Source organism: Alloprevotella sp. OH1205_COT-284, assembly GCF_003859795.1.
Taxonomy (GTDB): domain Bacteria; phylum Bacteroidota; class Bacteroidia; order Bacteroidales; family Bacteroidaceae; genus Alloprevotella.
The window spans coordinates 1-115,343 of the sequence record NZ_RQYI01000003.1; the positions used below are offsets into that span (position 1 = coordinate 1).

The following is a 115,343-nucleotide window of genomic DNA, read 5'->3' on the forward strand; positions in this document are numbered from 1 at the left end:
AGAGTAGGTCGCCGCCATTTTCAGAGCCTTGTTTCAATATAAGAAACAAGGCTCTTTTACTATATATCGGTTGCTCTTTTACTATATACCGCTTGATCATTCTTGTTGAGGTTTTGTAGAACTCCTTCTACAAAGTGGTTTTCGCTGATAAATATATTAGAGCATTTTGATGCTATGGAATGTGTATCCTTTATTTTGATAATGAAAAGATGAAAAGTCTTTTGGGAAAGATTTTTATTACACTTGTTTTTCTCAGTTTTTGCTGGGTGATGGGACTTTATTTCCGCCGTGATAAGAGTTGGGTTCGGAGTGTGGTGGAAGTGGAAATGGCTACATATTATACGCTTGAAAGCAATAATGCGTTTGCAAACGATGGTAGGAGTGAAAGTGATGACACGTTCGAAAATAATAATGTGTTTGCCGGCAAGAGCAAGGATAAGTTTTATTTTTCGGAGTTGTTCGTAAAAGATCGTGTACAAGACGAAGAGGATAGCGTGACGTTTTTAAGAAACTGTGCGTTGGAGGCAGATTCGGCCGAATTAAGACTTGTTTATACCGGTTTGCGAGTAAGTAGAGATGCGGAGATACAAGTTGTGCTTCCTTCCATAGAGGATACGCTTCGCGGCGGAGTATTGGCGGATGTCGTTAAACGCAGTTTGCTGCGTATGGAAGAGGAGTTGAGCCGACAAGAGCGGTATTTGAAAGAGTTGCGGTATTATGAGCGGACGCATTCGGTTGTAGATGCCGGTTACAATGAGGTGATGGCTTTTGCGATGCGTATGAAAACGGATTTTGTCCGTCAAAAGCGTTTGTACGAAGCCTTGAAAAGACATTTTGAAGCCGGTGAACTCATGGCCGTGAAGCATTCTCGTTTTCGGGTGAATGGCGTGTCTTATCGCTTAAAGGGTCAAAAGACCGGGTTGGCCATATTGCAACCGGAGGATTTAAGACTTCGGAAATTGGCTTTGGGAACGGGAAGGTTGCAAGAAGATTTGTTGCGTTATCCGAAGAAAAACAAATATCCCCGTTGGGAGGGATTTTCTGTTTGTGGAGCGAAAAGCAAGGCTTTCGTTCCTCCGTTTTCCAAGAAGCAGGAAATGGAATTTATGCGTTTTCGCGATTCGATCGGCACGCTTTTTTGCGTGAAATTGAATGAGGAACCGTTATTCGGAACGGCGATCGATAGAAGAGGTGCTTATTATCGTGGAAGTTTCGACGAGGATTTTCGTCGTCATGGCTTCGGTTTCTCGATAGATGATGAATTGGTGAAATGCGGTATTTGGCAGCATGGTCGTTTCAAAGGCGAGCGTATGGTTTATACGTCCGATAGAATATACGGCATAGACATTTCGCGCTATCAACATGAGCATGGACGACGCAAATACCCCATCCATTGGAACAGACTTCGGATTCGTCATTTGGGAACGCTGTCCGATAAGAAGATACATGGTGCGGTGGATTATCCCGTCAGTTTTGTTTTTATCAAATCGACGGAAGGGACGAGTATTTACAATCGATATTATTTATCCGATTTGAGATCGGCTCGTCGTCATCGCATTCCTGCGGCTCCTTATCATTTCTTTTCCACTCATAGTGATGGGCGTGCACAGGCTCGTTTTTTTCTGAAAAAATCCCATCTCCGTATGACCGATCTCCCGGCCATGCTTGATGTCGAGCCGTCTGATGCGCAGATTCGGAAAATGGGCGGTGCGGCGCGTTTGTTTTCCGAAGTGCTCGAATGGTTGCAAATTGTGGAGCGTGCCACGGGGCGTCGGCCGTTGCTTTATGTCAGTCAGACTTTCGTCAATAAATATATGGAGCATGCGCCCGAAGCGTTGAAGCGATATGATGTTTGGATTGCTCGCTACGGCGAGTTCAAACCCTACGTCAAGCTTCTCCTTTGGCAACTCTCTCCCGACGGCCGTGTCAATGGCATTCATGGGGATGTCGATATCAATGTCTTCAACGGAACGAAAGAAGAGTTTGAACGTTGGGTTTCATATTCCGGAGCCTCTACTCCTTGAAAAAGATCGGCAAAGTTGGTTTGAAGAGAAATAAACCTTATCTTTGTCCTTGCTTGCGACAGGTTTTTCTCTGTTGGATACCTGTTGTTTTCTCATTTCACAATCTCAAAATCACATGGAAAAGATCAAAGGCCTTATCAATGCACCTTTCACTCCCTTTCACGAGGACGGCACTCTCAACCTCGCCCCGATACCCGAATACGCAGAACTTCTGCGACGCAACGGATTGAAAGGCGTTTTCATCAACGGCTCTTCCGGCGAGGGCTATATGCTCACCGAAGACGAGCGCATCCGTTTGGCCGAAGCGTGGATGGCCGCTGCTCCCCATGACTTCAAGGTGATTGTGCACGTCGGCTCCACTTCGGTAGTGAGCAGTCGTCGTATGGCCGAGCACGCCCAAAGCATCGGGGCGTGGGGAATAGGTGCCATGGCCACTCCCTTTCCGAAAATGGCCTCTGTCGAGCAACTTTGCACCTACTGCGAAACCATAGCTTCCGCCGCTCCGCAACTGCCCTTTTACTATTATCATATTCCGGCCTTCAATCAGGCTTTTCTCTCGATGTACGACTTCCTGCAAGCCGTCGATGGCCGTATTCCCAATTTCGCCGGCATTAAATACACCTTCGAGAGTCTTTACGAATACAATCGCTGTCGCCGTTACAAGGGCGGCAAGTTCGACATGCTCCACGGCCAAGACGAAACCCTCCTGCCCTGCTTGGCCATGGGCGGTGCCCAAGGCGGCATCGGCGGCACGACCAACTACAACGGTCGCTGCCTCTCCTCCATCATCGAGGCTTGGGAACAAGGGGATTTGCTGCGTGCTCGCGAGTTGCAAGACTTTGCCCAAGATGTCATCGACGTCATTTGCGATTTCCGTGGCAACATTGTCGGCGGCAAGCGCATCATGAAACTCATCGGTCTCGACCTCGGCCCCAACCGCGTGCCTTTCATGTCTGTCACGCCCGACGAGGAGAAAGAACTTCGTCGCCGTCTTGAAGTCATCGGCTTCTTTGAGCGTTGCAACCGATAGTTTTTCATTCCCTTTCGAGGTCTGCCTGCGCAAATCTTTGTGCGGGGCAGACCTTTTTTCTTTTTCGCGATTATGAAAAAAAGTTTTATCCTCTCTCTCCTTTTGGGACTTGCGTTTTTGCCGTCCTTGCTTTGGGCACATCCGGTCAGTGTCGAAGACGAGGCTGCTCTTTTGGCCGCTCGCGGCGACGTATTCCGTCTTCGTCCGCTTTATGACAGCATCTCCCAACGTCTTCCCCCTCACACCGATCTCTATTGTCGTTTTGCCTTTTCGCGTGCGGCCGGCGATCATCGCCGTGTGATCGAACTGATCGACAGTTTGGAGCGTCACCACGAGCGCAAACTCGACGTGCGCGGACTGTTGGCGTTGGCCGGCGAGCGTTGTGCGGCGCTCCTTTCGTTGGGTGAATATGCCGCCCTCAGCGACTACTGCGACGAACGCCTTGCTTGGGCTCGTCGGCGCAGCATCAGACAATCGCGTCGCAAAGAGTTGAAAGCCTATCAAAGCATTGCCGTTGCTTTTGCTTCCCATCCGCCCATGCAGGTCGAGTGGACAAGCGACGCTTTCGTTTTGCCGCTCACGCGCGACTGGCCGCTTTTGCTCCCCGTGGCCGTCAATGATAAAGAGGCACAGCCTTTTCTCATCGACACCGGCCATCGCCATACGCTCATCTCCGCCGCCGATGCCGCCGAGTGGGGTGTTTCTCCCTTGTCTGCCACGCTCCGCCTCTCCACCGCCCGCGGTTGGACAGAGGCACGTCCGGGCTTGATCGAACGTCTGAACATCGGCGGTTTGACGCTTCGCAATCTTATGGTTTTCGTCGTTGCCGACGATCTCGAAGCTCCCTACAACCGCTCGCTCGGCACCCATGTGTTGCAGCAACTCCATACGCTCACTTTTGCCGACACCGATTTGTCGGTGGAGCGTCGTTCCGCTTCTTTCCCACCCGACACTCTCGGCGTTTCTCTTGCTTTTTCTCTCGACGGAGGCTTATGTCTTCAACCTGCCGACACCACGGCCGATCCGCTTCCGTTCAATCTCGCTCTGCCCGATACTATTGCCTCGTCTTCTTGTTTCGGCGCGTTGCAACTGCGTCGTGCCGACCGCACGATGTTGGACTTTTCCACGCTTCGGCTTCACCGCTCCGCCCCTCGCGATTATGTGCCGTTCACCGTCGATCGCTATCTTTCCCATTCCGACTATTTCGGACTGTTGCGCAACGAAGCCTCCCTCCTTTTTACTTCTTCCCCCGAAGAGGTGGCGCAAATGACGGCCACGCTCAATCGTTGTCTTGAACCTCGTCTTTCGCTCTCTTTGCCGCACGGCCTTCCCTCCACACTTCCGCCGCTTGAAGTGCTTTCGCCCGATTCCGCTGCTTTCGTGCCTTATCTTGATGTGGGGGGGCGGCAGGTTGCCACACTTCTCGCCGGCCGTTCGTTGCCTGCGGAGGTAACGCCTCTTCACCCGCTTTCTCAAATCCCCCTTTCGATCGTGCGTCGTTTCTCTCTTCCCGTTCACAAAGACGGGCAAGGACGGCAGTGGGCGCAAATCGACCACCTGTTGTTGGGCGATGTCGAGGTCAAACACTTGTTGTGTCTTGTCCATGCTTTGCCCACCGAAACGCTCACGCTCGGACTCGATGTGCTGACCCGATTGCCGGCCGTCGGTTTCGGTAGCGACGGTCTCACGTTTCATGCTGCTTCCGATACCGCCTCTGTCGGTTATGTGCGCCCCTATTTGCTTACCCCTTCGGGGGCGGTGGTCGAGATTTCTCCGTCTTTTTCTTCCGCCTCTTCTTCCCGCCAGCTCAAACCGGCCGATTTCATGGGCAAAACCATTGATTTTGCGCGGATGTTCATTCGGTGATCGTTCATTTCTTTTTTCTTCCGACGAACTTTCGGGGCGTGTTGCTTTCGAGCGACACCGCCCCATTTTTGTTGAGTAGCGTTTCAGCTTGCTGTCGGAGGCGTGATTTCTACTCGTTACTTAGAAAATTCTACTCGTTACTTAGATTTTTCTACTCGTGGTTTAGATATTCTCACTTGTCACATTGTTGTTTCTGTGACTCTCTTTGCTCAATTTCAGTGCAATGTAAAACCTCTTTTTCCCTCTGTGCAAGCAACAACAAACACCCCGACGAAACGCGCGCCACCTCAGCAGAGGAGCGCGCGTTGAGCAAAAGATACTAAAAGGGACGAAAAAGGTTATTGCAGTGCTTCTCCCCGATAGAAGTCGAGAATTTTCGTTCGGAAGAGAAATTCGTATCTCGCGGCAATTCGGTCGGTTGCCGCGTTGAAATGTTTGTGGCGCGCTTCGTCAAATTCCGTACCGTTGGCTTTTCCGTTTTCATACTTTCGGGTGACGGCTGCCAATGCCGTTTCGGCTGCTGTTTCGGCCGCCTTGGCCGCTTTGTATTTTTGTTCGGCCGCACGAGCGTTGTAGAACGCATTTTGTATCTCCTTGAACAAGGCCTTTTTCTCTTCTTCGCGTTGCAGTTGCCTGTTAAACAAGGCAAGGCGTGCGCTGCGCACGTTGTTGCGTGTGGTGTGTGCGTTGAAGATCGGAATGTTCAGACTTAGGCCGATGCTCTGCGAGAAATTGTCTTTCAACTGTCGCCCGAATGCCATGTTGTTCACGCCCGAAGTGTTGTAGTAGTTCGTGCCGATGCCGGCATTGAGCGATAGTTTGGGCAGATAGTCGGTGCGGGCAATCCCCACTTCTCGTTCGGCCGCTTTGATGCGCAGATCGGCTGCCCGGATCGCAGGCCGATCGCCGACCGAGAGGAGAAACGTTTCGTCGGGGCTGCCCATGACGGGGCGCAGTTCGCTCTCGTCGGGGCGGACAACGGCGAGGCTGTCGGGCGTAGGAAATTCGAGCAGCTGCGAGAGTTCGAGCAATGCCAATCGATGATTGGTTTCGGCCTGCACGAGAGCCATGCGGTCTTGCGCGATGCGTGCTGCCGCCTCGGCCGCTTCCACTTCGGCTTTTTTGCCCGAAGCGATGGCCTGCCTGAGGCGCACGGCCTGCCGCTCGGCCAAACGTAGATTTTCCTCCGATTGCGTCACGACGTCGGCCAGATACAACGTTTGCAGATAGGCCTGCGCCACTTGCAGCGACAGATTTTCGCGCAAACGTTCCACGTCGGCGGTGGCGGCGGCCAAATTCAGCCGTGCCCGTTCGCGTTCGTGCCCGATGCGGCCTCCCGTGTAGAGCGGCATCGATGCGCCGACCGAAAAGGAAGCCGACGAGGTGTTGCGCGCCTCATAGGTGTTGTTGGCCGTCAGACCGCGTCCGAACGAAATGTGTTCGCCCACCGATGCGCTGACATGGGGCAGGCGCGCGTTTTTCGAGGAGTTAAGCCCGATTTCCTGTTGTCGTCGCGCGAGTTCGGCTTGTTGCATTTGCAGGTTTCGCTCCGTGGCGCGCGCTATGCACTGTTGCAGATTGAGCGGAGTTTGTGCCACCGCGTGGAGGGCGAGCACGAGGAAGAGAGAGAGAGCAAGGCGTTTCATGTTGTTGTCTTTGTCCGAATTTTGAAACTACGGTTGTTGGTTTCCGCGGATGCGTTCTCCTTTTTTCAACCCTTTTTTGATGTGTATTTTCACGCCGTCCGACAGTCCGGTGCTCACCCTCCGCCGTTCAAAGGTTTGGGGGCGCGTTTCGGGCTTCGAGGTCAGCACATGCACGAATGTGCTGTCTCCCGAAAACTCCACGCAGGATTCGGGCACGGCCGGCACGCCGTCGAGATGTTCGAGCAGCACTTCGGCGTTGGCGCTGTATCCGGATCGGATTTGCGTGTTGTGGCGGTTTTCAAATGCCCCTCTGATTTCAAACTGATTGGCGGAGTTGCTCGTTTTGTTCACCTGTGGAGCGATAAATTCGAGGCGGGCGTGAAAGTTTCGGTCGGGCATCGCTCCGATGCTGATGTTCATATCCATTCCTTTGACGAGGCGTTCCACTTCGGTTTCGTCGATGTGTCCGCGAAAGATGAGGTCGTTCATGTTGGCCACCGTGGCGATGGTGGTGCCGTCGTTGAACGAGTTGCTCATCACCACCGAGTTGCCCACCTTCACCGGAATGTCGAGGATCAATCCGTCTATGGTCGATCGAATGAGGGTGGTGGAGTAGGCGGCCGTCGAAGCCGAAACCCCTTCGCGTGCAATTTGCAGCGCGTCGTTGGCGTTGTCGAGTTCTTCTCGTTGGCGTTTCAGGGCGAGTTGCGCTTGTTCAAACTCCTCGGCGGCGATGAGTTGGTCGGCAAACAGTTTTTGTGCCCGTTCAAAGTCCGTTTCGGCTTGTTTCAAAACCATTTTTGCCAATCGCACGCGGCTTTCGGCGGCATTGAGGGTGGGCATGTCGGGAATGACCTTGACCTTGGCGATCACTTCTCCGTGTTTCACGATCTGCCCGGCCTCTTTGTAGAGTTCGGCGATGATGCCCGAAATTTGCGGTTTAATGGCCACTTCGTTGCGAGGCTCTATGGTTCCCGTCACGATAGTGACCCGTTTTATGGTAGCCGTGTCTACTTGGCAAATGTCGTAGACCGTTTCTTGGGGTTGCGACTTTCGGTAGAGAAAGACGAACGTGCCGACAAAAAGGATGGCGATGAGCAGGCCGCCGATGATTTTGAAAAACTTTTTCATGGAAAGTAGAGGTTTGGAAATAAAAAGGAGGATGAAGACGTGTGGTGAGGAGCGATGCGCCGCCGTGCTTCGGGTGTAGTTTTCGGAGTGTATGTGGAGGCGTCGTACCTTTTCGGGAGAGGGAGGACTATTCGTCGCGAATGGCGTCGATGGGTTTCACGGCCAGTGCGCGCAAGGCCGGAGCAATGCCCGCCGTCGTGCCGAGTATCGAAAGGATACCCGCCGCTCCGATGGCCATGCCAAACGAAATTTGGAAATCGGGTGGTGTGGAGTCGGGCATTGCGGCCGTGATGCCGGCCTCGACGCCGGCCAAAATGAGCACCGCCAAGACGATGCCGCTCAATCCTGCCGCCACGGTGAGCACTGCGCTTTCGGCCAAAATCTGCGAGAGGATGTTTGCCGGGCGTGCGCCGATGGCACGACGGATGCCGATTTCGGTGGTACGCTCCTTGACCACGACCATCATGATGTTAGAAACGCCGATGATGCCCGAAACGAGTGTCCCAATGCCGATGAGCCACACGAGCGTGTTGATGGCGTTGAAGAGCGATTGCACCATTTGGAAGAGGGTTTCGACGTTGACGCTCGTCAGGGCTTTTTTGTCGTCGGGAGCAACGGCATGGATTTCTTTGAGCAACCGCTCTACCTGCGGTTGGATGTCGGAGATGGTGTAGCCCGGCTGCGCGGTCAAGGCCAGCATGTCGATCTCCCTGCCGAGGTTTTCGAGGCGTTGAAGCGTGCTGAACGGCACGAGCACGGATCTGCCACTCGATCCGCCGACGCTCATGTTGCTCTCGTTGGAGGACACTCCCACCACCTGATAGTAAACGCCGCGCAGGGAGATGAATTTGCCGATCGGGTCGCTGCCGTCCGGAAAGAGCTTGTCTTTCACCTCGTGTCCGATGACACAAACCTTCCGATAGGCCGAGAGATCGGCATCTTGCAGAAAACGACCGCTCGAAATCTTCGGGTTTTCGATTTGCGCATATTCGGGTCGAACACCTTTGAGCATTCCGTAAGCCTCCTTGTCTTTATACTTATAGGTTCCCCAGTAGAGAACGAGCGGAGTGACCACGTCCGCTCCCCTAATGCGGCTCTTGACGCGAGCCACGTCGGTCGTTTCCAGCGACCACGGGCGATTTGTCCGAAACCCTTTGTAAGGTTTCGAGGTGTTGTTGGGAAAGGCGATGTAGGAGTTTTGGGCGAAACCGTCGAAGTTGCGGTTCATCAGGTCTTTGAAGCCGTTGGCACCGCCCATGAGCAGCACGAGCATGAACACGCCCCAAAAGATGCCGAAGGCCGTGAGCAGCGACCGAGATTTGTTGCGGAGGAGGGTGCGGAAGATTTCCGACCATTTGTCTAAGTCAAACATAACGCTTCATTTGGTGTTGAGGGCTTCTATGGGCTTGACGCGAACGGCCTTTCGAGCCGGAAAAAATCCTGCGACAAGTCCCGAAACGATGAGCACGCCGAGCGCGCCGAGCGCGATGTGCAAATCGACCGTAGGATCGAGAAAGGTGTAGAATTTCATGTCGGCAATTTCCATGACCATTTCGCCGCTGCGGCGGTTCATCCACTCCGTGGCCACCACCCCGGCCACAAGGCCGATGTAGCCGAAGAAAGCGGTGATGATGACGCTCTCGGCGAGCACGCTCCGCAAGATGCTCCACGGCCGTGCGCCGAGGGCTTTGCGTATGCCGAACTCGTGGGTGCGCTCCTTGACGGTGATGAGCATGATGTTGGAGATGCTCACCACGCCGCTGAGCAGCGTGAGCAGTCCTATCGTCCAAAGTCCGATGCGCAGCAGGCTCATGGCCTTGCCTTGCTCTTCCGATCCGGAGGAGGCTTTGTTGATCCAAACGGCTGTGGGGTCGTCGGGCGCGAAGCGATGTCGGGCGGCAAAAGAGCGGCGCATCGTGGCGTCAAATCGTTCGGTGGCCTCTTTGGTGTCGAGCCCGACGGTGCGCAGCAACAGTCGGTTCACATAGGGAGCTTTTTGGTAGACGGTTTGTGCGGTGGTAAAGGGGATGTAAGAGGTCGTTTCGCCGAAATCGCCTCGTGTGGAGCGCACTCCGACCACGCGAAACACCAGCGAATCGACGCGCACCAATTGTCCCACGGCTTTGTCGGCTTCTCCGAAAAGCTCTTCGGCCACGGTTTGGGTGATGACCATCGTTTTGCGGCTTTCGCGCACGTCCGCCCGGTTGATGAAGCGTCCGGCCAGAAGCAGGATTTTCTCCATGTTTACATACTGCGGATATACCCCTTCGAGCGAGGCGCTCAGGGAGTGGGCATCGTTTGCCAGTTCATGTTGGCCGGTTTCGGTAATGGGCGTCACCTCCGAAATGTGTTGCGGCAAAGCCCTCTGCGTGGAGGCGATGTCGTTTTGGTCGAAGTTGATAAACCGCCACTCTTTCAGTCCGTCGAAAGGCTTGGAGGTCTGCCCCGGATAGATCCGCACGGCGTCTACGGCAAACATGCTCATGTTGTTTTCAAAAGCATGGATCAGCCCGTTGCCCGCACCGAGGAGGAAGATGAGCAGAAAGATGCCCACCGACACGCTCAGACCGGTCAGTGCCGTTCGGAGTTTGTTTTGAAAAAGGTGGGTGAAGATTTCTTGAAACATGACAGCAGATGTTGAGGAGGCCGATCATTTCATCAGCTCTCCGAAAGGTCGGTTTGCGGCGGGGTCGTTGATTTCGATGTGTTCGATCAGTCCGTCTTTGAGGTGTACGATTTTTTTTGTGCGATAGGCCACGCCGCGCTCGTGTGTCACGACGATGATCGTGCGCCCCTCGGCGTTGAGGTCGGCAAGGAGTTGCATCACCTCGCCCGACGTTGTCGAGTCGAGCGCGCCCGTCGGTTCGTCGGCCAGCAATATTTGCGGGTTGGTGATGATGCTTCGGGCAATGGCCACGCGCTGTTTCTGTCCGCCGGAGAGTTCGTTGGGCAGGTGGTGTGCGCGGTCTTTGAGGCCGAGCCGTTCGAGCTGTTCCATGGCGAGGGCGTTGCGTTTGCGGCGCGACACGCCTTGATAAAAGAGCGGCAGTGCCACGTTTTCCAAGGCATTCTTGTAGCCGATCAGGTTAAACGACTGAAAGATGAAACCGATCATGCGGTTGCGATAGTCGGCCGCGCGTGATTCGGAGAGGTTTTTGATGAGCGTTCCTCCGAGGCGGTAGGTGCCCTCGTCGTAGTGGTCGAGAATGCCGAGAATGTTGAGCAAGGTCGATTTGCCCGAGCCCGACGCCCCCATGATGCTCACGAAATCTCCCTCTTCGATGTCGAGGTCGATGCCTTTGAGCACATGGAGCGGCTGTCCGGCGTGGTAGGTTTTGTGTATGTTTTCGAGGTGTATCATGGCGTAATCGGTGCGGCTATTTTCGTTTGAACACATTCTTCACCGAACCTCCCGACGACGCATCGGTGTTGGCCTGTTCGGCGTTGAGGGTGACCGATGCTCCGCTCGAAGCCGTGGCGGTGGCGGTTTTGAGGTGCAGGGCGGCAGCGTCGAGCGATGCTCCGCTCGATGCCGACAGTTTACCGTCGCTTGCATGGCCGGAGAGCGAGAGCGACGCTCCGCTCGAAACTTCGGTCGAGAGGTTGCCGCCGCCGATGCGTTGCAGTTGCACAGACGCGCCCGACGACACGTCCACAGCCGTGTGGCGCGTGCTGAAATGGTCGAGGAAGATGTTGGCCGCCGACGAACTTTTGACCGAAACGGAGGTAGCCTCGAAGTTTCGGGCACGTATCGAACCGGCAGATGAAGCGCGAAACGACAAGGTGCGGGGGAGGTAGAAGTCTTCGCACACTTCGATAGAGGCGGCCGAGGAGGCTTGGTAGTCGACGATGTCGGCGGCCGAAACGGACACTGTGGTTTTCACCTTGTGCCCCAAGTTGGTCACCTGCGGTTGATAGGCTATGATGAGCGTCTTGCCCTCCACGCGTATGTTGAGCAGGGTGGTGTCTTTTAGATTGGTCGTGACGACAACGCCCGCTTTGCCCCGCGTGTCGTGCGTGACTTCGATGCCCTGACGGGCTTCAATGGCGTTGAATGAGGGCAGGCCTTTCATGCGGAAAGTGGAGGAGTTTTCGACCACTTCGGGCGAAGCGGCCATTACCTTTACGAGGTCTGTGCAGCCAATGGTGAGCATGAGCACGAGGCTTGCAACAAGGGCGATGAGGAGAGAAGTGCGTTTCATGATGTGGGGAGATAGAGGAGTGAAACAAAAGAGAATGAACAATGCAAGGAGGGGGAGAGGTTTCCGGCCGATCGTGAGCAACTATGTCTGCATCTTATCGAGAAGTTCTTTCAGCCGCGCGGTCACGGTGTCGAGCGAAATGTCGAGTTGGAGCATGTTGCGCGCCAAGTCGGGCAGTTGCTGTTTCAGAAAGTCTTCTCTTCGGGCGGAGTGAATGATGTCTTTGGCCTCGGGAGCCACAAACGAACCCAGTCCGCGCCGGTTGTAGATGATGCCGCGTTGAGCGAGGATGTCGAATGCCTTGACCGTGGTGTTCACGTTCACTTGGAGCAACACGCTGTATTCGCGCACGCCCGGCACTCGCTCGTCGGCCTTGTAGCGATCGGCCAGAATTTCGTCCATCAATCGCTCGGCGATTTGGACATAGATGGGTTGGCCTTCACGGAAATTCATGGAAAAGAGAGTGTTGAAAGGAAGAATATTTACAAGCCGATGACCTTATTGGCAATGGCATTGGCACGGGCAAAGCTGCGATAGGAGTACCACGTGCAGAAAACCGTCCAGAGCAGGCTGAGCACGATTTGGGTAATGAAGCCGGGAAAGACGTAGGGAGCCACTTTCACTTGTGTCCCGATGACTTCGATCGCTGCAACACGTTCCTGCCAGTCTATGCCGAACGCGGCGAGGAGGCCGATGCCCGTCACGAGAAGTATGATGAAAAGGAACACCGTCAGCGAAGTGAGGATGAAGGGTTGTCGGCGGAAGATCGTGCCGCCCAAGAGATATGTGCCCACGAGTGCCAACCATGCGGTGATTTGCGAACCATAGACCAATACCGTTGGTATGAAAACGTAGCCGTTGATCTTGCCGTCGTTCGTAAGGATTCTGCCGATTTCGGCCACAAGGTGGGGAGTGACGAGGCCGTGCCCCTCGCCCAAAGCCTCGCGCACCGCCCAGCCGACCACGTCGGCTGCCACGAACGCCACGGGAATGACCGCCCAAAAGACTACGGTCGATTGGAAGAGGCGGCTGAGATATTTCTCAAACACCGTGGCCGGCACCATGAAGAAACTGATGCGCCTCTGTTTCGTTTTGAGATTGGAGAAAACGGTGCTTATCGCCCAAAGCAATTGCAGAAAGATGGTGAAAAGGGAGAGGGCAACGGCCGCCGGACACCAATATGTATCCGGATGAAACGCGGGGTTGTCGATGGTCTCGTAGGTGGTGACGAAGATGATTAGAAAATAGCCGAGGAAGAAGCCGAGGTAGTTGCGGAGATTTTCTTTTTTATGTTCGAAGAAATCACGTTTGAGCAACAAACAGAAACGGCGGAAATCGAAATGAGAGGAAACAAGCATGACGTGCGGAGGTTTAGAGGTGAGAAACGTTGTCGGAAGATTGAGCCGCTTGCAGCAGGTCGGGCTGCCGGGTGAGTGCGTTGAAAAGCAGTTCAAGGTTGAGCGGTGTGTGTTGCAAACCGTTGCCGGGAGCAATGACCGCCGTGCCCACAATCGACGGTTCGGCGTAGAGCGCATCGCTCGTGTCGGCACCGAGAGGCCGCTGTTCAAAACTGAGCAGTTCGCAGATGCGCGCCGTCGACGCATCGGCCAGCAGGCGGTTGCCCTCGATCATGACGACGCGGTCGATCAGCGTTTCCACGTCGTGTACCTGATGTGTCGAAACGATAATCGTGCGTTCGTCCGACATCTGCGCCGACACCACACGGCGAAATTGCGCTTTCGAGGGGATGTCCAGTCCGTTGGTAGGTTCGTCCATCAGCAGGAGGCGCGTGTTGGTGGCCAGTGCAAAGCTCATGAACGCCTTTTTGCGTTGCCCCATCGAGAGCGAACCCAAATCGATGTCGGTCGTGAGTTCGAAATCCTCCAAGCTGCGACGCAACACCTCTTCCGAAAATCGGGGGTAGAACGGGCGGTTGGTCTCCACATATCGGCGCAGACTCACCGGCGGCAACTCAAACTCTTCGGGCACGATGAAGATTTCGCTCAGCGTTTCGGGGCGGCGCAGTTCGGTGCGGATGCCTTCCATTTCGACAACTCCCTGTTGCGGCCGCAGCAGTCCGGCGATGAGATAAAGCAAGGTCGATTTTCCCGTTCCGTTTTTGCCGAGAAGCCCCACGATGTTGCCTGTGTCGATGCGCAAGGAGAAATTGTCGAACACCTTGGCGCCGCCTGCGCGGTATCTGAAATGGATGTGTTGAATGTTTAGCATGACCGTCGTTTTTGGGAGAGAAATATAGGTTTATTTGTGTAATATTGTAGTAGTACACCGCGAAAGTAGGAATATAAAGTCTGGCCTCCAAATAAATCGGAAGAAAAATGACGCAGATCTCCTATTTTTAACTTATGATAAGTGTTGAGGATCGCCAAAGCAGAGCCTCCGGCACAAGGCATTCATGGCGACCGGTGTGTTGCAAGTCTGCCCGTGAACCGCCTCGACGGCGACAAGGCGTTTTGCCCCGAAACGGACAACAGCCGTTTTTTGCCCGGAGATTCATCTTGCGTTTCCCATTTCCGGTGTTCGCTGTCGGGGCGGGCTGGTCGGGAAAACACGCCTGCCCCCAACTTGGCCGCCACTACCTTTGAGGTAGGCGTTTCTACCTCAGAGGGAGAAAAGTCTACCCCCGACCGGGCGAAAAAACTCTTCTCTCGCGCACGCGCGCGTATCCCTGTATGATTACTTTTTGCTTTCACTGCCTTCGCAAAACGAGGTAATTCGATGATTGTCAGCCGTTTTCTTGCGAAGGCAAGTGAAGGCAAAATGAAAAGTCCTTTTGCAAGATTTTGAAAATCAGTTGATTGTTGCGTTTTTTTGCTTTCACCACCTCGCAAATGGACGTATTTCGTGCTGCAATGGCGGAAGGAGGTGAAGGCAAACCCCTCGTTTTGCCTTCACCGTATTGCGTTGATTTTCAGATGTCTAAAAAATACAAAAACCTTTTGCCTTCACTTGCCTTCGCAAGAAACCGTCTGATAATCATCGGATTAAATCGTTTTGCGAAGGCAAAACGACAAAAATAAAAAAATAGGGGAGAAAACGTTGAAAAGAGGCGGTTTCATCGAAGGCGCGACGGAGCGGAACGCGGAGGTCGGGCGGCGGAGCGGTCAGTCGGGAAGTTGAGGCTCGAAGCACTGTCGGAGTGAACGGGGGCGTCGCACGAGTTGTTTTTTTTTTGACAGGTGGATTGCCTACAAAGAGTGTCCGACAAAAGTTTTTCAGACCAAAAAACTTTATCGGACACCGAAAATAATACGAACAACGACAAACGGTGCAACCCTCCCACTGCGTATGAAGAAAAAGGCAGCAACGACTGCAATCCGAGAGCTTGAAAAGGTGTGTTGCGCATGGCGCGTTGCCACCAACGAAAATGGTTGATGCGGAGCTGTCTTTTGAGTGAGGGGCTTTGGGGGTTAATTTTCCCAACTGATGTCGCGGCCGAAAGGAGAGAGGGCGAAGCCGGACATTTTGAAATGTTGGCGTCCCCATGGCAGGCCGATGACGGTCAGGCTGAGGAGCAGGCCGAAAAAGAGATGGAGCAGACAGGTGATGATGCCGCCCGTGAGCAACCAGATCACATTGAAAATGAAAGAGAGGCAACCCGTGGAAGACGGATCGCGCCTCACTGTTGCCCCGAAAGGCCAAAGAGCAAGCAGGCCGAGCTTGAAAGTTTGCCAAGCCAAAGGCAGGCCGATAATGGTGACGGCCAAAGGAAGACTGCCGGCGAAATAGCCGAGAGCAGTCTCAAAACCGCCGAAAACGAGCCAAAGCAAATTTCCGATGATGCGCATAGAATACAATGGGTTGTGAGGGTGAGGAAAAATGAGTAACTTCGCCGACAAATATAGGCAAAAATGTTGAAATCGACAAACAAACACTATCATGTCGTGTGTGGAGTCATCCGCTGCGGCGACCGCTGTCTCTGCGTGCGACGAGGAGGAGGCGGACATCCGGCCACGGCATGGAAATGGGAGTTTCCCGGAGGAAAAATAGAATCGGGAGAAACTCCGCCCGAAGCCCTTGCGCGCGAAATCATGGAAGAACTGCGCCTGCCGATAGAGGTGGGGCGAAAGATCCTGACCGTCGAACACGAATATGCCGCGGAGGGAAACGCCGAGGGATTTCGACTGACGATGACGGCCTACGGTTGCACGGCAACCACGACCGACGTGCAGCTCACGGAGCACTGCGAAAGCCGATGGGCATTGCCCGAAGAATGGAGCGAATGGGACTGGGCACCGGCCGACCGCCCTATCGTGAGCATTGTAGGCCGCGAACATTCAAAGACCGCAAAACCATGAACGATTGGAAACACCGACTCGGCATCGTGTATAGCACGGCGCAAAACCACAACTATCAGACCGACACACCCGAAGAACCCGAAACCCTGCCGCCGGGAGAGCAGAAACTGCGCGTGAGGATCGAGCGCAACGGCCGCGGCGGAAAAACGACGACCCTCGTGAGCGGATTTGTAGGCACTGCGGCCGCCCTCTCGGCACTGGGCAAGGCGTTGAAATCCCGCTGCGGCGTGGGCGGAACGGCCAAAGACGGCGAGATATTGGTGCAGGGGGATTTTCGCGTGCGCGTTGTGGAGTTGCTCAAAACGATGGGCTACACCCAAACGAAATGACCGCCCTCTCCGATCGGACTACGAAGAGGGCGGCGGCGTGGCGGCGGTGGCTTTTCGGACGGATGCCGAGGGGGCGGAAGGTGAACTTTCGGAAGATTGCGCCAAGCGGCGAATGGCCAAATGATGACCGGCCGCGGCGGCACGTTTGAACCACTCGACGGCTCGGACGGGGTCGGGCTGTCCCGTCCAACCCTCTTCGAGCCCTTGTCCGATGCGGTAGTGGGCATAAGGGTCTTGCCCCAAGGCATAGGCTTCGAATGCGTCGCGCAAAGAAATGGGCAGGGGAGGGCAGCCTTTGCGGTGGATGTCGCCCAAGTTGGAGGGGGCGTAGATCAAATCGCCGTGCTCAATGGCCTGCCCGAACCAATAGGCCGCCCGGCGGCCGTCTTGTTTGACGCCGATGCCCTCTTGATAGAGCGTGCCGATGTCGTTGAGCACCACGCCGTCGGCTTTCCGCAGGCCGCTCTCGTGGCGGCGTGCGATGTCGAGCAGCAACTCCACGTCGGCTTGCGAGAAACTCTGCCAAGTCACCGATCCGTCCGTTTGCCACGACTTCACGCGCCCGATCGACACATGTTGCGGCACATCGGCTTCCAACTCCAACACCTCTTCTCCGTCGGTTTCAAAACCTACTTCGGTGGCTGTTTTCACCTTGTGGTGGCGGAGCAGATATTGTATGTAGCCGAAGATGCGCGGTGTAGACGACCGATAGCTCGTGCCGACAGTGGCCAATAGCTCGTTGTCGATAAACTGAAAGGGAACGAGCGGATTGTGCAGATAGTATCGCTTTCCCAAAGATAGATAGACTTTCACATAGGCCACGGCCTCGCCAATGGCTTCGGCCGTCCATGCCTCGTTGTAGCGTTTGAAGATGTCGGCGATGCCTTTCCCGCAGAGTTGCGCGCTGAGGCAGTCGGCCAAGTAGGGAAAGAGACGATAGTCTTCCCAAGCGGCCAAACCGTCCATGGAGAGTGTCGTGCCGTTTCGAGGATGTGTCTCGATGCAAAACACGGTGGTGGAGATTTCGGGCTGCCAAACGTAGTAGATTTTTTCGTCCGGAAAATCGGCACCCTGCGTCCAAGCATATTCCAAGGGAAGGCCGACAGAGGCGATCAGGCGCGGAAGATCGACATTCAGCGGAGAAGAGATGTGCAGCGTGTGTGTCATGTCGTGGGAAAACTGAAAGATGAAAAGGCTTTTCGTTGGCGAAAATACTAACTTTCTCGTTTTCGACGGAAAGAGCGGCAGAAAACTTTTCAAAGAAACTGCGCAGGAAGCCACCGCCACCGCCTCAAAATGCGCCCCGACCAAGCTGTTGATGACGGCTTGATCGATAAAAATGATATTGGGGCAGATGCACGATTTTGCGGCGGTCTTCTCTGTCGGCGTGTGCGGTGCAGACCATGAATAAAAAAGATCAATCCCCGAACGGCTCTTGGGAGCATTCGGGGATTGACTTTCTGAGCAGGAACGATTACTCTACATCGTCACTCCATGGGCTGTCGTATGACCACTCGGAGGTGTGTTGTTGAAGTTCGTCCATACATTTTTCGCTCGAAGTGAGCTGTTTGCTCATGGCCATAACGCCTTCGGTTGCGAAAGAGATGACCATCGTTTTCGGGGTTGTATATTGCTTTTTCATGATGATTTTTTTAACGTGGATTATTGAACGAATTTCTTGCCGTTACGGAGATAAATGCCTCCTTTCACGGTTTTGGCCACACAGCGACCGCTCAAATCGAATACGGGTGTATTGTCAGTGGGAGTTTCCACGCTTTCAATGGCGGTGATGTTGTCGAATTCAAGCGTAAAGCCTTGAACACCGGAGTTGGTTTCAGTTTCTACTTGTGCGCGGAAGCCACGGCAATTCACGCCCTCACCCAAAAGTTTGAACTCCGCATTGGAGAGAACATAAGTGCTCTTGCCTGATGTTTGTGTACGTGTTTTCACGGAGCCGGTGAAAGCATTATCACTGATAGTTTCCCCTCCGGTGGTTACGGTCAGAGTGCAATCTCCTGTTCCTTTCAAGAAGAAAGGCGTGTTGGCAGGAATTGTTCCGTTCAAAGCGGTGAGGTTGAGGGTAGAGCCCGAAACAGAGCCTTTATAGGCCGTGGTGCCCTCGCTTACAGACACAGCAACGGGAGTGTAGAAGGTGGCTTCTCCATTGTGGAGAGTTACGGGAATTTCGGCTACGGATTCAAGTCTGAATTCGCATTTTTCCTGCTTGTTACCCTTTGCAACAGAGTTGTTAGTATTGTGAGTAAGATAAGTTTCACCACCTTGCAAAGTGTAGGTATCACCGTCTTCGACACGAATGGTCAATGCATCACCGTCGGCAGGAGTACCTCCAAGGTTTGCATTGTGCAGAGAATAACCATTGCTCAGAGCTACGAGATTCTTTTCCGATTCTCCGTTGTAGTAGAAAATGGTTTGTTCACCTTTGGTTGTACCCATTGTCAGAGCTGCTCCCTTATCTCCGGCAGTCAGATATTTTCCGGCAGGCCCTTGCAAACGATAGAAACCAGCCTTTAAGCGAGCTTGTGTTTTGGCAGTGTTCCAATTCTCTTTGGCCTCTGTCAGATTGGTTCCTTCCGAAACTGTAACTCCATCGTTTTGTGCTTTTACGGTAGCGATGGCCGCGTTATAGGCATTTTTCAAAATCTCTGCGGATTGAACTGTTTCTTCAATATTTTTGAGGTAAAAACGATTACCTTCATCTTCCGTTGTCCAATGATCAATTAGAACATTCTCTTCACTCAGATTTATAAAACTATTATTCCCTCCTCCGTTTAGTTGAAGCTTGTAAGCATAGTTATTCATAGGAGTTTGAGCGTTACTTTTTGTCAGGGTGTAGACCGGTACAGTAGTCAAGCGATTTCCGGTGCGATAATAGTCAGAGGCAACAAATTTTCCGGCACCATAGCTGTATAAATACTTTACACCGTCATCGGTAATAATGGCAAATTTTTGATTAACATCGCCATCATTCCCCGTACCCGTCACATTTTTGAGTTTTCCTCTTTCTGTATCATAGGTAAGAGTGCCGCGGTTGCTTATTACACGGAACGGTTTATTTTCATCGAAAGCAGGGTATTCATAATTATCGACCACTTCATAAACCTTAAAAACAGAAAAACCTCCTTGTCCAGACAGCCACTTTGGTGCGGCATTGGTACGTTGACAGTTGAAAAAACAGTTATTTGCCACAGATTCTACAAAGCGTACATAAGTAGCGGTATTATCAAGCAGAGAAGTATTCCACGCGACATTCTCTTTTGCGACATTATTTGCCGTAAAAAGTGCAGCTTCACTTTGATTGTCGGTCATGGCAACTAAGGAACCCGACCATGAGCCTTGTGGTTTTTTGATGTATTGGTTAGCTCCTACATTTTTTAAACGAAACTTATCCCCGGCAACTTCCACCTTAAATGTTGTGGTCGCTCCAAGAAAAGTAGGAGATCCCACAGATGCACCTTTTACATAATTTGAATTATTCGCATCATTGGCTTTGATGGCAATGAGCTTGCCATCAGTAATTTGTTCTTTCAATATCTCGTTTGTTATTGTATAGGCCATGGAGGGTTGTCCCCACGTTGGAAGGGTCAATCCAAACAGCATTAACAGGGCGAGACCAAAGAACCCCCTCGAAAAAAACTTTTTTCTCATGATTTTGTGGTTTTGAAAATGTAATAAAGAATGTGATGTAAGACAAAGCCGGCGGCACGGAAAAGCGTTTGCTCCGGCAGAGGAAAAAGGATAACCCTCTCTTTGCGAGCCAAAGATAGTTAAACGTCACTTAACGGCCAAACTTTAAGCTTTGTTTTTTGTTTTTATGTCGTGTTTTCTCAAATAATGCCACTTTTGATATATTAATTTCGCATAAATGGATAGAGGAAAGTTTTTGACCTTTCGTTTTGCTGAACGGAGTTTCTATTTGAAGTTGTTGCTTGGCGAGAAAAACATTGCGTATCGTCAAGGAGGATTTTGTTTGTTGCCACGAAAAGCATATTTTTGCGGCTCATCGTTTTATTTCTTTATTTCAAATCTTCATTTATGCCAACAACATTGTGGTTTTATTTTCGCGAGGCTATGCAGCCCGAAACGTTGAAGTCGATTGGCGGAATACTTCTCGGTTGTTTCGTGGCTGCCGTGGGCATTGTCTTTTTTGTCAGTCCTTATGGTCTTGTGCCGGGCGGCGTGTTTGGCATTTGCATCGTGCTCCATGCCTTGTTGCCTGTTTTTCCGATAGGGATTTATGCGTTGCTCATACAAGTTCCGCTATTGTTGGTGTCTACTCTGATTTTGGGCGGCCGGCTCGGACTTCGCACACTCATCTCTGTTTTTGCTCTTCCGATCATGGTCGATTTGCTTTCGCTTTGGGCTTATCCCGATGCCGAGGCATTGCGTAAGCTCGACCCTTCGCGCATTTTGGGCGGTAGACTCGATATGTCGGAAGATTTGATTGTCAGCAGTTTGATAGGAGGTGCACTTGTGGGAATAGGCACGGGATTGATCATTCGGCAGAAAGCATCAAGTGGTGGCAGTGATGTGATCGCGATGCTTGTACACAAACTCACCTCATTTCGTTTTTCCAATTGTTTGATGGCCGTGGACGGTTCGATTGTGTTGGCCGGCCTTGTGGTGATCGGCATGGGGTTCGGCCTTGCTGAGGGAGAAAGTGTGAGCTCGCGTTCGTGGATGCTGTCGTTTTATTCTCTGATCACGATGTATGTGCTCAACCGCAGCATCTCGATGTTGTTGAGCGGTGCCAAAGACTGCATGCTCGTACACATCATTTGCACGGAGGAAGACGCCTGCGTGTTGCGAAACTGGGTGCTGACGACGCTCGACCGAACCGCCACTTGCACGCGCGCCAGCGGTTTGTATAGCGAGAAAGGAAAGGAGATTTTGCTCATGGTGGTGCGCGACAAGGAGTTGCCCGCCATTACCGACGGCGTCAAACGGCTCGCTCCGGAGAGTTTCGTCGTCATTACAGACGCCTATGATGTATATGGCTTTCGGTGGAAAGAGTTGCCCGACGCCGATACTTTTCGTCCTTTATGAGAAAAACGACCGCCGCTTGCGATGCTCCGAGGCACTACAAGCGGCGGTCGAAAGTATTGTGGCGGCGTCCTTCGCGAGGCGTCAAGAAGCCTTCGGGGCGGCCGGAGCCATGGGGTCGAAAGGTTTTGGGAAAAGGCGCGGCAGGTTGCAGCCGATGAAGTTGCCCACGGTGATAGCCGGCAGATAGAGCAGGAGGCTGTCGATGTTGCAGAGGAGGAAATCGGTGGGGCAGGTGAGGATGTAGAACGTGTCGGCCATGCAGTGGGGAAAGCCGCAGAGAATGAAGAGCGGCACGCCGAAGAGCAATGGCAGGAAGTTGTTGCGATAGCCGAAGGTGACGGCCACGGTCATGATGACGCCGCAGGCGATGGAGAGCAGACCGCTATTGAGAATGCCGTTGGCCAAACGTTTCTCGATGATGTGTTGGGCAGCTTCGTTGATGGGCATGGAAGAGGCTCGCGTGAGCAGTGCGACGAGCAGGCAGCCGATGGCGTTGTAGAGGAAAATGGCGGCCAACTGTCCGCCCTCGTTGCGATGAATGAAACCGGCACGGCTGGTGTAGAGTTTGAGCCGATAGCCCACGATGCTGAGCAGACCGAATGTAAAAAGAACTGCGCCGGGCACACCACCCACCGCCAAATAAGCGAAACCGGCCAAACCGATGGCAGCACCTGCCGCCACCGACACACGGAAAAGATCGAAATGTGTTTGCATAGAGCGAGATGGAAGTTTTGAAAAGGGCGACGCCCCAATGTGGCAAATTGATAAATGCGCACAAAATTACGAAAAAACGAAGAAATCGGGCGGGCATGCAGGAAGAAATCGGGCGAAAAGCATATTTTTGTATTCATGATTGATATGAACGACTGTCAGAAACATTTGTATGTTTCGCCGTTGGGCGATTTGCTGTTGGCCGGAAACGGAGCTGTGCTGAAAGGAGTTTGGTTTGAAGGACAGAAACATTTTCCGACCGCTGCGGAGAAATGGCCATGGGCTGCGGAGCATGTGCCTTTCGTGCGGCATACGTGCAAGTGGCTTGATGCTTATTTCGGAGGTGAAGCGTTGCCTCTTTTCCCCTTGTTGCAACCCGTCGGCACGGCATTTGAACGTATCGTTTGGGAGGAGCTTCTTCTGATTCCCGAAGGCAAGACCATGAGCTACAAAGCCGTGGCGGAACGTGTGGCGACCCGACAGGATAAAAGCACGGCGGCGATACGTGCGGTGGCGGGTGCCATTGGACGAAATCCGATTTCTCTGCTCATTCCCTGCCACAGAGTGGTGGCCGCCGACGGTACGTTGCGCGGCTATGCCGGCGGTTTGTGGCGCAAGGCGGCGTTGCTCGCCCTCGAAACCGAACGAGTGAGAAGAATGGAGTGAGGCCGCCGTTGCCGCTTTTTCTATCTTTAAGGCAGAAAGCTTTATCTCAAAGGTAAGGAAAACCACCTCCTGATCAATCGGAAAAGGTGCCTCCCGAAGAGGATTGTTGAAGGAGGATTGCAGGATTTATTCGTGTAAAAGCATTCACTATCAGCGAAAACCATTATCTTTGCAAACGAACGAACATTTTTACTCGCCGGATTGAACATTTTTGTTCAAACGGATAAACATTCTATGGATAATGGGATATAAAAGAGCACAGTATTCGGAAGTCATGACGCGCATCAACGAACCTCGCAGCAAGATGCAGGTCGTTGTCGGACCGCGTCAGGTAGGCAAATCCACCTTGATGGGTCAAGTGCTTGACGCTTGCGAGTTGCCCTATGACAGCTATTCGGCCGATGATGTCGTAGGTGCATCAGCCGACTGGTTGGCCGGTATCTGGCAAACTGCCCGTATGCGTATGGATATGCGTGGGGAGGGGAAGCGCCTATTAGTGGTAGATGAAATACAAAAGATAACCAATTGGAGTGAAACCGTAAAGGCGGAATGGGATCGAGACACTCGTGAAAAGCGAGGACTCGCAGTCGTCCTATTGGGTTCATCACGCATGTTGATAGAAAAGGGGCTCACCGAATCATTGGCCGGCCGATATGAGCTGATTCGACTGACGCATTGGAGCTTTCCCGAAATGAAAGAATGCTTCGGTTGGAACCTCTACCAATATGTTTATTTCGGCGGATACCCCGGTGCTGCTGATTATATCGCTGATGAACGCCGCTGGAGAAACTACGTAAAAGACGCCTTGATTGAGCCATCCATCTCCAAGGATGTGCTGATGGATACTAAAATCATGAAGCCCCAGCTACTTCGCCAATTGTTTGAACTTGGCAGTAGTTATAGTGGTGAATTATTGTCGCTGACCAAGGTGGCTGCCCAGTTGCAAGACGCAGGCAATGTCACCACATTGGCCGGCTACCTTCATCTGCTGGACGAATGTGGTTTGCTGTGTGGTTTGCAGAAGTATGCAGAGGATGATGCTCGCAAATATAACTCGATTCCTAAATTTCAAGTTCACAATAATGCCCTGCGCAATGTGTATGCAGACAAGGATTACATGGAGATGGCAGAAGATCCAAACGCTTGGGGGCGTTATGTGGAATCCGCCGTAGGAGCCTATATCGTGAGTCAAGCACAGATTTGTGATTATAAAGCTTATTATTGGCGTGACAGCCACGACGAAGTGGACTTTGTGCTTCATAGAAGAGAGAAGACAATCGCCATTGAGGTTAAAAGTGGAAGACGCACCACCAACAAAGGCCTGCCTAAATTTGAGAAGGCTTACCACCCGCATCGCGCCTTTGTGGTTGGTTCCGGAGGCTTGTCATTTGAAGAGTTCTTATCCATGGATTTGAATTTGCTCTTCAAATAGTTGTATATATAAGGAGTGCCACATCATCGGTGAGACTCTACGTTGTGGGGCTTTATTTATTGGCATTCGGCGTTTTCGCTTCCCTTTTGATGCTTACCACACAAAAAAGCCGTAACTTTGCCACAGAAATATAGACAACAATATATGGCTCGCAAAAAGAAACCCCTCCCCCTTCTCGAAAATATTCTTATCACCGACGTGGCCGCCGAAGGCAAGGCCTTGGCCAAGATCGACGGACTGGCCGTGTTTGTGCCCTATGTCGTGCCGGGCGACGTGGTGGATTTGCAACTGCGTCGCAAAAAACACAGTTATGCCGAGGCCGAAGCTGTGCGCATACGTCAGTATAGCGAGAAGCGCAGCGAGCCGTTTTGCCGGCACTATGGCATTTGCGGCGGCTGCAAATGGCAGGTGCTGCCCTATGAGGAACAGCTGAAATACAAACAGCAACAGGTGACGGACAACCTCACGCGCATCGGCAAAGTGGAGTTGCCCGAATGCCGTCCCATTCTCGGATCGCGTCGCGACAGAGCCTATCGCAACAAGTTGGAGTTTGGTTTTTCCAACAAACGATGGCTCACGCTCGACGAGGTGAAGAGTGGCGTGGAATTTGAGCGAATGGAGGCACTGGGCTTTCACATCTCGGGGGCGTTCGACAAAATTCTCGACATCGAAGAGTGTCATCTGATGGGCGACATCAACAACCGCATTCGCAACGGACTGCGCACGTTTGCCCTCGAACGCGGTTTGGCGTTTTACGACCTTCGCGCCAACCGCGGCCTGCTGCGCAACATCATGCTGCGCACCGCTTCGACAGGCGAGGTGATGTTGTTGGTGCAGTTTTGCATGATGACCGACCGCGACCGCGAGCAAGCACTCGAAGTGATGGAGTTTTTGAAAACGACGTTTCCCGAAATCACCTCGTTGCTCTATGTGAACAACACGAAGTGCAACGACACGATCGGCGACCTCGACGTGGTGACTTATGCCGGCACCGACTGCATCTACGAAGAGATGGAGGGATTGCGCTTCAAAGTGGGGGCGAAAAGTTTTTATCAAACCAACTCGGAACAAGCCTACGAATTATATAAGGTGACGCGCGATTTTGCCGGATTGACGGGCGATGAACTGGTCTACGACCTCTACACAGGCACGGGCACGATTGCCAATTTCGTGGCCGGAAAGGCGCGCTTCGTGGTGGGGATAGAGTATGTGCCCGAAGCCATTGAAGATGCCAAGGTCAATGCCGGACTCAACGGATTGGAGGAGAAAACCTTGTTTTACGCCGGCGACATGAAGAATATCCTCACTGACGAATTTATCGACCGCCACGGCCGTCCCGACGTCATCATCACCGATCCGCCTCGCGCCGGCATGCACGCCGACGTGGTCGGGGTCATTCTCAACGCCGCTCCGAAGCGCATTGTTTACGTGTCGTGCAATCCGGCGACACAAGCGCGCGACTTGCAACTGCTCGACAGCAAATATAAAGTTGTGGCGGTGCAGCCGGTGGATATGTTTCCGCAAACGCACCATGTGGAAAACGTGGTGTTGCTCGAACTCAGATAAATCCGATTTTCAGCCACGCATCGCCATTCCTCTTGGCTCGCACTCACCTTCCCAAGACAAAGCCCATGCCCACATCGCCCTCGACTGCCCGACTTCGCGAAAACCTATCGACCTATTTGGCCGCAGGAGATGCCGAGGCTTTGCGCGATCGGCTGAAAACGCTGCGTCATGCGGAGTTTAGGGCAGCCGGCGCAGTGATGTGCGAAGGCAGATTTTGGGAAACTGTGACCGAGGCGGAGTTTTGGCGTTTTTTTCTTGTGTTGGCCGCCGACAACGCCAAGGCCTATGTCGGCACTATGCTCAAAGCCGCAGCGGCACGCCACTGCCACCGACCGTTGGTCTGCGAAGCGGAAGCGTTTCGGGCTTTTGCCCAAGACGTGGCTTCGGACATCGATCGTCGAAAAACACTCGACGCGCTCCTCCCTTTGTTTGACCAAGAAGAGAAGGTGGAGCGTTTGATGACGCTCTTTCGGGTGAACGAAGAAAATGATCGCGTGAGAGCGGGCTATCTGTTTAGAGCCGGCACGCCGGTGTGCTACTTCCTGCTTTTCCGATTGTTGAAAAAGTGGGAAGACGATGTGCCGACCCTTCGGCGTTTTGCCGTCGAGTTGATTCGCAAGGGCGACAAATCTTCGTTTAATTTGGCCTGCATTCTTCGAGAGTATTTCAATCTCGACGAAGTGCCGGGCACGTTTTCGCTCCGACTTCCCGCTTATGAACTTTCGCGCCTCGATGCCCACCCCGAGGCCTTTTTGAAAATCCTGCTCCGCTAATGACACCTTCCTCCGAACTCGAAGATTTTGCCGATGCTCTTTTGAGTCATGTCGAAGCCGCATTGCGCGCTTCGGGAGAAACGGCCGACTATTCGCAAGAGGCGGTGTGCATCATTGATGCACGCAACCATCTTTTTGCCTCGGCCGGCGTTCATCGCACGGATGAGGAACGCGGCATTTATGCTCTGCGAGATCTCTGTGCACTCGACGACGAGAGCATGGAGTTGCGTCCCGACCGCATGAGGTGCAGAGCGGTGGGACGAGATTTTTTCTAAGATTTTCTCCGACTTGATCTTCTTATTTTTCAACGTATCATCTTTGGCGTATCCTCGCCTTCAAAAAAAATGACCATGACCGAATTTTTTCGCCATCGCACGCCCATACAGATCCGTTTCAACGATCTCGATTCTTATCAGCACGTCAATAACAACTCCTACTTCTCTTTTTACGATTTGGGGAAAGAGAGTTATTTTGCCGATGTCTTTCAGCACGATTTCCGCAGGCAATCCGTGGTGCCCCTCATAGCCAACATCAACGCCGACTTCATCGAACCGGTGGTGTATGGCGACGACATCGTGGTGGAAACGCGTATCAGTCACCTCGGCACGAAGAGCTTCACGCTTGAACAGCGCGCCGTAAATCAAAAGAACGGTCGCGTGGTATGCACTGCCCGAACGGTGATGGTGTGTGTGGATCTGAAAAAACAGGAATCGGTCGAAATCCCTGCCGAATATCGGGCGGCGATTGAGGCCTACGAAGCCGGAAAATAATTGAGCAACAAACGCAAAACCGACACTCAAAACATGCAACACATCGTTTATGCCCAAAACATGGCGGCCGAACTCGCGCAAGCCATCGAACGAGAAGGAACGCCCGATCGATTGCTGCTGCTGACCGATGAAAACACACATCGCCTTTGTCGCCCGGTCATTGAAACGATTTTGGCCGGAGCGCACGAAATGGTGGTCGGAGCGAGCGATGTGCATAAAACGCTCGCCACGCTCGCCACGGTATGGGAGAAAATGCAGGAGGGCGGTGCGACGCGCCATTCGCTGATGATCAATCTCGGCGGAGGCATGATCACCGACCTCGGCGGATTTGCGGCGGCGACGTTCAAACGCGGCATACGCTTCATCAACGTGCCGACTACGTTGCTCTCAATGGTCGATGCGGCCGTGGGAGGAAAGACGGGCATCAATTTCGGCGGTCTGAAAAACGAAGTCGGGAGCTTTGCCGACGCCGAAACGGTTTTGGTCAGCACCGAATTTCTCCGTACGCTCGATGCCGAAAACATTTGTTCGGGATATGCCGAAATGCTCAAACACGCCTTGTTGAGCAACAAAGAGATGTGGGTGCGCCACTTGAAGTTCGACCTCGCCACGCCCGACTTGGAGATGCTCCAAACGCTCGTGGCCGAAAGCATCGAGGTGAAACGCCGCATCGTGGCCGAAGACCCGCACGAGCGAGGGTTGAGAAAAGCACTCAATCTGGGACACACCGTGGGGCACGCCTTTGAAAGTCTGATGTTGGAAAAAGGCAGAGCAGTGTTACACGGATATGCCGTGGCGTGGGGTTTGGTGTGCGAACTCTTCATGAGTTGCGCGGAAGCGGCTTTCCCGACAGATGCGATGCAGGCTACCGTGCGCTTCATCTTCGACCATTATGGCCGTCCCGATTTCACTTGCGACGATTACGATCGGCTGCATGAATTGATGTTGCACGACAAAAAGAACGTGGCCGGACAGATAAATTTTTCTCTCTTGTCCGATGTGGGAAAAGTAGTGATCAACCGCCGCGTGGAGCGTAGCCTCGTTGATGAGGCTTTCGACTTTTTGCGAGAGGCTTGACCAACACCGACCGACACAGCAACCATAAGGGCGCATTCTCCAAACGACGAGGAGAATGCGCCCTTGTTGTCAAGATAGCGCAAGACACGTTGAGCCGGAGGGCATCGACGTGTCTTGCGTGTTGAAAGGCGGGAAAGGCGCGCGGCACCGGTCAATGCTGCGTGACTTCCACAATTTGCGTGGGAGCGAGTTCGAGATTGCGTCGCTCGGTGGCCTCAACCACGGCTGCGGCCAAGGCGGTGAAAGCCTGCCCGGTGAGGGTGTCGGGATTGACGGCCACCGGCTCGCCGTTGTCGCCGCCGTCGCAGATGCTTTGCACAATGGGGATTTGGGCGAGAAGGGGGATGTCGAGTTCTTCGGCCAAGCGTTTTGTACCTTCGCGCCCGAAGATATAGTAGCGGTTTTGAGGCAGTTCGGCAGGGGTGAACCATGCCATATTTTCCACCAAACCGAGAATGGGCACGTTCACCTTCTCATTGCGATACATGTCGATCCCCTTGCGAGCGTCGGCGAGTGCTACTTGCTGGGGCGTGCTCACGACGACGGCTCCCGTTATGGCCAGTGTTTGGAGGAGGGTGAGGTGGATGTCGCTTGTGCCGGGAGGAGTGTCGAGAATGAGGTAATCCAATTCGCCCCAGTCGGCGTCGGCGATGAGCTGTTTGAGCGTGTTGGAAGCCATGGAGCCGCGCCAAAGGGTGGCCGTTTCGGCATTGACGAAGAAGCCGATCGATAGCAACTTGACGCCATATTTCAGTGCCGGAATGAGCAACTGCCGTCCCTCGACGACGTGGGCGTAGATTTGTTCGTTTTCGAGGTGGAACATTTTGGGCACGGAGGGGCCGAAGATGTCGGCGTCGAGCAGACCGACGTTATAGCCCCGTGCGGCCAAAGCTACGGCCAGATTGGCCGAAACGGTGCTTTTGCCCACACCGCCCTTGCCGGAGGAAACGGCGATGATGTTTTTGACCTGTGGCAGGAGTTTGCCGGGTTCGGGGCGTTCGGATTGCTTGAACTTGGGGCTGATGTGTACCTCCACGTCGGGAGAAATTTCGCGATGAATGGTGGCTTCTATGGATTTGAAAAGACTCTTCATGAAAGGGTCGGGGTTCTTTTCGAACACGATGGAGAAGCTCACGTTCATGCCGTCAATGCGCGGGTCGTCCCAGAGCATTTGGGCTTCGATGAGATTTTTGCCGTTGCCCGGATAGCGCACTTGGGCGAGGGCATCGGTGATGAGTTTCGGGTATAGCGTCATGGTGAGTTGAGAAGTTGAGGCCGAGAGTGGCGAAATTGAACTTTCGGACATGGCCGTGTCGGCCGTCGGAGAAATTCAGTCGAGGGTGTAATCGACCGCCACGCGAGTGTCGGCGATGAGCTTGGCACGCTCGGCGATTTTGAGATGTGCCGGATGATTGGCATATCGGGAGAGTGCCTCGATGTTGTCTACAACGACGGTGAGCACGGCGTCGAACGAAACCGGAGTGCGGAGCACGTCGATGCCGCATTCGAGGCTTCTGATTTCGGGAACGACACCGACGAGGGCGTCGAGTTGCTGTTTCATCCAAGCGGCGTGCTGTGTCGCGCTTTGGCCTTCGGCGCCGTCTTTGAAGCGCCACATCACAATGTGTTTGAGCATGGGGAGTAAGTGAGTGAGTCGGAGATGAAGGCGGAAAGGAGGGCGTTGTCGCTGCATGAGTCGCAGGATTTTCTACCTAAGACTTAGAAAATTCTACCTCTTAGTTGGAAAATTCTACCTCAGAGGTAGTTGCCACCGAAAGCGATGTGCTCTTTTCCGCAAAGCAAATTTACAAAGAAAAGCCTGATTAAGATGCCTGTATTTGTACTTTTCACTTGTTTTTGCGAGAAACAAGCTCCTTTTCTTTTTTCTTGCGTAATCATTTGTGGAAGGGAGGTACGTGAGGAGGACAGAGCGTGGCGATGAGGAGGGAGGGCGATCGGTGTGATTGTCTTGGCCGCGAACAAAAACTTCTCTCTCTGCCGATCGTTCGCAAAGGAGGGGCGGGGCAGAGAGAGAAGGATGATCCGGGGCGGGAAAACGGGATAGGGCAATCACTTGTGGCAATAGCCGCCGTTGATTTCGAGAACGCTGCCGTTGAGGAAAGCGTTGTGGAGGCAGAACCTGACGGCGTCGGCGATTTCGTCGGTGTAGGCAAAACGAGCGACAGCCGTTTTTTGGAGGATGCGCTCACGGATTTCCTGTGGCTTGTCGCGCTGCCATTCGGTTTCGACAAAGCCCGGTGCGATGGCATTGACGGTCGTCGCGGTCTTTTCAAAGACCTTGACCAAGTTTTGCGCCAAGGCATGGACGGCGGCTTTGCTCACCCCGTAGGCCAAGGAGGCGGCATGGGGGTGGATGCCCATTTGCGAACCGATGAAGACGATGCGGCTGCCGTTGGGAATGACTCCGAGAAGGTCGCGGATGAGAAAAACATTGCTATTGAGATTGACTCTCATGATGTGTTCCCACTCGGCGTCGGTCGTTTCGTCGAGCGATTTGCGGAGCGTCGTGCCGGCGTTGAGCACGAGGCAGTCGATGTGGTGCAGCTTTTTGAGAAAGGTTGCCAAATCGCTCATCTCGTCCGATGAGGCTTGGTCGGCTTTTACGATTTGTAGACGGGTGTCAAGGTGGTTGGGGGCGAAACCTTGTTGCAGCAAGGTTTCTCGGCATTGTCGGGCGGCTGTGAGGTCGCGCGCATAGGTGGCGACCACATAATAGCCCTCTCGGAGGAGCATGGCGACGATGGCGAGGCCGATGCCTTTGGTGCCTCCGGTGACGAGTGCATTTTTCATGAGGGGAGAAGTTGGGAAATGTGACGTGGGGCGGAGAGGAGAAGAGGTGATCAAACCGGACGTGCGGCCAGTTCTTCAAGCATCTTCCAGCATTGGAGCAAACCGCGCGGAACGTGGAAGCAACCTTTCCATTTGCCGCCTTTGAGTGTGAGCAACACCTCGCCGCGGCGGTTGAGATAGCCGTACCATTCACCGTGCTCGGGATCGACGAAATGCGACCAAACGTAGTCGTGTACGCGTTTGAACCATGCCAAACACTCGGTGTTGCCGGTGAGCTGATAGCCTTTGAGCATGGTGATGAGGGTTTCGATGTGTACCCACCAGAGTTTCTGATCCCATTCGAGCTGTTGAAGCGGACGGCCGAGACGATCCATAAAGTAGAAGATGCCGCCGTGCTCTTTGTCCCAGCCGTATTCGGCTTCGGCAATGGCGATGTGGCAGGCGCGTTCGATGAGTTCGGGACGGTCAAGCCGCTGCCCCAAGTCCATGATGAACCACATGGCTTCAATGGCGTGACCGGGGTTGAGCAGACGGCCGTCCATGGAGTCGGACAACCGGTTGTCGATCGTGAGGTTTTCGACGATAAGCCCGAGTTCGGGGCGATAGAACACGTCCATCACCTCGTGAATGCAGGTTTCGATGGTGTTTTCGAGAAAGTCCTGTGGGAGAAGATGTTCGATTTCGAGTGCCACGTTGCACAGTATCATCGGCAGGGCGAAGCCTTTCATGGCGCGCGCTCCGGAGGCGGCTTTGTTCCAACGGCCTTTGGGGTTGTCTGTTTTTGAGAGCACGATGTCGAACGTGCGGCGCGAGATGTCGGCATACTCTTCGTTGCCCGTGGCAAGGGCGAGCTGTCCGAAAGCGATGACGGCAAACGTGTAGGAGAAAATGTTGTAGGGTTCCACGAGAGGGTTGCCCTCGCGGTCGAGAGCGAAATAGAAATTCAAGGCTCCGTCGTGGCCTTTTGTCTTCAAAAACTCCGCTCCCCGTATGGCGGCTTCGAGCCATTGGGCACGGGTTTCTTCGCTCACGTCGGGAGTGTGAACGGTGTTGTAGAGCTTGGAAAGCATCCACACTTCGCGCCCTTGCATCCACACGAATTTGTCGGTGTCGAAAACGCTGCCGTCGCGTTCGAGACAGTGAAGGTAGCCGCCATACTCGCGGTCTATGGAGTGTTGCATCCAAAAGGGCATGACGCGGTCGAGAAGTTCGCTTTTGTACTGGCGGGCAAGCTGTTTGAAATCGAGCATAAGAAAAGGTGTTGCGTTGTTTCGGCAAATTTACAATAAACCCTTTTGACGGCAAAACAAAAAAGGAGTTTATGAGTCGGGCGACTCATAAACTCCCAATGGGATGTTGCAGCACGAGGCTACTGATTTTCGCGTTCTTCTTTCATGTCGATCTCTTCGCCTTTGGCGTCGATGAATTTGTATTCGAGAAAAGCCAAACTTTGATTGGGAATGATTTTAATGCCCCAACCATAGTGGGCTTGCCAACGACGACGGAGAGAAACGAAGCCTTGATTGATGTAGGCGGCTACGAAAGGATGCACGTGAAGGTGGAATTTGCGAATACCTAAGTCTTCGGAAACCATGCGGATCTTTTTTTCGAGCGAGTCGGTGAAAAGGAAAGATGATTTGATCTTTCCCGTGCCTCCGCACGACGGACAGTCTTCTTCGATTTTGACGTCCATGGCCGGACGCACACGCTGACGCGTGATTTGCATGAGGCCGAATTTGGACAGCGGAAGAATGTTGTGGCGGGCACGGTCTTTTTTCATGTTTTCGACCATGCGCTCGTAGAGCTTTTGGCGGTTTTCGGGGAGTGCCATGTCGATGAAATCGACCACGATGATGCCTCCCATGTCGCGCAGACGAAGCTGTCGTGCCAGTTCGTCGGCCGCCCCGAGATTGACGTCGAGGGCATTGACTTCTTGTCCTTCGGGACTTTTGCTGCGGTTGCCGGAGTTGATGTCTACAACGTGAAGGGCTTCGGTGTGCTCAATGATCATATAGGCGCCGTGCTTATAGGTGACGGTTCTGCCGAGCGACGATTTGATCTGCCGGGTGACGGAGAAATTGTCGAAAATCGGCACGCTGCCTTTGTAGAGCTTCACGACGTCTTTGCATTCGGGAGCGATGAGCGTGACATAGTCGCGCACTTCTTCAAACACCGATTTGTCATTGATGTGAATGCTTTCGAACGAAGGGTTGAAAAGGTCGCGAAGAAGTCCGACCGTTCTGCTGGTCTCTTCATGAACAAGGGTGGCCTTGTCCTGAGGATCACGGTTTTGGATCTTGGCAATGGCGCTTTCCCAACGTCCCACCAATATGCGGAGCTCTTGGTCGAGCTCTGCTACGCGTCGCCCCTCGGCCACGGTGCGTATGATGACGCCGAAACCTTTGGGTTTGATGCTGTGAATGAGTTGTTTGAGGCGCGCTCTTTCTCCGTCGCTTTTGATTTTTGTCGAAACGCTGACTTTGTCGGTGAAAGGGATGAGCACGAGGTAGCGCCCGGCAAACGAGATTTCGCAAGAGAGGCGCGGCCCTTTGGTTGAGATGGGTTCTTTGACGATCTGCACCAATACCTCCTGACCTTGTTTCACCGTGTTTTGGATCTGACCGTCTTTTTCGGTGTTGGGTTGTCGGGGCACTTTGTGGAGGGGGAGCGGTTTTCGCTTCCCGTCGCCGATAAGACCGAGGTAGTGTTCGAACTGCTTGTAGCGCACTCCCAAATCCAAATAGTGGAGGAAAGCGTCGCGTTCGTGTCCCACATTCACGAAGCACGCATTGAGGCCGGGCATGATCTTGCGGATCTTGGCCAAATAAATGTTGCCCACAGAAAACTGCTCCGAACGCCCTTCTTTTTGGAACTCGACCAGACGTTTGTCTTCGAGCAGGGCGATCGAAATGTCATTCTTCCGGACATCTACGATTACTTCGCTTGTCATGTGATCAGTGTTTATGGATTTTGGCGGCTCCAAAATCCTGTTTTCTCGGAAGGGAAAACAAAATAGGGAGTAAACGGCCGTTTCTCTGAGGGGGCTTCGGAAAAATAAAGCAGTGACGCCTTCGCAAAGGGGTGAGGAGAAAGGCCTGTAAAGCGAAAAGTTAAAAGTCGAGGCTGTTTGCCATTGGCAAGAAGAGCACCGTGACTTTTAACTTTTCAGCCGTCAGCTGAGCCGTGGATTACTTCTTGCTCTTGTGACGATTCTTGCGCAAACGCTTTTTGCGCTTGTGAGTGGACATCTTGTGTCTTTTCTTCTTCTTTCCGTTAGGCATGGTTGAATAGGTTTAACTTATTAATAAACATGTATCTTTGGGTCATGCTCTTGGAGTGAGGTCGTTTGAAATGAAACTTGTCGGTCTGCCAAGAGCAACGACTTGCTGATTTTAGTTCTTGATTTTTGCAACAAATGTTTTGGCCGGCTTGAAAGCAGGGATGTTGTGCTCCGGAATGATGAGGGTGGTGTTCAATGAAATGTTGCGTGCGGTTTTTTGGGCGCGCTTTTTGAGGATGAAGCTGCCGAAGCCGCGCAAATAAACATTGTCACCACCGGCAAGAGAGTCTTTGACAGTTTCCATGAAAGCCTCAACAGATGCCAATACGGTGGCACTCTCGATACCGGTCTTCTTGGAGATCTCTTTTACAATATCTGCTTTAGTCATCTTATTGGTGATTTAGAGTTGTTTGAATGTCTTATGATTGGAATTGAATGCAAAGGTATAATTTTCAGTTGATTGCCACAAGGCTTGTTGCGCTTTTTTGAACGTGATTTGTCACAAATCGAAAAAAATGTGTCGTTCCTCCCCTTTGTGGAATTGAACTTGTCGAAATTTGCCAAGTCTGCCTGACAGCACGCCCATGCGGCAGGTGCGGCGGGTGAGTATCGGGAACAGGTCAAGAACATGTCGTGAGAATGTCGGAATCGGCTTCCGAAACACAGAATGCGAGCGAAACTTTCTTTGCTTTTATTCCCGTGTTTGCCGTTCCGAAGAGGAGGCGGTTGGCCGTTGGGGTTTAAGATTTGACGGCCATTTTTTCTACGCGCAGGATGTGTCGGCCGCCTTCGAAATCGGTGGCGAAAAATTCATCCATGATCGCTTCGGCTGTTGCGGTGTCGATGTAGCGTCCCGGCATGACCAATACGTTGGCGTCGTTGTGCAGACGGGTCATGCGGGCTATTTCGGGCATCCAAACGAGTGCCGCGCGGATGTGTTGATGCTTGTTGAGCGTCATTGAGATGCCCTCGCCGCTGCCGCAAATGGCAATGCCTCGGCGGCATTCGCCGTTTTTCATTCCCTCGGCCAAGGCGTGGGCATAGTCGGGATAGTCGCATGAGGCTTCGCTGTGAGTGCCGTAGTCTTTGAAGGAGATGCCTTTGCGCGAAAGGTAGTCTTTCACATATTGTTTGAGTTCAAACCCGGCGTGATCCGAGGCTAATCCTATGGTTTCCATTGTGTCGATGAGTTTTGGAGAATTGAAAGAAGCAATGGATGGGCAGGGGTGCAAATCCATTGCTTCGCTGTGTGGTGTTGCTAAACGGAAAGGGGCTTATTCGGCAAGATAGGCTTTGACCTCCTTATAGATGTTGTCGGGGGTGAAACCGAATTTTTCGTCCAACACGTTGAAAGGGGCACTGTGTCCGAAATGTTCGAGTCCGAAGATGCGTCCGGTGTCACCGGCCAATCCTTCGAAGATCACGGGAAGCCCTGCGGTGAGGAAGAATTTTTTGATGCCTTTCGGAAGCACCGATTCTCGATAGTCGGCGTCTTGGTTGCGGAAAAGTTGTTCGGACGGACAGCTGACTACACGTGCTTTGATGTTGTCTTGTTTCAACAGATCGGCGGCGGCCACGAGGGTAGACACTTCCGAACCGCTGGCTACGAGCACCACATCGGGTTGTGCTTCGTGTACCACGACATAAGCCCCGCGGGCGGTTTGTGTGTAGTCCGTTCCCTCGGGCAGGTCTTTGATGTTTTGACGACTGAATATCAGCGCGGTGGGTGTGTCGGTGTTTTCCATTGCCATGCGCCAGCATTGTGTGGCGTCGTGCACGTCGGCAGGGCGGAGCACACGCACGGAGTCGCGTCCGGAGTGGTTTTTGAGTTTCTCCATGAGGCGGATTTGCGCCTCTTGTTCGACGGGTTCATGGGTAGGTCCGTCTTCTCCCACGCGGAAAGCGTCGTGGCTCCACACGAATTTCACGGGCAGTTCCATGAGGGCGGCCATGCGTATGGCGGGTTTCATGTAGTCGGAGAATACGAAGAATGTGCCCATGGCCGTGATCATGCCGCCGTGGAGCGTGATGCCGATGCACACGCAGGCCATGGTCAGTTCGCTCACGCCGGCTTGCAGAAAACCTCCGGAGAAATCGTCGCGCCGTATTTCGGTGGTGTGTGCGAGGAAACCGTCGGTTTTGTCGGAGTTGCAGAGGTCTGCAGACGAAACAATCATGTTTTTCACATGCTTCGAGAGCATGGAGAGGCATGCGGCCGAACCGTTGCGAGTGGGGCCGTCGGGCTTTTGTCGGATTTCGTCCCACGGGAGATCGGGCAGGCGTCCTGCCATCCAGTCGGCCAACTGTGCGGCTTTCTCCGGATTGGCCTCTGCCCATGCTTGTTCTTCGGCGCGACGTTGGCCGACGACGGATTTCAGTTCTTCGGCGCGTCGTGCATAGAGTTCTTTCACTTCGGGGCGGATGACGAACGGATCTTCGAGGTCGGCTCCGAGGTTGAGTATGGTGTTTTTGTAGGCATCTCCGCCGAGGGGTGCACCATGGGTGCGGCAGTCGCGTTCGTAGCTGCTGCCGTCGGCCTGTCGGGCTCCTTTACCCATGACGCAATGTCCGATGATGAGTGTCGGTCGTGCCGTTTCGGCGTTGGCTTCGCGGAGGGCTTTGCGAATTTGTTCGGGGTTGTTGCCGTCGATTTCGAGCACGTTCCAATTCCATGCACGATATTTCATGGCCGTGTCTTCCGAGATGACGGCTGCCGTTTCGGTGGAGAGCTGTATTTCGTTGGCGTCGAAGAACATGATGAGGTTGTTCAGTCCCAAGTGTCCTGCGATGCGTCCTGCGCCTTGCGAAACTTCTTCTTGAATGCCTCCGTCGGAAATATAGGCGTAGATTTTTTCTTTCAGAAAGCCCGGATTTCCGGTACGGGCATAAAGTGCTTTTGCCGCAATGGCCGCTCCGACGGCATAGGTGTGTCCCTGTCCGAGCGGGCCGCTGGTGTTCTCAATGCCGCGTTCGAAATTGACTTCGGGGTGTCCCGGTGTGACGGAGCCCCATTGGCGGAATGCTTTCAAGTCTTCGAGGGAGAACCGTCCGATGAGGGCGAGTTGCGAATAGAGCATCGGCGACATGTGTCCGGGGTCGAGGAAGAAGCGGTCGCGGCATTCCCACGTCGGACAATCGGGGTCGTAGGTGAGAAATTCGCTGTAAAGCACGTTGATGAAATCTGCGCCGCCCATGGAACCGCCGGGGTGTCCGGATTTTGCGCGTTCAACCATGCTGACCGCAAGAACACGGATGTTGTCGGCGGCAAGGTTGAGAAGTTGAGTGGAATTTTCCATAAGAAAAACAAGTCTGCTTGTCGAAAGCGTAGTGTTTGTTATGCTGTTTGGGTGTAGACACGTCAATAACGCAAAATACATGGCCGTTTTCGATATGTAATTTGCTGTGCGTCGTTCAAGAAGCAAAAGTACATATTTTTAAGCATTTAGCCAAGAGTTTGTCGGCTTTTTGAACAACGATGCGTTGAAAAAGACTTGCCGGCCGGAGAGCGAAGAGTGTTTGCCGGCGGCATTTCGGATACGGAAGGGCATCTTCTTACAGGCGTCCTTTCTCGTCGAGATAAGAGTCTTTGAAGCCGAGCAGATAGAGCACCCCGTCGAGTCCCATGGTGCGGATGCTTTGTCCGGCGTTGGCCGCGACGCGCGGTTTGGCATGAAAGGCGATGCCCAAACCGGCGGCGGCGAGCATGGGCAGATCGTTGGCACCGTCGCCCACGGCAATGGTTTGTGCAAGATCCACCTTTTCCACTTGTGCGATGAGTTTGAGCAATTCGGCTTTGCGCCGGCCGTCTACGATTTCTCCCAAATATCGACCGGTCAGACGGCCGTCGGCGTCTATTTCGAGTTCGTTGGCATAAACGTAGTCGATGCCGAACTTTTTGGCCAAATGATGGCCGAAGAAGGTGAAGCCGCCACTGAGTATGGCAATTTTGTAGCCATAGCGTTTGAGCACATACATAAGTCGCTCCACGCCCTCTGTGACAGGGAGTTTTTCGGCAATTTCCCGCATGACTCCCGCGTCCAACCCTTTGAGCAGTGCCACGCGTTGCGTGAAGCTCTCCTTGAAGTCGATTTCGCCCTGCATCGCCCTTTCGGTGATGGCTTTCACCTCTGCGCCGACGCCGGCATATTCCGCCAATTCGTCGATGCACTCGGCTTGAATGAGGGTGGAGTCCATGTCGAAACAGATGAGGCGGCGCATGCGGCGATACATGTCGTCGAATTGAAGGGAGCAGTCCATTTCGAGTTCCGAACTCAAACGCAGTAGTTTGGCTTGCAAGCCTTCGCGAGATTTGGGCGTGCCGCGGAGCGAAAACTCGACGCATGCCCTGACTTGGTCGGAACATTGTATGCGCGGCACTCGTCCCGTGAGGCGGTGTATGCCGTCGATGTTCATCTCTTCTTCGGCCACCAAGCGGCTGACGGCTGCGATTTGTCTGGCTGTGAGGTGGCGCGCCAAAACGGTGAGAATAAAGCGGTTTTTGCCCTGTGCATTTACCCATTCGTCGTATTCTTCGGCTTCGATCGGCGAAAAACCGACGTGTACGCCCAATTCGGAGGCTTTGAACAACACTTCTTTCATGACGCGTCCGCCTGCTTCTTCGTCGGTTCGGATCAGAATGCCCAAGGACAGCGTGGAATGGATGTCGGCTTGTCCGATGTCGAGAATGTCGACGTCGTATTTGGCCATGATGGCCATGAAACTTGCTGTCAGACCGGGACGATCTTCTCCCGTGATGCGAATGAGAATGAGTTCTTGCTGCATGGAAAAACGAGTTGTGGAAAAGGGAAAAACAAACCGCTTTCGGGCTTGTCGGGCAAGGCTCGTCCGACCGGATACCCTAAAATATGGCGCGGCAATCGGGCGGTATGCCTTTCTTTTTGAACATTTGAAGATGAAGACAAAAAGAAAAACCGAAGAGCGCGAATATAGAAAGATTTGCACAAACGGCCAAACTTTCGAGAACTATTTGCCGTTTTTTTCGTGTGTGGTTGCAGTGAGGGGTGAGGCGGTGCGCGGGATGACGACAAGATCGGAGGGCACGTTTCGCTACGCATTTGTCAAAATAAACCGTGCAACGCTCTTCCAAAACCATACCCTTTCGAGGGCTTCTTTTCTCATCAAACGCTCCGCCCTCCTGCTGTCATGGCAACTGCCGTGGCGTTTTCGATGAAACCGCCCGTTTTCGACGTTTTCTCTCCCTGTTTTTTTGTTTTTGCCGTTTTGCCTTCGCTAAAATGATTATCTCTTTGAAGATGAGAGTGTTTCTTGCGAAGGCAAGTGAAGGCAAACGCTCTGTCGATTTTGCGAGTGCTTGAAAATCAACGTAATACGGTGAAGGCAAAACGAGGGGTTTGCCTTCACCTCCTTTCACCATTGCGGTGCGAAGAACGGCCATTTGCGAGCCGGTGAAGGCAAAAAATCGCGTCAATCTGTTGGATTTCAGTGCGTTGTGAACGTTGTTTTTAATTTGCCTTCACTTGCCTTCGCTAAAAACGGGTTGATAATCATGCGTTTATCTCGTTTTGCGAAGGCAGTGAAAGCAAAATGTAATGACAAGGAGCGCGCGCGTGCGCGCGAGAGCGGTCGATTTTCCGAATTGTCAGGAGGCGGAATTTTCTACCTCTGAGTTAGAAATTTTTACTTCAAGGGTAGAGATTTCCGGCTCTGAGGCAGTTGTATCCGTCTGCCTCGTTCGGTGAAGGGGACGTTCGCCGTCGAATGTGTTTTTTATCTCTGCGCCAATTCCGGTTTTGCGAAATGTCACTTGCCGGCAAATGTGGGCATGGGCTGCCGTTCGCGTCCGATGACAAGAGAAATCCGACACGTTCATCGGCAATGAAGCGTGTCGGATTTCTTTGTGAAGTCTGTGCGGGCGTCGTGTGGCCGCCTGCTTATTTGAGTATCTCCAATTTGCGGAACACGCCGACGAGTGCCGCTACGGCGCGGTCGACTTGTTCGTGTGTGTGGTTGGCCATGAGGGCAATGCGCACGAGGGTGTCTGTCGGGTGGCAGGCAGGGGGCACAACGGGGTTGATAAACACGCCGGCTTCAAAAGCCATGGCTGTTGCGGCAAATGTTTTCTCCAAGTCGCGCACATAGAGGGGAATGATCGGGCTTTCGGTGTCGCCGATTTCAAAACCCTCTTCCTTGAAGCGTTTGAGGGCATAGTTCGTCACTTCCCACAGGGCTTCGATGCGTTCGGGCTCGCGTTGAATGATGCGCAGGGCTTCAAGGGCAGAGGCCGTTGAGGCCGGCGAATTGGAAGCCGAGAAGATGTAGGTGCGTGCCGTGTGGCGGAGGTAGTCGATGATGGTGCGGTCGGCGGCAATGAAGCCTCCGATGGCAGCCAAGCTCTTGGAGAAGGTGCCCATGATGAGATCCACCTCGTCGGTCAAGCCGAAATGATCGCAGACTCCGCGACCTTGTCGTCCGAACACGCCGATGCCGTGTGCCTCATCGACCATGACGGTGGCGCCGTATTTGTGTTTCAGTTCGATAATGGCAGGCAGGTTGCACAAATCTCCTTCCATCGAAAAAACACCGTCTACAACGATGAGTTTGAGGGCTTCGGGGTTGCACTTTTGGAGCTTGGCCTCCAAGTCTGCCATGTCGTTGTGTTTGTAGCGAAGTTGTTTGGCCATCGACAAGCGGCGTCCGTCCACGATCGAGGCGTGGTCGCGGTCGTCGCAGATCACATAGTCGTGAGGGCCGAGCAGGGCGGGAATGACACCGCTGTTCACGGTGAAGCCCGTGGAGAAACAGAGGGATTCTTCTTTGCCCACGAATTCTGCCAATTCTTTTTCCAACTGCACGTGCAGGTCAAGCGTGCCGTTGAGGAAACGGCTTCCGGCGCAGCCCGATCCGTAGCGGCGCATGGCTTCAACTCCGGCCTCGATGACACGATCGTCGCCGGTCAGTCCGGTGTAAGCATTGGAGCCCAACATGATCACATGGTGGCCGTCCATTTCTACTTCTGTGCCTTGCTTGCCTTCGATTTCTCGGAAGTAGGGGTAAAGGCCTTTTGCTCTGACCTCGTTGGGGAGGGTGTACTTTGATAAGCGTTCGCGAAGAATATCCATGATGAGTGTAAACAAACAGCCAAGGTGCAAAGAAACGGCGGAGCGCCATTCCCGAAAAATGATTTTCGTGCCCTGCTGTTGAGTGATATTGATGTATTCAGCGGACAAAGTTACACAATTCCCCAAAGAAGTGTGCATTTAATCAATATTTTTTTGCAGTCGCTCGGATTTTGTATTCTCGTTTTGCTGTGTCAATATAAACTTTCTGCTAAATTTGCAATGTTTTCGGCCGTCTGAGAGAATTTCCGCGAGAAGTCTGCGATCGGGAGACCGAAGCCTATCACTTGAAAATGCAGCCGAACGTGCAGTGCCGGAAGCGATGCTGCGGCCGATTCGAGCTTTGAAACAACAACGCTATGCCTCATCATATTGTTTTTATTATCAATCCCATTTCGGGCACCGGACGCAAAGATGTCGTGGAAGAAGCCATCAGGCGACATATCGACGGCGATCGCTACGCGTGTGAAATACGCTACACGGAGCGAGCCGGACATGCCGCCGAAATTGCCCGTGAAGCGGCAGAAGCCGGTGCACACATCGTTGTGGCCGTAGGGGGCGACGGCACGGTCAATGAAGTGGCACGCTCGTTGGTACACACGACCACGGCTTTGGGCATCGTGCCCTGCGGCAGCGGCAATGGTTTGGCGCGTCATCTTCGTCTTCCTCTCGATGCCGAGGCGGCGGTGAAGGTGATCAATCAGGGCGTGGTGCATCGGTTGGACTACGGCCGCATCAACGGACAGCCTTTTTTCTGTACCTGCGGCGTCGGATTTGATGCCTTTATCAGTATGAAATTTGCCGAAGCGGGAAAGCGGGGATTGGTCACCTATGTTGAGAAAACCTTGAAAGACGGACTGCGCTACAAACCGCAAACCTATCGCATCACCGTCGATGGCAACGAGGGAACGGCCGAGAGCTACGACGCTTTCCTCATTGCCTGTGCGAATGCCTCTCAATATGGCAACAATGCTTTTATTGCCCCCAATGCTTCGATGAAAGACGGTTTGCTCGATGTTATTATTCTCGAACCTTTCGGCGTGCTCGACACACCGGCCATCGTGATGCAGCTGTTCGGCAAAACTCTGCCGCAGAACTCTCACGTGAAGACCTTGCGAACCCGACATTTGAAGATAGAGCGTCAGAAGGCCGGTGTAGCTCATTGTGACGGCGATCCGTTTCACACCTCCGAAACGATAGAGGTCGAACTCATCCCCCGAAGTTTCAATGTGGTGGTCAATAAAACGGCCGATCTTGCCACTCGTCAAACGGAAGAGGAGGTCGACTTTTTGCAACAGATATTGGCACCGTTTCAATCTTGGGAACCGCTGTCCGACTTGAAACGTACGAGCGAAGAATTGCGCCGAAAAACAAGTCGGGAACTGCGGCGACTCAATGCCACAATATTGGAAAAACTGAGAAAACTCTGATCCTCGATTCGCCGGCAACTGCCGCCCGACGTGCGTCTTCCGAGTTTTGTAAACCCTTTTGACAGCCGAATAGCATGCCTCGTTTCTCCTCCTTCTCTTCTTTCTTGTCCGCTTTCTTGCTGTTGCTCGTCTTCGGTCGGCCGATGGCAAAGGCGCAAACCGTTTCGGAAGAAAACGGGCGGAATGTGCGGCTCATGCTGGAAACGCAGACCACTGTCGGCGGAGGGATGCATACGCCGCTTTGGCTGAATGCCAACCGGTATGGCTTGGGAGGCCTCGCGCCCGACAACGGCTATTTGCGGTTGCAGATGTTGCGCCCGACCGTTTCCGACTCCGTGCGGCGTTTTCGCCACGGCGTGGGGTTTGATGTGGCTTTGGTACATGGCGGTGTCGAACGTTTGCAAATTCAGCAACTCTACTGGGAAACCGTCCGCGGCTTGTCGGTGTTTACGATCGGACAGAAGCAACGAGAAACGGAGTTGAATCATCCCGAACTTTCCACAGGGGCTTTTGTGCTCGGAATGAATGCCCGCCCCGTACCCATGGCGAAATGGGCGTTGCGCGATTGGTGGAATATTTCCGGTTCGAAAGATTGGGTCGCCCTGAAATTGCATCTTGCCTATGGCATGCAGACCGACGGAAAATGGCAACGCGATTATCTGTCGGGGACGTCGCAACACTATCCCATGTGGGCGTTGTATCATGAAAAATCGGGCTATCTTCGTTTGGGAAATCCTCTTCGGCATGCGCTCTGTTTTGTGGGCGGCTTGGAAATGGCCACTCAATTCGGGGGGACGATCTACAACGGCGGAGGGTTTGACGGCATCGTACCGACGCCGATCAAAGGTGGGAAAGGCTTGAAAAACTTTTTCTATGCGCTCGTCGGAAAAGGGGGGAGCGATGCCACCGACGGAGCGGGCTACGGCAACTCGGCCGGCAACACGCTGGGGGCTTGGCGTGCCGCTTTGGACTACCGCAACCGCCGACAGGGCTGGCACACCCGTTTGTACTACGATCACTTCTTTGAAGACGAGAGTGCCGCATTCGATGAATACGGTTGGTTGGACGGTTTGTGGGGAGTGGAAATCGGGTTGCCGCCCAATCCCTATGTCACCGATCTCGTGGTCGAACATGTACGCACCGACTATCAGAGCGGGCCGATATACCATGACCACACAGGGCAGGTGCCCGATCAAGTGAGCGGTGTAGACAATTACTATAACCACAACCTCTATCAAGGCTGGCAAAACTACGGCATGGCAATGGGCAATGCCCTTTTTGCCTCGCCGCTTTATAATGCCGATAGATCTTTGGCGTTTACGGCCAATCGTTTTCATGCCACTCATTTCGGAATGTCGGGAGATCCGTATTCTGGCTTGCACTACCGACTGCTCTATTCCTACTTGAAATCATGGGGCACTTATGCCGTGCCGTTTGCGGAAGTCGAGCGTCAGCATTCTTTCTTGTTTGAAACCTCTTATCGCATCCCCTCCTCGCCCGGTCGACAACCCTCCCGGCGTTCGCCTCTGCTTTCTCCCTCGGAGGGCTGGCGTGTCAAACTGGGAATAGCTTTCGACACCGGCAACAGGCTCGGCCGGCATCTGGGCGTTCAGCTCTCTGTGAGCAAAAGCGGTTGGCTGTTGCCGACCAAGTCGCGTGGGGCAAAACAACGTGCGGTTTCCGCCGTGACTGTCGGAGAGCCTCATCGAACACCCCTTGTTTTTTAATGAAAGTAAGCTATGAAAAAGATCTTAGGCCTGTTTCTTCTGCTGCTGTCGGCGGTGTTGTCGGGAGGATGCGACAAGGTGCCTCGAAACGGATGGCTGGACGGACAATGGCAATTGGTCGAGATGGATGAAACAGATGTGAAAGCGCAAAGAATTTATTGGCGTTTTCAGCTTGACCTGCTGCAATTCTATTCTCCCGTCGTCCGCCTTTCCACCGACATCAAACACAATGCCGTGATGAGCCGTTTCGAGCATCGTGGCCGACAACTGACGCTCCCCCATGCCTATCTGATCATTCGCAGCGAAGGGCGCGACAGCCTCATCACGCCTCAAATGAACATCGACCTTTCTGCTTTCGGAGTCGATCGCCTGCCCCTCACCTATCGTGTCGTTTCGGCCGAATCTCAAAGCATGGTGTTGGAAACGGATCGGCATCGCCTTGTTTTTAGAAAATTCTGAGAAAACCTCTTTTGAAATTACCGACCACTGTTCATTATTCCGACCATGACCGATCCTAATAATTATACCGACCATCATTCCATGAGCATCATCCCACTCATCGCCCGACGTCTTTCTCTCCGAGAAACCCAAGTGGCCAATACGGTGAAACTCCTCAACGAAGGAGCCACCATTCCCTTTATTTCCCGCTATCGAAAAGAAGCCACCGGCGGACTCGACGAAGTGCAAATATCTGCCGTGGCCGATGAAAACACGCGCCTCGAAGAACTGCAACATCGCAAGCAATATGTGATCGAAACCATTGAGACACAAGGGAAACTCACTCCCGAATTGCGCGCTCGTATCGAAGCCTCTTGGGAGGCCACCGAAGTCGAAGATATTTATCTTCCGTTCAAGCCCAAACGTCGCACCCGTGCCCAAGTGGCGCGAGAAAAAGGGCTTGAACCCTTGGCGCAAACCCTTCTTCTCAACCCGATGCAAAATCCGCACCAAGCGGCCGAAAAATATGTTTCCGACCTCGTGTCAAACGAAGAAGAAGCCTTGCAGGGAGCTCGCGACATCATCGCAGAGCAAATCAGCGAAGACGAGCACACCCGCAACACGCTTCGCAGCATCTTTTCCCGTGATGCCGTCATCACTTCCAAAGTGGTGAAATCCAAACAAGAGGAAGCGGCCAAATATCGGGATTATTTCGATTGGAGCGAACCGCTCAAACGCTGTTCTTCCCATCGGCTGTTGGCCATGCGGCGCGGTGAGGCCGAGGGTTTGCTGCGGGTCGGCATTTCCCCTTCCGACGAGGAAAAGGCGGCCGAGCGCGTGGCACGTCCTTATGTGAAGCGCGGAACGGCAACTGCCGAACAGCTCGAAATGGCGGCACTCGATGCTTACAAGCGTTTGCTCAAACCAAGCATAGAAACCGAATTTGCCAATCAAGCCAAAGAGCGCGCCGACGAAGAGGCCATACGTGTCTTTGCCGCCAACCTCAAACAGTTGTTGCTAGCCGCTCCGCTCGGACAAAAGCGCATCATGGGCATCGACCCCGGTTTGCGCACCGGTTGCAAAGTGGTTTGCTTGGATGCACAAGGCAATTTGCTGCACAACGAAACGATCTATCCGCACGCCCCCAAAAACGAATACAGCCGCTCCGAAATGACCTTGCGCCATTTGGCAGACAAGTTCAAGGTGGAAGCCGTGGCGGTGGGAAACGGCACGGCCGGTCGAGAAACCGAAGAATTGGTGCGCGGTCTCGGTCTCGAAGGGGTCGATGTCTTTTCCGTGAGCGAAGACGGAGCTTCGGTTTATTCAGCCTCCAAAATTGCACGCGACGAGTTTCCCGACCACGATGTCACCGTTCGCGGAGCAGTTTCTATCGGCCGCCGTTTGGCCGATCCGCTGGCCGAACTGGTTAAAATTGATCCGAAGTCCATAGGAGTCGGACAATATCAGCACGACGTTGATCAAGGGGCACTCAAAAAAACACTCGACCAAGTGGTTGAAAGTTGTGTAAACTCCGTCGGTGTCAATCTCAATACCGCCTCTCAACACTTGCTGATCTACGTCAGCGGACTTGGCACGGCTCTGGCCAAAAATATCGTAGATTACCGTGCCGAACACGGTTCTTTCCCCTCACGACAAGCTTTGCTGAAAGTGCCGCGTCTCGGAGCGAAAGCCTTTGAGCAGTGTGCCGGATTTTTGCGCATTGCCAACGGTAAAAATCCGCTCGACAACACCGCCGTCCATCCCGAACGCTACGCGCTTGTCAAGCAGATGGCCGAAGATGCCGGCCTTGACATTCCCGCACTCATCGCCTCGCCCGAAGCACGCGCCGGCATAGACTTGAAACGCTATTGCTCGCCCGAAGTGGGGCTTCCCACGCTCAACGACATCATGGCCGAACTCGACAAACCCGGTCGCGACCCGCGCGGAACGGCAGAAGTTTTTCGTTTCGACGAAAACATTCGCACCATCGACGATCTCGAAATCGGCATGGTCCTTTCCGGCATTGTCACCAACGTCACCAACTTCGGAGCTTTTGTGGATCTCGGTATCAAAACGAAAGGCTTGGTACACGTTTCGCAGCTGTCTGATCGCTACGTCAAAGATCCTGCCACGGTGGTCTGTCTTCACCAACAGGTCAATGTGCGCGTTTTGGAGGTGGACTACGAGCGCGGACGCATTTCGCTCTCCATGAAGTCTGTGAAACAACCCTAAACACATCTCATTGCCATGACCGACGAATTTTATATGCGTCAAGCACTTCAAGAAGCAGAGAATGCCGCCCGTCGCGACGAAGTGCCGGTGGGCGTTGTGGTGGTGTGTCGTGACCGCATCATCGCCCGCGGACACAACCTCACCGAAACGCTGTGCGACGTGACGGCTCATGCCGAAATGCAGGCCATCACAGCGGCAGCCGACGCCTTGGGAGGGAAATATCTCAACGAATGCACGCTTTATGTGACGGTCGAACCTTGTGTCATGTGTGCCGGAGCAATAGGTTGGGCGCAAGTGGGGCGATTGGTCTATGGGGCGGCCGACCCCAAACGAGGATATGCGGTTTATGCTCCCGATGCGCTCCACCCCAAGACCGAAGTCGTGTCGGGAGTTCTCGAAGAAGAATGCAGTTGCCTGATGCGTGATTTTTTCAAAAAGAAACGTTGATCCTCGCCGTTTATCTCTTGATTTTCTTTCATGTCTTTTCATAACGAACTCGGACGCATGGGCGAAGAGGCCGCGGCCTTTTACCTTATGGAGCGCGACTATCACATCTTGGAGCGCAACTGGCGGCTTCATCCGCTCGAAATAGATCTCATCGCCGAAGACTTTGGCGAGATCGTGTTTGTGGAAGTGAAAACACGTCGCGACGATCGTTTGGCCGATCCCGAAGCAGCCGTGGATCGTCATAAACAGGAGCGCATTTCGCAAGCGGCATTGGCCTACCTTCATCGCAAACGCTTGACGCAATCCCCCTTTCGTTTTGACATCATCACCCTCGTCGGCACGTCTTCTCCTTTTACGATAGAACATTTCAAAAACGCCTTTCCCCTTCGTCGTCCTCACGGGCATTTCACACATGGTCTCGAACACCTTTTCCGCTAATCTTCCCCCTCATTGGCATCACATGCATTGCCCTGTTGTCGTTTCCACAATGGAGATGTTGAAAGGCATTCTGCCCGCGGAAGGAGAAGTGTTTTTGGTCACGGCCGACGAGCAAACCGCAGGGCGCGGTCAGCGCGGCACGTCGTGGGAAAGCGAAACGGGCAAAAATCTCACGTTCAGTTTTTTGTTTCGTCCTTTTCGCGTGAAAGCCTCCGAGCTGTTTTTCCTTTCCGAAATCGTTTGTCTGGCAGTTGCCGCCACGCTCGACGCCCATGTTGAAGGCATTTCGGTGAAATGGCCGAACGATGTTTATCGCCACGACCGAAAAATCTGTGGCATGTTGCTCGAACACACCCTGTCGGGAAGCGACATTTCCACCACACTGGTCGGCATCGGTATCAATGTCAATCAACCGAGTTTTCGCAGCGATGCCCCCAACCCCGTTTCGATACGGCAGATCACGGGGCACGACACCGATCTCTCCGCGTTGCTCTCCGATTTCGTTGGCCATTTTGAAAACCTTTATGCCTTGTGGTGTAAAGGTGGGCGCGCAGACATCGCCCAAACCTATTGGCAACGGCTCTATCGTCGGCAGGGTTTCCATGACTATGAGGATGTGCGCACGCAAGAGCGTTTCCAAGCCGAAATCGCGGCCGTTGCTCCCAATGGAAGGCTCACGTTGCGGCTTCCGCAGGGGGAAGAACGTACTTTTGCTTTCAAAGAAGTGTGTTTTCTCTGAACGCAATGCACCCGTCGGCGGCAACGTGTTGGCAACAAACCCTCTGTTTGAAACTGAAACCATATCTCCTTTTCTATAAAGCATGATCCTCCGCATAGCCGTTCCCTCCATTATCTCGAACATCACCGTGCCTTTGCTCGGCCTTGTCGATACCGCCATCACCGGACATCTGGGAGCGGCCGCATTCTTGGCCGCCATAGCCGTCGGTACGACGTTGTTTTCCACCACCTATTGGCTCTTCAATTTTCTGCGTATGGGCACAGGCGGCCTCACCGCCCAAGCCCTTGGTGCGGAGCAGGGAGAGGAGTGTGTGGCACTTTTGTGGCGTTCGCTTGTGTTGGCTGGCAGCCTCGCCGTGTTGATATTGTTGTTTCAGTATGCCATTTTGCATGTCGGTCTCTCTTTCATGTCCGCCACCGACGAAGTGCAAATGCTCGTTCGCTCCTATTATCGCATTCTCGTTTGGGGCGCACCGCCCACACTCGCGCTCTTTGCGCTGAACGGTTGGTTGTTGGGCATGCAAGACGCACGTGCGCCGATGTGGACGGCCATTGTGCAAAACGTGGTCAATATCTTTGTCAGTCTTATTTTGGTTGTCGGCTTGGGGTGGAAAATGGAAGGCGTAGCTCTCGGCACGCTCATAGCCCAATGGGTGGGAGCCGTTTTGGCTTTTGGTTTTGCATGGCGCATTGTGTGCCGTCGGCAGCTGTCGGCCACCGGTTCGTCCGTATTCGGACATGCCGCTCGTTGGCGGGAACTTTTTGTGGTCAATCGCGACATTTTCTTTCGCACGCTTTGTTTGGTGGCCGTCATGTTTGCTTTCACCTCTTTCGGGGCGCGACAAGGCGAAACCCTCCTTGCCGTCAATGCACTGCTGATGCAGTTTTTCCTGATCGTGAGCTACGTGATGGACGGCTTCGCCTATGCCGGCGAGGCCATTGGCGGCCGTTTGTGCGGTGCGGCCGATCGCAGCGGTTTTTGGCAGCTCACCCGCCGCCTTTTCGGCTGGGGCATTGGCTTTGCTCTGTTTTTCACGCTTTGTTTTGCTCTCGGCGGACGCGCCTTTTTGCATTTGCTCACCGACAATGACACCGTGCGTGTTGCCGCCGTGGAATATCTGCCCTATGTCGTCGCCATGCCTTTGGTGGGCTTTTCGGCATTTCTCTTGGACGGCCTTTTTGTCGGCACGACCTCCACGCGTGCCATGCTCATGGGAGTGGGTGCGGCTTCCGTTGTCTTTTTCGGAGTCCATGCTCTGTTTTCTCCGGGCAGCGGCAATCATGCCCTTTGGACGGCCTTTTTGTGTTATCTCGGCGTGCGCGGTGTGATACAAGGCTTTTGGCTGCCCAAGATAGTGCGACAAAAGTTTGTCGTTTCATAAAGTAAAACGTATTTTTGCAATCCATAGTTCAAAACCTTATTTATGAAATTCAAAAGAATACTCCTCAAACTCAGCGGCGAGAGCCTTATGGGCGAACAAGGGCACGGCATCGACACGAAACGTTTGAACGAATATGCCTCTCAAATTCGCGAGGCGCAAGCCATGGGCATACAAATCGGCATCGTCATTGGCGGCGGCAACATTTTTCGCGGATTGAGCGGTGCGGGCAAGGGCTTCGATCGCGTAAAGGGCGACCAAATGGGCATGTGTGCCACGGTCATCAACAGTCTTGCCCTTTCCTCGGCACTCGATGCTGCCGGAGTGAAAAATCGAGTGCTCACCGCCATTCGCATGGAACCGATCGGTGAGTTCTATTCCAAGTGGAAAGCTATTGAATCCCTCGAACGCGGCGAAGTGGTCATCATGAGTGGCGGAACGGGAAATCCGTATTTCACCACCGACACCGGTTCTTCGCTTCGCGGCATTGAAATCGAAGCCGATGTGATGCTCAAAGGAACCCGTGTGGACGGAGTTTACACGGCCGATCCCGAGAAAGACCCCACTGCCGTGAAGTTTTCCGACATTTCCTATGATGAGGTGCTCGCTCGCGGACTTCGCGTGATGGACATCACCGCCACCGCCATGTGTAAGGAAAACAATTTGCCTATCTATGTCTTCAACATGGATGTCGTGGGCAACCTGCGCCGTGTGCTTTCGGGTGAAGACATTGGCACCTATGTGCATGCCTAATGACGGTTTCGCAAAAGCACACCGATTGATAAAAATGAAAGGAAAGACGGCGAGGCTCTTATCGAAAGATAGCAGCCGGAAAAGAAAACAACGTATTGCCGTCCGGTAAACTTCAATACTGCATAAAGATTTTTGAGGCCGCATCAAAACCCGTGAGTTCGGATGCGGCCTCAATGTTTATTTCTTGAAATCGTCGAAAAACCTACACTGCGCCTTGCATGTTTTTGAATTTCAAAAAGATATAAGTGTAGGCAGGCACTTTGCCTATATACATGGGAAACGATTAAGTCTATGATGCACAGGCAAAAAGGAATGTAGACGTTTTTTCCGAAAACCTACACTGCCTACACGGTTGGGATTTCGGGCATCTGCACGCTTTTTCGATGTGGTGTGTAGATTGTAACAACGAATGTAGTTTTTTTTTGTGTTGTCTACATTTGCAACGAATTGTATTTCTGTGGTTTAACCCATGCAGTGTAGACAATGTAGATAAAAAGAAGAAAAACTCCTTGTAGAGGCTGAAAGTTGCTTTTTTTACGAAGAACGGCCTCACTTTTTCATCGTTTTTTTCGGATATACTTTGATGGGTCGAAACGCATCTTACCTAAGGGGGAGTGCGAACGGAGTAACGAGTAGAAAAAACTATCGCAGACCTAAATTTCACAAGTTCCCATGTTTTTCTCTTTTCGGTGGTTGGGGGAATGTCCGAAAAAGAGTGTAGCCCCAAGATCATGCTCCAAGGTCATGCCCGACGGAAAGCGCGGAGGTGTGATCTCGTCATTCGGTCGAAAGAAACGTTTATCTTCGTCCGCCGACGATTTGCACACCGTTTTGTTGGCGGACGCTGCCGCCTTGCGAGGTGTTGGAATTTTGGTTGTCGGTGCGCGAGCCTCTTGCCGGAGAGTTGGAAGAGCGGTGTTGTGTCGGATCTGAGGAGTTTTGCGTGTTGCGGTTTTCGGAGCGATTGCCGAAACTTCCGCCTCGGGTTTCTCCGCCTCCGTTGCGTCCTCCTTGCATCGTCCCGCCGATGCGTGAGGATGAGCCGAAATCGTTGCGACGACCGGTGTTGCGTTGGTCGTTGGGATAGGCCTGTTCGCCATAGCGAGGTGTGATTTGTCTGCTGTGGGAGTGACGGCGGCCGTCGTTTTGGAAGGAGTCGTTGCCTCTGCGTCCGGAATAGACGGGAGATGAGGAGTTGCGATAGGTGTCGTATTCGTGCCCGTTGCGATAGTCGTAGCCGCCTCGGAAATCGGGCGAGTAGGCGTCGCGCATGCCGCCTCTGCGACCGCTGAATACCATGCCGCGATAGGGCGACGGGGTGTCGTAGTGGCGATATTCCCACCTCGAACCGCGATAGCGGGCATAGACCAAGGGGCGATCGTAGTAGAAATAGTCGGGACGGTGGTAGTAGTCGTAGATGACGAACACAAAGGAGTTGCGATGCCACGAGAGGGGACGGAAGAAATAGTTGATCGAGCGGAACAGATCGTATTGCCAATCGAAGAGAATGTAGCGCAGATCCGTGTCGCGGTAGTCCCAATAGCTTCCGTAGAGGTCGTAGCGGTGGTCTATGGAGAGGAAGTAGTCGAGGTTTACTTCGTAGACGCGCTCATATTGTTCGGCCGTGAGATTGAGCTCATAGGCCATCTTGTCGGTCAGGAAATAGGCATATTGGCGAGCCTTTCGATAGCCCATGGCGTTGGCAACCATTGCACTTGCAAGGAGGATGACGAAAGAGAGTAGCAGTCGTTTCATGGTCGTCGTTTTTAGATGTTATCAATCATGAGGGTATGCCGCAAATGTCGGAAAGAATTTCAAAACTGCAAGGGAAAACAGAAAAACAATGGCATTGTTTTAGGTTTTATTTTCACTTGACGCGTCTTTGTTTGTCGTTTCTTGCATTTCACGTGAGTTCGAAGAATCCCGATGGCACTCTCCGTTTCAGCACATGAAGGCGGGGCTGCGGTGCGAAAGCGAGTTGGGCGAGAGCGGTTTGTATGGTTTTTCGTGCCAATTCGGGGTGATTGTTTTCTTCGCTCAGATGACAGAGCCAAATGTTTCGGGTGGCAGGTGTGAGATGTCGGAGGAGGGCTTCGGCCGTTAGTCGGTTGTCCATGTGTCCGCGTCCGCCCGATATGCGTTTTTGAAGATAAAGGGGATAGGGGCCGTTGGCCAACATTTGGCTGTCGTAGTTGGCTTCGATGACGAGATGTCGGGCTTGCCGCACGAAAGGGGCCATCTCGTCGGTGAACTGTCCGGCATCGGTGATGAGGCAAAAGGTGGGAGAAGGGTCGCCGTCAGTGGCCGAAAAGAGGCTTTCGCTTGTTTCGGGACGAATCAAACTGATGAAATAGCCGTTGTTTTCGCTGGCATCGTGAGGCACTCGGAAAGGCGTGATGCGGAAATTACCCACTTCAAAAGGCGTGCCGGGCGTGGTGTGGCGTTGGTGGGCGGGCATCACCTTTTTGGTCATGAAGCGGTTGCGCTGCATGCCTTCGTGTACGGGCGAAGAGGTGTAGACGGGAATGTGAAATTCTGTCGAAACGGCACCCACGGCTTTGACGTGGTCGGTGTGGTCGTGGGTGACGATGATGGCGCCGATCGTAGGGATAGTCAGCCCATAGTCGCGCAGGTGCTTTTTGAAAGCTCTGATGCCGATGCCGAGATCGATGAGAATGGCCGTTCCGAGAGATTCAAGATAGTAGCAGTTGCCGGAGCTTCCGCTTCCGAAGCATATAAATTTCATGTGTGAAGGTGCAGAGTGAGAGGTGTGAAAAGAGAGGAGAGGGGGCACGATTTCGGGTCAAAAGGGCAGACCGACGGCGAAGTGCAAAGCAAAGTCGCGATTGAAATCGGGAGAGAAAAGAGGGTAGTGGAGTTTTCCCGAATAGGCCGGATTTATGGCTTTCATACCTCCGTCGAAGCGCAAGATGAAATAATTCAGATTGAGGCGCAACCCCAATCCGTAGGCCACGGCAATTTGCCGGTGCAGAGTGGCGAGTTGCAGCCGTCCGCCCGATTGATGAGCATAGTTGCGGGTGTTCCAAATGTTGCCCGCATCGACAAAGGCCGCTCCTTCGAACTTCCAAAAGAGGAAACCCCGATATTCGACGGAGAGGTCGAGTTTGAGATTGCCGGTTTGGTTGATGAAGTCGATCTTGCCGTCTTTTCCCACATAGGAGCCGGGGCCGAGTGTGCGAACGCTCCAACCACGCACGGAATTGGCACCTCCGGCGAAATACCGCTTTTCATAAGGGATGATGTCGGAGTTGCCATAGGGCACGGCGATGCCGAAAGCGGCATGGAGCGCAAGCGAGGAGTGCTCGTTGAAGCGAAAACTCTTGGAGTAGTCGAAATCAAATTTGAGATATTGGGAGTAGGGTATGTTGAAAATGGCATAAGCACCGTGGTTGTTGCGCCGCATGCGCGAGAGGTGGGACAGGCCGTAGAGTAGGTTGCCTGCGCTCTCGAAGTTGAAACGGATCTGATAGCCGTTGGTTTGATAGAGATTGTTGGTTTTTCGTTCGCGCAGGGAGTTGTAGGTCAGCCCGTAGGACGACTTCATGATGAAGATGTTTTCGTAGGAAGAGCGCAACACGGCGTAGCGCGGGTCGTCGCCGTTGAGATATTCGTTGCGAAACGTTTCGGAAATCCAAGGCATGAAGACGTAGTTGAGCGAAACGATGTCTAAACGATGTCGCAGATTTGGGCGCGTGTGCCGGTTCCAGTGAATGCTCCATGCCGCCGTGAGCAACCGTCGATGAAATTCGGGGCGATTTTGGGAGTTGTAGAGCAACGAGAGGTCGGAAGCCCCTTTGTAGCGTCGCAGTTGCTCTTCGCCGATCGGGAAGGGGAGAGTGGGGTAGCGCAGTGTGGCTTCTGCGCCATATTCGATGTAGTCTTGGTGGGTGTAGCCTTCCAGTCGGCGAATGGCCTCGTAGGCACCGCGGAGTTTAAGCGTGAGCTGTTCTGCGCTGTGGAGCAGATTGCGATGTGTGTAGGTGAAAGTGGCCGCACCGCCCAAATCGCCGGCGGTGTTGGTGCCTTCGATGTCGAAGCTCACGCCGTGGGGCTTGTTGAGTTTCACGAAAACGTGGGCGTCGAGTGTGGAGTCGGCGGGAAGAGGCTGAGGATAGTGAATGGTGGAAAACCCGATAGCTCCCAAGCCGCTGAGATTTTGATAAGAGTATTGTGTGGCGACGTCGCGATAGAGGCTGTCGGCCTGAATGAAAAGATTGCGAAAGTAGATGCGGCGATTGATGCGTTGCCGACCGTCGGTGACGAAATGGATGTTGCGATAGAAGGTGGTGTCGCGATGGGCACTTTCGCCGTGGTTCTCGTGAAGAAAGATCTTTCCGATGCGATAGGCTCGGTAGGGCGGAAGAGAGTCGCTGCGCTGCGGCCTGCGGAAGTGGAGGGTGAGGTCGACGGCTTGGCTGTGGGCAATGGTGTCGGCCGTATAGCTGACAAATTCGTTGTTGATGTTGTAGTAGCCGTTGTTTTGAAGCCTGCGAATGATGCGTGTGCGCTCTTCTTCGAGCAATGAGAGGTCGAGCGGCATGCCTCGATAGAGGAGCGATCGTGCGGAGTCGGCCATGACGATGCGGCGGAGGGTGTCGTTGTCGAAACGCCGTTGTAATTGCTGCACGTAGGATCGCTTTCCGGGATGCATGCGATAGGTGAGGTGCAGGTGTCGGCCGCGGCGCATGGTATCGGCTTCGACGGAGGCTTGCAAATATCCTTTTCCGCGGAGGGCTGCCACGAGCGAAGAGCGCGAAAAGTGCATCAGAGTGTCGTTGAAAGCAACGGGGGCTTCGCCGATGCGGTGCATGAGGCGATTGAAAGGATGATGCGGGTTTGTGCCCGACAAACAGTAGATGCCGAGGGGCACTTTGGCCGTGCTCAGCCAACGCGTGTTGGCCTCTTGGCGGATATGGAGGCGATAGTCGGAAGGTTTGATGTCGGGGGCATCGCTTTTCAGATGCACCGATGCCAAGAGATACTTGTCGTCCGAAAGAAAGCGCACGGGAGAGCAGGACGAAAGCCCGATGACAAGGAGAAGAAGAGAATAGAGGGGGTGCAAAAACTTCACGGAGCAAGAGATTATTTAATATGCAAAGATAGATAATTTCAGAAAAATGTTTGTAGCTTTGCAGGAAATTTGTGCGTATCGTAAGCAAAGAATAGGAATGCTTAGCAAAAATAAATTGAAATATCTTCGGCAGCTGGCTCAAAAGAAGCACAGAGATGCCGAGGGCGTTTTTTTGGCAGAAGGGCCGAAGGTGGTGGAGGATTTGCTGCCTCACTTCGACTGCCGATTGCTCTGCGCGACGAAAGCATATCTTCAACGAATGCCTTCGATAAAAGCCGGAGAACTATTGGAAGTGACGCAACGCGAACTCGAACAAGCCTCGCAACTGAAAACACCGAGAGAGGTGTTGGCCGTTTTCGGACAGCCGAAACCGATGTCGGGCACAACGCTCTCCGACGTGGCACGGAAAGAATTGGTGCTGATGCTCGACGGCGTTCAGGATCCGGGAAACGTGGGGACGATAGTGCGTATTGCCGATTGGTTCGGCATTGAGCATGTGTTTTGTTCGGAGGACACGGCCGATGTCTTTGCCCCAAAAACCGTGCAAGCCACAATGGGAGCAGTGGGGCGGGTGAAGGTGACGTATGGAAACCTGCCGGAGATGCTGGATGCTCTTCCCGAAACAATCGCAATCTATGGCACCTTTCTCGATGGCGAGAACCTGTACGAACGCCCGCTTTCGTCGAACGGCGTGATCGTGATGGGCAGCGAAGGGCAGGGCATATCGGACGCAGTGTCGGAAAGGGTGAATCGCCGTCTTCTGATTCCCAATTTTCCTCCCGATCGCCCCACCGGCGATAGCCTGAACGTGGCTGTCGCCACAGCCGTGACCTGTGCGGAATTCAGACGAAGAACGAGCGGATGAGATGGGCGGAAAGATAAAGAACGCCGCGTTTTTCGCACCTTTCGATCGGTAGACGAAACGAAACTCCCGATCATGTTTTGAAGTTTTTTTTATGACAGTATTTTCACTTTTGTTTGTCGGTATGTTGAACATGCTCGCGGTGGCATCGCTCTTGGTGATGTTGCTCTCTGTGACGATTTTGTATTTCACACGTTGGAAAGCCTACGAAAAGGTGGTGCAGCTGGCCGAAGAGCAGGCTTTGCGCACCGTTTCTCTCGAAAAGAACAGGCCCGAAGCATCGGCAGCAACCTCTGGGAGGAGAGAGAAAACTCCCGCCGTTTCGGTCGTTGTGACCAGTGAGGGCGAGGGGGCTTTGATCAAACGCAATTTGGAGTCTTTGCTCAATCAGCGACTGGCCGATTTCGAGGTGGTCGTGGCCAATGCTTCGAGTGAAGAAGACGAAACGTTTATCGTGGTGAGCGAACTGCAAAAAAAATATCCGCATCTCCGACAAACCTTCGTGCCGAAAGTGCATCGCAATATAGATCAACACAAACTGGCACTCACTTTGGGCATTCGCTCGGCCAAAGCCCCTTGGGTCGTGGTGATGCTGCCCGATGATGTCCCCGAGAGCCGAGATTGGCTCTATCATCTCTCCACGCATTTCACGAACGATAAAGACGTGGTTTTCGGATATTCCAACTACGATAACAGCATCGGAAGTCCCGGCCGCCGAGCCGTTTTTCAGAATGGAAAACGCTTTTTGCAGCAGGCTCAGGCCGCCTTGGAGGGAAAGGCCGTGGGCTGTGGAGGAACGAACGTGGCTTTTCGGCGCGAGTGGTTTTTGCAAAGCGGCGGTTTTGTGGACAGTCTTGAAGTGCCCTATGGGGAGTGTGCTCTTTTGGTCGATGCCCGTGCCCAAGAAGGACGCGTCGCGGTGGAATTGCATCCCGATGCCGTGACGCGCAGAACCCTGCCCAATGCTTCCGTCTTGACGGAGCTCTACAACGTGGCCGATGATATTTTCTCGCGTTTGCAAGGGCGTGTTCGAGGCGTGTTTGTAAACGATGCCGTCGCCGGTGTCGCCATCTATGTCGCATGGCTGTCGGTTGTGCTTTTCGTGTGCGCAAGATGGTTGTTTTTCGGCACCGTGGAGTGTGCCTTCTTGACAGCTTGGGGAGTGGATCTGCCACAAGAAACGCCTCATTACGAATGGGCATATCTGGCCTTGGACCTTCCGGCCTTGTTGCTGGGTGTCGTGTTGCTGTTGGCACCGATTTGGGCGGCGAAGCGTTGGTGTACCGCTTTGAACGAACGAAACTTCGGCATCTATGTCTGGTGGTTTGAGTTGTTGCAACCTTGGCGAAACTCCCATTGATTTTTGCAAATAGGTGTTTGAGGGCGCAGCAAAGCCAAACCTTGGCAAAACACTTTTCATATTGATCGTTTTACCCCTCGAAATCGATAAAGATAACCGCAATCGTTGAGCTTTCGACTCTTTGATTGCGGTTGCTCTTTGTGGACGATCGTTGTTTTCGGGAGTGAGGAGTTTTGCCACACCCTCCTTTTGATGTGCCTGCCGTTGTACGATGATACCCACCGAAGAGGCAGAGTGATTTGGCTCCAATGCCGAAAAACTTTCTTCCAACGTAGAAAAATTTTCTTCCAATGTAGAAAAACTTTCTTCCAACGTAGAAAAATTTTCTTCCAATGTAGAAAAACTTTCTTCCCATGCAAAAAGATTTTCCTCCCATGCAGCGTTTTCACCGCTCGAAGCAGCCACCGCAAGCGGACATGCCGACAACGCATGTCGAGCATTTCGCACCATGCCGTTTCTCGCTCCGCCATGCTTCGGCATACCCCTCTCGCGTACGCGCGTGTACGCGCGCGCATTCCCTTATGTTGTATTTTTGCTTTCACTGCCTTCGCAAAATCGACCAACTTGCTGAATTTCAGGGAGAAAATTGCGAAGGCAAGTGAAGGCAAAACGAAAAATGAAATTGCAATACGTTGACAATCAGATTGATGAACTCGATTTTTGCCTTCACCTTCTCCGTTTTACCCTTTCTACCCCGATAATTGCGGAAGCAAGTGAAAGCAAACAGTGGGTTTTGCTTTCACCGGAGATGGCTGACAATCAGACTGTTATTTTTCTGTTTTTCATGTTGCCTTCACTTGCCTTCGCAAGTTTCTCCCTGAAATTCAGCAAGTTGGTCGATTTTGCGAAGGCAAAACAGCGAAAAATAAAAATATAGGGTGAAAACGGCCGTTTTCGGCCGTCTTGCCTCTGTCGGGCGCAAGTTTTTGGGCAAGACAGGAAGTGTCCGAAAAAGTCGGTAAGCACTTTCGGACATCATCGTGTTTGGAGGCTGGGCTTACTCGGTTTTCCAAACCCTCTATGTCCGCCAACAGCACATTGTCGTCTGTAAACAACAACCGCATTCAAAGAACCGAAAGCTCAATGAATGCGGTTGTTGTGAGAGAGGTGAAAATGATTGATATGGAAAGTGGTTTGCCAAGAGAACACTTGGGGATAAAAACAACGCTTTTCATCATCAACTTATCTGACGTCCGAAATGGGCGGCTTATCGTCGAGATCGAAGAGGAATCAGGGTTTCTTCTTGAAAAAGAAATCGTGAATGTGTGAGAGCGAGTCGAGGTCAAGACAGCTCTCGATGTGCCGCTTGCGTTTGTCTTCGAGAATTTCGTCGACAGCAATCAGAATGCTTGTTTCCTCGACGTTGCCAAATTCGTGATTGACGGCAGTGCCGAATACGCGCATTGTGGGAGAAAGGTTCATGTAGGCATTGACAAGCGGAGGGATGTTGACGCCTCGTTCGCGCACGGCCTTGTTCAAAACTTTGTAGTCGGTGCGGAAATCATCTTCCACGAAAATCTTGTTCAACTCTTCTTGTGACATTTCGAGGCGAACGGGATGATTGGCCGTGACGAGCCCGTCTCTGTCGCCGAAATGACGTTGTAAGAAATAGAGAATCATATCGCGTGCCGGTCGGTCGAAAGAAGGGTACATGGTCATCTTTCCGAAAAAATATTTGAGATCGGGAATGATGACAGTCAATGCTCCAAGACCGTCCCAAAGGTTGTCGAGCGCATAAAGGCTTTTGGCGAGGTTGCGAGTGCTTTGGTATTCGAGGGTGACGAAAGAACGGCCGAGCTCAACGGTTTGGGGAAGGAAGTTTTCGATGAAATTTTCTGAAAACTTGAACATGTGCCCGGTTGCCAAGTGGGGCTGTCCGTCGGGCGAAAAACGGATGTCGCCGGGAGGAAGGAAACGATAACCGCCCAAAATCTCTTCTTCGTCGGGATTCCAAACGATGAGTTGGTAGTAGGGATGTTCGCAGGTGTCAAAATCGTCTAAGTCGAATGCGAAGCCCGTACCGCCTCCGGCTGCCCGAAAGGCAATTTCGCGCAGTCGTCCGATTTCACGCATCACGTTGGGGGCATTGTGGTGGGTGATGATGTATATGTCGTTGCCCGCTTTGTTGGTTTTTCGAAGTTTACGCTCCGGCGTGAGCTCCGATTTCAAAATTTCTCGTGGGATAGGGGCGATGATTTCTTCCATAGAATAGAGGTGCGTGGTGCGGTGATGAGAGAGGGGCTGTGTCAGGATGTTCGAGCGTTGAGTTGATAGACGGTGTCGCGTACGACTGCTGCCCATTCGGTCGGGGTTTTGTCTTTCGTGAAACTTTGCCACGGAATGGGTTTCCCGATTTTGAGCGTGAAGGTCTTGTTTTGACTTTTGTACAACTCATCGACCAAATAGAGCATGGCGATATTGAATTTGATGCCGAGGCGTTTGGACACATTGGCCAAACGGTAGAAAAAGTCGGAGTTGCGCCCTTCGAGATAAATGGGAACAACGTCGCGGTGGCTTTCGATGCTTTTGGTGACGAAAGTCTTTTTCCACTCCACATCTTGAATGATGCCGTCGATTTTGCGAGAACATAGTCCGGCGGGAAACATGATGAGGTGGTTGTTGCTATGAAAAGCCGTTTCCACCATTTTGGGAAATTCGCGACTCTGCTTGCCGGTTTTGTTGATCGGAACAAAAAAAGGAGCAATTCCGGTGAGATTCATCAAAAGATCGTTGGCAAGAAAGCAAATGCGCTCGTTGTAGCGTCTACCCAAAAACGAACCGAGCATGATGCCGTCCGCACCTCCCAAAGGGTGGTTGGAAACAAAGGTAAAACGGCGGCCGTCGGTGTCGTCGGGAAGATGTTCCAACCCTTCGATGTTGAGATGAAGCCCCAGATATTTCAGACAATCTTCCATCCAAGTCACACCGACGGTTTCTCCTTCTTTCAAAATAAAATCATTGATCCAGTCTTGGTGAATGATGCGTTTGAGATAATTGACAAGAAAACGAGGAACAAAACGAGAATTTTTACCCATTTTGCTTTCGAGAACTTGGTCGATGTTGATCGTTTTGGGGTGTGACATATTGAAAAAAGAAACAATCTGTGAATTACATTGCCGAGAAGAAAGAATAAATGCTTTTTGCGTTCACTGTCTGAAATAATTCTCTTTGAAACTACTGCAAAAATAATAAGAAAAAATCGCAATTCGTAGCATTTATCGGCTTTTTTGAAAATAAGAGAGTATCTTGTCGCCAATAGTAAAACGGAAATGGAAAATAGGAGACTTTTGCAAAAGCCTCCATAGGGTAAAGATACAAAAAAAGAAAGAATTGACAAAATAAACAAAGAAAATAGTTTTGCAGAGGTCTCATTGTTGTACCGACGTGCCAAAGAAAGCCTTGCTGCATCCTTGACGGTGTTCTTGGAGTAACTCCCCATGGATCTTCCGCTGATCCCTCAAATCTGCACAAACAAAAAACGCATCGACTTTTAATCAATGCGTTTTGAAAGGGCTGTGGGCGCTGACGGATTCGAACCGCCGACCCTCTGCTTGTAAGGCAGACGCTCTGAACCAGCTGAGCTAAGCGCCCCTTGCCTTCATTTCTGAATTGCGATGCAAAGGTAAGCACTTTTTCTTTTACCTCCAAAAAAAACGAGAGTTTTTTTCTTCAAAACCGCTCTTTTTTTCAAACGAAAGGTTTAAGCACTCTTTTTACATCTTATAAAAAGGATTTTGACATCCGACAGCGACAATTTCAAAACGATCTTCGTCGCAGGATGTCGTAAAAGAATGCCATAAAGGAAACGCAATATCCCCACAGAGATGACGAAGCAAAAGATTTTTCAAGACAGAAGCAACGATAGTCAAGCGTTTTTTTGTATTTTCGCTTTTCGGAACACGCATCTTCCTCATCATGAAAAAATACGTAAAAAAACTCTGTGTCAAAAACGTGGAATTTCTGCGCGAAGACTACATTTTGCTTCGTTTATCCGATCCCCACGACACTCTCCCCGAAATGTTGCCGGGACAATTCGTACAGATCGCCGTAGAAGGTTCGCCCGCCACCTTTTTGCGCCGACCGATCTCGATCAACTTTGTCGATAAAGAGAAAAACGAATTCGATCTCCTCATTCATGCCGTAGGCGACGGAACTCGTGCATTGACGCGTCTTCAAGAAGGCAACACGCTCAGCTGCATCTATCCTTTGGGAAACGGTTTTCGCATTCCTCCCATTGATGAGGGCAAGAAAAAGTTTCTTTTAGTGGGCGGAGGAGTCGGTACGGCACCGATGCTCCTCTACGGACAATGCCTAAAAGCTGCCGGCCACGAACCGACTTTTCTATTGGGAGGACGCAGCCGACGAGATATTCTCGAACTCGAACGCTTTGAAAACATCGGCCGCACTTTCGTGACGACGGAAGACGCCGGCATGGGCGAAAAGGGTTTTGTGACGCATCACTCCATTTGGCAGACCGAAACCTTCGACAGCGTGGCAACCTGCGGTCCCAAACCGATGATGATGGCCGTCGGCCGAATGGCTCGCGCCCGACAAACGGAATGTTTCGTTTCGTTGGAAAATCTCATGGCTTGCGGTGTGGGAGCTTGTCTGTGTTGCGTAGAAAAGACCGTGAAAGGTAACGTCTGCGTATGTACGGAAGGTCCGGTGTTCAACATTAACGACTTAACTTGGGAATAAATGGCACAACTCGCAATCAACATAGGCAACCTGTCGCTCCGAAATCCGGTCATGACGGCTTCGGGGACTTTCGGGTATGGTTTGGAATTTACCGATTTCATCGACCTCAACCGCCTCGGTGCATATATCGTAAAAGGCACAACTTTGCTTCCGCGACAAGGCAACGACTATCCCCGCATGGCCGAAACGGCTTCGGGAATGCTGAACTGTGTCGGCCTGCAAAACAAAGGGGTGGACTACTTCTGTAAGGAGATTTATCCGCAACTCAAAGATTTCAAATCGCACGCCATTGTCAATGTGAGCGGCTCGACGCCGGAGGACTATGCCGAGTGCGCCGCAAGGGTGGCCGAGCTTGAAAAAATTCCGGCCATTGAGCTGAACATCTCCTGCCCCAATGTTCACGACGGCGGAATGGCTTTCGGCGTATCGTGTGCCGGTGCCGCCTCCGTTGTCAAAGCGGTCAGAGCTGCCTATCCGAAAACGCTGATCGTGAAACTCTCTCCCAACGTGACGGACATCTCGGAAATCGCACGTGCCGTCGAAGCCGAAGGAGCCGATTCGGTATCTCTCATCAACACCCTTATGGGCATGAGCGTAGACATCGAGCGACGCAAGTCAAATCTGAGCATCGGCACGGGGGGATTATCGGGACCTTGCGTGAAACCGATTGCCCTCCGTATGGTACACCAAGTGGCAAAAGCCGTAAAAATCCCCGTCATCGGTCTCGGAGGCATCATGAACGCCGAAGACGCAATAGAATTCATCATGTGCGGCGCGACGGCCATACAAGTGGGAACGGCCAACTTCATCGACCCCGCCGTCACGATGAAAATCATAGACGGCATGAACGACTGGTGCGATCAACACGGCGTGAAAAATATTTACGAGATTATCGGTGTGATTTGAAAGTCGCAGTATGCCTAAACAATAAGCATTTCCGCTTAATAGGTTCCGGTTCTTTTTCCTTTTTCCCGCACATCGCTCGATCGCCTTTTCTCTGCGATCGAGTTTTTGCATTCCTTTCAACCACAAAGACGCATTATAGAGGGTCTGCGGATAATCTCGGTGGGCAAGCCCTCTTTTGTCATCAAGAATAGAGTTATTATCTTTGCCTCATGAAAACCGCGCCATCCTCCCGGATGTGCTGATCGACAACTTCGATATTGTCAATTTTATAAAGACCAATACTCGTTTTGACATTTGGTTGGATGAACAGAAAGTTCAGATGCGTTGTTATAAGAGTAATTCTTCGGTAATCTCCTATGGTTTTGGTGATTACCATATTATTCGCGGTTTTTCCATTCGTGGGCGTGCCACTTTTTTGCCTGTTCGCGAGCGCAAATTGTTAGACAAGTCTACCGGAGAAGTGTTCAGCTACGATTGGGATCTTTCGCAGGACGAGGCAATCCGGCTCAATGCCGAGTTTGTCGCTTTTTTAAGGAGGAAATTGAGACAACTCCCGTAAGCACCTCTCTGCTTGCCCAACGCTATGGGCCTAACGGACAAACGCTTCGCAAGCAATACAAAAAAACAGTGATTACCGCACTTGGAAGTCATTGGAACATGCGGATGAATATTTGCAGTTCCCTAAGAATTTCTCTTCCGATATGAGTCTTGACGAGACATGTTTGTCTAACGGTGAGGTTTATACTATCCTGACCAATAAGGCATCTCATGGCGGAAGAGGCATCCCGCTGACCCGTTTCAACTTGTCTGCGATTTGTCTGCACTCGCAGCATAAAAATCAAGAAAGTTGCTGAAATTCAGCAACTTTCTTTGGCTTTGGTTGCGGAGGCTCGACTCGAACGAACGACCTCCAGGTTATGAGCCTGGCGAGCTACCAACTGCTCCACTCCGCGATCTTATCAATCAAGTATTGTTTTCTTGATTGCGATGCAAAGGTACATACTTTTGTTGAATTGTGCAAGTCTTGGCTGAGAAAAATTTCATTTTTTATTCCGAAGAGGGTGTAATGAAATCTGTATATGGCAAAAGGTTTGGCTTTTTGATTGTGAAATTGTAGAGAATGGGATTGGGGTTTTGGGGAGGAGAGGCAGGGCAGAAGGTCAATTCGGCGAAAGATAGGATCGGCGGAAGAGGTGAGGGGGGCAGCTTGGGGAGTGGGAGAATATAAAAAGAGGCCGTATCAAATCCTATTGGTTTTTATGCGGTTTGAATAATAAAAAAACGCCACTCGGCATAGACCGAGCGGCGTTGTCTGATAAAGGGATGCGGTGATTAGCCGTTAACCTTCTTCATGTGAGCGATGAGATCGAGCACCTTGTTGGAGTAGCCGATTTCGTTATCGTACCAAGATACAACTTTCACGAACGTGTCGGTGAGAGCGATACCTGCTTTGGCGTCGAAGATAGAAGTGCGAGTGTCGCCGAGGAAGTCGGAAGAAACAACATCTTCTTCGGTGTAGCCGAGCACACCTTTGAGTTCGCCTTCGGAAGCAGATTTCATGGCTTCGCAGATTTCAGCGTAGGTGGCGGGCTTGGCGAGGTTTACGGTGAGGTCTACCACGGAAACGTCGAGCGTGGGAACACGGAAGGCCATACCGGTGAGCTTACCGTTGAGTTCGGGGATAACCTTACCTACGGCTTTGGCGGCTCCGGTGGAAGAGGGGATAATGTTGCCGGCAGCGGCACGGCCACCACGCCAGTCTTTCACGGAAGGACCGTCTACGGTCTTTTGAGTGGCGGTTGTGGCGTGAACGGTAGTCATCAAACCATCAGCGATGCCCCATTTGTCGTTGAGAACCTTAGCGATGGGAGCCAAGCAGTTGGTGGTGCAAGAAGCGTTGGAAACGAATTGGGTGCCCTTTTCGTATTTGTCGAAGTTTACACCGCAAACAAACATGGGAGTGGCATCCTTGGAAGGAGCAGACATCACGACATATTTGGCACCGGCTTCGATGTGAGCCTGAGCTTTGTCTTGTGAAAGGAAAAGACCGGTGGATTCCACAACGTATTCGGCTTCCACTTCGTTCCATTTGAGGTCAGCGGGATTGCGTTCGGCGGTTACGCGGATTTCTTGGCCATTAACGATGAGCACATTCTTTTCAGTGCAGAAATCAATTTGACCTTTGAACTGTCCGTGCATGGTGTCGTACTTGAGCATGTAAGCCAAGTAGTCTACGGGGCAGAGGTCGTTGATACCTACAATCTGGATGTCGCTACGGTTTTCGATAGCGGCGCGGAAAACGAAACGGCCGATGCGACCGAAACCGTTAATACCTACTTTAATCATGATAGATGGTTTGTTATTGAAATTGGTTGTTTAAAACACTTGTTTTTGTGAAGAATGTAGAAAAATAAGGCCGAAGCCGATATTTTCTTCTTTTTAGTAGCGCAAAAATACGAATAAGTTTTTATTTTTGCACAAAATTCAGTCGAAAAAAAATATAAGAAATGGCGAAATCAACTTTTCTGCAAGAATTCAAAGCATTTGCCGTGAAAGGCAATGCGATAGATATGGCTGTCGGTGTGATCATCGGTGGAGCTTTCGGTAAGATTGTAACCTCCATTGTAAACGATCTCATCATGCCTCCCATCGGTTGGTTGATCGGAGGAGTGAATTTCAAAGAGCTTTCCGTAAAGTTGCCGTCTGTCATCGAAGGGCAGGCCGAGGTAACGATCAATTACGGCAATTTCATTCAAACCGTTTTTGACTTTGTCATTATTGCTTTTTGCATTTTCTTTCTCATTCGTCTGCTTTCCAAATTGAAACAGGAAGTTCCCGAACAAGATGCTCCTGCCGCTCCTGCCGCTCCGACTCAGGAGGAACTTCTTGCCGAAATCCGTGACCTTTTGAAAAAGCAATAATTTTTTCCACAAATTGATTTGTGGCGCGAAGCAACCTCGTCTACTTCGCGCCACGCTTATTATATAACGATTTGATTTACGATGCAACAGAAAATCATTATTCTTGATTTCGGATCGCAAACCACGCAGCTTATCGGTCGTCGAGTGCGCGAACTGGATACTTTCTGCGAAATTCTGCCCTACAACAAGTTCCCTCACGACGATCCGTCCGTGATCGGTGTTATCTTGTCGGGCTCTCCTTTCTCCGTTTACGACCCCGAAGCCTTTCAGGTCGAGCTTTCTGCCATTCGCGGCCGATTGCCCATTTTGGGAGTTTGCTACGGTGCTCAATACATGTCGCATATCTATGGCGGAAAGGTCGAGCCGGCACCTTCGCGTGAATATGGGCGCGCCAATCTCGAAACGATCGAATTCGACAATCCGTTGTTCAAAGGTTTCCAACCCAATTCGCAGGTGTGGATGAGCCATGGCGACACCATTACCGCCATTCCTTCCGGTTTCCGTTGTATCGCCTCCACGTCGAAAGTGAAATATGCCGCCTATCAAGCCGAAGGCGAAAAACTTTGGGGCGTGCAGTTTCACCCCGAAGTCTTCCATTCGCTGCAAGGTGCACAACTCTTGCGCAACTTCGTGGTCGATATTTGCGGCAGTCGTCAGGATTGGAGCGCAGCTTCGTTTGTGGATACCACCGTTGCCGAACTCAAAGCGCAGCTTGGAAACGATCGCGTCATTCTCGGCCTTTCGGGCGGTGTGGACTCCTCCGTGGTCGCCGTGCTGCTCCATAAGGCCATCGGCGACAAGCTCACCTGCATTTTCGTAGACCACGGCATGTTGCGCAAAGATGAGTTCGCGAATGTCCTCGAAGACTACAAATGTCTCGGCCTTAATGTGATCGGCGTCGATGCGAGCCGAAAGTTTTTTAGCGAACTGGCCGGTGTCGAAGATCCCGAAGCCAAACGCAAAATCATCGGTTCGGGTTTCATTGACGTGTTTGAGGCCGAAGCCATGAAAATCACCGATGCCAAGTGGCTTGCGCAGGGCACGATTTATCCCGATCGCATCGAGAGCCTCAACATCACGGGGAAAGTCATTAAAAGTCACCACAATGTGGGGGGGCTTCCCGAAAAGATGAATCTTCGCATTTGCGAACCGCTCCAATGGCTTTTCAAAGACGAAGTGCGCCGTGTGGGACGCCAAATGGGCATGCCGGAGCATCTCATCAATCGCCACCCTTTCCCCGGCCCCGGTTTGGCAGTGCGCATTCTCGGCGACATCACGCCCGAAAAGGTGCACGTGCTTCAAGAGGCCGATGATATTTTCATCCGCGGATTGCGCAACTACAAGGTCAAGATGGACGTGGCTCAGGCTCGTCGAGTGCTGGCTGCCGGTGTGCCTAACGGTGCTCCCGATCAAGGCGAAATCGAAGTTTCGCTCTACGATCAGATTTGGCAGGCCGGCGTCATCCTTCTCCCCGTCAAAAGCGTCGGTGTTATGGGCGATGAGCGCACTTACGAACAAGCCGTTGCCCTTCGTGCCGTAACCTCCACCGACGCCATGACCGCCGACTGGGCACATCTCCCTTATGATTTCATGGCGCAAGTGAGCAACGACATCATCAACCACGTGCGCGGCATCAATCGCGTGTGCTATGACATCTCTTCCAAACCGCCTTCGACGATAGAATGGGAATAATTCTCGTTTGAGTGCTGCCGGCGAGGGCGATGCCCAAAAGAAAGGGGCAGAAATGTTTTATATGCAAAAAGAGAAAAGGATGAAAAGGGGCTGCGCTAACACAGCCGTTGCCTGATATTGGAAACAAAGCTAAAAACGACCAGATGTACAAACTTCTTTCTCGGAAACTGAGGAAGAGCCTGCAATTTTCAGATTATTTCATGCCGAAATGACAAAGGTAAATACCGGTGGAATTTAGCTCTGAGTTAGAAAATTTTTCCTCTGAGGCAGATTTTTTTAAGTCAGAGGTAAGAACGTCTGTTTCCTGCCCAATCGGGAAAATCTTCTTCACGCGCGCGTACGCGCGCATTCCCCTTATGATTGTATTTTGCCTTCACTGCCTTCGCAAAAACGCCTATCATTCTGAATATCAACTCCGTATTAGCGAAGGCAAGTGAAGGCAAGACATCGGGATTATTTTCAATCCTTTGGAAATCAGATTTTTGTGTCGTTCTCTTGCTTTCATAACCTTGAAAACAGGAGGATTTTGGTGCGCCATAGCGGAAGCAAGTGAAGGCAAAATCTTGTTTTGCCTTCACCATAAAAGGTTGATATTCAGTTAATAAAAAATCCGCAAATCGTTTTGCCTTCACTTGCCTTCGCTAATACGGAGTTGATATTCAGAATGATAGGCGTTTTTGCGGAGGCAAAATGGCAAAAAACAAATTTATAGGGGAATAAACGTCGAAAATGGGCGGTTTCATCGAAGTCGTGATGAAGCGCCGGCAGAAAACCGAAACGCCCTCCTCCTTCGTGTATGCGGTCGCGATGGAGGGGGAGGGACGGATGCGTGTTTTTCAAGAGATCGACGAAAAGTTTTGCTGTTCCCGGCGCAGGCGATGCAGTTGCGACCATAGGACGGCGAAACGATTGTCGTTTTCGGAGGGATCGGCCTCGATGATGCGTGCTGCCGCTTCTCGCGCTTCGCTCATCAGGGCGGCGTCTCCGATGAGGTGGGCTATTTTCAAGTCGAACGGCAATCCGCTTTGCGCCGTTCCTTCGAGATCGCCGGGGCCGCGAAATTTCATGTCGGCTTCGGCGATGACAAATCCGTCGTTGGTATCGACCATGATTTCCATGCGTTGGCGCGTGTTGTCGGAAAGGTTGTCTTTTGTGACGAGAATGCAGTAGCTTTGTTCCGCTCCGCGTCCCACGCGTCCGCGCAACTGATGGAGCTGAGCCAGCCCGAAGCGTTCGGCATTTTCGACCACCATCACCGAAGCGTTCGGCACGTTTACGCCCACCTCGATCACCGTGGTCGATACCAAAATTTGGATCTCGCCTGCCGAAAAGGCTCTCATGGCTTCTTCCTTTTCGGCCGGTTTCATGCGTCCGTGCACTTTACCCACTTTCCATGGGGCGAAGGCTTCCGAAACGGCTTCGAAGCCCTGTTCGAGAGCGAGCAGGTCGAGATTTTCGTTTTCGTCGATGAGGGGATAAACGAAGTAGACCTGCCGCCCCTTGCGCAGTTCGCTTTCCACCCCATTGTAGAGTTGTTGCCGCTGTGTGGAGCGGAAGTGTTTGGTCACGATCGGTTTGCGCCCGGGCGGAAGCTGGTCGATGACGCTCACGTCCAGATCTCCGTAGACGGTCATGGCAAGCGTGCGCGGTATGGGGGTGGCGGTCATGACGAGGATGTGCGGCGGTCGCGAGTTCTTTTGCCACAAGGCGGCGCGCTGTTTCACGCCGAAACGGTGCTGTTCGTCGATGACGACAAGGCCGAGATTGAGAAAAGCAACGGTAGGTTCGATGAGGGCATGAGTGCCGACGGTGATTTGAACTTCGCCGTTGGCGATGCCCTCCAATATCGTTTTTCGCCGTCGGCCTTTGACGTTGCCCGTGAGTAGCTCGACGCGCAGGCCGAGTGGCGAGAGTTGCGAGGAGATGCCTTTGAAATGCTGTTCGGCGAGGATTTCGGTGGGTGCCATGATGCAAGCCTGAAATCCGTTGTCGAGGGCGAGGAGGGCAACAAGTGTGGCGACCATGGTCTTTCCCGATCCTACGTCGCCCTGCAAGAGGCGGTTCATCTGTCGTCCGCTTTTGAGATCGGCATGCACCTCCTTGATGACCCTCTTTTGCGCCTCGGTGAGGCGGAAGGGAAGGTGGTGGCGGTAGAAGTCGTTGAACTGGCTGCCCACTTTGAGAAACGGCCACCCGGCATAAGTGATTTTGCGGTTTTTGGTGTATTGCAGGATGGAGAGTTGGAGAAAAAAGAGCTCCTCGAACTTCAATCGTCGGCGCGCCGCCGCCACATCTTGTGCGTTTTGCGAGAAGTGCAGGTCGCGAATGGCGCGGTCGCGACTGACGAGTTCGTGTTCGCGCATCAATTCGGGCGTGAGGGTTTCGGGCAGGGGAGCGGAGAGTTTCTCCAAGGCGTTGGCCACAAGTTCGTTGATCGTGCGCGAGGTGATGTGTGCCTTGTCGAGTCGCTCGGTGGAGTGATAAACGGGCTGCATGCGCAACAGAGGTCTGTTTTTCACCTTTTCGAGTTCTTCCAGCTCCGGGTGTGCGATGGAGAGGTGATTTCCGAAAGGCTTGGGCTCGCCGAAGAGCTGATAGTCCACGCCCACCTTGTAGGCTGTTTCGAGATATTTCGACAAGCGAAACCACACCAGCTGAATGAACCCCGTTCCGTCGCTGAAAGCGGCCACGAGGCGACGCTTCGGCCCTTCGCCGAGTTTCTGGAAATTGACGATGCGTCCGCGCAGTTGCACGTGCTGCATTCCCTCGGTGAGATCGCAGATGCGGTGTATCTTTGTGCGGTCTTCATGGCGGAAGGGATAGGTGTTGAGCAAGTCGTCGACGGTACGCACGCCGAGTTCCGATGCGAGCAGTTTGGCGCGCACCGACCCTACGCCTTTGAGATAGGTGATGTCTTGGTCGAGATAGCTGTTCATGGTGAGGAGTCGCGCGGTTTGTTGCAGGAGCAACTGCCCGTTTGTTCGGTAGAGGGGTAGAGGGTGTCGCGTTCGAGGTTCGGAAGAAGATCAGTTCATGCGGTCGCGATAGTCTTCGTAGCGATATTCTCGGAGCACTTCGAGCGTCTCGTCGGCGTGGAGCAGACAGAGGGCGGGATGGTGGATGCCGTTGAACATGTTGGTCTTCACGGTGGTGTAGTGAATCATGTCTTCAAACACCAATTCGTCGCCCACGCTCAGCGGAGTCTGAAAACGCCAATAGCCCATATAGTCGCCGCTCAGACAGCTGTTTCCGCCGAGGCGATAGACGCAACGGTCGGTTTCGTGGCCGATTTCGTCGCCGTCGCAGAGCGTTTCCGCACCGCGAACGGTGGGGTGATAGGGCATTTCCAAACAGTCGGGCATGTGGCAGGTGAAAGAGGCATTGAAAAGCGCCGTTTTTACACCGGCATTGGTCACGATGTCGACCACACGTGCCACCAAAACGCCCGTTTGCCAAGCAAAGGCACTGCCGGGTTCGAGAATGACCTTCGGGTGCGGATGGCGGCGACGGAAGTCTCGGAGAATTCCGATGAGGTGCTCGGTGTCGTAGTCGCTGCGTGTGACGAGATGCCCTCCGCCGAAATTGATCCACTCCAAGCGGTCGAGCCATGCGCTGAATTTCGCCTCAACGTGTTCGAGCGTGTGTTCGAAGGCGAAACTGCTGCTCTCGCAGTGGTTGTGGATGTGAAAACCGCTGATGCCTTCGGGAAGGGTGGGGGGCAGATCCTTGGCGAGGATGCCGAAGCGCGATCCGGGGGCACAGGGATCGTAGAGGGCTGTTTCGATTTCGGAATATTCGGGATTGACGCGCAAACCGCATTCTATCCGTTCGTCGGCCTTGTGGGTGGCGTTCCATTGCCGTATGCGGGGGTAGAAACGTTCGTATTGCGAGAGCGAATTGAAAGTGATGTGCGAAGAGCAGCGCATCATTTCATCGAAGGTTTCTTCCTCATAGGCCGGCGTGTAGGTGTGGGCGCGGCTGCCGAATTCCTCCAAGGCCAACCGTGCTTCGTAGGGCGAAGAGGCTGTGGTGTGGGAGATATATTCGCGAAAGATGGGAAACGTCTTCCATTGGGCAAAAGCCTTGAAAGCCAAAATGAATTCGACGCCGGCGCGTTCGGCGATCCGACGGATGAGCGTGAGGTTGCGACGCAAGAGGCGTTCGTCTAGGATATAGGCCGGAGAGGGGGCGGTGGGGTAGAGTTGTGACATGGGGAGAGAAAGGGAGATACGACTGGGGCTTTAACTTCTACGCCCCTGAGCACGATGCTCAGGGGCGCAGTGTAGGGAGAAAAGGGCGCGGCTTACATGATGCCGTCTTCGCGCAACTTTTGTTGCCATTTCCATGCGGTCGAGAGCGAGTCTTCCAACGTGTGGACGGCTTTCCAACCGAGCACCTTGTTGGCTTTGTCGACGTTGCCCCAAACCTTTTCGATGTCGCCGGGGCGACGAGGCGAAACCTTGTAGTTGAGCTTGACGCCGGTACACTTTTCAAAGGTGTTGATGAGTTCGAATACGCTCACGCCGTTTCCCGTTCCGACATTGAACACTTCGACGGGATCGGTGTTTTCGCCTTTGACGATGCGCTCCATGGCGCAAACGTGTGCCTTGGCGAGATCTACGACATAGATGAAGTCGCGAATGCAGGAGCCGTCGGGGGTGTCATAGTCGTCGCCGAAGACAGCGAGTTGCTCGCGAATGCCAATGGCCGTTTGGGTGAGATAGGGGATGAGGTTGGCGGGAGTTCCGTTGGGCACTTCGCCAATGAGCGCCGTGGGGTGGGCACCGATGGGGTTGAAGTAGCGCAAGATGATTGCCGATATGGGAGCACCGCTGGCCACGAAATCTTGAATGATTTCTTCGTTCACCTGCTTGGTGTTGCCATAGGGAGATTCTGCTTTTTTGATGGGGGCGTCTTCGCTCACGGGAAGCCATTCGGCATCGGGTTGTCCGTAGACGGTGCAGGAAGATGAGAAAATGATGCCTTTCACCTCATATTTGGGCATTAGTTTTAGCAGGTTGATGAGGCTGACGAGGTTGTTCTCATAGTATTTGAGCGGTTGTTCCACAGATTCGCCCACCGCTTTGGAAGCAGCAAAATGAATGATTCCCTCGATGGCGGGATATTTTTTGAAAACGCCTTCCAAAGCCGGAAGATCACAGCAGTCCACTTGCTCGAAAGCCGGACGGACACCGCTGATTTTCTCTATGCCGTCGATCACTTCTGCTTTGGAGTTACTCAGATTGTCGATGATGACAACTTCATAGCCGGCAGCTTGAAGTTCGACCGTGGTGTGAGAGCCGATGAAGCCCGTTCCGCCGGTCACGAGAATGGTTTTTTTCATTTTTCTTGGAAATTTGATATTGACTTGAATATGGGGCAAAGGTACAATTTTTTTTTCGTTCACGCTTCGCAAAATGATGAATTATTTTAACGATTGGCGAGATTTTCAACACATGCTTTTGAGGAGCTGTCCGCTGTGAAACGAGAAGAACGGAAAGAGAAGAGAAAAAGAGTTTCTTGAAACGAAAAGACAGAGAAAGACGGAGAAACCGATGAGGCACGAAAGAATACGGCAGAAAAAGGAAAAGCAAGTTGGTCGGTTGCCTCGAAAATCTTAAATTTGCTCTTGTATTTTTACAAAAGTTTTGAGCATGAACGCATTCCTTCAACTGGTGGCGCAGGATCTGTTGCAAAAGTATGGTCGGGATCTGAACCGATTGGTGGTGGTGTTTCCCAATAAGAGAGCAGAACTGTTTATGAACGAATATCTGCTTGACGGAGAAAGTGATATGCCGATTTGGGCACCGCGTTATACGACGATCAACAGACTCTTTCGGAGTTTCTCGCCCCTGTCGATCAACGACCCCATAGACACGGCCTGTCGTTTGTATCATCGCTATGTGGCTTTGACGGGTGACAATATCTCGTTGGATTTGTTTTATGGCTGGGCGGAGCGTCTGTTGGCCGATTTCGACGATGTGGACAAAAGCATGGCCGATGCGTCGTCGCTTTTTCAAAATCTCAACGATATTAAAAACTTGGAGGGAACGGACTTTCTGACAGAAGAACAAGTGGAGGTGTTGAAAACCTTTTTTGCCGATTTCTCTCTCGAACAGCGGAGTGAATTGCGTGAGAAGTTCAGACGCCTTTGGGAGATCTTGCTCCCCTTGTATGAAGGACTCAATGCCGAACTCTCCGCAGAGGGGCTGGCCTACGAAGGGGCTTTGTATCGCAGCGTCGTGGAAGCCTTGAAGAAAGGGGAAGTCGAGCCGGAGGAGATGACCGAACGCTATGTGTTTGTCGGCTTCAACGTGCTCGACAAGGTGGAGCGAGAGCTGTTTGCTTGGCTGAAAAAAAAGGAGAAAGCCGTATTCTATTGGGACTACGATGAATTTTATGCTCCAACGAGCGGAGAAAGTCACTTTGAAGCGGGAATGTTTTTGAAAGAAAATCTGCTCCGTTTCGGCAACGAACTGTCGGGAGAACATTTCGACAACCTCCGACACATTGAGTGCGTGGAAATGGTGGCGGCCTCCACCGAAGTGGTGCAGGCACAAAGCGTGGGGACGTGGTTGAGTGAGAATCTCACCGCCGATCCGAAACGGACGGCCGTAGTGCTTTGCAACGAAAATATTCTTCAACCTCTTTTGCACGCTTTGCCCGACAATGTGACGGAGGTGAATGTCACAAAGGGTTTTCCGCTTTCGCACACCGAGGCGGCCACCTTGGTGGAACGGCGTTTCGCCGATTTCGAACGCCGAAAGCATCCGCTTTCCATAATCGAAATGCTCGACGACCTGATTGGGCTTGTCAATGAACAGGCGCGTTTGCTCTCGGAGAGCGAAGATTTTTCGGAAGAGGGCTTTGAGCAGGTGTTGCAATCGGAAGGGTGCTACCTGATGTCGGGTTTGCTCAATCGTCTTTGGAGCATTGCCGAGAGTGGACGGCTGAATTTGAACACGGTTGTGCTGCGTCGCGTTGTGCGACAAATCATGCGCCAAACCACCATTCCCTTTCAAGGAGAACCTGCCGTGGGACTGCAAGTGATGGGAGTGTTGGAAACCCGTTGCTTGGACTTTGAAAACATTGTGATGCTTTCGGTCAATGAAGGCGTTTTGCCGCAGAAAAACAGCGACAACTCGTTCATACCCTATGTTTTGCGGAGAGCTTTCGAACTCACCACGCCCGAACGCCGAACGGCCGTCTATGCTTATTATTTCTATCGGCTCATTCAACGTGCCCGCAAACTCAGACTGCTCTACAACTCCTCGTCCGAAGGCATGGTGCAAGGCGAGATGTCGCGTTTCATGACGCAGCTCATGGTCGAGAGCAAATTGCCGATCCGACACTTGGTGCTGACTACGTGGCAGGAAACCAAAATCACCAACCCGCGACCCGTGGAGAAACCTCCTCATCTGCCGGATTTGCTCACTTCCTCCTCCAAGCATCGTCGCCACCCCGGCATTCCCTATCTGTCGCCTTCGGCTGTCAATACGTATTTGCGCTGTCAGTTGTTGTTCTACTATCAGTATGTTGCCAAATTTCGCGAGCCGACTCCCGATAAAGACGACATCCAGCCCAACACGCTCGGTACGATCTTTCACAATGCCGCCGAACAGATTTATCAAGATTTTTTGAAAGAAAAAGAGGGTTGGGTCGAACCGGGCGAATTGGCATTGCTCTCCAAAGATTCCGAACGTTTGCAGCACTACATCCGCCATGCTTTTTTGACGGCTGAGGTAGATTATCAGATTCTCGAAGCCAATGTTGTCGAGATGTATCTTCGATCTTTGTTGGAACATGACAGAAAACTCGGCACTTTTCGGATCGTGGGCACCGAGCGTTCGGCGTCGATGAGGCTCGCTTTGCCGAAATCTTCGGCAATCGACTCCGTCGAAATAGGCGGCGTGATCGACCGGATCGACATCGTGGAGCACGAAGCGGGAAAGCTCCTGCGCATCGTAGACTACAAAACGGGCGGAAAGGTGGAAAGTGCAAAAAGCATTGAAGAAGTGTTTGAAATCCGAGGCGGAAAACAAAAGCACTATATGCTGCAAACATTCATTTATTCGCAGATGATGACCGAGGCCGAAGGGTTGCCTGCGCATCCGCTCGCACCTGCACTTTTCTTTGTCAATCATGCCCGTCAGAAAGATTATTCGCCCTATATCGAGGTGGCAAAACAGCCGATACTCGATTTTGAGCATGAATTGCCGGAGTTTAAGGAAAAACTCTCTGCCTTGGTGGCAGAAATTTTCGATCCCTCCACCGACTTCACTCCCATTGAAGACGAACCGAATGTGTGTAAGACGTGTAAGTATTTTTCTTTATGTTATCAATAGCCCGAAGTTCGGAGTTTAAGCTCCTTGTTCCTTCTTTTGTCGGTGTATTTATCGAAGCCGACGTCATCAATTCGCCCACTTCTCCCGAATTGTGGCGTGAGTTGGAAGAGTGTGGTCGCGATCTGCGTGTTCGCCATACTCCCGACAGTTTGAAAATGCAATCGGCCATAGCCGCCACGCGTGCCGCCTACAAGGCTTGCGGCAAAGACCCCTCGCGCTATCGTCCCGCCGGAGAGCAATTGGCACGCCGCCTGCTGCAAGGCAAAGAGCTGTACAGCGTTGATACGTTGGTCGATTTGGGCAATCTCGTTTCGCTTGCTTTCGGCTATCCCACCGGTTTGCTCGATGCCGACAAGGTGGAGGGCAACGTGTTGCTCGGCATCGGGCGGAGCAATGAACCTTACGAAGCTATCGGACGTGGAATGCTCAATATTGAAGGGTTGCCGGTGTATCGCGATGAGAAAGGCGGCATCGCTTCTCCCACAAGCGACAGTACGCGAACGATGCTCACACAAGAAACGAAAAGATTGCTCTTCATCATCAACGGCTACGACGGCTGTCGCCAAGAGATGGAAAAAGCACTCTGCCATGCTCTCGATCTGCTGCGGCGGTATGCTCAGGGCGCAAACGAAAGAGTGGTGTGGTTTTGAGCGGAGCAGAAATTTGAGGTTGCTGCAAAACTACTCCTTTTTTTTATTTTGTCAATTCTTTTGTATCTTTGCCCTATGAAAATCTTCCCCCGCTCCCAACTTAGTTTTGCCGACCAAATCGTTTCCGATCGCAAAGTCCGCTGACCCGAAAGAAGACGATGTGAAGGGAAAGCGGAGAAAAAGAGAGAGGACTCACAAAAAAAACTCGCATCAAACATTTCGTTTAATGCGAGTTTTTTGAGCCTCTTGTCGGATTCGAACCAACGACCCCGAGATTACAAATCACGTGCTCTGGCCAACTGAGCTAAAGAGGCGGGTGGGAAAGCTGACCACATCGCGCTGCTACAACTAACTACCTTTGCTGCGATCAAGCCCTGGAGGATTCGAAAGGAGCTAGCCGTGTAGCACTTTCCCATGTGGAGAAATGTGTTGCATTTCCGAGTGCAAAGGAATGGCTTTTTTTTGAAATGACAAAATTATCGGAGGCTTTTCTGACGAGAATAATTGTAGTTGGGGATATTTTAAGAACTTTTTCTCGGAAATGGAGTCGATAAGATGGTTCAACGTGCATTTTTGAACGAAAAGAATTGTGCTCGGACGAAAAGAAAGTGTTCCTTCACCTGCTTCCGCTTCCGCCTTCGTCCCGCCTTCGATGAAACCGCCCTTTTCAGACGCTTTTCCCCCTATATTTTTGTTTTTTGCCGTTTTGCCTCCGCTAAAACGACTATTGTCTTGAATGTCAATTTCGTATGAACGAAGGCAAAGTGAAGGCAAGACGATTGTGGGATTTTTAATTTCTTGAATATCAGTTTATAACGGTGAAGGCAAAAACAAGGTTTTGCTTTCACTTGCTTCCGCCATGGCGAGTCGAAAACGGCCTGTTTTCGAGGTGGTGAAAGCAAAATTACGATACAAGGGTTTGATTTTCAGTGTGTTGTGAATGGGTTTGATATTTTGCCTTCACTTTGCCTTCGCGCATATAAATTTGATATTCAGTGTTTTAATTCGTTTTGCGAAGGCAGTGAAGGCAAAAAGTAATAACAAGGGTACGCGCGTGCGCGCGAGGGGAACGGATTTTTCGCTTCGGTGGGAGATAGATTGCCTTACCTTTGAGATGTGAAAAACTGCCTCCAAGGTAAAACTTCCCACCTTGGAGGTAGTTTCTTTTCTGTCCGATGTTTTTCGATTTCTGACAGCGGCGGAAATACTATAATTGGTGTCCGGCAAAAAGATTTCCGGTTTCGGGGGCAAAGCATTTTTCTTGTTTGAAGTTGCTCCATAGAGAAACGTGAGGAGATGCCAAGTGCTGTCAAGACGGTTCGGGGGAGGGGTTTGCGTATTGGAAAATGCCAACCCCAAGCCTGCTCCTTTTTCAAAATTTCCGGTAATGTCCGACTGCCCGATGAGCAAATTTGACATGTTTCTTGGGCATGAGGGCGGCGTCACGATAGGGGATATTGCGGTTGTCGCTGCGGCTTTTTCGTCATCGATTGTGGGATTTTGGCTCCGATGGGAAAAAGAAAGGCGTGCAAACCTTTGGAGGTCGCACGCCTTGAACGTGTTATGAGGTTCGGGCTTTTGTTTATTCGCCCTTTTCCATCATGGCTTTGAGTGCAGCGAGAGCGTCGTTGTCGCCGAGGGTGGTGGCAGCTGCTTGGTTTTGGATGGCAGCCGTTTCTTCCTTGCGAGGAGCGGCAGAGCGGCGAGGCTTCTTCTCGGCACGAGCTTCGGCGCGAGTGGCGTCTTCAAACGTGCGGCTGTGAGAGAGGATGATGCGCTTGCTGTCTTTGTTGAACTCGATGACTTTGAATTCGATTTTTTCGCCTTGAACGGCTTTCGAACCGTCTTCTTTCACGAGATGTTTGGGAGTGGCGAAGCCTTCAACACCGTATTGGAGTTGAACAACGGCACCCTTTTCGTGAAGGTCGGTGATGGTTCCTTCGTGAACGGAACCTTCGGTGAAGATAGTTTCAAATACATCCCAAGGATTTTCTTCGAGCTGCTTGTGACCGAGGCTGAGGCGACGGTTGTCCTTGTCGATTTCGAGGACTTTCACGTCGATCTGAACGCCGATTTGAGTAAACTCGCTGGGGTGTTTCACCTTCTTCGTCCAAGAGAGGTCGGAGATGTGGATGAGGCCATCAACGCCTTCTTCGAGTTCTACGAACACACCGAAGTTGGTGAAGTTGCGAACGCGTGCGCTGTGTTGAGAACCCACGGGATATTTCTCTTCGATATTTGCCCAAGGATCTTCTTTGAGTTGCTTGATGCCGAGGCTCATCTTGCGGTCGGAGCGATCAAGAGTAAGTATTACAGCTTCGATTTCGTCGCCCACTTTGAGGAAGTCCTGAGCAGAGCGGAGGTGTTGGCTCCAAGACATTTCGGAAACGTGGATAAGACCTTCGACGCCGGGAGCGATTTCTACGAATGCTCCGTAGTCGGCCATTACCACTACGCGGCCTTTAACTTTGTCGCCCACTTTGAGTTCGCTGTCGAGAGCGTCCCAAGGATGAGGAGTGAGTTGTTTGATACCGAGGGCGATGCGCTTCTTCTCTTCGTCGAAGTCGAGGATAACGACGTTGAGCTTCTGGTCGTCTTGCACGACTTCGCGAGGGTTATTGACACGTCCCCAAGATAGGTCGGTGATATGCACGAGGCCATCGACACCGCCGAGGTCGATAAACACACCGTAGTTGGTGATGTTCTTGACAGTGCCTTCGAGCACTTGACCCTTTTCGAGCTTGCTGATGATCTCTTGCTTTTGAGCTTCGAGTTCGGCTTCGATGAGGGCTTTGTGGCTGACAACGACGTTCTTGTATTCTTGGTTGATTTTAACCACTTGGAATTCCATGGTCTTACCTACAAATACGTCGTAGTCGCGAATGGGCTTCACGTCGATTTGGGAACCGGGGAGGAAAGCCTCGATGCCGAACACATCGACGATCATGCCGCCTTTGGTGCGGCATTTGATGAAACCTTTGATGATTTCCTTGTTTTCGAGGGCTTCGTTGATGCGCTCCCAAGATTTGCTGGCGCGAGCCTTCTTGTGAGAAAGAACGAGTTGTCCCTTTTTGTCTTCGAGGTTTTCGATGTAAACCTCAACGGTGTCACCAATGGCGAGTTCGGGGTTGTAGCGGAATTCGCTTACGGGAATGATACCGTCGCTCTTGGAACCGATGCGAACCACGACTTCACGCTTGGTGATGTTGGTCACAACGCCCTCGGCCACTTCGTGTTCGTGTACGTTGTTGAGGGTTTGGTCGTAAGCAGCGACAAGTTTTTCGTGGCTTTCGCCACCGGCAACAGTGCCTTTTTCAAATGCGTCCCAGTCGAAATCGGCCAAAGGAGCAACGTTTTTGAAATTCTCCATTAATGTTAGTTAGTTAATAAATAAAGTGAATAAAGAGAAACCGACGGTGTGCGGCATGAGGGTGTCCCATGGTGGAGAAAGAAGGGCTGCGCCCTTTGTCTCGCAGACGCGTCGGAACCTGTTTTCGGAGAGAAAACCGAATGAGGTCGGGTGCGAATTTACGAAGTTTTTTTGTAAAGCAATTGTTTTATCCGCTTTATTTGTAAGAAAATGAGAGATTTCCCATGTATTCGAGAGTGAGGATGACAATTTTTGTGTAAATTCGCTGCAAACTATAATCCTTTTTGATATGAAGAAAATCATTTTTAGGTTTTTAGCCTCTCTCATCTTGATGAGCGGAATGTTGTTTTCGTTGCAGGGCTGTAAAGATAAAAAAACAACTCCCAAATCTTCCGTTTCTCCCACGCCCGTTGTGACGAAAGCGGAGGCCGACAGTTCGATTTGCGGCATTGCCAATGAAGATTTCGGCATGAGCACTTTTGCCATTACCACCGAAGACGGACGCAGCGTGCAGGTGGTGCGTACTCGCAACGACGGCACGGATGGGGAGATTTACGGAGATGTTGCTCCGGGCGATAAATTTGTCATGACAACCACCGATGACGGAGAGTCTTTGGGAGTAGCCATCAATGTCACGCAGGTTGAAAGGTTTACGAAAAAATACAGAGTGCTCAACGCCCGGCTTATCCTAAATCCCGAAAATGCGCCCGATACCGTCAACGTCTTGCATCTTTCGACCGACAGCCTTGTGGCGGTGGGTAGAGAAAAGCACATCTACACTTCCTCGCAACGGAAAGACCGGGGAGAAAGAAAGGAAAAGCCGCACAGCAAACAGAGGAGTAGGGTAGTTTTGAAATAAAGATGATCACACAATCATGCCGGAGAGAGCGAAACTGATACACGTATACAAGGCTTCGGCCGGTGCGGGAAAGACCTTTACCCTTGCGGCGGAGTTTATAGCCAATCTCATCAACGACTATGAGGCGGGCGATGCGCCGCATCGTCATCAACTGGCCATTACTTTCACAAAAAAAGCCACGACCGAGATGAAGGAGCGTATCCTTCAATATCTTTATGAGCTTTCTCGCGACGGCGATTTCGACGATGGCTTTTTTCAAGCCGTTCGGTGTCGGGTGCGTCCTCATGTCACCGACCGTCAAATTCGCGAACGCGCCGGGCGTTCTTTGTTGCAGATCATTCATGGCTACGACTTTTTTCACGTAACGACCATTGACTCGTTTTTTCAATCATTGCTCACCAATCTGGCTCATGAATTGGGACTTTCGGCCGGTTTCAAAGTCGATCTCAACGATGGCGATGTGTTGGGAAAAGGAGTCGATCGCATGTTGAGGGCTTTGCGTCACGGGAGCGACGTGCTCGATTGGGTCACCGATTACATCGAAGAGCGTCATGAGGCCGACGAAAACTGGAACGTCACGAGCCCGCTCAAAAAACTCTCGCAGGAGTTGCTCAAAGAGCCTTATCTGATTTATGGCGACAGCCTGCGCAATCTGCCGCTCAACAATGTCACCGTAGGCAATTACCGAAAAACGCTCAATGTCATCAAAAAAGAGCAACAAGAACTTTTGAGCCGTCAGGCGCGTGAACTAGATGATTTTATCTGTCAAACCGCCGGCTATGCGGCCATCAGCTATGGAGAAAACCGCGGCCGACCCTTTATTGCACGCTTTGCCGAATGGACGTTCAAAGACTTCAACAAGGAGTCGCAACCTTCGGCCACGGTGAAGGATTGGGCGGAAAATCCGCAGAAGATGAAGAAGAAAGGAGATAAAGGCAACGATTTGGACGGGTGGTATGAAGAGGTGAGCCGTCGTCTTCGCCTCTTGTTGGAAACCATTCCTGCGGCTTTGCGACAAATCAATTCCTGTGATCTCAGTTTGAGGCATCTCAATCCGCTTCGGTTGCTCGATGTGATCGATCGTGAGGTGGTCGAAATCAATCGCGAGAACAATGCTTTCATGCTTGCACACACACCTTTGTTGTTTGCTAAAATGGTGACCGGCAATGAAGCCTCTTTTGTGTTTGAGCGCGCCGGAACGCAGTTTCGCCATGTCATGATCGACGAGTTTCAGGACACTTCCACCTTGCAGTGGAAAAATCTCCGCAACCTCCTTGTCGAAAACATCTCTCAGGGCAACAGTTGTATGCTTGTGGGCGATGTGAAGCAGGGCATTTATCGCTGGCGCGGCGGCGATTGGACGGCCTTGGCCGAAATCCGAACCGACGATCTGACCGAAGTGAAACATTTGGATAGCAACTTTCGGAGTGGCCGCGTGATTGTCGAGTTTAACAACCGCTTGTTTGTCGAAGCAGCAAAGGCTCTTTCTGCCGATGAGAGGGAAACAGCCGAATCTTCCACAAAAGGGGAACTCGAAATGCTGTATGCACAAGAGGAAGTGCATCAGCAATTTCGAAAGAAAGGAGGCTTTGTGCGCATTTGTGTTGCCGAGAAAAAGAGTGGTTCGGAGGAGCGTGCCGATGGTGCGGAGTTTTCGGCCGAGCGCGAACTCGGAGAACAGATTCTGCGGCTGCGCGCTGCCGGTGTACCCTATGAGGAAATGGCGATTTTGGTGAGGCGAAACTCCGAGGTGCAACGCATCCTCAAATATTTCGAGACCGACTCGGTTTTGAAAGACATCCCCCTTGTTTCCGACGAAGCATTTTTACTCTCTTCCTCGCCGGCGGTGCAGACGCTTGTTCATGCTCTGCGCTATATCGTTCGTCGTGACGATGGCATCGCGAAGGCCTATTTGCAAAAACGAATTTCCGAGGGCGGAGTGGAGGCTTTGCAGAATTTGTTTGAAGAGTGGGACGCCCGACAATTTGACAATCTTCCGTTCTACGAACTCGTGGAACGGCTTATCCGCATCTTTCGTTTGCACGAGCAAACGGGGCAGACACCTTATTTATATGCGTTCTTGGACGCCGTTTTGGTCTTCCTCGACGAAAATGTGGCCGACATCAAGCGATTTTTGGAATATTGGGACGAAACGCTGCATCGCAAAAGTATTCCCTCGACAGAGGTCGATGGCGTGCGAATGCTGACCATACACAAATCGAAAGGTCTTGCTTTTCACAGCGTCTTTTTGCCCTATTGCGAATGGGCGGTTGAGCAAGACCGAGCCGACGATCTTCTGTGGCTTCATCCCGAAGTGTCGCCTTTTGATGCCATTCCGCTGCTTCCGATCCCGATGACGGCACGAGCGGCCAACAGTATTTATGAGCAACCTTATCGTCGGGAGCATCTCAATCGCCGCATCGAAAATCTCAACCTCATGTATGTCGCTTTTACGCGTGCTCGGCAAAATCTCATCGCTTGCGCCTCCCCTCCTGCGCGCAGCGGAGGAAAAACGATGCGCGATGTGTTGAAAGAGAGCTTGTATGCTCCCGACAGCACCTTGAAGCCCGGCTACGGCGATCTCTCTTTGCTCGAAACCGACGATTGCCGCATTGTTCTCGAACTCGGAAGCCCCTCCACAGCTTATTTGCAGGAGGCAGTTCAGCCAAATTCGGACAGCGTGAAGGCGAAAGACCGAAATCCTCTCCATATTGTACCGACTGCCGAGTCGTTGAACTTCGTTGCCCGAAAGGCGCGCATTTCATTTCGCCAGTCGGCCGATGCACGGCGTTTTCGTGCATCGTTGTTTGAAGACGAAGAGGGCGAAAATACTTCTCTCTCTCCGGAAGCCGAATTTCGAGTGCGGCAGGATGAAGCGCGCCGCAAGGGAGAGTTGTTGCACCGCATGATGGAACACATCGGGCACGCCGGCGACTTGGAGCGTGTGGTGCGCGAGTTTGTTTTTGAAGGGCAAATTCTCGAACCCCGTCAGCGTGAAGAAACGATAGAAAGGCTTCGCCGCGCCATGTTGCACCCCTTGGCGGCCGAATGGTTTGACGGTTCGTGGAAACTCTATCGGGAGTGCAACATTCTCAGCCGCGACGCCACCGGTGCATATCTTTGTCAACGCCCCGACCGCGTCATGATGCGCGGTGACGAAACGGTGGTGGTCGATTTCAAATTCGGACGCTCACGTCCCGCTTATCACCGGCAAGTACGCTTATATTGCAATTTGCTTCGTCGAATGGGGCATAAACATTTGCGCGGCTATGTGTGGTATGTCTACGACGGAGAGATCGAAGAGGTGGAACTCGACTCTTGCTGAACAACTGTGCTTTCCGGTTGGAAATGCGGGCTGAAAGTGTTCGGGTGTGAATGGGAAAAATATCGAAAAGTTTCCACACAATGAAAGTTTTTTGTAACTTTGCCACAAGATAAAGCATTTCTTATCAATACTGTTATGGGCGCAGAAAAATCTCTAACGCCTCACTGTTTTTACAGCAACCACAACAACTCAATAACTCTCAATCATTATGACAATCGACGCTTGTAATTTCGCAGGCAAGAAGGCTATCGTGCGCGTAGACTTCAATGTGCCCCTCAACGAAGAAGGACAAATCACCGACGACACCCGCATTCGCGGTGCGCTCCCCACGCTTAAAAAAGTTTTGAGCGATGGCGGTTCGCTCATCATCATGAGCCACATGGGCAAACCCAAAGGCAAGGTAAATCCCAAATTCTCGTTGGGACAAATCAAAGATGCCGTGGCCACCGCTCTCGATGCTCCCGTGACTTTTGCCCCCGATTGCGCGAAAGCCGCCGAAGCTGCCGCCGCTCTCAAACCCGGCGAAGTATTGTTGCTCGAAAATCTTCGTTTCTATCCCGAAGAAGAAGGTAAGCCTGCCGGTATCGATAAGGCCGATCCTGCCTATGCCGAAGCTGCCAAAGCGGTGAAAGAAAGCCAAAAAGAATTTGCAAAGACTTTGGCTTCTTATGCTGATTTCTATGTGATGGACGCTTTCGGAACGGCACATCGCAAACACGCTTCCACGGCCGTTATTGCCGATTATTTCGATGCAGACCACAAAATGTTGGGTTACCTCATGGAAAAAGAAGTGACGGCCGTCGATAATATCCTCAACAACATCAAGCGTCCTTTCACGGCCATCATGGGCGGCTCAAAAGTTTCGACCAAGATCGGTATCATTGAAAACCTGATGGACAAGGTGGACAATCTTATTCTTTGCGGCGGCATGACCTACACCTTTGCCCGTGCTTTGGGCGGAAATGTCGGCCAATCCATTTGCGAAGAAGACAAGTTGGATCTTGCCCTCTCCATTATAGAGAAAGCCAAAGCTAAGGGTGTAAATCTGGTTTTGGGAACAGACTGCGTGGCCGGCGATGATTTCAAAAATGATTGCAACACGCAAGTGCTCCCCGTAGGCGAGATCCCCGCCGGTTGGGAAGGCCTCGATGCCGGACCCGAAAGCCGCAAGGCTTTTGCCGCAGCCATTGAAAGCGCAAAGACCATTCTTTGGAACGGCCCTGCCGGCGTGTTCGAGTTTGACAATTTCGACGGTGGATCAAGAGCCATTGCCGAAGCCATTGCCGTCGCCACCAAGAATGGTGCCTTCTCTCTCATCGGCGGTGGCGACTCCGTGGCCTGCATCAACAAGTTCGGCATGGCCGATCAAGTATCTTACATTTCTACCGGCGGCGGTGCATTGCTCGAAGCCATTGAGGGTAAAACACTCCCCGGCGTTGCAGCCATCAAGGGATAATTGAAATTTATATCATTATCAATACAAGTTATAGAGTTGGAGGGGCTTCGAGCTTTTGCAGCTCTATAACTTTTTTCTTATGAAACAATCACACTTGCGTCTTTTCCCGTTTGTCTTACTCCTCCTTTTGAGCGTTTCGATATGGGTAGGCTGTCGAAACAGTACAACCCTCGACGCCGATGGAAAGGCGGCCAATGACAGTTTGTCGTTGCGCATCGCCTGTTTGCCCACCATGGATTGCCTGCCGTTCTACTATGCTGTGGAAAGCGGACTGTGCGATTCTCTCGAACTTCCTCTTTATATTCGCACCTTTCAATCGCAGTTTGATGCCGACACGGCGTTAATGGGAAACGTGTTCGACGGAGGAGTGACGGACGTTCATCGCTATCGTCATCATCGCGAAAAGGGGCTTCTTCAACCTTGTGTGGCTTTGATCCCGACCGATGGCCGTTGGCAGCTGGTGGTGAATGGCGTGTTGCGTCTGAAAAAAACAGAGCAACTCAAAGGACGCACTTTGGCTGCTGCACGCCACAGCGTTTCGGATCGCATTTCAAGTCATCTCAAAGACAGTTTGCGGTTGGGAAGCGATGATATATATCAACCGCAAATCAACAGCTATCGTCTTCGCTATCAGATGCTCGACAACGCTCAGGTCGATGCCGCCGTTTTGCCCGAACCGTGGGGGACGCTGGCTGCGGTTTCCGGACATCGCGTGTTGTCTTCCTTCTCTTCCCGTAAGTATTCCGTGGCTTTCTATGTGAAGAAAAGCAGCCTTTCTCATGCCCGCAAGGCTCGGCAGGTTGCGCGATTGAAAGAGGTGTACAATCTGTCGGTCAAGGCCTTGAACACAGCACCCTCGTCGGCATTGGATAGCGTATTGATCAAGACTTATCGACTGCCCGAAAATGTGGTCGATACGCTCCGTCTGCCTTATTTTCAACCTGTGAAGTAAAATCTCATGATACACTCCGCCACCTATCTTGCCCTTCGCGAAGACGCGCTGCTCGCCCTAAGGGAGAAGCGTTTGCTCGATGCGCTTGCCGCAGTCGAGGGACAGCTCTCTTATATGGGTTCGTGGGCGTTCAAACAGCAACTGTTTGACATCAAGCAAGCCTATTCCATGTTGCTCACCTATCTCAAACAAGGAGCTGCCGATCCGTCGCGTTTTCAACAAAGACTGATGTTTTTGCGTCAAACTTACGAGCTCTCGGAGCGTATTCATCGGGAGTTTACGTTGCAACACAGTCATCAGCATCGTGCCGATATTTGGCGTGCGTTGGGGAGTGAAGAGGCGGAACATTTGTTGTCCGAGGCGTTGCGCGGCGGCGAGCAAGACTATCGTGTGCTGTTTGAGGCTGCTTGGGTCTCTCCGGTTTGGGGCGAGGCCGAACTCGAAGCTGCCGATGCTTTTATGGAAACGGAAGAGATCGACGACTCCTTGAAGGCCACGTTGATTTCGGGAGTGATGCTCCGCCTGATAGCATCGTTTGATGCACGGCAGGTTGAATGGTTGATGAGCATTTTGCGGCGCGATGTATCCGTCGCGCTTTATGACCGGGCATTGGTCGCTTTGGTTTTTGCCGTGATTGCACATGAGCACTTCGACGGAACAGCCCATGTGATGCTTGACGAAGCAAGAGAAAGAAAGCATTCCCCTCTCGATTTCTATCCGGACATAAGAGAAAAGCTCATGGTGCTTTCTCGGGAGGAGCGTTATCGCTCCCGAATGCTTGTTTTGCAGAAAGTTTTGCTCTCGGCACTCGAAGCCCCCCGCTATGCCAAGCGCATGGAGGAAGAAATCGTACCCGAACTTCTCAAACATACGGCTGATTTCCCGAAGATCAATGGAGCGGATGTCGAAGAAATAGAACGTGTGTTGCGGGAAAGTCCCGGTTTGCAGGCAGCGCAGCAGGCATTGTTGGATCGATTGTCGGATTTTTTGGAAATGCAGCAGCGAGGGGTTGATGCCACATTCTCGTCCTTTCGGCATGTCGTGCGAAGGCTTCCTTTTTTTAATGTGGCGGCCAATTGGTTTTGTCCGTTTTCTCTTTCGCATCCGGAAGTGGCGAAGACGCATGTCAAACGCCGTTCGTGGGAAAATGCGCTGAAAAACAAACTTTGCGATACCGATCGCTTTGCTTTGTTGAAGTTTATCGATATGGCAGGCAAAGCTTCCACTGAACAGGAACAAACTGCGAGCCACGACTTTATCGATGCTCAAAGCACCCCGGCGGTGAGTTTTGAAGTGGTAGACGAAGAGGGTAATCCGAAGGCCGGGGAGGCCGACGAATTGCGTGCTTATATTCACGATTGCTATCGTTTTTTCAAACTCTTTGCGTATCGCAACGAGCAGGAAGATCCGTTTGGAAGAAATATTTTTTTGCTCGATTACGATGTCTTTTCGAGCATCTTTTCAGACGGAAAGAACTTGTTGGATTTGGCCGGTTTCTGTTTCCGCCTGAACCATTATGAACGCGTCGAGCAACTGATGCGACACATTCCCGACAATGCTTTGAGCCTCGCTCTTCAAGCCTATAATTATGAAATGCAGGAGAAAGAAGAGGAGGCCGTTTCGGCTTATGAGAAATTGCTTTTGCTCAACGATGATGAGAAAAATGTTCGTCGTTTTGCCGATTGTCTGTGGAAGTTCAAACGCTATGAAGACGCGCTGATCCACCTCATACGCCTCGAAATGGAGCATCCCGACGAGATCGACTTGCTGTTGCGAGTGGGAGAATGTTTCTTGTTGGTGGAGCTGTATGCCGATGCCGTCGAACGCTTTCGAAAGGTCATCTACCTTTCCCAAAATCATCCTCAGGCGGTGCGCCAATTGGCTTGGTGCTTGATGATGCAGAGTGACTTTGCCGCATCAATGGCGGAGTATGATAAATTGTTGTCGTCCGCTCCTGCCGACATCGATTTCTTCAATGCAGCCCATAATTCATGGCTTTCGGGCGATGTGCCCACGGCAACGGCTTTGTATCGGGAGTATCTTGAAAAAAAGAAAACGGATTTTGCTCCCAAAGAGCTTTTTGAGGATTGCAAACCCTACTTGTTGCGTCTGGGATTGTCGGAAGAAGACTTTCCCATGATGATCGACTTGTTGAATTGTGGTTTGTGAGCGTTTGCGCTCTGTCGAAAGGCAGAACGCCCCTGATGATTTGAAAAGGAAACATCGCTATCGCCCTTTTCTTCTGTCGTTCGATTTTGTGCCAGATCGGATAGTCCGACGCGACTGCCTCCGAATGGGGAAAGACCACTTTGGGGAGAGGGACATTTTCATCGACAAAATCGAAAGGTTGCATCCTTGAAAAGAGAACCCGATAGGAAGTTGTGAAATTTAGGTCACTGATAGATTTTTCTACTCGTTACTTTGTTTTTTCTACTCCTTGGGTAAGATGCGTTCCGACGCATTAAAAATATATGGGGACAAACCGAAGAGAAGGTGAGGCAATGTTGAGCGAAAAAAAGCAACTTTCGGCTTCCTACCGGGAGTTTTTCTTCTTTTTATCTACATTGTCTACATTCTCGGTGTTAATCCGTAGATATACAGACTGTTGCGAATGTATACAATGCGGAAGAAAAACTACATTCGTCGTCGCAACCTACACCTTGTTTCGAGAAGGCATGCAGATGCCCGAAACCGTCCGTGTAGGCAGTGTAGGTTTTCGGAAAATCTGTCTACATTCTTTTTAATCTGTTTGTCAGTGACTTAACTTCTTGCAATGTATGTTGAAAACCATTTGTATACACTCGCATCTTGTTGAATTTCAGTGATATGAAAGGCGTAGTGTAGGTTTTCGGGATTTTATGAAAAGAACATTGCAGGAAACCCGCACAACGAGCTGCCCCTCCCCCTAACCGGTATAATTCAACCCCTTGAAATAAAGTCATAAAAAAGAGAAGAAATTTATACCGTTCTTCGGGGATTATTGTGCCCCATTCTCACCGATAAGGGGAAAATGGGGCCACTAAAATCCTTTTAGAGCTAACAATGTCAAATTCACGGAATTTTCCAAGTAAAATTGTCCAATCCGAGAAAAATACGGATTGGACAATTTTATAAGAGGCTTTTGCAGAGATCTCTGATAAATTCGCAGCTCACCTTCAAATACATTTCTTACGTTTCTCTCTTCTTTTTTTTAGAAAAAAGTTGGCACTATAAAAAATAAGTCGTAATTTGCGCTCGGTTTGCAAAATACAGTTTCACTTTCAGACCATTCAATGCTATCTTAAACACCCTCATGCCCTCTTGCTTACGCATAAGATGAAGCGCATGGCAGAGAGGAAAACTCTTAAATCTTTACCCACATGAAAGTTTACAATTCCCACGACATCAAAAACATTGCCCTCTTGGGCAATGACGGCTCCGGTAAGACCACCCTCACCGAATGCCTCCTTTATCACGCCGGCTCCCTAAAACGCCGTGGACGTATCACGCAGAAAAATACCGTTTCCGACTATTTCCCCGTAGAGCAGGAATATGGTTATTCGGTGTTCTCCACGGCTTTTCACGTTGAATGGAAGGGCAAGAAGCTCAATATCATCGACTGCCCCGGTTCGGACGACTTCGTAGGGGCTGCCATGACGGCTCTCAACGTGACCGACACGGCAATCTTGCTCATCAATGGTGCTTTCGGCCCCGAAGTGGGTACTCAAAACCACTTCCGCTACACCGAAAAACTCAACAAACCCGTCGTATTTCTCGTCAATCAGTTGGACAGTGAAAGTTGCGACTATCCTTCCATACTCGACGAGCTGCAAAACATTTATGGTTCGAAGGTCGTACCCGTGCAATATCCCATTGAAACCGGACCCGGCTTCAATGCCTTGATCGACGTGATATTAATGAAAAAACTCTCGTGGTCGGCCGAAGGAGGAGAACCGGTCATCGAAGACATTCCGAGCGAAGAATACGACAAAGCTCTCGAAATGCACAAGACGCTTGTGGAGGCTGCGGCCGAAAACGACGAGAAGTTGATGGAAAAGTTCTTTGAAACGGAACATCTCTCCGAAGACGAAATGCGCGAAGGTATCCGTAAGGGCATGGTGACACGCAGCATTTTTCCCGTATTTTGCGTTTGCGCCGGTCGCGATATGGGCGTGGGTCGATTGATGGAATTTTTGGGCAACATCGTGCCTTTCGTAGACGAAATGCCCAAAGTACACAACACAAGAGGAGAAGAGGTTGCTCCCGACGAAAAAGGTGCAACGAGTGTTTACTTCTTCAAAACCGGCGTGGAACCACACATCGGGGAAGTGCAATATTTCAAAGTGATGAGCGGCATCTTACGCGAAGGTGACGAACTCACCAATGCCGACCGCGGCTCGAAAGAACGCATGACGCAACTCTTTGTGTGCTCGGGTGCGAATCGCGAAAAAGTGGAACAGCTCTCCGCCGGCGACATTGGCTGCACTGTGAAACTCAAAGATGTCCGCACCGGCAACACACTCAATGGTAAAGATTGCGACAATCGCTTCAACTTCATCAAATATCCCTATCCCAAATACACGCGTGCCATTCGTGCCGTCAATGAAGCGGAAACCGAAAAAATGATGGTGGCTCTCAACCGCATGCGACAGGAAGACCCGACTTGGGAAGTGGAACAAAGCAAAGAATTGCGCCAAATCCTCGTACACGGACAAGGAGAGTTTCATCTCCGCACCTTGAAGTGGTGTTTGGAAAACATCGACAAGATACAAGTGGAGTTTTACGAACAGCGCATCCCCTATCGCGAAACCATCACCAAGGCTGCCCGCGCCGACTATCGCCACAAGAAACAGTCGGGCGGTGCCGGACAGTTTGGAGAGGTACACCTTATCGTCGAACCCTACTATGAAGGCATGCCCGATCCGACGAGTTTCACGTTCGGCGGACAGGAATACCGCATCACTCCTCGCGGCAAAGAGGAAGTCACGCTCGAATGGGGCGGAAAGCTCGTGTTCATCAACAGCGTGGTGGGCGGGGCTATCGACACACGCTTCATGCCGGCCATTTTGAAAGGCGTGATGAGCCGCATGGAACAAGGGCCGCTTACCGAATCGTATGCTCGCGACGTGCGCGTAATCGTCTACGACGGAAAGATGCACACCGTCGATTCCAACGAAATCTCTTTCATGCTTGCCGGACGCAATGCCTTCTCTGCCGCATTCCGCGAAGCCGCTCCGAAACTGCTCGAACCGATCTACGATGTTGAGGTCTTTGTGCCGGCCGACAAAATGGGCGATGTCATGAGCGACCTTCAAGGCCGCCGAGGCATGATTATCGGTATGAGCAGCGAAAACGGTTATGAAAAGCTGCAAGCCAAAGTGCCGCTCAAAGAAATGAGCTCTTATTCCACCGCTCTTTCGAGCCTTACCGGCGGACGCGCCAGCTTCATCATGAAGTTTGCCAGCTATGAACTCGTACCTACCGATATTCAAGCCAAACTCGTGGCCGAACTCGGACAGAAAGAAGAGGAGTAAGTTCAAAGGACTTTCTTCTTAATCATGATCAACTCTCGCAAATGTTCCGTCGGAACACTTGCGAGAGTTTTATCTATCCTATTCCTCCACCATTTCTTTCAACATTTCCGCGGATCTTCCGCTGCCCCCTTCTTTTCGGTGTTGATTGAGGGGGATTGTTGTTTAGGGGATGTCGCGTTGGAGCGTTGTGGAAAGAGGAAGATATGAGAAGCTATGTTTTTCTGTACGATATGTTTTTGTTGTCGGATGAAAAAAAACTTTTGTTTTTGTTTGGAGATGAAAGAAAAAGTGCTTACCTTTGCATCGCAATTCAGAAATGAAAGCAAGGGGCGCTTAGCTCAGCTGGTTCAGAGCGTCTGCCTTACAAGCAGAGGGTCGGCGGTTCGAATCCGTCAGCGCCCACAATCCCTTCCAAAACGCATCGATTGAAGTCGATGCGTTTTTTTTTGTTTATATCGGTAAGTGTGATGTTGTCGATCCGCCCGGTGTTTCGGGTCTGTGGATAATCTCGGTGAGCAAGCTCCTTTTGTCACATCCGGGAGGATGGCGCGGAGAATATCTGTTTTCATGAGGCAAAGATAACAGCCCTATTCTTGATGAAAAAAAGAGAGCTTGTCCACCGAGATTATCCGCTGATCCCTTGTTTGAATGGTGGCGAAGTTGGCGAATTTATAAGTTTTTCAAGAGTGCTGTGTCTGTATAAATGAGTAAAAATATTGAAAAATCATATTTTTATTTGCATAAACGCTTTTTGCGGCAGTTTCTATGGTTTTGATATTCGCACCTTCGGCTTTTGAAGGGTATAGGCTAAAAATTGTCATCTCTGTTGCAATAATTGTTTTCTCTTTTGGGCTTTAAGGTATGAATATGTGATTTATATTATAAGCGTAGTGTTAAAATGTAGCTGTTTGGCGCATTTTTTTTTCTCTTGCTCTTGGTTATGTCGAAACTTGATGAGGAAGAAAAAAATGCCGTCGCAAAAGTTTGTTGTAGAGAATAATTTCTATTAAATTTGCTCAGTCTATAAGAGTACCCGTATGTACTTGAATATTCACCCCAATTTGCCAGAATAAGAAAATAAATAAAATTATCTAAAACCATGTGTATGAAAAACCGTTTTTGCAGAATGAGCAAAACCATGTGTGGAGCTCTTTTCCTGCTTTCAGTGAGCGGCATTGCGTACTCCTGTTCCGACAATTATGATTTGGATGAAACCAGACCCGGTTTCTTGGGCGGAAGTATCTATGACGAGCTTAAAGCAAGAAAAAACTTCTCTTACACACTACGACTCATTGATGACTTGGATTATACCGACGTGATGTCCAAGACCGGTAGTAAGACGCTCTTCGTTGCCGACGATGATGCCTTCAACGCTTTCTTCCAAAATAACAGATGGGGGGTGAAATCTTATGAAGAGCTTAAACCTGCCCAAAAGCGTATCCTCTTTAATGGAGCTCAACTCAACAACGCTTACGTGGTTGAAATGATGTCCAATGGTGCGAATGGTCAGAAAAATCTCTGTTTGCGCCAAAATTCTGCCGCTGCTGTAACAGACTCCGTTCCTTTTTGGAAGTGGAATACACTGCCGGTGAATTATAACGAGGATAAAACGGAAACGAAATATTGGAAACGCCATGCCAATGAAGCCAAAGGAGGTATTGTTATGGCCATCGACGCGACAGTGCCGATGATGACCCACTTCCTTGAAGGTAATATGAAAGAACGCGGCATCAAGCATAGCGACGTTTCTTTCATATTGAATCATAAAGAAAACTGGCCGGAGGACGAAAATCGCTCATATATATATGATGCACGACTCATAAAAGAAGATATTGTCTGCCTGAATGGTTATTTGCATCAAATAGATAAGGTGTTATTGCCTCCCGGAAATATGGCCGAAGAAATTCGTCTTAATGACAATACCAAAATATTCAGCCATATTCTCGATCGTTTTAGCGCACCTTTCTATAATGAGCAGCTGACGCGAAATTATAGTGCTCTTTATGCCAATGCGCCCGACTCGATTTTTGAAAAACGCTATTTCGCGACCAATACGCGTACCGGACGTCTTGTTGTCGATCCCAATCGATATGTTGTCAACGAATTTCCTTTGCTCACTTTCGACCCGGGCTGGAATGCTTTTGCAAGCTCACCCACCGAGCCCAAAGAAAGAAACATGGGAGCCATGTTCGTGCCCAATGATAAGGCTTTGACGGAATACTTTATTAAAGGTGGAGGCCGCGTATTGATGGATCGCTACGCCAAGCTGGATAACAATGAAACCAACTTGGTTTATAATCTCGACCAAATTCCGCTCGACATTATTCAAGCATTGGTGAACAATCTGATGAAGGCTTCTTTCATGGAAACGGTACCTTCCAAGTATCTCACCATTATGAATGACGCCCGCGACCAAATGTTCCCCGCTACTCAATACGGAACAGAGGAGGTTTATAGACAAGCATTCGAAAAAGTGCTCTTGGCCAACAACGGTGTGGTTTATGTCATGAATCGCGTCATCACCCCCGCCGACTACGCTTCGGTTATCGCTCCTGCATTGTATAGTGAAGATGCCGAGGTGATGCGTGCTGTTGTTCGTGCCGACGACTCCTATATTCAAGGTGATTCGTTTAACGATGCTCCTCTTCAACAGTATTTCTCTACTTATTTGAAAGCGATGCAGAGTCGTTTCACCTTTTTCATTCCCACGGATGAAGGGTTGAATACTTATGGCTATGTGGATCCTGCTTCGTTGGCTTCGGGTAACAAAAACAACTATATGTACTATCGTTGGTTCCCAAAACCCACAGGATCGGCATTGGGAAAGCGCATTCCCGTCGAAGCCCATGCCTATTCCTATAATATGGAAACCGGCCAGCGTCCCGGAGTAGACCGTATTCGCCCCGTTTCTTTTGCTTCTCCCAGTACCGACCTCTTAACTTCTCTTACTGGTGCTGTGAAACAACGCCTTTTGATTGAAATGGTCAATCAGCATATCCTTCTTCACGACAACGATGACAAAGACGGTGTGCGCGGAGCACAGAAATACTATTTGTCGCGTGTCGGAGCTCCCGTCATAGTCATTAATCGCGGTACCGGAAAGGGTATGGGTATGGAAGTGCGTGGAGGTTTCCAAGAACAGATTCAGGGAACCGGTGCGGCTCACAACTGTGTCGTTACGGAAGTGTATGACCAAACGGGAGGAGAAGATGGTTACGGAAATGGTATGACCTATCTTCTTGATCGCCCGATGCAGCCTACCACCATCTCTACTTATAAGGCCGTTTCAAATATGCCCAATGCTTCCAAGTTCCTTGAACTTTGCTCGTTTGGTGATAAGAACCTGCTTCAAAAGGCCGGTTTCCGCGACTCATTGATGGTTTCTAACACAGACCCCAATGGAACCGAATGGGATAAAGTTGCTTCTAAATATTTCATTTTTGTGCGTGGTAATGTCGGAGGATCAAACTATAATGTTCCCGATAAAGATCGCCTTGTGAGATTCTTCAACAACTATCGTTATACGGTTTATGTTCCGACGGATGCCGCGATCAATGCCGAAATATCCAAAGGGCTGAAAACTTGGGAAGATATTGAAACTTATTTGGATGCCAATCTGAAACCGGAAGTAACACTCGCCCCCGACCAAAGCAACAAGGAAGAAGTGGAACAAGTGAAGAAGCATAATGATGCGGTGAAACAAAAAGCACAAGCCATGGTAACGATGCTCGTCGCTTTCTTGCGTTATCACTTCCAGGATGAAACCTTGTTTGTGGATAATGTTACGAAGCCCGTCGAAGAATACAACACGGCTTGTGTGGACGAAAAGAATAAAATCTATCTTTCTCTCAAAGTGGAACAGAAGCCCGGATCGATGACACTTACCGATTTGGGACGCAATGCCAAAATCGACGTGAATACCGCCCAATGTAATATTATGGTGCGTGACGCTAATTATGACAAATTGGTCAATAATCCTCGCCACATTAGCAGTAGTTCTTTTGCCGTTGTGCATCAGATTGGTCAGGCATTATTGTTTGACGCCGAATTGGCATCCGGATATTCCGCAGCATGGGCCACTCCCCAAAAGGCAAAAGCTTTTGTGGCAAAGTACAGAATCAAAGAATAATATAAAGCCATTATGAATAACTTAAAGTATATTTTGACTCTTGCCTTTGTGCTTTGCACCTCAGCGGCCTTTGCACAGCAAAAGCGCATATCCGGTCATGTTTTCAGCAAAGGAGATGGCCCGGTGATTATGGCAAATGTCGTGGAGAAGGATAAAACAAATCGTGTCATTTCGGCTACACAAACCGATATGAACGGTAACTTCTCCATGACCATCAAAAATCCTCAAAACCGATTGGAAGTTTCCTATATCGGTTATGGTACTCGTGTCTTTAATCCGATCGGTGCACAAAGCTCCTTTCGTGTAGAACTTCAAGATAAAACGCTCTTGGGAGCTGTTACCGTAACGGGAGTGCGTAAGGTGCGTTCCAACGGATTGACGATTCCCGAACGTGAAATATCGACAGCCACTCAAACGCTCAACATGGACAACATGGAGGGATTGTCGTTTGAAACTGCCGGTGAAGCACTGCAAGGTCAAATTGCAGGTTTGGACATCGTTGCCAACTCCGGTAACCTCGGAGCCGGAACCTCCATGCGTTTGCGTGGTGTAAGTTCGATCAATGGGTCGCAGGAGCCACTTATTGTGGTGGATAACTATCCCATCGAAAACTATAACGCGCAAGACCTCGACCTCACCAATCTTGAAAACCAAGAGCAATTTGCCACGCTCTTGCAGGTGGCGCCCGAAGACATCGCCAGCATCAAAGTGCTGAAAGATGCTGCGGCAACTGCCATTTGGGGAGCACGTGGAGCGAATGGTGTGATCGAAATCACAACTCGTCGCGGACGTCGCGGAAAGACAACGGTTAATTTCAGCTACCGCTTCTCCGGAAGCTGGCAACCCGAAGGCATGAAGATGCTTGACGGCCCTGGCTACTCTATGATGCTGAAAGAGGCTTACTTCAATCCCAAACAGAGCGATGAGGCTTCAAGCATCGTCGAGTTGATGTATCTCCAAAGTCACCCGGCTTATTATGATAACTACAATAAGAACACCGATTGGGTGAAAGAGGTGACACAAATCGGACAGGTTCATAACTATGGTATGAATATTTCCGGTGGTGGTGAAAAAGCGACATTCCGCGTGTCCGGAACATTCGACACGGAAACCGGTACGATCATCAAACAGAGCTTGAACCGTTTTACTACGCGTTTGGCACTGGATTATTTTGTTTCCGATCGCATTAAGTTTACCTCAAACTTTGCGCTTACCTATACCAAAAACAACAAAAACTACGGAAACGACATTCTCGGTAAGGCTTATAAAGCCATGCCGAATATGGCCGTGACCCGTCATGAGTATAACGCCGCTGAAAAACGTTACTTTGACACCGGAGAGTTCTATTTGATGCCTCCCGCCGCACCTGATGCTTATAAAGGACGACTTCTTGATAACAACTCCGGTTACACTTCCTATTATCTTCGTGATATGGTAGGAAACGGTAACCCCGTAGCTATTGCCAACCTTGCATGGGAGCATCTGAGCACTTATACGATTACTCCTCAGTTCTCGTTGGAATATAAGTTGTTGGGTAAAGAGGATGAGGAAACTCAGCTGAATTATACCGCAGAAGTGCAAATGGACGCTTTTACATTGTCAAATAGTACTTATTTCCCTCATACGCTTACGTCCAATAGCTGGTCGCAAGGTGTGAATGAAACAGGAAATGACGAGTCTAAAAACTTCCGTTTCACCACTCGTCACTCTTTGGTATATCGTCCTTATTTTGAAAATGAAAAGCATTCTTTCCAGATGCTCGGACGTTTTGAATTGGAATCCAGCAACAACACCAACCAAGTGCTTCGCTCTGACGGTATCTCCGGCAACATCACCGATCCTACTGTTCCCGGCTATTTGAAAAATGCCTATACAAGCACGGGACGAGGACGCAAACTCAGCGGAACGACCTCTGCCCACTATAGTTACGGATCAAAGTACTCGATCGACTTTACGCTTCGTGCCGATGGTATGACCAAATTCGGTGCCGGCAACAAGTGGGGCTTCTTCCCCGGTATCTCCGGTCGTTGGAATATTTCGGACGAAACTTTCTTCAAACCTCTTTCTCATGTGGTAAACATGCTTTCGTTCCGTCCGTCTTATGGTATTAACGGTAACGCTTCTTTTGCAGAAGGTGTTATCTATAATAAATATGGAGCTTATGGTAGTTATCTCGGAACACAAGGTATCGCACCTTCCAATCTTCGTTTGACGAATATCCGTTGGGAGAAAACGCGCTCTTGGAACCTTGGTTTCGACCTTAAACTCTTTGAAGACCTGCTCCAATTCGACTTCAACATTTATCGCAAGTACACTTCGGACTTGATGATGTATAATGTTCGCGTACCTTCTTCTACCGGTTATGAAAACATCTCCAATGCTAACGTAGGTAAGATGGAAAACAAAGGTTGGGAAATCTACTTCAATACCAAACCTATCTTTAAGGTCGGAAAGTTTGATGTAGTGCTTCGTGCCAACCTTGCACAAAATCTGAATACGATTACTGATATGGATGCCTCTGTTTTGGCTTCGATGAACAAAGAATATACCTACAATAACCATGACTATATGAACCGCGTACAAATCGGACATGCTTTGGGCGGTATTTATGGTTTCCGTTATAAAGGTATCTATGCTTATGACTATGACCACAACGGTTATTTCACCAACGATGTGAAAAATCAATATTTTGCCAAGGATGCCGAAGGCAATAGCTATCGTAACACTGCCCAAGCCACGGGTAAAACAGCACCTATTGCTTATGACTCTAAGGGGCAGGTTATTTATGATAAGGCAGGCAATCCTCTCCCCATGATTTTTAACTATGGCGGCAAGAATTATCAATTCCAAGGAGGAGATGTAATTTATGAAGACATCAACCACGACGGACAGATCAACGAGCTTGACATTGTTTACCTTGGTTCTTCCAATCCCAAATTTAATGGTGGTTTTGGTCTTGATTTCCGTTATGGACGTTGGTCTTTGAAAACCAACTTCAACTTCCGTGTGGGCAGCAAGGTGATCAACAAGGCTAAGATGGTGGCAGAAAGCATGCGCAACAACAATAATCAGATGGCTTCTGTGAATTGGCGTTGGCGTAAGAATGGTGATGTCACAGAGATCCCTCGTGCCAAGAATGCCGAAGTGGGCGAGTCTTACAATGCGCTCAGCTCAGATCGTTATGTGGAATCCACCGACTTTGTACGCTTCCAATATCTCCAATTGGGATATTCTGTTGATCCGAAACGTCTTAAACGATACGGACTTACCACACTTAGAATTTCGGCATCCGGTAATAACCTGATCTTTTGGTCTAAGTATTCCGGACTTGATCCCGAGCACTACCAAAGCGGTTATGCGCCGGCCAGCGATAATTCCAGAACGCCTCGTTCACGCTCCTTTACTTTCAGTTTGAATTTTGGCTTCTAAAACATCTTTATTTCGATCATCTTACCCAATCGTTTTTCGACGTCTACGGAGAGAAAACAATATGGAGTCTTCCACCGAACAAGAAAAACGCATATAGGAAAAATGAACGCAAAAGATCAAATACAAAGATATCATGAAAAGAACATTCATCAATAAACTCCTCATTCCGGTGGCAGCAATAGTCATGGGAGGGTTCGTTTCTTGCGAGGATTTTCTTACCCTCTATCCGACGGATTCCATTACCAAAGAGGAATTTTGGAATACCAGCAACGACGTGAACAACGTTCGTGCGGCTGCTTATTATCAGCTGACGGAAAACACTGGTAAAATATTGACTTGGGGAGAATTTCGTTCTGACAATGTTACACTCAACGACATGAAGCAGACGAAGTATCGTTACCTCCAAGAAGCTGTGTTGCAACCCACAGAAAACATGTTTGATTGGAGTAGCATGTACAAGGGAATAAATTTCTGCAACGAAGTCTTGGAAAATGGTCAAACGATGTTTGATCGTGGAGTCGATCCTTCTTTTACCGGTCGTGATTGGAATTCCATTAAGGCTGAAATGACCGCCCTTCGTGCACTTTATTATTTCTATCTCGTACGTGCTTATAGAAACGTTCCCTATGTGACACATGCCGTGAGCACCGATGTTGAAGCACAGGCTTCTCGTGTGGCAGCTACTTCCGGACAAGTCATCATGGATTCGCTCATCACCGGACTTGAAAGAGTGCTTGATGCCAAATATGCAACTTTCAGTTATGGAACACAAGCAGAAAATAAAGGTCGTTGGACAGATCGATCTATTCGCGCTCTATTGGCTGATATGTGCCTTTGGAGGGCCGGAATGGTCATGAAGGCTACTGAAAAAGCAAAAAGTTTTAATGACAAGCGTTTTTATGTGACCAATCAGCAAGGAGATACTCTTACTGCTGCACAGGAGAATGATCTGTCGGCTCAGTTGCTCATCAAGGCACATGACTATGCTTCTTCCGTAATAGCCGAAATCCATAAAGATTACATCATTTATTTGGATCGAAACAATGTGGATCGAGAGAGCGATGAACGTAAGCAGCCGTTCCCGATGATTCGTAATCTTGTTTTTGCTTTCGGTACGCCCGACCTTGCATATTTTGACGTTTTTGGTAAAAAAAATTCGATTGAAACCATATTGGAACTTCAATTCGATGGAGTAAACACCAAGAATAAAGCACTTACCGATTTCTTCTATGGTAATCCGGAGGGAGCCTATCGTGCAGGAACAATGGTTGCCAACCCTCAACTTTTCAGTGTTGCCACTTCGGTCGATCCTGCCAAAGGTTATGGAAAAACGGATTTACGCTTTTTGAGTTATGGAAAATATACGCCGGGTTCAATCAGCAATGTGACTCCTATTATTAAAGGAGTGGCCACAAGTATTAGTGCATTAAATCCGGCCAATGTGATGTTGGGGTATATGGAAGACTCTTATAGAGCTGCCAACTCTCAGAATGGAAACTGGCCACTTTATCGTCTTGCCGATATGATGATGATCAAGGCAGAGGCCATTGCTCGATTGAGAGAGGAACCGATCAATAATCCCAATTACAGTGATACCGAAGCTTATCTTTTGGCAAATGAATTGTTCCGTCGCAACAATCCCGCTTGTGACACTGTGAATACTTCTTCAACTGAATTTTGCGTTCGCCTTCGTCGTAAAAGTCTTGATGGAGATGATGCTGCTGCCAATATAAAAGCACGCTACGGACATTATTCCGGTTTGAAACATCTTATTTTCTGCGAACGACAACGCGAATTTATCGGAGAAGGTAAACGCTGGTTCGACATTGTGCGTGAGTGTGAGTTCCGAGGAGCAACGAAGGACGTCCTCAACGACTGGGTTGGATCCTCCTCCGTGGTACGTAATCGTCTTCGAACGATATGGTCGCTCTATAACCCGATCTACAACGAAGAACTTAAAGTCAATGGTGTAGGTTTTGGTAATGGAGACGGAAAATTGCTTCAAAATCCTACTTGGGAAAAATATATGCCTAAAAAGTAAAAACAGACCGCTATGAACAGAAATCGTTTCACCATAAAACAACTGATGGGCTATTGTGGAGCTTTGCTCTTAACGGCCGGTTTGCTGTTCTTTACGCAGAGTTGTAAAGAAAGCATTGATGACAGCAATTTTGCTATTGCAAAAGAGCAAACGATCACAGATTATCTTGGAGGGCAAGAGAACTTCTCGCTCATTAAAAAAGTATTTGACCGAGTTCCGCTTGGTAATAAGAACACGGCATCACCTATCAGTTCTGTGCTTTCGGCTCGCGGAAATTACACCATTTTCGCCCCTAATAATCAAGCCGTACAACAGCATATCGATTCTATCCTCGGAGAAGGAAAAAAAGTTGAAGATCTCTCCGATGAACAAGCCAAATTGATTGCTTATAGCTGTATCATTGACAATGGTACGGAAAGTGCTTATGAAAGCCCCGAATTCCCTATCGGTGGTGCTTTCCCGAAAAGTGATTTGGCAGACCGCTCCATTACTTGTGAGGAAAAAGCTGTTGGCAACAACAACTTCTTTTTGATCAATGGCAAATCAAAAGTCATTAAGACTGACATTAAGCTCAGCAATGGTTTTGTGCATGTCGTTGAAAAAGTTTTGGCTCCTTCTAACGAAAGTGTACCTGCGCTCATTAAATTAGCCCCCAATATGCGAATCATGGCAGTCTTGTTGGAAGCTACCGGTTGGAATAATCGAATGAGCGATTATATTGACGAACGTTATGAAAATGAGGAGCGTGAGCAAACCTGGACTCTAAATCAGGTTTCTCCTTTCTATGTAGCACAGCATCGTTATTTGGGCTACACCGGATTTGTAGAAACCGATAAAGTATTCCAAGATAAATGGGGCATACCTGCTCCTAATTATGATGCTTCTGCCGGAACCATTACCAACGCCTCCGAAATCATCGCTGCAATTACTGCCAAGTGTGAAGAAGCTTATGGAACAGAAGCCCAAGGTGATTTGAAAAATGAGAATAATGCAATCAATCGTTTTGTTGCTTATCACTTTATCGAAGGTAAAGTTCCTCACAACCAGTTTGTACAACACTTTAATGAATGGGGGTACAAATACGGAGATATCAAGAATCCTCAACAAACGACGTATAGCATTGACATTTGGGACTATTTTGTCACAGTGGGCGATCGTCGCGGTTTGATCAAGGTAATGCAGGATGCTGCTGACCGTAAAATCTACCTTAACCGTACATGTAAATATAATCCCAAGGACAATTACAAGCAAGTGGCCGTAATTCGTCCCGGTATTGAGGTCTTGGCAGTAAATGAGCATGAAGGTGTTCTCTATGACAACAATGCCAAAAACGGTTTCTTCTACCCGATTAACGACATTCTTATATTAGATAAGCCCACAGCCCGGGCTTTGGGATATGAGCGCATACGTTTCGATCTTTCCACGATGCTTCCGGAGCTGCTTTCTTATGGCTGTCGTTCTGAAAAGAAGTATACCTATTTTCCAAAATTATCTTCTCCGCGTGCCGATGGTACAAAAGGATATTTTAAGAATATTCTCAACGAGAGTGCGGATACCCGTCTGCTTTATCTCCATGCTTCTCATTATGGAGGTACGGGATGGCGTGACTATCAAGGTGACGAATTTATGGTAGCCGGTGTATATGACTTTACTTTGCGTCTGCCGCCTGTTCCCGTTGATGGTACCTATGAGATCCGTATGGGAATTACGAATAACACTTTGCGCGGCATGTGTCAAATTTATTTCGGTGACGATCCCAATCGTCTTGTTCCGGCAGGTTTGCCTCTTGACATGCGACAGGCCGCGGCCAATAATGACAATGTCGGCTGGGTGGCAGATGGAAAGGATGAAGATGTTAATGCCGAAAATGACAAAAATATGCGTAATCAGGGCTACATGAAAGCCACTAAATTCTTTACGCAATGTGATGGTAAAGGCGACTCTAACGTACGCAATATTACTCACGGTGCTTATGCTTCTCTTCGTCGCATCATCACAACTCAGTCCCTCAAAGCGAATAAGACCTATTACCTCAGATTCAAATCGGCTCTTGACAAGAGTGACTCTCAGTTCTTCTCTGATTACTTTGAGATCGTTCACAGCTCTGTTTATAATGGAGTAGAAGCCGAAGATGTATGGTAAAATCCCTATCGACTCCCTCAATGGGAGTCGATAAAAGGGGATGATTCAAAAAATAATGAAACATCAAGAACAATGAAAAATACATTTTCTAAATGGATTAAGCCCGGTGCATTGGGAGTGTTTGCTCTGATGGCTTTTGCGGCTTGTTCGGAAGATCACTTCGAAATCAAGGATACCGGACTTGGTGAGCAAACGCTTTGGGAAAGCATCAAGAGTAATCCTGAGTTAACCGACTTTGCAGATATTCTTCAACGCACAAGGGTGATGAAGAGCGAAAATGATAACAGTAGCCAGCTTAAAGCCGGCGAGCTTCTTACGCAAATGCAAAGTTTCACGTTGTGGGCTCCCCTCAACAATACCTATAATGCCAAAGCTTGGAAAGATACGTTGGATGCGGCAGATCGTCTTCGTGCCGAAGGCACCGCTGCCGGAAAGAGTGCAGCCCAACAAATCGACTATCTTGTTTGGCAACAGTTCGTGGGTAACCACATTGCCCGTTTCAACTACGAAGGCCTCGGACGTGAGAAACGTGTGAGAATGTTCAACGCGAAAAAGGTGTTGCTGTCCGGTTCTACTTTTAACGGACTTCCCCAAAGCGGTGCTTCTGTGAGTGCCAGCAATGGAACACTCCACCTGTTGAAAGGAGCCTCACCCTTTGCTTATAATATTTATGATTATCTTTCTGCCAATCCGGCGCTCCACAAGATTTCTTCCGATATAAAGAAGCCCGAATATGAGAAAGTAGACACTTTGTGGGAGCGTTCACCGAAAGGAGCTCTCAATGAATATGGACAAATGGTTTATATCGATACCCTTATCAATCGCTACAATCTCCTTCTTCGTGCATCGGGTGCCGATATTCGAAACGAAGACTCCACTTATGTTGCTTTGTTGCCCACAAACGCCGCATGGCAGCAAGCCGTAGAGAAGGTGGGCAAGGTGTATACTTATGGATCTCGTTACTCTTACGATTGGAACGGACAAGGTTTCCAACGTAATCGCGAACAAGGAACTCAGTATAAACTCGATGGTAAGATGCACTCAGATCCGACGCGTACGCTTGCCGACTCTCTTCGTGAGTATGCAGTGCAGTCAAACATCATCAGAAATCTCTTTTTGGCACCTTATCGTATCAAAGGAGGAGAAGTGATGGATTCTGCGGCTCTTATGCATCATGTCACTCACGCCGACTCTTTGATTGCAACGGGTGGACTGGTCTTCTATAATCCTGCTGCAAAGAAAGAAGCTCCGGATGCAAATTTTAATCCCACTTTTGCCGGTTTGAAACCTTATCGTGCTTCTAACGGATATGTGTTCAACATGGAAGAATATCGTTTTGATCCTGCTTACACTTTTGTGCGTGAAATCAGTTTCCTTCTTTCTTCTAATTCTAACTACTATGTTGCCAAAAGCGACAATGCCGTTTTCAAAACGGGTACCACTCTTCGTCTGACCACGAATAACCACAATAAATACCGTAAGGTTGAAAGCGAAGAAGAAGGAGCCGAACCTGTTTATGTCGGAGTGGAAGGAGATGTAGAAGGAGATAGCTACCAACGATTCGAAATGCAATCCGAACGTAGTGACCTTACGATAGATTTCCGTCTTCCCTACGTACTTAGTGCGGCTTATCGGATCAAACTGATCATGGTGCCGAGCAAAATTAACCTTGACATCGTGCCGGATCCGGAAACGGATACGGAAGTGGTGAAGTTTGATGCCGAAATCATTGATGACGAAAACCGTTCGAGCGGCAAGGTGACTATTGATCAAACGAAGGGACAATTTGATCAAAACAAAGTCAATGAGATTGTGCTTTGGAATAAATACGAATTTCCCAAGTGCTATGCCGGCCTTCCCTCCAATTATGTTTCTTTCCCCCGTTTGCGCCTCACTCTTCCTCGCAAAGGACGCGGTCCATTGCTTTGCAAGGCACTCAATATCGTGAAGGTTGTTGTTGAGCCTTATCGCGGTGAATAATTCTCCTAACAAAAATTTCCGAAGATTATGAATAACGATAATCGCAATCAGATGATGCAATCCGCTCTTCGATGCGGCGTAAGCCTCTTTCTCCTTTCCGGGGTGTGCGTGCTCAATGCCGGGGCTCAGAATCCCGTAGGGGAAGATACCATCGCTCGCAAATCCGTAGCCCGCCTCCGGCTTCCTGATTATCAGATGAAGGAAGTGAAAGGCTATGTTTACGATGCTGCTACTCGCACACCTTTGGCCGGTGTACGTGTTCAAGCACTCAATAATCGCTACTATACGGCCTTGACAGATGAGAAGGGGGGATATACCATTAGCGTTCCCCAACACATCACCGCTCTTTATATTTCTACCGAAGGCTACAATTCGGTGCAAACTCCCGTGAAAGGTGCGGAAGGCGTCAAAGCATTTCTTTACAGCACGCATTTCAAGAACCTTTACACCGATGGCACTCAGATTTTACAAACGGATAATTTACGCCTCGAAGAATCCAGTTCCACAACGGTTGAGAACGACATAGAAAACAGCCTTAATGCTTCCGTGCGCACAATCAATCGTGGAGGTCTGGTGGCACAGGGAGCTGCCATGTTCATCAACGGCATAAATTCTCTCAATGCCAACGCACAGCCGCTCATTGTGGTCGATGGCGTGATTTGGGATATGCAATATGATCGCAAGGCCATTCACGACGGATTTTATAATAATATCTTTAACCTCATTGACACCGAGGATATCGAGAATATCGAAGTCCTTCGTAGTGGAACGGCACTTTATGGTTCCGAGGGGGCAAATGGGGTTATTCGCATCACCACCAAACGCGGTAAATCGATGGCGACTCGCATTAAGATTCGTGCTTTTGGTGGAATAGAGTTCATGCCCAAAAAGATGAGCATGATGGATGCCGGTCAATATCGTAATTATCTGACCGAATTCCTCGGCACAACAAAGAATTCTGATCTTCTCGCATCGTCATTTAATATCCCTTTCCTCAACGAAAACAAAAACTATCTCTTCTACAATCAGTATCATAATAACACCGATTGGCAGAAAGATATTTATCACACTGCTTTCACCCAAAACTATCGCGTTAATGTGCAAGGTGGTGATGATGTTGCGATGTATAATCTTTCGCTTGGTTTTGTAGACGGACAAGCCACAGCCAAGAATAACGATTTCAATCGTTTGAACATTCGTTTTAACACCGATGTAAAACTGGCCAAAGGTTTCACCACCGAGTTGGATATGGCTTATGTCCGCAATGCTTATAATCTGCGTGACAACGGATGGGCACCGAGCTACGAGCGTAAGAACATCTCCTCTCCCAATGTGCTCGGATTGATTCAAGCCCCCTTCGTAGACCCTTATGCACATTTTGTTTACTACGCCGGAGAAAATCGCCTTGCGCTTGGGCATACCGATCGCGTCTTGGCGGGCATGAATTATTCAGACCCCAATAACCCCTTCTTGTTTGCGCAAGATTTCGGATTTGAAGGATTGGCCAATCCTTATTGGATATTGCTCAATGGGCAGGGTGATAACAAAAACTACCAAGAGCAAACGCAATTCTCCATCAATATTGCTCCCCGTTACGAAATCACGCCTTATCTCACCATTAGCAATCGCTTTGCTTATTTGCTGAATCGCAGCAACGAAAAATACTTTATGCCCAAGAGCGGTACGCCTCTCAAAGATGTGAAGAATTTGGGAACGGTGCAAAGTGTCATTGGAACGCAATTCGGTAAGGAAACAACTCTTTACAACGATCTTCGTTTGACATGGAAACGTAATTACGGCAAACATCAATGGGACGTGTTCGGAGGTTTCAGAATGAGCTCCTACACCTATTCCGATAGTCATGCCGAAGGTTACAACAATGACAACGACAAGATGCCCAACCTCCGATACTCTTTGCAGTACATCGGTTATGGCGGTGTCAATGACCGTTGGATCAACCTCAGCTACTATGCCAATGTTGATTACAATTTCATGAATCGTTATTTCATCAAGGCCATCACCTCTGCCGAAGCCTCTTCTCGTTTTGGTAAGCAGGCCGAGTCCGGTGTTAAGATAGCCGGTGTGAAATGGGGACTTTTCCCCTCGCTTCAAGCCGGTTGGGTGATGACCAACGAAAATTGGTTCAATGTGTCGGGCATAGACTATGCCAAATTAACCGCAGGCTATGAAGTCAGTGGAAATGACAATGTCGATTACTACGCTGCTCGTACTTATTTCCGCAACGTCAAGTTCCTCGATCGTGCAACTTCTCTTGAATTGGCCAATATTCAAAACCCTAAAATTCAATGGGAAACAACCTATCGTTGGAATTTGGGCTTGCAGCTTAATTTGTTGAAAAATCGTCTTTCGCTCGGTGCCGAATATTTTAATGCACGCACCACAGATCTGCTTACGCGCAAAACCGTGAGTGACATCACCGGTTTGGATCGCATGTGGACAAATGAGGGCGAACTGACCAACAAAGGATTTAACCTCAGTGTAAATGCTGTTTTGATCAATGAAAGAAATTGGAAGTGGCAACTTGGAGCAACCGTCGGACACTACAAAAACGAAATCACCGCTTTGCCCCGCACTTCCAACAATACCATCGAAACATGGGCTCTTGATGCGTCCGGTCACAAAATTCCGGATTCTAAAAAGACCATTATCGGATATACGTCTTCCGTCTATGGACAAGACAATATCCTCACCACCGTAGGAGAGCCCTTGGGAGTCTTTTATGGCTATCAGACCAACGGCGTCTTCTCAACTTCCGAGGAAGCCGCAGCCGCAGGTTTGAAATATCCCACCGGGCTTTCCACGCAACCCTCTCGTGATTTCAAAGCCGGCGACGTTCGTTTTGTGGATCAAAACGGCGACGGTTGGATCAATGAAGCCGACCGTGTGAAGATTGGCGATCCTCACCCCGACTTTTACGGAAACATTTACACCTCCCTCTCTTGGAAGCGTTTGACTCTTGATCTTAGCTTCAAATATTCTTTGGGCAACGATGTGTTCAACTATCAACGTATGCAACTCGAAAGTGCCAACAATATTTGGAATCAGACCACGGCTGTTGTCAATCGTTGGCGTTCCGAAGGGCAAGTGACCAATGTGCCTCGCACGATGTCGCAAGAGTCTTTGCAATGGGTGAACAACGAGCGTTTCTCCGATCGTTGGATCGAAGATGCCTCTTATCTCAAATTCAAGAAAGTTCGCCTCACTTACGAGCTGCCGGTCAGCCTCTCTTGGCTGCAAGGGCTTTCGGTTTGGGGAGAAGCCAACAACGTCTTCACTCTCAGCAAGTATTGGGGCAATGATCCCGAAGTCACTGCCGGCAATGGAGTCTTCTATCAAGGCATAGATGCCGGTTATCTCATGCAGTCCCGAAGTTTCAATCTCGGAGTGACCGTCAATCTCTAAAAACTGCATCATCGGCTTATTTGAGGTCGTGACTATGAGAACTCTCCATTTGGAAGTTCTCGTAGTCCACGCCCGAAGCCGCTCAAATCTCGACTTCCTCTAAATCGCGAAATCACATTTTCCAAACTTAGCCACCATGAAGAAATCAATATTTTCTCTCATTTTTGCCCTTGTGGGATTTGGCAGCCTCACCACCTCTTGTGAAGACATGCTCACACCGGAGATGGATCGTTTTGCTGTCGATTTCTCCGGCAAGGACACCGTAAACTTCTATCTCGGCATCATGCGCAATCTTCAAGGCGTAGTCGAGCAGAACGTGCTCCTCGGCGAACTCAGAGGCGACTTGGTCTCTCCCACCGAGTTTGTGGCCGACTCCGTGGCCGACATCATGAATTTCAGCAACCTTGAAGACGGAGAAAACGAATTGCTCAATCGTTCCGCTTATTACAAGGTGATCAACCAGTGTAACTTCTATTTGGCGAAGGCTGACTCCATGGCACTCAAAAACAATAACTACTATATGCGTCGCGAAATTGCGCAAGTGCAGTTGGTGAGAGCTTGGACGTACATGCAGTTGGTGCAAAACTACGGCAAGGTGCCTTTCCTCATTCAACCCGTGGCCTCTTCCGGAACAGGTTGGGAAACCACCCCTCCCGACGGTTGGGTCACTCCCGACAATCTTCTTCAAATGCTGGAAGAAAAGGGAGGATTGAAGCAAGCCTTTGCTTATAGCGAAACCCTCGGCTATCCCAACTACGGTAAGTTCAACAATGGGCTTGTTGGCTTCCAGCACCGCTTCATGACTTTCAATGCCCACCTGATTTACGGAGATCTTTATTTGCTCCGTGGACAGAGCATTGAGGACTATCGCAAGGCTGCCGAGCACTATCACACCTACCTCGAAAAATATCTGGGTTCTTTCGTTACCGATAAGGCCTCCGTTCATCATGTTGAGAAGGGTAAGGATGAGCATTATTTCGGAACTGCTTACGATTGGGTTGTAGGGAACTTTGCGAATGTGCAGTATGAGTCTATCTCACAAGAAATCTGTACCGCAATTCCGTCTGCCGCCAACAGCTTTTTCGGAAAAATCCTTACTCGCATTCCTCAAATTTATGGTTTCGACGCCAAATCTTCCAATAGTTCTTCAACCTCCATCGTGAAGGATGATGATAACAAAGATAAGGAAAAAACCACCACCACCGGTTTGATCTCTCTCGAAGCAAACTACCGCAATCGTCAGCTCGAACCCTCTCCCGCTTACACGGCTTTGAATATGGCTCAGCCTTTTGTGTTTAACGAGGTCGATCGTGTCAGCAAGGAAATCGTGGATGTGAAATATCCTGCACTCGGTGATTTGCGCTACAACGCCTCTGCGCCTCTCGTCACCACGGAAAAGGGGCGTTTGCGTTTCATCCAAAAATTCAATGGTGCTAAACAGCTGACTTCATCCTTTGCTCTTTCGGTAGGAGATTTCAACTTCCGTTATGCCATACCGCTCTATCGCGTTCGTCAGATTTACCTTCGCTATGCCGAGGCACTCAACCGTGCCGGTTTCCCCCGTCATGCTTTTGCGATACTTCGCGACGGACTCCACCCTCAAAATCTGCCTTCGATTCAACCCGAAGTTGTGAAAGACACGATTTTCACCGATGATACCAAAACCGACATCGCAAGCGTCACTACCACTCTTTATAGCCGTTACGACTCTATTGCCAATGGAGCCAATACGATTGATTTCAGAGAGCTGGTGGCTTCGTCGGATGTACCTTGGCTTGATTTCGAAAAATTCCAGACCAAGCGCAATGTCGGTATCCGTGTAGCCGGTTGCACCGGAGCTTCTCTGGGCAATTTGGGTTATGGTGATCGCGACAGCCTTTGGACTTATGAAAAAGTTGTGTCTCAACGCATGGTAGACGAAGCTGCCCGTCAAGGACAAACGCTTGAAATGCCCGATCTCAAACCTTATCCGCTGACTAAGGAGCACGCGAAGTATAACAAAGTTTCCGAAACGGAAGTCAAAACCGAAGAAGGAGACACCTATAAGCACATTACGCAAGTAGCCGTATACTACGTGAAGCCCTTGACGCATGCGGAAGTTGCAGCCGTCGAAACCATCATTGCCGATGAGCTTGCTCTCGAAATGGCTTTCGAAGGAACCCGCTATTACGACCTCATGCGTATTGCCCGCCACCGCAATGCCGCCGGGCTTGACGGCAATGAATGGATGGCTTGGTTGCTTTCGCGTCGCGGTGAAAACCTCAAGCCCTATGAGCAACCCGCTCGCAAGGGAGGAGCTATCTATGACCGTATTTTGCGCGGAGATTGGTATCTCCCCGCTCCTAAAAACAACTAATTCCCCAAAGCTCTTATTTGGAGAGCATACAAGGACACTTATGTTGATGACAGACCGAGCACTTTGTTTCTCTTGAAGAGGCAAAGTGCTCTTTTCTTTTGAAAAGAGAAGTTGATGATACTACTTTGAAAGGATAGACAAAAACGATGCGTTATTTTTGTCTTTTTTTTGTATGCCTCCATTGTAAATCGTAAATTTGGAGGCAAGAAATACAATTTTTCCGAATTCAATAGAAAATCGTGTGAGGCACGATGAAAAAACGCTCTTCGAAATCATTATGATCCTTACGTTCAGAATAAATTATCGCACCCTATGGGGGGAGCATCTTGCTGTCGAAATCAAAGGCGAAAAGCTCGGAGCCATTCCTCTCACCACAACCGATGGTGATTTGTGGGAGGGTAGTGTGCATCTTCCCAAACGTCATGCCGGCGAAATTGTGGAATATCATTACAGTGTGTGGGAGGGGACACGTTGTGTGCGTCGGGAGTGTGAGTTGCACCCTCATCTTATGCATCCCGAAAGTCAGACCGACGATCTCTATGTGCTCAATGATCATTGGCGCGATCTCCCGTTTGCCGGCTATTTGTTTACGTCTGCTTTCTCCGGTTCCTATCCGGCTGTCGGTCGAGGCACTCCGTCTTTGGCCGCTTCGACGCTCACGGTTCGTGTGCTTTGTCCTACTTTGCGCCATAAGGGGCAGGTTCCGGCCATAGTCGGTGCAAGCGAAGTTTTGGGAAACTGGAATCCCGACAAGGCTTTGCGCTTGGAAGAAGTGATGCCCGACAAGTGGTTGCTGACCCTCGATGTTCATCGGCTTTGCGGAGATATGGAATATAAGTTTGTTGCTCTCGACGCCACTACCGGCGAATGTCGTGAGTGGGAGGGGGGAGAAAATCGTCGTTTGCAGGTTCCCGAACTCGATCGTGGCGTTCACTATTTCTTGCCCGAAACGGAGGTCTATTTTCCCTCCACCGGCAACAGAATGTCCGGAACGGCCATTCCCGTCTTTTCTCTGCGCAGTGAAGGAAGCCAAGGTGTCGGCGACTTTGGAGATTTGAAGAAAATGGTCGATTGGGTAGTGCTCACTCGTCAGCGTGCCCTTCAAGTCCTCCCCATTAACGACACCACCCACAGCGGCACCCGCCAAGACTCCTATCCTTACAATGCCATTTCTATCTACGCCCTCCACCCCATGTATGTGGATCTGCGTCAGGTGGAACGTTTGAACGATCCCGTCAAACAGGCCGAATTCGATAAACAGTTTCGACAGCTCAATGCGCTTCCGGAGTTAGATTACGAACGTGTCAATAAGCTCAAACGCGACTATCTTCTTCTGGTCTTTCGACAGAACGGAAAGGAAGTGTTGGAGAGTCAAGGCTTCAAGTCTTTTCTTTCGACCAACCTTCATTGGTTGCGTCCTTATGCCGCTTTTTCGTATCTTCGCGACAAATACGCCACCCCCGTTTTTGAACATTGGCCTCAACATTCGGTTTACGATGCCGATGTCGTGTCCGCCCTCTGTTCTCCTGACGGTGCGGCGTGGGAAAAAGTGGCTTATTATTTTTATGTTCAATATCTCCTACACTTACAGCTGCTCGCCGTCAGTCGCCATGCCCGTGCCAATGGCGTAATTCTCAAAGGCGACATACCGATCGGCATATCCCGACATTCGGTCGAAGCATGGGTGGAACCCCACTATTTCAACATGAACGGACAGGCCGGCGCACCTCCCGACGCTTTTGCCACCAATGGGCAGAATTGGGGCTTCCCGACCTATAATTGGGACGTGATGCGGCAAGACGGCTATCGCTGGTGGAAACGTCGTTTCTCCAAAATGGCGGAATACTTCACGGCCTATCGCATCGACCACATCCTCGGTTTTTTCCGTATATGGGAAATTCCTTCTCATGCCGTCCAAGGGCTTTTGGGGCAGTTTTCGCCGGCTCTTCCCATGAGCGAAGAAGAAATTAGGAGTTATGGTCTGAATTTTCAAAAGGACTTCATGGCGCGTCCTTTCGTAAACGACGACATTCTGCATCGGATTTTCGGCGATCGGGACGAATGGGTGAAGCAAACCTTCCTGCTCCATTCCCATTACGATGTGTGGACGTTCCGTCCCGAATATTCCACACAGCGTTCCATTGAGGCTTATTTCAAAAAGGAGGGCTCTCGTCGGCACGTTGGCTCCAACGATGTGATCCGCGACGGCCTTTATGAACTCATGGCCAACGTGCTTTTTGTGGAGGATCACAAACAGCGGGGAACCTATCATCCGCGCATCGGCGGTTCGCAAACCTTGGTTTTCGAGCGTTTGCAACCGGTCGAAAAGGAGGCGTTCAGACGGATTCACCAACATTTCTTCTACGAACGGCACAACCGTTTTTGGTATGACTCCGCCATGCAAAAACTTCCCACGCTCTGTGCCGCCACCGCGATGTTGCCTTGTGGCGAAGACCTCGGCATGGTGCC

The 115,343-nt window shown here is 50.8% G+C and carries 87 protein-coding genes, 4 tRNA genes and 1 pseudogene (1 of these 92 running past the window's edge); 52 read left to right on the forward strand and 40 right to left on the reverse strand.

Translation table 11 applies throughout. The features are described from left to right. Window positions 1-221: 221 nt before the first annotated feature. From EII14_RS01490 to EII14_RS01500, 3 genes are all read left to right on the forward strand, one after another. Window positions 222-2,024, forward strand: a complete 1,803-nt coding sequence (locus EII14_RS01490) for a glycoside hydrolase family 25 protein (RefSeq protein WP_233569330.1) — start codon at window positions 222-224, stop codon at window positions 2,022-2,024. A 115-nt stretch (window positions 2,025-2,139) separates the two neighbouring features. Next, on the forward strand, window positions 2,140-3,054 hold the full coding sequence (locus tag EII14_RS01495) for a dihydrodipicolinate synthase family protein (protein WP_124930805.1): 915 nt from the start codon (window positions 2,140-2,142) through the stop codon (window positions 3,052-3,054). A 72-nt stretch (window positions 3,055-3,126) separates the two neighbouring features. Beyond that, a complete protein-coding gene (locus tag EII14_RS01500; protein WP_124930806.1) occupies window positions 3,127-4,920 on the forward strand; it encodes a retropepsin-like aspartic protease in 1,794 nt (597 codons plus the stop codon). A gap of 338 nt (window positions 4,921-5,258) precedes the next feature. Here the strand turns inward: EII14_RS01500 and EII14_RS01505 are convergent, their stop codons facing one another. The 9 genes from EII14_RS01505 to EII14_RS01545 form a co-directional block, all read right to left on the reverse strand. Next, entirely contained in the window at window positions 5,259-6,566 is a 1,308-nt protein-coding gene (locus tag EII14_RS01505; protein ID WP_124930807.1) for a TolC family protein, read from the reverse strand. 27 nt (window positions 6,567-6,593) lie between these two features. Next, a complete protein-coding gene (locus EII14_RS01510; RefSeq protein ID WP_124930808.1) occupies window positions 6,594-7,697 on the reverse strand; it encodes an efflux RND transporter periplasmic adaptor subunit in 1,104 nt (367 codons plus the stop codon). Between the two features lie 127 nt (window positions 7,698-7,824). Next, window positions 7,825-9,069 (reverse strand): ABC transporter permease, encoded by a 1,245-nt coding sequence (locus tag EII14_RS01515; protein ID WP_124930809.1) that lies wholly within the window; start codon window positions 9,067-9,069, stop codon window positions 7,825-7,827. A gap of 6 nt (window positions 9,070-9,075) precedes the next feature. Continuing rightward, complete coding sequence (locus EII14_RS01520) at window positions 9,076-10,323, reverse strand: ABC transporter permease (protein WP_124930810.1); 1,248 nt, start codon at window positions 10,321-10,323, stop codon at window positions 9,076-9,078. A 24-nt stretch (window positions 10,324-10,347) separates the two neighbouring features. Then, complete coding sequence (locus tag EII14_RS01525) at window positions 10,348-11,058, reverse strand: ABC transporter ATP-binding protein (protein ID WP_124930811.1); 711 nt, start codon at window positions 11,056-11,058, stop codon at window positions 10,348-10,350. Window positions 11,059-11,074: 16 nt separating this feature from the next. Beyond that, the gene (locus tag EII14_RS01530; RefSeq protein ID WP_124930812.1) at window positions 11,075-11,899 is read right to left on the reverse strand and encodes a GIN domain-containing protein; all 825 of its coding nucleotides are present in this window, start codon (window positions 11,897-11,899) and stop codon (window positions 11,075-11,077) included. 81 nt (window positions 11,900-11,980) lie between these two features. Continuing rightward, entirely contained in the window at window positions 11,981-12,352 is a 372-nt protein-coding gene (locus tag EII14_RS01535) for a GntR family transcriptional regulator (RefSeq protein ID WP_124930813.1), read from the reverse strand. A 29-nt stretch (window positions 12,353-12,381) separates the two neighbouring features. After that, on the reverse strand, window positions 12,382-13,257 hold the full coding sequence (locus tag EII14_RS01540) for a hypothetical protein (RefSeq protein WP_124930814.1): 876 nt from the start codon (window positions 13,255-13,257) through the stop codon (window positions 12,382-12,384). A 13-nt stretch (window positions 13,258-13,270) separates the two neighbouring features. Then, a complete protein-coding gene (locus EII14_RS01545) occupies window positions 13,271-14,128 on the reverse strand; it encodes an ATP-binding cassette domain-containing protein (protein WP_124930815.1) in 858 nt (285 codons plus the stop codon). Between the two features lie 141 nt (window positions 14,129-14,269). Here EII14_RS01545 and EII14_RS01550 point away from each other — a divergent pair, with 141 nt between their 5' ends. Together EII14_RS01550 and EII14_RS09245 are read left to right on the forward strand one after the other, a co-directional pair. Continuing rightward, window positions 14,270-14,593 (forward strand): hypothetical protein, encoded by a 324-nt coding sequence (locus EII14_RS01550; protein ID WP_124930816.1) that lies wholly within the window; start codon window positions 14,270-14,272, stop codon window positions 14,591-14,593. A gap of 155 nt (window positions 14,594-14,748) precedes the next feature. After that, a complete protein-coding gene (locus EII14_RS09245; RefSeq protein WP_124930817.1) occupies window positions 14,749-14,937 on the forward strand; it encodes a hypothetical protein in 189 nt (62 codons plus the stop codon). 390 nt (window positions 14,938-15,327) lie between these two features. On the opposite strand, the gene EII14_RS01560 is transcribed toward EII14_RS09245, so the two are convergent. After that, window positions 15,328-15,705, reverse strand: coding sequence for a YccF domain-containing protein (locus tag EII14_RS01560; protein ID WP_124930818.1), 378 nt, complete (start codon window positions 15,703-15,705; stop codon window positions 15,328-15,330). 63 nt (window positions 15,706-15,768) lie between these two features. Between EII14_RS01560 and EII14_RS01565 the strand changes: the two genes are divergently transcribed. Both EII14_RS01565 and EII14_RS01570 read left to right on the forward strand, forming a co-directional pair. Further along, window positions 15,769-16,215: a (deoxy)nucleoside triphosphate pyrophosphohydrolase gene (locus tag EII14_RS01565; RefSeq protein ID WP_124930819.1), complete on the forward strand. Its 447-nt coding sequence runs from the start codon at window positions 15,769-15,771 to the stop codon at window positions 16,213-16,215. Beyond that, entirely contained in the window at window positions 16,212-16,544 is a 333-nt protein-coding gene (locus EII14_RS01570; RefSeq protein ID WP_124930820.1) for a translation initiation factor, read from the forward strand. Before EII14_RS01565 ends, EII14_RS01570 begins: the two co-directional genes overlap by 4 nt. Window positions 16,545-16,562: 18 nt before the next feature. Here EII14_RS01570 and EII14_RS01575 read toward each other — a convergent pair whose 3' ends face one another. Then, window positions 16,563-17,711: a tetratricopeptide repeat protein gene (locus EII14_RS01575; protein WP_124930821.1), complete on the reverse strand. Its 1,149-nt coding sequence runs from the start codon at window positions 17,709-17,711 to the stop codon at window positions 16,563-16,565. A gap of 19 nt (window positions 17,712-17,730) precedes the next feature. On the opposite strand from EII14_RS01575, the gene EII14_RS09250 reads away from it, so the two are divergent. Next, complete coding sequence (locus EII14_RS09250) at window positions 17,731-17,874, forward strand: hypothetical protein (RefSeq protein ID WP_158608293.1); 144 nt, start codon at window positions 17,731-17,733, stop codon at window positions 17,872-17,874. 144 nt (window positions 17,875-18,018) lie between these two features. On the opposite strand, the gene EII14_RS09255 is transcribed toward EII14_RS09250, so the two are convergent. Together EII14_RS09255 and EII14_RS01580 are read right to left on the reverse strand one after the other, a co-directional pair. Further along, window positions 18,019-18,186 carry a hypothetical protein gene (locus tag EII14_RS09255; protein ID WP_158608294.1) on the reverse strand — a complete coding sequence of 56 codons (168 nt, stop codon included), beginning with the start codon at window positions 18,184-18,186 and terminating at the stop codon, window positions 18,019-18,021. Between the two features lie 20 nt (window positions 18,187-18,206). Beyond that, window positions 18,207-20,210, reverse strand: a complete 2,004-nt coding sequence (locus tag EII14_RS01580; RefSeq protein ID WP_124930822.1) for a hypothetical protein — start codon at window positions 20,208-20,210, stop codon at window positions 18,207-18,209. Window positions 20,211-20,597: 387 nt separating this feature from the next. On the opposite strand from EII14_RS01580, the gene EII14_RS01585 reads away from it, so the two are divergent. Beyond that, window positions 20,598-21,608, forward strand: coding sequence for a YitT family protein (locus EII14_RS01585; RefSeq protein ID WP_124930823.1), 1,011 nt, complete (start codon window positions 20,598-20,600; stop codon window positions 21,606-21,608). A gap of 81 nt (window positions 21,609-21,689) precedes the next feature. Here EII14_RS01585 and EII14_RS01590 read toward each other — a convergent pair whose 3' ends face one another. After that, on the reverse strand, window positions 21,690-22,322 hold the full coding sequence (locus tag EII14_RS01590; protein WP_124930824.1) for a formate/nitrite transporter family protein: 633 nt from the start codon (window positions 22,320-22,322) through the stop codon (window positions 21,690-21,692). A 54-nt stretch (window positions 22,323-22,376) separates the two neighbouring features. On the opposite strand from EII14_RS01590, the gene EII14_RS01595 reads away from it, so the two are divergent. The 7 genes from EII14_RS01595 to aroB all read left to right on the forward strand — a co-directional run bounded on the left by EII14_RS01595 (window position 22,377) and on the right by aroB (window position 28,603). Next, window positions 22,377-22,985: a methylated-DNA--[protein]-cysteine S-methyltransferase gene (locus tag EII14_RS01595; RefSeq protein WP_233569331.1), complete on the forward strand. Its 609-nt coding sequence runs from the start codon at window positions 22,377-22,379 to the stop codon at window positions 22,983-22,985. A gap of 274 nt (window positions 22,986-23,259) precedes the next feature. Then, window positions 23,260-24,417, forward strand: coding sequence for an ATP-binding protein (locus EII14_RS01600; protein ID WP_233569333.1), 1,158 nt, complete (start codon window positions 23,260-23,262; stop codon window positions 24,415-24,417). A 144-nt stretch (window positions 24,418-24,561) separates the two neighbouring features. Continuing rightward, entirely contained in the window at window positions 24,562-25,983 is a 1,422-nt protein-coding gene (gene rlmD, locus EII14_RS01605; RefSeq protein WP_124930825.1) for a 23S rRNA (uracil(1939)-C(5))-methyltransferase RlmD, read from the forward strand. Between the two features lie 32 nt (window positions 25,984-26,015). Further along, entirely contained in the window at window positions 26,016-26,756 is a 741-nt protein-coding gene (locus EII14_RS01610) for a hypothetical protein (protein WP_124930826.1), read from the forward strand. Then, window positions 26,756-27,031, forward strand: coding sequence for a hypothetical protein (locus EII14_RS01615; protein ID WP_124930827.1), 276 nt, complete (start codon window positions 26,756-26,758; stop codon window positions 27,029-27,031). The genes EII14_RS01610 and EII14_RS01615 overlap by 1 nt, the downstream gene beginning before the upstream one ends. 75 nt (window positions 27,032-27,106) lie before the next feature. Then, entirely contained in the window at window positions 27,107-27,526 is a 420-nt protein-coding gene (locus EII14_RS01620) for a thioesterase family protein (RefSeq protein WP_233569335.1), read from the forward strand. Between the two features lie 33 nt (window positions 27,527-27,559). Next, a complete protein-coding gene (aroB, locus tag EII14_RS01625) occupies window positions 27,560-28,603 on the forward strand; it encodes a 3-dehydroquinate synthase (protein ID WP_124930829.1) in 1,044 nt (347 codons plus the stop codon). 151 nt (window positions 28,604-28,754) lie between these two features. On the opposite strand, the gene EII14_RS01630 is transcribed toward aroB, so the two are convergent. The 11 genes from EII14_RS01630 to EII14_RS01680 form a co-directional block, all read right to left on the reverse strand. Then, the gene (locus EII14_RS01630; RefSeq protein ID WP_124930830.1) at window positions 28,755-29,858 is read right to left on the reverse strand and encodes an Mrp/NBP35 family ATP-binding protein; all 1,104 of its coding nucleotides are present in this window, start codon (window positions 29,856-29,858) and stop codon (window positions 28,755-28,757) included. A gap of 75 nt (window positions 29,859-29,933) precedes the next feature. After that, window positions 29,934-30,296 carry a Dabb family protein gene (locus EII14_RS01635; protein WP_233569337.1) on the reverse strand — a complete coding sequence of 121 codons (363 nt, stop codon included), beginning with the start codon at window positions 30,294-30,296 and terminating at the stop codon, window positions 29,934-29,936. Between the two features lie 377 nt (window positions 30,297-30,673). Further along, window positions 30,674-31,414, reverse strand: coding sequence for an SDR family NAD(P)-dependent oxidoreductase (locus tag EII14_RS01640; protein WP_124930831.1), 741 nt, complete (start codon window positions 31,412-31,414; stop codon window positions 30,674-30,676). Between the two features lie 50 nt (window positions 31,415-31,464). Then, a complete protein-coding gene (locus EII14_RS01645; RefSeq protein ID WP_124930832.1) occupies window positions 31,465-32,664 on the reverse strand; it encodes an AGE family epimerase/isomerase in 1,200 nt (399 codons plus the stop codon). A gap of 119 nt (window positions 32,665-32,783) precedes the next feature. Next, window positions 32,784-34,364 carry an Rne/Rng family ribonuclease gene (locus EII14_RS01650; protein ID WP_124930833.1) on the reverse strand — a complete coding sequence of 527 codons (1,581 nt, stop codon included), beginning with the start codon at window positions 34,362-34,364 and terminating at the stop codon, window positions 32,784-32,786. Window positions 34,365-34,806: 442 nt separating this feature from the next. After that, window positions 34,807-35,082, reverse strand: coding sequence for an HU family DNA-binding protein (locus EII14_RS01655; RefSeq protein WP_124930834.1), 276 nt, complete (start codon window positions 35,080-35,082; stop codon window positions 34,807-34,809). Between the two features lie 352 nt (window positions 35,083-35,434). Then, window positions 35,435-35,872, reverse strand: a complete 438-nt coding sequence (gene rpiB, locus EII14_RS01660; RefSeq protein ID WP_124930887.1) for a ribose 5-phosphate isomerase B — start codon at window positions 35,870-35,872, stop codon at window positions 35,435-35,437. Window positions 35,873-35,968: 96 nt separating this feature from the next. Further along, window positions 35,969-37,990: a transketolase gene (locus EII14_RS01665; protein WP_124930835.1), complete on the reverse strand. Its 2,022-nt coding sequence runs from the start codon at window positions 37,988-37,990 to the stop codon at window positions 35,969-35,971. Window positions 37,991-38,246: 256 nt separating this feature from the next. Then, a complete protein-coding gene (gene serB, locus EII14_RS01670) occupies window positions 38,247-39,476 on the reverse strand; it encodes a phosphoserine phosphatase SerB (RefSeq protein WP_124930836.1) in 1,230 nt (409 codons plus the stop codon). A gap of 379 nt (window positions 39,477-39,855) precedes the next feature. Further along, window positions 39,856-40,110 (reverse strand): hypothetical protein, encoded by a 255-nt coding sequence (locus EII14_RS09260; RefSeq protein ID WP_124930837.1) that lies wholly within the window; start codon window positions 40,108-40,110, stop codon window positions 39,856-39,858. A gap of 496 nt (window positions 40,111-40,606) precedes the next feature. After that, complete coding sequence (locus EII14_RS01680; RefSeq protein ID WP_124930838.1) at window positions 40,607-41,794, reverse strand: pyridoxal phosphate-dependent aminotransferase family protein; 1,188 nt, start codon at window positions 41,792-41,794, stop codon at window positions 40,607-40,609. A gap of 356 nt (window positions 41,795-42,150) precedes the next feature. Between EII14_RS01680 and EII14_RS01685 the strand changes: the two genes are divergently transcribed. The 9 genes from EII14_RS01685 (at window position 42,151) to pyrH (ending at window position 51,373) form a co-directional block, all read left to right on the forward strand. Continuing rightward, window positions 42,151-43,221: a diacylglycerol kinase family protein gene (locus EII14_RS01685; protein ID WP_124930839.1), complete on the forward strand. Its 1,071-nt coding sequence runs from the start codon at window positions 42,151-42,153 to the stop codon at window positions 43,219-43,221. Between the two features lie 74 nt (window positions 43,222-43,295). Further along, window positions 43,296-44,948 (forward strand): capsule assembly Wzi family protein, encoded by a 1,653-nt coding sequence (locus EII14_RS01690; protein ID WP_124930840.1) that lies wholly within the window; start codon window positions 43,296-43,298, stop codon window positions 44,946-44,948. A gap of 12 nt (window positions 44,949-44,960) precedes the next feature. Continuing rightward, window positions 44,961-45,407 carry a lipocalin-like domain-containing protein gene (locus tag EII14_RS01695; protein ID WP_124930841.1) on the forward strand — a complete coding sequence of 149 codons (447 nt, stop codon included), beginning with the start codon at window positions 44,961-44,963 and terminating at the stop codon, window positions 45,405-45,407. 81 nt (window positions 45,408-45,488) lie between these two features. Continuing rightward, window positions 45,489-47,618: a Tex family protein gene (locus tag EII14_RS01700; protein WP_124930888.1), complete on the forward strand. Its 2,130-nt coding sequence runs from the start codon at window positions 45,489-45,491 to the stop codon at window positions 47,616-47,618. Window positions 47,619-47,633: 15 nt separating this feature from the next. Then, window positions 47,634-48,065, forward strand: a complete 432-nt coding sequence (locus tag EII14_RS01705; protein WP_124930842.1) for a nucleoside deaminase — start codon at window positions 47,634-47,636, stop codon at window positions 48,063-48,065. 30 nt (window positions 48,066-48,095) lie between these two features. Next, a complete protein-coding gene (locus EII14_RS01710; protein ID WP_124930843.1) occupies window positions 48,096-48,503 on the forward strand; it encodes a YraN family protein in 408 nt (135 codons plus the stop codon). 22 nt (window positions 48,504-48,525) lie between these two features. Then, complete coding sequence (locus EII14_RS01715; RefSeq protein WP_124930844.1) at window positions 48,526-49,242, forward strand: biotin--[acetyl-CoA-carboxylase] ligase; 717 nt, start codon at window positions 48,526-48,528, stop codon at window positions 49,240-49,242. Between the two features lie 82 nt (window positions 49,243-49,324). Further along, entirely contained in the window at window positions 49,325-50,623 is a 1,299-nt protein-coding gene (locus EII14_RS01720; protein WP_124930845.1) for an MATE family efflux transporter, read from the forward strand. A 42-nt stretch (window positions 50,624-50,665) separates the two neighbouring features. Then, window positions 50,666-51,373, forward strand: coding sequence for a UMP kinase (gene pyrH / locus EII14_RS01725; RefSeq protein ID WP_124930846.1), 708 nt, complete (start codon window positions 50,666-50,668; stop codon window positions 51,371-51,373). A 798-nt stretch (window positions 51,374-52,171) separates the two neighbouring features. Here the strand turns inward: pyrH and EII14_RS01730 are convergent. From EII14_RS01730 to EII14_RS01740, 3 genes are all read right to left on the reverse strand, one after another. After that, a complete protein-coding gene (locus EII14_RS01730; RefSeq protein ID WP_124930847.1) occupies window positions 52,172-53,128 on the reverse strand; it encodes a hypothetical protein in 957 nt (318 codons plus the stop codon). Between the two features lie 148 nt (window positions 53,129-53,276). Continuing rightward, window positions 53,277-54,119, reverse strand: a complete 843-nt coding sequence (locus tag EII14_RS01735; protein WP_124930848.1) for an MBL fold metallo-hydrolase — start codon at window positions 54,117-54,119, stop codon at window positions 53,277-53,279. 57 nt (window positions 54,120-54,176) lie between these two features. Continuing rightward, the gene (locus EII14_RS01740) at window positions 54,177-56,465 is read right to left on the reverse strand and encodes a BamA/TamA family outer membrane protein (RefSeq protein ID WP_233569339.1); all 2,289 of its coding nucleotides are present in this window, start codon (window positions 56,463-56,465) and stop codon (window positions 54,177-54,179) included. A 91-nt stretch (window positions 56,466-56,556) separates the two neighbouring features. On the opposite strand from EII14_RS01740, the gene EII14_RS01745 reads away from it, so the two are divergent. The 4 genes from EII14_RS01745 to EII14_RS01760 all read left to right on the forward strand — a co-directional run bounded on the left by EII14_RS01745 (window position 56,557) and on the right by EII14_RS01760 (window position 59,956). After that, a complete protein-coding gene (locus tag EII14_RS01745) occupies window positions 56,557-57,330 on the forward strand; it encodes an RNA methyltransferase (protein WP_199733851.1) in 774 nt (257 codons plus the stop codon). Between the two features lie 91 nt (window positions 57,331-57,421). Beyond that, window positions 57,422-58,687: a glycosyltransferase family 2 protein gene (locus EII14_RS01750; RefSeq protein WP_124930851.1), complete on the forward strand. Its 1,266-nt coding sequence runs from the start codon at window positions 57,422-57,424 to the stop codon at window positions 58,685-58,687. Between the two features lie 616 nt (window positions 58,688-59,303). Then, window positions 59,304-59,564 carry a hypothetical protein gene (locus EII14_RS01755; protein WP_124930852.1) on the forward strand — a complete coding sequence of 87 codons (261 nt, stop codon included), beginning with the start codon at window positions 59,304-59,306 and terminating at the stop codon, window positions 59,562-59,564. A gap of 143 nt (window positions 59,565-59,707) precedes the next feature. After that, window positions 59,708-59,956 carry a hypothetical protein gene (locus tag EII14_RS01760; protein WP_124930853.1) on the forward strand — a complete coding sequence of 83 codons (249 nt, stop codon included), beginning with the start codon at window positions 59,708-59,710 and terminating at the stop codon, window positions 59,954-59,956. Here the strand turns inward: EII14_RS01760 and EII14_RS01765 are convergent. From EII14_RS01765 to EII14_RS01775, 3 genes are all read right to left on the reverse strand, one after another. Further along, window positions 59,918-60,892 (reverse strand): GNAT family N-acetyltransferase, encoded by a 975-nt coding sequence (locus tag EII14_RS01765; RefSeq protein WP_124930854.1) that lies wholly within the window; start codon window positions 60,890-60,892, stop codon window positions 59,918-59,920. The two genes, EII14_RS01760 and EII14_RS01765, sit on opposite strands and share 39 nt — an antisense overlap. Window positions 60,893-60,933: 41 nt before the next feature. Then, entirely contained in the window at window positions 60,934-61,770 is an 837-nt protein-coding gene (locus tag EII14_RS01770; RefSeq protein ID WP_124930855.1) for a 1-acyl-sn-glycerol-3-phosphate acyltransferase, read from the reverse strand. Between the two features lie 433 nt (window positions 61,771-62,203). Then, window positions 62,204-62,278, reverse strand: a tRNA-Val gene (locus tag EII14_RS01775). Window positions 62,279-62,602: 324 nt separating this feature from the next. Here EII14_RS01775 and EII14_RS01780 point away from each other — a divergent pair. The 4 genes and pseudogenes from EII14_RS01780 to EII14_RS09640 form a co-directional block, all read left to right on the forward strand. Continuing rightward, window positions 62,603-63,385 carry a dihydroorotate dehydrogenase electron transfer subunit gene (locus EII14_RS01780; protein WP_124930856.1) on the forward strand — a complete coding sequence of 261 codons (783 nt, stop codon included), beginning with the start codon at window positions 62,603-62,605 and terminating at the stop codon, window positions 63,383-63,385. Further along, complete coding sequence (locus EII14_RS01785) at window positions 63,386-64,291, forward strand: dihydroorotate dehydrogenase (RefSeq protein WP_124930857.1); 906 nt, start codon at window positions 63,386-63,388, stop codon at window positions 64,289-64,291. 175 nt (window positions 64,292-64,466) lie between these two features. Beyond that, window positions 64,467-64,850, forward strand: a complete 384-nt coding sequence (locus tag EII14_RS01790; protein WP_233569341.1) for a transposase family protein — start codon at window positions 64,467-64,469, stop codon at window positions 64,848-64,850. A gap of 8 nt (window positions 64,851-64,858) precedes the next feature. After that, window positions 64,859-65,073, forward strand: a pseudogene (locus EII14_RS09640) (hypothetical protein); the annotation flags it as partial. Between the two features lie 95 nt (window positions 65,074-65,168). On the opposite strand, the gene EII14_RS01795 reads toward EII14_RS09640, so the two are convergent. Then, window positions 65,169-65,244: transfer RNA gene (locus tag EII14_RS01795), tRNA-Met, on the reverse strand. 379 nt (window positions 65,245-65,623) lie between these two features. Beyond that, the gene (gene gap, locus EII14_RS01800; RefSeq protein ID WP_124930858.1) at window positions 65,624-66,637 is read right to left on the reverse strand and encodes a type I glyceraldehyde-3-phosphate dehydrogenase; all 1,014 of its coding nucleotides are present in this window, start codon (window positions 66,635-66,637) and stop codon (window positions 65,624-65,626) included. Between the two features lie 161 nt (window positions 66,638-66,798). Between gap and mscL the strand changes: the two genes are divergently transcribed. Together mscL and guaA are read left to right on the forward strand one after the other, a co-directional pair. Beyond that, entirely contained in the window at window positions 66,799-67,212 is a 414-nt protein-coding gene (gene mscL, locus EII14_RS01805; protein ID WP_124930859.1) for a large-conductance mechanosensitive channel protein MscL, read from the forward strand. A gap of 81 nt (window positions 67,213-67,293) precedes the next feature. Beyond that, window positions 67,294-68,904: a glutamine-hydrolyzing GMP synthase gene (gene guaA, locus EII14_RS01810; RefSeq protein WP_124930860.1), complete on the forward strand. Its 1,611-nt coding sequence runs from the start codon at window positions 67,294-67,296 to the stop codon at window positions 68,902-68,904. Between the two features lie 281 nt (window positions 68,905-69,185). Here the strand turns inward: guaA and EII14_RS01815 are convergent, their stop codons facing one another. From EII14_RS01815 to galE, 4 genes are all read right to left on the reverse strand, one after another. Continuing rightward, a complete protein-coding gene (locus tag EII14_RS01815) occupies window positions 69,186-69,536 on the reverse strand; it encodes a hypothetical protein (protein ID WP_124930861.1) in 351 nt (116 codons plus the stop codon). A gap of 204 nt (window positions 69,537-69,740) precedes the next feature. Then, complete coding sequence (gene recG, locus EII14_RS01820) at window positions 69,741-71,840, reverse strand: ATP-dependent DNA helicase RecG (protein WP_124930862.1); 2,100 nt, start codon at window positions 71,838-71,840, stop codon at window positions 69,741-69,743. Between the two features lie 90 nt (window positions 71,841-71,930). Next, window positions 71,931-73,115 (reverse strand): carboxynorspermidine decarboxylase, encoded by a 1,185-nt coding sequence (gene nspC / locus EII14_RS01825; RefSeq protein WP_124930863.1) that lies wholly within the window; start codon window positions 73,113-73,115, stop codon window positions 71,931-71,933. A 92-nt stretch (window positions 73,116-73,207) separates the two neighbouring features. Continuing rightward, window positions 73,208-74,248 carry a UDP-glucose 4-epimerase GalE gene (gene galE, locus EII14_RS01830; RefSeq protein ID WP_124930864.1) on the reverse strand — a complete coding sequence of 347 codons (1,041 nt, stop codon included), beginning with the start codon at window positions 74,246-74,248 and terminating at the stop codon, window positions 73,208-73,210. Window positions 74,249-74,558: 310 nt separating this feature from the next. Between galE and EII14_RS01835 the strand changes: the two genes are divergently transcribed. Then, the gene (locus tag EII14_RS01835; protein ID WP_124930865.1) at window positions 74,559-77,249 is read left to right on the forward strand and encodes a PD-(D/E)XK nuclease family protein; all 2,691 of its coding nucleotides are present in this window, start codon (window positions 74,559-74,561) and stop codon (window positions 77,247-77,249) included. Further along, window positions 77,237-77,899, forward strand: a complete 663-nt coding sequence (locus tag EII14_RS01840; RefSeq protein ID WP_124930866.1) for a B3/4 domain-containing protein — start codon at window positions 77,237-77,239, stop codon at window positions 77,897-77,899. Before EII14_RS01835 ends, EII14_RS01840 begins: the two co-directional genes overlap by 13 nt. A gap of 240 nt (window positions 77,900-78,139) precedes the next feature. Here the strand turns inward: EII14_RS01840 and EII14_RS01845 are convergent. The 3 genes from EII14_RS01845 to rpsA form a co-directional block, all read right to left on the reverse strand. After that, window positions 78,140-78,213 (reverse strand) — tRNA-Thr (locus EII14_RS01845). 79 nt (window positions 78,214-78,292) lie between these two features. Next, a complete protein-coding gene (locus tag EII14_RS01850; protein ID WP_124930867.1) occupies window positions 78,293-78,673 on the reverse strand; it encodes a hypothetical protein in 381 nt (126 codons plus the stop codon). Between the two features lie 808 nt (window positions 78,674-79,481). Next, entirely contained in the window at window positions 79,482-81,269 is a 1,788-nt protein-coding gene (gene rpsA / locus EII14_RS01855) for a 30S ribosomal protein S1 (protein WP_124930868.1), read from the reverse strand. A 289-nt stretch (window positions 81,270-81,558) separates the two neighbouring features. Here rpsA and EII14_RS01860 point away from each other — a divergent pair, with 289 nt between their 5' ends. The 15 genes from EII14_RS01860 to EII14_RS01930 form a co-directional block, all read left to right on the forward strand. After that, window positions 81,559-82,128 carry a hypothetical protein gene (locus EII14_RS01860; protein WP_124930869.1) on the forward strand — a complete coding sequence of 190 codons (570 nt, stop codon included), beginning with the start codon at window positions 81,559-81,561 and terminating at the stop codon, window positions 82,126-82,128. Between the two features lie 16 nt (window positions 82,129-82,144). After that, on the forward strand, window positions 82,145-85,453 hold the full coding sequence (locus tag EII14_RS01865) for an exodeoxyribonuclease V subunit beta (RefSeq protein WP_124930870.1): 3,309 nt from the start codon (window positions 82,145-82,147) through the stop codon (window positions 85,451-85,453). Between the two features lie 208 nt (window positions 85,454-85,661). Continuing rightward, entirely contained in the window at window positions 85,662-86,909 is a 1,248-nt protein-coding gene (gene pgk / locus EII14_RS01870; RefSeq protein WP_124930871.1) for a phosphoglycerate kinase, read from the forward strand. A gap of 79 nt (window positions 86,910-86,988) precedes the next feature. Beyond that, a complete protein-coding gene (locus EII14_RS01875) occupies window positions 86,989-87,861 on the forward strand; it encodes an ABC transporter substrate-binding protein (RefSeq protein WP_124930872.1) in 873 nt (290 codons plus the stop codon). A gap of 6 nt (window positions 87,862-87,867) precedes the next feature. Further along, window positions 87,868-90,030, forward strand: a complete 2,163-nt coding sequence (locus EII14_RS01880) for a lipopolysaccharide assembly protein LapB (RefSeq protein ID WP_124930873.1) — start codon at window positions 87,868-87,870, stop codon at window positions 90,028-90,030. Between the two features lie 1,190 nt (window positions 90,031-91,220). Then, the gene (locus EII14_RS01885; protein ID WP_124930874.1) at window positions 91,221-93,374 is read left to right on the forward strand and encodes a translation factor GTPase family protein; all 2,154 of its coding nucleotides are present in this window, start codon (window positions 91,221-91,223) and stop codon (window positions 93,372-93,374) included. Between the two features lie 327 nt (window positions 93,375-93,701). Next, window positions 93,702-93,776 (forward strand) — tRNA-Val (locus tag EII14_RS01890). 736 nt (window positions 93,777-94,512) lie between these two features. After that, window positions 94,513-97,503: a fasciclin domain-containing protein gene (locus EII14_RS01895; protein ID WP_233569343.1), complete on the forward strand. Its 2,991-nt coding sequence runs from the start codon at window positions 94,513-94,515 to the stop codon at window positions 97,501-97,503. Between the two features lie 12 nt (window positions 97,504-97,515). Continuing rightward, window positions 97,516-100,932 carry a SusC/RagA family TonB-linked outer membrane protein gene (locus EII14_RS01900; protein WP_124930876.1) on the forward strand — a complete coding sequence of 1,139 codons (3,417 nt, stop codon included), beginning with the start codon at window positions 97,516-97,518 and terminating at the stop codon, window positions 100,930-100,932. Window positions 100,933-101,065: 133 nt separating this feature from the next. After that, the gene (locus EII14_RS01905; RefSeq protein WP_124930877.1) at window positions 101,066-102,973 is read left to right on the forward strand and encodes a RagB/SusD family nutrient uptake outer membrane protein; all 1,908 of its coding nucleotides are present in this window, start codon (window positions 101,066-101,068) and stop codon (window positions 102,971-102,973) included. A gap of 12 nt (window positions 102,974-102,985) precedes the next feature. Continuing rightward, window positions 102,986-105,115: a fasciclin domain-containing protein gene (locus EII14_RS01910; protein ID WP_124930878.1), complete on the forward strand. Its 2,130-nt coding sequence runs from the start codon at window positions 102,986-102,988 to the stop codon at window positions 105,113-105,115. A gap of 72 nt (window positions 105,116-105,187) precedes the next feature. Then, window positions 105,188-107,095, forward strand: a complete 1,908-nt coding sequence (locus EII14_RS01915; protein ID WP_124930879.1) for a hypothetical protein — start codon at window positions 105,188-105,190, stop codon at window positions 107,093-107,095. A gap of 27 nt (window positions 107,096-107,122) precedes the next feature. Then, on the forward strand, window positions 107,123-110,518 hold the full coding sequence (locus EII14_RS01920; RefSeq protein ID WP_124930880.1) for a SusC/RagA family TonB-linked outer membrane protein: 3,396 nt from the start codon (window positions 107,123-107,125) through the stop codon (window positions 110,516-110,518). Between the two features lie 136 nt (window positions 110,519-110,654). Beyond that, a complete protein-coding gene (locus EII14_RS01925) occupies window positions 110,655-112,874 on the forward strand; it encodes a RagB/SusD family nutrient uptake outer membrane protein (RefSeq protein WP_124930881.1) in 2,220 nt (739 codons plus the stop codon). Between the two features lie 277 nt (window positions 112,875-113,151). Continuing rightward, window positions 113,152-115,343, forward strand: the 5' portion of a protein-coding gene (locus EII14_RS01930; protein WP_124930882.1) for a 4-alpha-glucanotransferase. The gene runs 496 nt beyond the window's last position; the window shows 2,192 of its 2,688 coding nt (coding positions 1-2,192); it begins with the start codon at window positions 113,152-113,154; its stop codon lies beyond the right edge, outside the window.

What these genes read in the sequence shown, in the direction of transcription:
- EII14_RS01785 (WP_124930857.1), top strand. Translation starts at nt 63,386, where the DNA reads ATGGCACAACTCGCAATCAACATAGGCAACCTGTCGCTCCGAAATCCG.
- EII14_RS01615 (WP_124930827.1), top strand. Translation starts at nt 26,756, where the DNA reads ATGACACCTTCCTCCGAACTCGAAGATTTTGCCGATGCTCTTTTGAGT.
- EII14_RS01630 (WP_124930830.1), bottom strand. Translation starts at nt 29,858, where the DNA reads ATGACGCTATACCCGAAACTCATCACCGATGCCCTCGCCCAAGTGCGC.
- EII14_RS01495 (WP_124930805.1), top strand. Translation starts at nt 2,140, where the DNA reads ATGGAAAAGATCAAAGGCCTTATCAATGCACCTTTCACTCCCTTTCAC.
- EII14_RS01560 (WP_124930818.1), bottom strand. Translation starts at nt 15,705, where the DNA reads ATGCGCATCATCGGAAATTTGCTTTGGCTCGTTTTCGGCGGTTTTGAG.
- EII14_RS01835 (WP_124930865.1), top strand. Translation starts at nt 74,559, where the DNA reads ATGAACGCATTCCTTCAACTGGTGGCGCAGGATCTGTTGCAAAAGTAT.
- EII14_RS01705 (WP_124930842.1), top strand. Translation starts at nt 47,634, where the DNA reads ATGACCGACGAATTTTATATGCGTCAAGCACTTCAAGAAGCAGAGAAT.
- EII14_RS01840 (WP_124930866.1), top strand. Translation starts at nt 77,237, where the DNA reads ATGTTATCAATAGCCCGAAGTTCGGAGTTTAAGCTCCTTGTTCCTTCT.
- aroB (WP_124930829.1), top strand. Translation starts at nt 27,560, where the DNA reads ATGCAACACATCGTTTATGCCCAAAACATGGCGGCCGAACTCGCGCAA.
- EII14_RS01530 (WP_124930812.1), bottom strand. Translation starts at nt 11,899, where the DNA reads ATGAAACGCACTTCTCTCCTCATCGCCCTTGTTGCAAGCCTCGTGCTC.
- rpiB (WP_124930887.1), bottom strand. Translation starts at nt 35,872, where the DNA reads ATGGAAACCATAGGATTAGCCTCGGATCACGCCGGGTTTGAACTCAAA.
- EII14_RS01620 (WP_233569335.1), top strand. Translation starts at nt 27,107, where the DNA reads ATGACCGAATTTTTTCGCCATCGCACGCCCATACAGATCCGTTTCAAC.
- EII14_RS01680 (WP_124930838.1), bottom strand. Translation starts at nt 41,794, where the DNA reads ATGGATATTCTTCGCGAACGCTTATCAAAGTACACCCTCCCCAACGAG.
- EII14_RS01635 (WP_233569337.1), bottom strand. Translation starts at nt 30,296, where the DNA reads ATGCAGCGACAACGCCCTCCTTTCCGCCTTCATCTCCGACTCACTCAC.
- EII14_RS01645 (WP_124930832.1), bottom strand. Translation starts at nt 32,664, where the DNA reads ATGCTCGATTTCAAACAGCTTGCCCGCCAGTACAAAAGCGAACTTCTC.
- EII14_RS01770 (WP_124930855.1), bottom strand. Translation starts at nt 61,770, where the DNA reads ATGTCACACCCCAAAACGATCAACATCGACCAAGTTCTCGAAAGCAAA.
- EII14_RS01710 (WP_124930843.1), top strand. Translation starts at nt 48,096, where the DNA reads ATGTCTTTTCATAACGAACTCGGACGCATGGGCGAAGAGGCCGCGGCC.
- EII14_RS01690 (WP_124930840.1), top strand. Translation starts at nt 43,296, where the DNA reads ATGCCTCGTTTCTCCTCCTTCTCTTCTTTCTTGTCCGCTTTCTTGCTG.
- EII14_RS01595 (WP_233569331.1), top strand. Translation starts at nt 22,377, where the DNA reads ATGCGCACAAAATTACGAAAAAACGAAGAAATCGGGCGGGCATGCAGG.
- EII14_RS01915 (WP_124930879.1), top strand. Translation starts at nt 105,188, where the DNA reads ATGAAAAATACATTTTCTAAATGGATTAAGCCCGGTGCATTGGGAGTG.
- guaA (WP_124930860.1), top strand. Translation starts at nt 67,294, where the DNA reads ATGCAACAGAAAATCATTATTCTTGATTTCGGATCGCAAACCACGCAG.
- EII14_RS01925 (WP_124930881.1), top strand. Translation starts at nt 110,655, where the DNA reads ATGAAGAAATCAATATTTTCTCTCATTTTTGCCCTTGTGGGATTTGGC.
- rpsA (WP_124930868.1), bottom strand. Translation starts at nt 81,269, where the DNA reads ATGGAGAATTTCAAAAACGTTGCTCCTTTGGCCGATTTCGACTGGGAC.
- EII14_RS01520 (WP_124930810.1), bottom strand. Translation starts at nt 10,323, where the DNA reads ATGTTTCAAGAAATCTTCACCCACCTTTTTCAAAACAAACTCCGAACG.
- EII14_RS01760 (WP_124930853.1), top strand. Translation starts at nt 59,708, where the DNA reads ATGTCCGCCAACAGCACATTGTCGTCTGTAAACAACAACCGCATTCAA.
- EII14_RS01780 (WP_124930856.1), top strand. Translation starts at nt 62,603, where the DNA reads ATGAAAAAATACGTAAAAAAACTCTGTGTCAAAAACGTGGAATTTCTG.
- nspC (WP_124930863.1), bottom strand. Translation starts at nt 73,115, where the DNA reads ATGTCACAACTCTACCCCACCGCCCCCTCTCCGGCCTATATCCTAGAC.
- EII14_RS01500 (WP_124930806.1), top strand. Translation starts at nt 3,127, where the DNA reads ATGAAAAAAAGTTTTATCCTCTCTCTCCTTTTGGGACTTGCGTTTTTG.
- EII14_RS01895 (WP_233569343.1), top strand. Translation starts at nt 94,513, where the DNA reads ATGTGTGGAGCTCTTTTCCTGCTTTCAGTGAGCGGCATTGCGTACTCC.
- pgk (WP_124930871.1), top strand. Translation starts at nt 85,662, where the DNA reads ATGACAATCGACGCTTGTAATTTCGCAGGCAAGAAGGCTATCGTGCGC.
- EII14_RS01880 (WP_124930873.1), top strand. Translation starts at nt 87,868, where the DNA reads ATGATACACTCCGCCACCTATCTTGCCCTTCGCGAAGACGCGCTGCTC.
- EII14_RS01750 (WP_124930851.1), top strand. Translation starts at nt 57,422, where the DNA reads ATGACAGTATTTTCACTTTTGTTTGTCGGTATGTTGAACATGCTCGCG.
- EII14_RS01730 (WP_124930847.1), bottom strand. Translation starts at nt 53,128, where the DNA reads ATGAAACGACTGCTACTCTCTTTCGTCATCCTCCTTGCAAGTGCAATG.
- EII14_RS01575 (WP_124930821.1), bottom strand. Translation starts at nt 17,711, where the DNA reads ATGACACACACGCTGCACATCTCTTCTCCGCTGAATGTCGATCTTCCG.
- EII14_RS01510 (WP_124930808.1), bottom strand. Translation starts at nt 7,697, where the DNA reads ATGAAAAAGTTTTTCAAAATCATCGGCGGCCTGCTCATCGCCATCCTT.
- EII14_RS01920 (WP_124930880.1), top strand. Translation starts at nt 107,123, where the DNA reads ATGAATAACGATAATCGCAATCAGATGATGCAATCCGCTCTTCGATGC.
- EII14_RS09250 (WP_158608293.1), top strand. Translation starts at nt 17,731, where the DNA reads ATGAAAAGGCTTTTCGTTGGCGAAAATACTAACTTTCTCGTTTTCGAC.
- EII14_RS01650 (WP_124930833.1), bottom strand. Translation starts at nt 34,364, where the DNA reads ATGACAAGCGAAGTAATCGTAGATGTCCGGAAGAATGACATTTCGATC.
- serB (WP_124930836.1), bottom strand. Translation starts at nt 39,476, where the DNA reads ATGCAGCAAGAACTCATTCTCATTCGCATCACGGGAGAAGATCGTCCC.
- EII14_RS01715 (WP_124930844.1), top strand. Translation starts at nt 48,526, where the DNA reads ATGCATTGCCCTGTTGTCGTTTCCACAATGGAGATGTTGAAAGGCATT.
- EII14_RS01590 (WP_124930824.1), bottom strand. Translation starts at nt 22,322, where the DNA reads ATGCAAACACATTTCGATCTTTTCCGTGTGTCGGTGGCGGCAGGTGCT.
- EII14_RS01540 (WP_124930814.1), bottom strand. Translation starts at nt 13,257, where the DNA reads ATGCTTGTTTCCTCTCATTTCGATTTCCGCCGTTTCTGTTTGTTGCTC.
- EII14_RS01600 (WP_233569333.1), top strand. Translation starts at nt 23,260, where the DNA reads ATGACGCGCATCAACGAACCTCGCAGCAAGATGCAGGTCGTTGTCGGA.
- EII14_RS01685 (WP_124930839.1), top strand. Translation starts at nt 42,151, where the DNA reads ATGCCTCATCATATTGTTTTTATTATCAATCCCATTTCGGGCACCGGA.
- EII14_RS01885 (WP_124930874.1), top strand. Translation starts at nt 91,221, where the DNA reads ATGAAAGTTTACAATTCCCACGACATCAAAAACATTGCCCTCTTGGGC.
- galE (WP_124930864.1), bottom strand. Translation starts at nt 74,248, where the DNA reads ATGAAAAAAACCATTCTCGTGACCGGCGGAACGGGCTTCATCGGCTCT.
- pyrH (WP_124930846.1), top strand. Translation starts at nt 50,666, where the DNA reads ATGAAATTCAAAAGAATACTCCTCAAACTCAGCGGCGAGAGCCTTATG.
- EII14_RS01535 (WP_124930813.1), bottom strand. Translation starts at nt 12,352, where the DNA reads ATGAATTTCCGTGAAGGCCAACCCATCTATGTCCAAATCGCCGAGCGA.
- EII14_RS01655 (WP_124930834.1), bottom strand. Translation starts at nt 35,082, where the DNA reads ATGACTAAAGCAGATATTGTAAAAGAGATCTCCAAGAAGACCGGTATC.
- EII14_RS01900 (WP_124930876.1), top strand. Translation starts at nt 97,516, where the DNA reads ATGAATAACTTAAAGTATATTTTGACTCTTGCCTTTGTGCTTTGCACC.
- gap (WP_124930858.1), bottom strand. Translation starts at nt 66,637, where the DNA reads ATGATTAAAGTAGGTATTAACGGTTTCGGTCGCATCGGCCGTTTCGTT.
- EII14_RS09260 (WP_124930837.1), bottom strand. Translation starts at nt 40,110, where the DNA reads ATGGCCGTTCTTCGCACCGCAATGGTGAAAGGAGGTGAAGGCAAACCC.
- EII14_RS01565 (WP_124930819.1), top strand. Translation starts at nt 15,769, where the DNA reads ATGTTGAAATCGACAAACAAACACTATCATGTCGTGTGTGGAGTCATC.
- recG (WP_124930862.1), bottom strand. Translation starts at nt 71,840, where the DNA reads ATGAACAGCTATCTCGACCAAGACATCACCTATCTCAAAGGCGTAGGG.
- EII14_RS01580 (WP_124930822.1), bottom strand. Translation starts at nt 20,210, where the DNA reads ATGAGAAAAAAGTTTTTTTCGAGGGGGTTCTTTGGTCTCGCCCTGTTA.
- EII14_RS01735 (WP_124930848.1), bottom strand. Translation starts at nt 54,119, where the DNA reads ATGAAATTTATATGCTTCGGAAGCGGAAGCTCCGGCAACTGCTACTAT.
- EII14_RS01910 (WP_124930878.1), top strand. Translation starts at nt 102,986, where the DNA reads ATGAACAGAAATCGTTTCACCATAAAACAACTGATGGGCTATTGTGGA.
- EII14_RS01515 (WP_124930809.1), bottom strand. Translation starts at nt 9,069, where the DNA reads ATGTTTGACTTAGACAAATGGTCGGAAATCTTCCGCACCCTCCTCCGC.
- EII14_RS01860 (WP_124930869.1), top strand. Translation starts at nt 81,559, where the DNA reads ATGAAGAAAATCATTTTTAGGTTTTTAGCCTCTCTCATCTTGATGAGC.
- EII14_RS01905 (WP_124930877.1), top strand. Translation starts at nt 101,066, where the DNA reads ATGAAAAGAACATTCATCAATAAACTCCTCATTCCGGTGGCAGCAATA.
- EII14_RS01865 (WP_124930870.1), top strand. Translation starts at nt 82,145, where the DNA reads ATGCCGGAGAGAGCGAAACTGATACACGTATACAAGGCTTCGGCCGGT.
- EII14_RS01875 (WP_124930872.1), top strand. Translation starts at nt 86,989, where the DNA reads ATGAAACAATCACACTTGCGTCTTTTCCCGTTTGTCTTACTCCTCCTT.
- EII14_RS01525 (WP_124930811.1), bottom strand. Translation starts at nt 11,058, where the DNA reads ATGATACACCTCGAAAACATACACAAAACCTACCACGCCGGACAGCCG.
- EII14_RS01765 (WP_124930854.1), bottom strand. Translation starts at nt 60,892, where the DNA reads ATGGAAGAAATCATCGCCCCTATCCCACGAGAAATTTTGAAATCGGAG.
- EII14_RS01585 (WP_124930823.1), top strand. Translation starts at nt 20,598, where the DNA reads ATGCCAACAACATTGTGGTTTTATTTTCGCGAGGCTATGCAGCCCGAA.
- EII14_RS01665 (WP_124930835.1), bottom strand. Translation starts at nt 37,990, where the DNA reads ATGGAAAATTCCACTCAACTTCTCAACCTTGCCGCCGACAACATCCGT.
- EII14_RS01505 (WP_124930807.1), bottom strand. Translation starts at nt 6,566, where the DNA reads ATGAAACGCCTTGCTCTCTCTCTCTTCCTCGTGCTCGCCCTCCACGCG.
- mscL (WP_124930859.1), top strand. Translation starts at nt 66,799, where the DNA reads ATGGCGAAATCAACTTTTCTGCAAGAATTCAAAGCATTTGCCGTGAAA.
- EII14_RS01640 (WP_124930831.1), bottom strand. Translation starts at nt 31,414, where the DNA reads ATGAAAAATGCACTCGTCACCGGAGGCACCAAAGGCATCGGCCTCGCC.
- EII14_RS01700 (WP_124930888.1), top strand. Translation starts at nt 45,489, where the DNA reads ATGAGCATCATCCCACTCATCGCCCGACGTCTTTCTCTCCGAGAAACC.
- EII14_RS09245 (WP_124930817.1), top strand. Translation starts at nt 14,749, where the DNA reads ATGGACGTATTTCGTGCTGCAATGGCGGAAGGAGGTGAAGGCAAACCC.
- rlmD (WP_124930825.1), top strand. Translation starts at nt 24,562, where the DNA reads ATGGCTCGCAAAAAGAAACCCCTCCCCCTTCTCGAAAATATTCTTATC.
- EII14_RS09255 (WP_158608294.1), bottom strand. Translation starts at nt 18,186, where the DNA reads ATGAAAAAGCAATATACAACCCCGAAAACGATGGTCATCTCTTTCGCA.
- EII14_RS01720 (WP_124930845.1), top strand. Translation starts at nt 49,325, where the DNA reads ATGATCCTCCGCATAGCCGTTCCCTCCATTATCTCGAACATCACCGTG.
- EII14_RS01545 (WP_124930815.1), bottom strand. Translation starts at nt 14,128, where the DNA reads ATGCTAAACATTCAACACATCCATTTCAGATACCGCGCAGGCGGCGCC.
- EII14_RS01755 (WP_124930852.1), top strand. Translation starts at nt 59,304, where the DNA reads ATGAAATTGCAATACGTTGACAATCAGATTGATGAACTCGATTTTTGC.
- EII14_RS01695 (WP_124930841.1), top strand. Translation starts at nt 44,961, where the DNA reads ATGAAAAAGATCTTAGGCCTGTTTCTTCTGCTGCTGTCGGCGGTGTTG.
- EII14_RS01570 (WP_124930820.1), top strand. Translation starts at nt 16,212, where the DNA reads ATGAACGATTGGAAACACCGACTCGGCATCGTGTATAGCACGGCGCAA.